At 57.0% G+C, this 113812-nt stretch carries 108 protein-coding genes, 3 tRNA genes and 5 pseudogenes (2 of these 116 running past the window's edge); 48 read left to right on the top strand and 68 right to left on the bottom strand.

Annotated features, from left to right (window positions below; translation table 11 throughout):
* The 3 genes from ACR3ES_RS07745 to ACR3ES_RS07755 form a co-directional block, all read left to right on the top strand.
* Positions 1–488, top strand: partial view of a homocysteine S-methyltransferase family protein gene (locus ACR3ES_RS07745; RefSeq protein WP_170428878.1) — the 3' portion only. 457 nt of this gene lie to the left of the window's left edge; the window shows 488 of its 945 coding nt (coding positions 458–945); its start codon lies beyond the left edge, outside the window; it ends in the stop codon at positions 486–488.
* A 41-nt stretch (positions 489–529) separates the two neighbouring features.
* Complete coding sequence (locus ACR3ES_RS07750) at positions 530–904, top strand: hypothetical protein (protein WP_170428881.1); 375 nt, start codon at positions 530–532, stop codon at positions 902–904.
* 74 nt (positions 905–978) lie between these two features.
* Positions 979–1578 carry a GNAT family N-acetyltransferase gene (locus tag ACR3ES_RS07755; protein ID WP_170428884.1) on the top strand — a complete coding sequence of 200 codons (600 nt, stop codon included), beginning with the start codon at positions 979–981 and terminating at the stop codon, positions 1576–1578.
* Between the two features lie 244 nt (positions 1579–1822).
* Here ACR3ES_RS07755 and ACR3ES_RS07760 read toward each other — a convergent pair whose 3' ends face one another.
* Complete coding sequence (locus ACR3ES_RS07760) at positions 1823–3226, bottom strand: S41 family peptidase (RefSeq protein ID WP_170428887.1); 1404 nt, start codon at positions 3224–3226, stop codon at positions 1823–1825.
* A 151-nt stretch (positions 3227–3377) separates the two neighbouring features.
* Complete coding sequence (locus tag ACR3ES_RS07765) at positions 3378–4115, bottom strand: alpha/beta fold hydrolase (RefSeq protein WP_480425147.1); 738 nt, start codon at positions 4113–4115, stop codon at positions 3378–3380.
* Positions 4116–4356: 241 nt separating this feature from the next.
* Between ACR3ES_RS07765 and ACR3ES_RS07770 the strand changes: the two genes are divergently transcribed.
* The 3 genes from ACR3ES_RS07770 (at position 4357) to ACR3ES_RS07780 (ending at position 8134) form a co-directional block, all read left to right on the top strand.
* Entirely contained in the window at positions 4357–5550 is a 1194-nt protein-coding gene (locus ACR3ES_RS07770; RefSeq protein WP_170428892.1) for a helix-turn-helix domain-containing protein, read from the top strand.
* Between the two features lie 326 nt (positions 5551–5876).
* On the top strand, positions 5877–6671 hold the full coding sequence (locus ACR3ES_RS07775) for a class D beta-lactamase (RefSeq protein WP_170428895.1): 795 nt from the start codon (positions 5877–5879) through the stop codon (positions 6669–6671).
* Positions 6671–8134, top strand: coding sequence for a S41 family peptidase (locus ACR3ES_RS07780; RefSeq protein WP_170635428.1), 1464 nt, complete (start codon positions 6671–6673; stop codon positions 8132–8134). The genes ACR3ES_RS07775 and ACR3ES_RS07780 overlap by 1 nt, the downstream gene beginning before the upstream one ends.
* Before the next feature lie 40 nt (positions 8135–8174).
* Here ACR3ES_RS07780 and ACR3ES_RS07785 read toward each other — a convergent pair whose 3' ends face one another.
* A complete protein-coding gene (locus ACR3ES_RS07785; protein WP_480634492.1) occupies positions 8175–8717 on the bottom strand; it encodes an aminotransferase class I/II-fold pyridoxal phosphate-dependent enzyme in 543 nt (180 codons plus the stop codon).
* A 676-nt stretch (positions 8718–9393) separates the two neighbouring features.
* Positions 9394–9570: pseudogene (locus ACR3ES_RS07790) on the bottom strand (GntR family transcriptional regulator); the annotation flags it as partial.
* 76 nt (positions 9571–9646) lie between these two features.
* On the opposite strand from ACR3ES_RS07790, the gene ACR3ES_RS07795 reads away from it, so the two are divergent.
* Positions 9647–10603: a DMT family transporter gene (locus ACR3ES_RS07795; RefSeq protein WP_170428904.1), complete on the top strand. Its 957-nt coding sequence runs from the start codon at positions 9647–9649 to the stop codon at positions 10601–10603.
* A gap of 28 nt (positions 10604–10631) precedes the next feature.
* On the opposite strand, the gene ACR3ES_RS07800 is transcribed toward ACR3ES_RS07795, so the two are convergent.
* From ACR3ES_RS07800 to ACR3ES_RS07810, 3 genes are read right to left on the bottom strand one after another with little or no spacing between them, the layout of a single operon-like run.
* Complete coding sequence (locus tag ACR3ES_RS07800; RefSeq protein ID WP_170428906.1) at positions 10632–11942, bottom strand: TRAP transporter large permease; 1311 nt, start codon at positions 11940–11942, stop codon at positions 10632–10634.
* Positions 11939–12442: a TRAP transporter small permease gene (locus tag ACR3ES_RS07805; RefSeq protein WP_170428909.1), complete on the bottom strand. Its 504-nt coding sequence runs from the start codon at positions 12440–12442 to the stop codon at positions 11939–11941. The genes ACR3ES_RS07800 and ACR3ES_RS07805 overlap by 4 nt, the downstream gene beginning before the upstream one ends.
* An 8-nt stretch (positions 12443–12450) precedes the next feature.
* Positions 12451–13464 (bottom strand): TRAP transporter substrate-binding protein, encoded by a 1014-nt coding sequence (locus ACR3ES_RS07810; RefSeq protein WP_170428912.1) that lies wholly within the window; start codon positions 13462–13464, stop codon positions 12451–12453.
* A gap of 155 nt (positions 13465–13619) precedes the next feature.
* On the opposite strand from ACR3ES_RS07810, the gene ACR3ES_RS07815 reads away from it, so the two are divergent.
* Positions 13620–14117: a MarR family transcriptional regulator gene (locus tag ACR3ES_RS07815; protein WP_170428915.1), complete on the top strand. Its 498-nt coding sequence runs from the start codon at positions 13620–13622 to the stop codon at positions 14115–14117.
* Positions 14118–14198: 81 nt separating this feature from the next.
* Here the strand turns inward: ACR3ES_RS07815 and ACR3ES_RS07820 are convergent, their stop codons facing one another.
* The gene (locus ACR3ES_RS07820) at positions 14199–15209 is read right to left on the bottom strand and encodes an IS30 family transposase (protein ID WP_480425152.1); all 1011 of its coding nucleotides are present in this window, start codon (positions 15207–15209) and stop codon (positions 14199–14201) included.
* A gap of 95 nt (positions 15210–15304) precedes the next feature.
* Entirely contained in the window at positions 15305–16180 is an 876-nt protein-coding gene (locus ACR3ES_RS07825; protein ID WP_170428918.1) for a LysR substrate-binding domain-containing protein, read from the bottom strand.
* Positions 16181–16301: 121 nt separating this feature from the next.
* Here ACR3ES_RS07825 and ACR3ES_RS07830 point away from each other — a divergent pair, with 121 nt between their 5' ends.
* The 4 genes and pseudogenes from ACR3ES_RS07830 to ACR3ES_RS07845 all read left to right on the top strand — a co-directional run bounded on the left by ACR3ES_RS07830 (position 16302) and on the right by ACR3ES_RS07845 (position 20345).
* Complete coding sequence (locus ACR3ES_RS07830) at positions 16302–17489, top strand: 2-aminoethylphosphonate--pyruvate transaminase (RefSeq protein ID WP_480425153.1); 1188 nt, start codon at positions 16302–16304, stop codon at positions 17487–17489.
* 18 nt (positions 17490–17507) lie between these two features.
* Complete coding sequence (gene phnA, locus ACR3ES_RS07835) at positions 17508–18770, top strand: phosphonoacetate hydrolase (protein ID WP_170428921.1); 1263 nt, start codon at positions 17508–17510, stop codon at positions 18768–18770.
* Positions 18771–18805: 35 nt separating this feature from the next.
* Positions 18806–20223, top strand: a pseudogene (gene phnY / locus ACR3ES_RS07840) (phosphonoacetaldehyde dehydrogenase).
* Positions 20211–20345, top strand: coding sequence for a hypothetical protein (locus ACR3ES_RS07845; protein ID WP_480458714.1), 135 nt, complete (start codon positions 20211–20213; stop codon positions 20343–20345). The pseudogene phnY and the gene ACR3ES_RS07845 overlap by 13 nt, the downstream one beginning before the upstream one ends.
* Here the strand turns inward: ACR3ES_RS07845 and ACR3ES_RS07850 are convergent.
* Positions 20346–21041: pseudogene (locus ACR3ES_RS07850) on the bottom strand (AbrB family transcriptional regulator); the annotation flags it as partial. It lies immediately after the preceding gene.
* Between ACR3ES_RS07850 and ACR3ES_RS07855 the strand changes: the two are divergent.
* Entirely contained in the window at positions 21034–22134 is a 1101-nt protein-coding gene (locus ACR3ES_RS07855; RefSeq protein WP_480425156.1) for a bifunctional DNA primase/polymerase, read from the top strand. The pseudogene ACR3ES_RS07850 and the gene ACR3ES_RS07855 overlap by 8 nt on opposite strands.
* A 122-nt stretch (positions 22135–22256) precedes the next feature.
* Here ACR3ES_RS07855 and ACR3ES_RS07860 read toward each other — a convergent pair whose 3' ends face one another.
* The 8 genes from ACR3ES_RS07860 to ACR3ES_RS07895 all read right to left on the bottom strand — a co-directional run bounded on the left by ACR3ES_RS07860 (position 22257) and on the right by ACR3ES_RS07895 (position 27245).
* Positions 22257–23585 (bottom strand): hypothetical protein, encoded by a 1329-nt coding sequence (locus ACR3ES_RS07860; protein WP_480493411.1) that lies wholly within the window; start codon positions 23583–23585, stop codon positions 22257–22259.
* Positions 23586–23639: 54 nt separating this feature from the next.
* Positions 23640–23714, bottom strand: a tRNA-Phe gene (locus ACR3ES_RS07865).
* Positions 23715–23792: 78 nt separating this feature from the next.
* Positions 23793–23975 (bottom strand): DNA gyrase inhibitor YacG, encoded by a 183-nt coding sequence (locus ACR3ES_RS07870; protein WP_170429063.1) that lies wholly within the window; start codon positions 23973–23975, stop codon positions 23793–23795.
* Positions 23972–24994, bottom strand: coding sequence for a ribonuclease E/G (locus ACR3ES_RS07875; protein WP_170429066.1), 1023 nt, complete (start codon positions 24992–24994; stop codon positions 23972–23974). Before ACR3ES_RS07875 ends, ACR3ES_RS07870 begins: the two co-directional genes overlap by 4 nt.
* On the bottom strand, positions 24991–25569 hold the full coding sequence (locus tag ACR3ES_RS07880; protein WP_170429069.1) for a Maf family protein: 579 nt from the start codon (positions 25567–25569) through the stop codon (positions 24991–24993). The genes ACR3ES_RS07875 and ACR3ES_RS07880 overlap by 4 nt, the downstream gene beginning before the upstream one ends.
* An 11-nt stretch (positions 25570–25580) precedes the next feature.
* Positions 25581–25799, bottom strand: coding sequence for a translation initiation factor IF-1 (gene infA, locus ACR3ES_RS07885; protein ID WP_005978431.1), 219 nt, complete (start codon positions 25797–25799; stop codon positions 25581–25583).
* Between the two features lie 89 nt (positions 25800–25888).
* Entirely contained in the window at positions 25889–26764 is an 876-nt protein-coding gene (locus tag ACR3ES_RS07890; RefSeq protein ID WP_170429072.1) for a carbon-nitrogen hydrolase family protein, read from the bottom strand.
* Positions 26765–26843: 79 nt separating this feature from the next.
* A complete protein-coding gene (locus tag ACR3ES_RS07895; protein ID WP_170429075.1) occupies positions 26844–27245 on the bottom strand; it encodes a MerR family DNA-binding protein in 402 nt (133 codons plus the stop codon).
* Between the two features lie 79 nt (positions 27246–27324).
* Between ACR3ES_RS07895 and ACR3ES_RS07900 the strand changes: the two genes are divergently transcribed.
* Positions 27325–27813, top strand: a complete 489-nt coding sequence (locus ACR3ES_RS07900; protein ID WP_170429078.1) for a DUF2938 domain-containing protein — start codon at positions 27325–27327, stop codon at positions 27811–27813.
* Between the two features lie 29 nt (positions 27814–27842).
* On the opposite strand, the gene ACR3ES_RS07905 is transcribed toward ACR3ES_RS07900, so the two are convergent.
* The 9 genes from ACR3ES_RS07905 to ACR3ES_RS07945 form a co-directional block, all read right to left on the bottom strand.
* Positions 27843–28436: a GNAT family N-acetyltransferase gene (locus ACR3ES_RS07905; protein WP_480425160.1), complete on the bottom strand. Its 594-nt coding sequence runs from the start codon at positions 28434–28436 to the stop codon at positions 27843–27845.
* A complete protein-coding gene (locus ACR3ES_RS07910) occupies positions 28429–28827 on the bottom strand; it encodes a ketosteroid isomerase-related protein (RefSeq protein WP_170429085.1) in 399 nt (132 codons plus the stop codon). Before ACR3ES_RS07910 ends, ACR3ES_RS07905 begins: the two co-directional genes overlap by 8 nt.
* A complete protein-coding gene (locus ACR3ES_RS07915; RefSeq protein WP_170429087.1) occupies positions 28824–29282 on the bottom strand; it encodes an arsenate-mycothiol transferase ArsC in 459 nt (152 codons plus the stop codon). The genes ACR3ES_RS07910 and ACR3ES_RS07915 overlap by 4 nt, the downstream gene beginning before the upstream one ends.
* A 3-nt stretch (positions 29283–29285) precedes the next feature.
* On the bottom strand, positions 29286–29765 hold the full coding sequence (locus ACR3ES_RS07920; protein ID WP_170429090.1) for a UPF0262 family protein: 480 nt from the start codon (positions 29763–29765) through the stop codon (positions 29286–29288).
* 95 nt (positions 29766–29860) lie between these two features.
* A complete protein-coding gene (gene hisD, locus ACR3ES_RS07925) occupies positions 29861–31162 on the bottom strand; it encodes a histidinol dehydrogenase (RefSeq protein WP_170429093.1) in 1302 nt (433 codons plus the stop codon).
* A 57-nt stretch (positions 31163–31219) separates the two neighbouring features.
* Positions 31220–31684, bottom strand: coding sequence for a GNAT family N-acetyltransferase (locus tag ACR3ES_RS07930; protein ID WP_480425162.1), 465 nt, complete (start codon positions 31682–31684; stop codon positions 31220–31222).
* 54 nt (positions 31685–31738) lie between these two features.
* A complete protein-coding gene (locus tag ACR3ES_RS07935) occupies positions 31739–32215 on the bottom strand; it encodes a DUF2948 family protein (RefSeq protein ID WP_170429099.1) in 477 nt (158 codons plus the stop codon).
* Positions 32212–33480 carry a UDP-N-acetylglucosamine 1-carboxyvinyltransferase gene (gene murA / locus ACR3ES_RS07940; RefSeq protein WP_170429102.1) on the bottom strand — a complete coding sequence of 423 codons (1269 nt, stop codon included), beginning with the start codon at positions 33478–33480 and terminating at the stop codon, positions 32212–32214. Before murA ends, ACR3ES_RS07935 begins: the two co-directional genes overlap by 4 nt.
* 6 nt (positions 33481–33486) lie before the next feature.
* Positions 33487–33642: a hypothetical protein gene (locus ACR3ES_RS07945; RefSeq protein ID WP_170429105.1), complete on the bottom strand. Its 156-nt coding sequence runs from the start codon at positions 33640–33642 to the stop codon at positions 33487–33489.
* 83 nt (positions 33643–33725) lie between these two features.
* Here ACR3ES_RS07945 and ACR3ES_RS07950 point away from each other — a divergent pair.
* Positions 33726–33800 (top strand) — tRNA-Thr (locus ACR3ES_RS07950).
* Between the two features lie 362 nt (positions 33801–34162).
* On the opposite strand, the gene ACR3ES_RS07955 is transcribed toward ACR3ES_RS07950, so the two are convergent.
* Entirely contained in the window at positions 34163–35113 is a 951-nt protein-coding gene (locus ACR3ES_RS07955) for a GlxA family transcriptional regulator (RefSeq protein ID WP_170429108.1), read from the bottom strand.
* A 181-nt stretch (positions 35114–35294) separates the two neighbouring features.
* Here ACR3ES_RS07955 and ACR3ES_RS07960 point away from each other — a divergent pair, with 181 nt between their 5' ends.
* Genes ACR3ES_RS07960 through ACR3ES_RS07975 form a run of 4 tightly spaced genes read left to right on the top strand, consistent with a single transcriptional unit; the run spans position 35295 to position 39767 of the window.
* The gene (locus ACR3ES_RS07960) at positions 35295–36005 is read left to right on the top strand and encodes a GntR family transcriptional regulator (RefSeq protein WP_480425164.1); all 711 of its coding nucleotides are present in this window, start codon (positions 35295–35297) and stop codon (positions 36003–36005) included.
* A gap of 7 nt (positions 36006–36012) precedes the next feature.
* A complete protein-coding gene (locus ACR3ES_RS07965; RefSeq protein WP_170429114.1) occupies positions 36013–36930 on the top strand; it encodes a dihydrodipicolinate synthase family protein in 918 nt (305 codons plus the stop codon).
* A gap of 3 nt (positions 36931–36933) precedes the next feature.
* Complete coding sequence (locus ACR3ES_RS07970; RefSeq protein ID WP_170429116.1) at positions 36934–38430, top strand: aldehyde dehydrogenase; 1497 nt, start codon at positions 36934–36936, stop codon at positions 38428–38430.
* Positions 38427–39767, top strand: a complete 1341-nt coding sequence (locus ACR3ES_RS07975) for an NAD(P)/FAD-dependent oxidoreductase (RefSeq protein ID WP_170429120.1) — start codon at positions 38427–38429, stop codon at positions 39765–39767. Before ACR3ES_RS07970 ends, ACR3ES_RS07975 begins: the two co-directional genes overlap by 4 nt.
* A 14-nt stretch (positions 39768–39781) precedes the next feature.
* On the opposite strand, the gene ACR3ES_RS07980 is transcribed toward ACR3ES_RS07975, so the two are convergent.
* A complete protein-coding gene (locus tag ACR3ES_RS07980; protein WP_170429123.1) occupies positions 39782–41329 on the bottom strand; it encodes a trimethylamine methyltransferase family protein in 1548 nt (515 codons plus the stop codon).
* Positions 41330–41738: 409 nt separating this feature from the next.
* On the opposite strand from ACR3ES_RS07980, the gene ACR3ES_RS07985 reads away from it, so the two are divergent.
* From ACR3ES_RS07985 to ACR3ES_RS07995, 3 genes are all read left to right on the top strand, one after another.
* A complete protein-coding gene (locus ACR3ES_RS07985) occupies positions 41739–43211 on the top strand; it encodes a flavin-containing monooxygenase (protein WP_480425167.1) in 1473 nt (490 codons plus the stop codon).
* Between the two features lies 1 nt (position 43212).
* Positions 43213–44199 carry an alpha/beta fold hydrolase gene (locus ACR3ES_RS07990; RefSeq protein ID WP_170429128.1) on the top strand — a complete coding sequence of 329 codons (987 nt, stop codon included), beginning with the start codon at positions 43213–43215 and terminating at the stop codon, positions 44197–44199.
* Between the two features lie 73 nt (positions 44200–44272).
* Positions 44273–44349, top strand: a tRNA-Met gene (locus ACR3ES_RS07995).
* A gap of 273 nt (positions 44350–44622) precedes the next feature.
* Here ACR3ES_RS07995 and ACR3ES_RS08000 read toward each other — a convergent pair.
* Together ACR3ES_RS08000 and ACR3ES_RS08005 are read right to left on the bottom strand one after the other, a co-directional pair.
* The gene (locus tag ACR3ES_RS08000; RefSeq protein ID WP_480634708.1) at positions 44623–45057 is read right to left on the bottom strand and encodes a hypothetical protein; all 435 of its coding nucleotides are present in this window, start codon (positions 45055–45057) and stop codon (positions 44623–44625) included.
* Positions 45058–45161: 104 nt separating this feature from the next.
* A pseudogene (locus ACR3ES_RS08005) lies at positions 45162–45917 on the bottom strand (trypsin-like peptidase domain-containing protein); the annotation flags it as partial.
* 42 nt (positions 45918–45959) lie between these two features.
* On the opposite strand from ACR3ES_RS08005, the pseudogene ACR3ES_RS08010 reads away from it, so the two are divergent.
* The 4 genes and pseudogenes from ACR3ES_RS08010 (at position 45960) to ACR3ES_RS08025 (ending at position 48653) form a co-directional block, all read left to right on the top strand.
* Positions 45960–47077, top strand: a pseudogene (locus ACR3ES_RS08010) (IS3 family transposase).
* A 108-nt stretch (positions 47078–47185) separates the two neighbouring features.
* Complete coding sequence (locus tag ACR3ES_RS08015; RefSeq protein ID WP_170429157.1) at positions 47186–47773, top strand: hypothetical protein; 588 nt, start codon at positions 47186–47188, stop codon at positions 47771–47773.
* Between the two features lie 4 nt (positions 47774–47777).
* A complete protein-coding gene (locus ACR3ES_RS08020) occupies positions 47778–48464 on the top strand; it encodes a hypothetical protein (protein ID WP_170429160.1) in 687 nt (228 codons plus the stop codon).
* Between the two features lie 9 nt (positions 48465–48473).
* On the top strand, positions 48474–48653 hold the full coding sequence (locus tag ACR3ES_RS08025) for a hypothetical protein (protein WP_480425168.1): 180 nt from the start codon (positions 48474–48476) through the stop codon (positions 48651–48653).
* A 257-nt stretch (positions 48654–48910) separates the two neighbouring features.
* On the opposite strand, the gene ACR3ES_RS08030 is transcribed toward ACR3ES_RS08025, so the two are convergent.
* Positions 48911–49162, bottom strand: coding sequence for a hypothetical protein (locus tag ACR3ES_RS08030; RefSeq protein ID WP_480634709.1), 252 nt, complete (start codon positions 49160–49162; stop codon positions 48911–48913).
* 445 nt (positions 49163–49607) lie between these two features.
* Here ACR3ES_RS08030 and ACR3ES_RS08035 point away from each other — a divergent pair, with 445 nt between their 5' ends.
* On the top strand, positions 49608–51401 hold the full coding sequence (locus ACR3ES_RS08035) for an alpha/beta fold hydrolase (RefSeq protein WP_170429167.1): 1794 nt from the start codon (positions 49608–49610) through the stop codon (positions 51399–51401).
* Between the two features lie 245 nt (positions 51402–51646).
* Here ACR3ES_RS08035 and ACR3ES_RS08040 read toward each other — a convergent pair whose 3' ends face one another.
* The 11 genes from ACR3ES_RS08040 to ACR3ES_RS08090 form a co-directional block, all read right to left on the bottom strand.
* On the bottom strand, positions 51647–52096 hold the full coding sequence (locus ACR3ES_RS08040) for a hypothetical protein (RefSeq protein ID WP_170429170.1): 450 nt from the start codon (positions 52094–52096) through the stop codon (positions 51647–51649).
* A 164-nt stretch (positions 52097–52260) separates the two neighbouring features.
* Positions 52261–53385: an ABC transporter permease gene (locus tag ACR3ES_RS08045; RefSeq protein WP_170429172.1), complete on the bottom strand. Its 1125-nt coding sequence runs from the start codon at positions 53383–53385 to the stop codon at positions 52261–52263.
* The gene (rbbA, locus tag ACR3ES_RS08050; protein WP_480425170.1) at positions 53386–56082 is read right to left on the bottom strand and encodes a ribosome-associated ATPase/putative transporter RbbA; all 2697 of its coding nucleotides are present in this window, start codon (positions 56080–56082) and stop codon (positions 53386–53388) included.
* Positions 56079–56411: a hypothetical protein gene (locus ACR3ES_RS08055; RefSeq protein ID WP_480634710.1), complete on the bottom strand. Its 333-nt coding sequence runs from the start codon at positions 56409–56411 to the stop codon at positions 56079–56081. Before ACR3ES_RS08055 ends, rbbA begins: the two co-directional genes overlap by 4 nt.
* A 26-nt stretch (positions 56412–56437) precedes the next feature.
* Positions 56438–57073: an HlyD family secretion protein gene (locus ACR3ES_RS08060; RefSeq protein ID WP_480634711.1), complete on the bottom strand. Its 636-nt coding sequence runs from the start codon at positions 57071–57073 to the stop codon at positions 56438–56440.
* Between the two features lie 176 nt (positions 57074–57249).
* Positions 57250–58020, bottom strand: a complete 771-nt coding sequence (locus ACR3ES_RS08065) for a VOC family protein (protein ID WP_170687739.1) — start codon at positions 58018–58020, stop codon at positions 57250–57252.
* A gap of 130 nt (positions 58021–58150) precedes the next feature.
* On the bottom strand, positions 58151–59176 hold the full coding sequence (locus ACR3ES_RS08070) for an Ldh family oxidoreductase (RefSeq protein ID WP_170429179.1): 1026 nt from the start codon (positions 59174–59176) through the stop codon (positions 58151–58153).
* 12 nt (positions 59177–59188) lie between these two features.
* Positions 59189–59818, bottom strand: a complete 630-nt coding sequence (locus ACR3ES_RS08075; RefSeq protein ID WP_170429182.1) for a DUF3726 domain-containing protein — start codon at positions 59816–59818, stop codon at positions 59189–59191.
* Complete coding sequence (locus ACR3ES_RS08080; protein ID WP_480425172.1) at positions 59815–61500, bottom strand: hypothetical protein; 1686 nt, start codon at positions 61498–61500, stop codon at positions 59815–59817. Before ACR3ES_RS08080 ends, ACR3ES_RS08075 begins: the two co-directional genes overlap by 4 nt.
* Positions 61497–62474, bottom strand: coding sequence for a membrane dipeptidase (locus tag ACR3ES_RS08085; RefSeq protein WP_170429187.1), 978 nt, complete (start codon positions 62472–62474; stop codon positions 61497–61499). The genes ACR3ES_RS08080 and ACR3ES_RS08085 overlap by 4 nt, the downstream gene beginning before the upstream one ends.
* On the bottom strand, positions 62474–63976 hold the full coding sequence (locus tag ACR3ES_RS08090; protein WP_480425174.1) for an aldehyde dehydrogenase family protein: 1503 nt from the start codon (positions 63974–63976) through the stop codon (positions 62474–62476). The genes ACR3ES_RS08085 and ACR3ES_RS08090 overlap by 1 nt, the downstream gene beginning before the upstream one ends.
* A 45-nt stretch (positions 63977–64021) precedes the next feature.
* Between ACR3ES_RS08090 and ACR3ES_RS08095 the strand changes: the two genes are divergently transcribed.
* From ACR3ES_RS08095 to ACR3ES_RS08110, 4 genes are all read left to right on the top strand, one after another.
* Positions 64022–64894, top strand: coding sequence for a LysR family transcriptional regulator (locus ACR3ES_RS08095; RefSeq protein ID WP_480425176.1), 873 nt, complete (start codon positions 64022–64024; stop codon positions 64892–64894).
* A gap of 162 nt (positions 64895–65056) precedes the next feature.
* The gene (gene xylB / locus ACR3ES_RS08100) at positions 65057–66514 is read left to right on the top strand and encodes a xylulokinase (protein WP_170435837.1); all 1458 of its coding nucleotides are present in this window, start codon (positions 65057–65059) and stop codon (positions 66512–66514) included.
* 2 nt (positions 66515–66516) lie between these two features.
* A complete protein-coding gene (locus tag ACR3ES_RS08105; RefSeq protein ID WP_480425178.1) occupies positions 66517–67464 on the top strand; it encodes an aldose epimerase family protein in 948 nt (315 codons plus the stop codon).
* Entirely contained in the window at positions 67461–68744 is a 1284-nt protein-coding gene (locus ACR3ES_RS08110; protein ID WP_170435833.1) for a cytochrome c peroxidase, read from the top strand. The genes ACR3ES_RS08105 and ACR3ES_RS08110 overlap by 4 nt, the downstream gene beginning before the upstream one ends.
* Here the strand turns inward: ACR3ES_RS08110 and ACR3ES_RS08115 are convergent, their stop codons facing one another.
* Both ACR3ES_RS08115 and ACR3ES_RS08120 read right to left on the bottom strand, forming a co-directional pair.
* Positions 68745–70256, bottom strand: a complete 1512-nt coding sequence (locus tag ACR3ES_RS08115) for a CRTAC1 family protein (protein ID WP_480425179.1) — start codon at positions 70254–70256, stop codon at positions 68745–68747.
* Positions 70246–71463, bottom strand: a complete 1218-nt coding sequence (locus ACR3ES_RS08120; RefSeq protein ID WP_170435829.1) for an ROK family transcriptional regulator — start codon at positions 71461–71463, stop codon at positions 70246–70248. Before ACR3ES_RS08120 ends, ACR3ES_RS08115 begins: the two co-directional genes overlap by 11 nt.
* Before the next feature lie 151 nt (positions 71464–71614).
* On the opposite strand from ACR3ES_RS08120, the gene xylF reads away from it, so the two are divergent.
* The 4 genes from xylF (at position 71615) to xylA (ending at position 76117) form a co-directional block, all read left to right on the top strand.
* Positions 71615–72634, top strand: coding sequence for a D-xylose ABC transporter substrate-binding protein (gene xylF / locus ACR3ES_RS08125; protein WP_170435827.1), 1020 nt, complete (start codon positions 71615–71617; stop codon positions 72632–72634).
* Between the two features lie 63 nt (positions 72635–72697).
* Positions 72698–73996 (top strand): sugar ABC transporter permease, encoded by a 1299-nt coding sequence (locus ACR3ES_RS08130; RefSeq protein WP_480425181.1) that lies wholly within the window; start codon positions 72698–72700, stop codon positions 73994–73996.
* A complete protein-coding gene (locus ACR3ES_RS08135) occupies positions 73996–74799 on the top strand; it encodes an ATP-binding cassette domain-containing protein (protein ID WP_170435824.1) in 804 nt (267 codons plus the stop codon). The genes ACR3ES_RS08130 and ACR3ES_RS08135 overlap by 1 nt, the downstream gene beginning before the upstream one ends.
* A gap of 10 nt (positions 74800–74809) precedes the next feature.
* Complete coding sequence (xylA, locus tag ACR3ES_RS08140; RefSeq protein WP_170435822.1) at positions 74810–76117, top strand: xylose isomerase; 1308 nt, start codon at positions 74810–74812, stop codon at positions 76115–76117.
* A gap of 48 nt (positions 76118–76165) precedes the next feature.
* Here xylA and ACR3ES_RS08145 read toward each other — a convergent pair whose 3' ends face one another.
* The 3 genes from ACR3ES_RS08145 to ACR3ES_RS08155 form a co-directional block, all read right to left on the bottom strand.
* Entirely contained in the window at positions 76166–77155 is a 990-nt protein-coding gene (locus tag ACR3ES_RS08145) for a sterol desaturase family protein (protein WP_170435820.1), read from the bottom strand.
* Between the two features lie 104 nt (positions 77156–77259).
* Positions 77260–78231: a LysR family transcriptional regulator gene (locus tag ACR3ES_RS08150; RefSeq protein ID WP_170435818.1), complete on the bottom strand. Its 972-nt coding sequence runs from the start codon at positions 78229–78231 to the stop codon at positions 77260–77262.
* Between the two features lie 160 nt (positions 78232–78391).
* Positions 78392–80827, bottom strand: a complete 2436-nt coding sequence (locus tag ACR3ES_RS08155; protein ID WP_170435816.1) for a GcvT family protein — start codon at positions 80825–80827, stop codon at positions 78392–78394.
* Positions 80828–81013: 186 nt separating this feature from the next.
* On the opposite strand from ACR3ES_RS08155, the gene ACR3ES_RS08160 reads away from it, so the two are divergent.
* A complete protein-coding gene (locus ACR3ES_RS08160) occupies positions 81014–82534 on the top strand; it encodes a trimethylamine methyltransferase family protein (RefSeq protein ID WP_170435814.1) in 1521 nt (506 codons plus the stop codon).
* 91 nt (positions 82535–82625) lie between these two features.
* Positions 82626–83606 (top strand): agmatinase, encoded by a 981-nt coding sequence (locus ACR3ES_RS08165; protein ID WP_170435812.1) that lies wholly within the window; start codon positions 82626–82628, stop codon positions 83604–83606.
* Here ACR3ES_RS08165 and ACR3ES_RS08170 read toward each other — a convergent pair.
* The 15 genes from ACR3ES_RS08170 to ACR3ES_RS08240 all read right to left on the bottom strand — a co-directional run bounded on the left by ACR3ES_RS08170 (position 83593) and on the right by ACR3ES_RS08240 (position 99265).
* On the bottom strand, positions 83593–84573 hold the full coding sequence (locus ACR3ES_RS08170; RefSeq protein ID WP_170435810.1) for an arginase family protein: 981 nt from the start codon (positions 84571–84573) through the stop codon (positions 83593–83595). The genes ACR3ES_RS08165 and ACR3ES_RS08170 overlap by 14 nt on opposite strands.
* 58 nt (positions 84574–84631) lie before the next feature.
* A complete protein-coding gene (locus ACR3ES_RS08175) occupies positions 84632–86221 on the bottom strand; it encodes an ABC transporter permease subunit (RefSeq protein ID WP_170435808.1) in 1590 nt (529 codons plus the stop codon).
* Entirely contained in the window at positions 86218–87255 is a 1038-nt protein-coding gene (locus ACR3ES_RS08180; protein WP_480425185.1) for a quaternary amine ABC transporter ATP-binding protein, read from the bottom strand. The genes ACR3ES_RS08175 and ACR3ES_RS08180 overlap by 4 nt, the downstream gene beginning before the upstream one ends.
* A gap of 83 nt (positions 87256–87338) precedes the next feature.
* Positions 87339–88289 carry an ABC transporter substrate-binding protein gene (locus ACR3ES_RS08185; protein ID WP_480425186.1) on the bottom strand — a complete coding sequence of 317 codons (951 nt, stop codon included), beginning with the start codon at positions 88287–88289 and terminating at the stop codon, positions 87339–87341.
* A 385-nt stretch (positions 88290–88674) separates the two neighbouring features.
* Positions 88675–89085, bottom strand: coding sequence for an alpha/beta fold hydrolase (locus ACR3ES_RS08190; protein WP_480493406.1), 411 nt, complete (start codon positions 89083–89085; stop codon positions 88675–88677).
* A gap of 27 nt (positions 89086–89112) precedes the next feature.
* Entirely contained in the window at positions 89113–90243 is a 1131-nt protein-coding gene (locus tag ACR3ES_RS08195; protein ID WP_170435800.1) for a cobalamin-independent methionine synthase II family protein, read from the bottom strand.
* Positions 90244–90321: 78 nt separating this feature from the next.
* Positions 90322–91290 carry a cupin domain-containing protein gene (locus tag ACR3ES_RS08200; RefSeq protein ID WP_170435798.1) on the bottom strand — a complete coding sequence of 323 codons (969 nt, stop codon included), beginning with the start codon at positions 91288–91290 and terminating at the stop codon, positions 90322–90324.
* A 187-nt stretch (positions 91291–91477) separates the two neighbouring features.
* Positions 91478–92449, bottom strand: coding sequence for an ester cyclase (locus tag ACR3ES_RS08205; protein ID WP_170435796.1), 972 nt, complete (start codon positions 92447–92449; stop codon positions 91478–91480).
* On the bottom strand, positions 92446–93474 hold the full coding sequence (locus ACR3ES_RS08210) for a LacI family DNA-binding transcriptional regulator (RefSeq protein ID WP_480634712.1): 1029 nt from the start codon (positions 93472–93474) through the stop codon (positions 92446–92448). The genes ACR3ES_RS08205 and ACR3ES_RS08210 overlap by 4 nt, the downstream gene beginning before the upstream one ends.
* Positions 93459–94223, bottom strand: coding sequence for an SDR family oxidoreductase (locus ACR3ES_RS08215; RefSeq protein ID WP_170435794.1), 765 nt, complete (start codon positions 94221–94223; stop codon positions 93459–93461). Before ACR3ES_RS08215 ends, ACR3ES_RS08210 begins: the two co-directional genes overlap by 16 nt.
* Positions 94223–95275: an ester cyclase gene (locus tag ACR3ES_RS08220; protein ID WP_170435792.1), complete on the bottom strand. Its 1053-nt coding sequence runs from the start codon at positions 95273–95275 to the stop codon at positions 94223–94225. The genes ACR3ES_RS08215 and ACR3ES_RS08220 overlap by 1 nt, the downstream gene beginning before the upstream one ends.
* A 14-nt stretch (positions 95276–95289) precedes the next feature.
* Positions 95290–96618 (bottom strand): histidinol dehydrogenase, encoded by a 1329-nt coding sequence (gene hisD / locus ACR3ES_RS08225; RefSeq protein WP_170435790.1) that lies wholly within the window; start codon positions 96616–96618, stop codon positions 95290–95292.
* A gap of 9 nt (positions 96619–96627) precedes the next feature.
* A complete protein-coding gene (locus tag ACR3ES_RS08230; RefSeq protein WP_480425190.1) occupies positions 96628–97575 on the bottom strand; it encodes an ester cyclase in 948 nt (315 codons plus the stop codon).
* Positions 97575–98111: an ester cyclase gene (locus tag ACR3ES_RS08235; protein WP_170435788.1), complete on the bottom strand. Its 537-nt coding sequence runs from the start codon at positions 98109–98111 to the stop codon at positions 97575–97577. Before ACR3ES_RS08235 ends, ACR3ES_RS08230 begins: the two co-directional genes overlap by 1 nt.
* Before the next feature lie 107 nt (positions 98112–98218).
* The gene (locus ACR3ES_RS08240; protein ID WP_480425192.1) at positions 98219–99265 is read right to left on the bottom strand and encodes an ABC transporter ATP-binding protein; all 1047 of its coding nucleotides are present in this window, start codon (positions 99263–99265) and stop codon (positions 98219–98221) included.
* A 285-nt stretch (positions 99266–99550) separates the two neighbouring features.
* On the opposite strand from ACR3ES_RS08240, the gene ACR3ES_RS08245 reads away from it, so the two are divergent.
* The 5 genes from ACR3ES_RS08245 to ACR3ES_RS08265 all read left to right on the top strand — a co-directional run bounded on the left by ACR3ES_RS08245 (position 99551) and on the right by ACR3ES_RS08265 (position 105007).
* Positions 99551–100780: an extracellular solute-binding protein gene (locus ACR3ES_RS08245; RefSeq protein ID WP_170435784.1), complete on the top strand. Its 1230-nt coding sequence runs from the start codon at positions 99551–99553 to the stop codon at positions 100778–100780.
* Between the two features lie 74 nt (positions 100781–100854).
* The gene (locus tag ACR3ES_RS08250; RefSeq protein WP_170435782.1) at positions 100855–101886 is read left to right on the top strand and encodes a carbohydrate ABC transporter permease; all 1032 of its coding nucleotides are present in this window, start codon (positions 100855–100857) and stop codon (positions 101884–101886) included.
* A gap of 2 nt (positions 101887–101888) precedes the next feature.
* Positions 101889–102773: a carbohydrate ABC transporter permease gene (locus ACR3ES_RS08255; protein WP_170435780.1), complete on the top strand. Its 885-nt coding sequence runs from the start codon at positions 101889–101891 to the stop codon at positions 102771–102773.
* Between the two features lie 44 nt (positions 102774–102817).
* Complete coding sequence (locus tag ACR3ES_RS08260) at positions 102818–103954, top strand: ester cyclase (protein ID WP_170435778.1); 1137 nt, start codon at positions 102818–102820, stop codon at positions 103952–103954.
* 60 nt (positions 103955–104014) lie between these two features.
* The gene (locus ACR3ES_RS08265) at positions 104015–105007 is read left to right on the top strand and encodes a nuclear transport factor 2 family protein (protein WP_170435776.1); all 993 of its coding nucleotides are present in this window, start codon (positions 104015–104017) and stop codon (positions 105005–105007) included.
* Between the two features lie 87 nt (positions 105008–105094).
* Here ACR3ES_RS08265 and ACR3ES_RS08270 read toward each other — a convergent pair whose 3' ends face one another.
* The gene (locus tag ACR3ES_RS08270; protein WP_170435774.1) at positions 105095–105547 is read right to left on the bottom strand and encodes an Lrp/AsnC family transcriptional regulator; all 453 of its coding nucleotides are present in this window, start codon (positions 105545–105547) and stop codon (positions 105095–105097) included.
* Positions 105548–105684: 137 nt separating this feature from the next.
* Between ACR3ES_RS08270 and ACR3ES_RS08275 the strand changes: the two genes are divergently transcribed.
* Positions 105685–108072, top strand: a complete 2388-nt coding sequence (locus tag ACR3ES_RS08275; RefSeq protein WP_170435772.1) for a transketolase — start codon at positions 105685–105687, stop codon at positions 108070–108072.
* 22 nt (positions 108073–108094) lie between these two features.
* Here ACR3ES_RS08275 and ACR3ES_RS08280 read toward each other — a convergent pair whose 3' ends face one another.
* Positions 108095–108718: a J domain-containing protein gene (locus ACR3ES_RS08280; RefSeq protein ID WP_170435770.1), complete on the bottom strand. Its 624-nt coding sequence runs from the start codon at positions 108716–108718 to the stop codon at positions 108095–108097.
* A 107-nt stretch (positions 108719–108825) separates the two neighbouring features.
* Between ACR3ES_RS08280 and ACR3ES_RS08285 the strand changes: the two genes are divergently transcribed.
* Positions 108826–109080, top strand: a complete 255-nt coding sequence (locus ACR3ES_RS08285; protein WP_170435768.1) for a BolA family protein — start codon at positions 108826–108828, stop codon at positions 109078–109080.
* 22 nt (positions 109081–109102) lie between these two features.
* On the opposite strand, the gene ACR3ES_RS08290 is transcribed toward ACR3ES_RS08285, so the two are convergent.
* From ACR3ES_RS08290 to ACR3ES_RS08300, 3 genes are read right to left on the bottom strand one after another with little or no spacing between them, the layout of a single operon-like run.
* On the bottom strand, positions 109103–109900 hold the full coding sequence (locus ACR3ES_RS08290) for a metal ABC transporter permease (protein WP_170435766.1): 798 nt from the start codon (positions 109898–109900) through the stop codon (positions 109103–109105).
* Positions 109900–110640: a metal ABC transporter ATP-binding protein gene (locus ACR3ES_RS08295; protein ID WP_170435764.1), complete on the bottom strand. Its 741-nt coding sequence runs from the start codon at positions 110638–110640 to the stop codon at positions 109900–109902. The genes ACR3ES_RS08290 and ACR3ES_RS08295 overlap by 1 nt, the downstream gene beginning before the upstream one ends.
* Before the next feature lie 2 nt (positions 110641–110642).
* Positions 110643–111155 (bottom strand): transcriptional repressor, encoded by a 513-nt coding sequence (locus ACR3ES_RS08300; protein ID WP_170435763.1) that lies wholly within the window; start codon positions 111153–111155, stop codon positions 110643–110645.
* A 56-nt stretch (positions 111156–111211) separates the two neighbouring features.
* On the opposite strand from ACR3ES_RS08300, the gene ACR3ES_RS08305 reads away from it, so the two are divergent.
* From ACR3ES_RS08305 to ACR3ES_RS08320, 4 genes are all read left to right on the top strand, one after another.
* Positions 111212–112372, top strand: coding sequence for a metal ABC transporter solute-binding protein, Zn/Mn family (locus tag ACR3ES_RS08305; RefSeq protein ID WP_170435761.1), 1161 nt, complete (start codon positions 111212–111214; stop codon positions 112370–112372).
* Positions 112373–112597: 225 nt separating this feature from the next.
* Positions 112598–113170, top strand: a complete 573-nt coding sequence (locus ACR3ES_RS08310) for a CobW C-terminal domain-containing protein (protein WP_480425195.1) — start codon at positions 112598–112600, stop codon at positions 113168–113170.
* Entirely contained in the window at positions 113167–113802 is a 636-nt protein-coding gene (locus ACR3ES_RS08315) for a DUF1826 domain-containing protein (protein ID WP_170435759.1), read from the top strand. The genes ACR3ES_RS08310 and ACR3ES_RS08315 overlap by 4 nt, the downstream gene beginning before the upstream one ends.
* Positions 113802–113812 carry the beginning of a DUF6525 family protein gene (locus ACR3ES_RS08320; RefSeq protein WP_170435757.1) on the top strand. The gene runs 247 nt beyond the window's last position, so only the first 11 of its 258 coding nucleotides appear in the window; it begins with the start codon at positions 113802–113804; the stop codon falls past the right edge of the window. The genes ACR3ES_RS08315 and ACR3ES_RS08320 overlap by 1 nt, the downstream gene beginning before the upstream one ends.

The following is a 113812-nucleotide window of genomic DNA, read 5'->3' on the forward strand; positions in this document are numbered from 1 at the left end:
AGGCCGGTGTGGATATGATCAGTGCAATGACACTGACTCATGCGGGCGAAGCGATCGGCATCGTGCGGGCCGCGCAGGACATTGATGTTCCCGTGGTGATCGCCTTCACATTGGAAACCGATGGGTGCCTGCCATCCGGCCAGCCGCTTGGCGATGCAATTGCCGAGGTTGACGCCGCCACAAACGGCGGCCCGATCTACTACATGATCAATTGCGCCCATCCGGACCATTTCCGCGATGTGCTGGACACGGATGCGGACTGGGTTCTGCGGATTGGTGGTATCCGGTCAAACGCCTCGCGGATGAGCCACGCAGAACTGGACAAGGCCGAGACGCTGGATGACGGCGATCCGGTTGAGCTGGGCCAATTGAACGCAGAGCTTCTGACGCTCCTCCCGAACATCCGGGTGATCGGCGGTTGCTGTGGCACCGATCATCGGCATGTGCACTGCATTGCCGGGCACGATCACGCTCGGCCTGCGGCCTGATGTTTTTGTGAACCAAGCTCTCAGTTCAAAGGAAACCACAAATGTTAAAATCTTTGTTTATATCGTCTGCACTGGTACTGTCTCTGACCGATTTTGCTCCGGTCTACGCGTCACTGGCCTTTGACTGGCCGAGAACCACACGCGCGACCGGAGCCTATTCTGAAGACACCAGTGGTAGGGTTCAGACTATGCTTGGGTTCCGCGAAGAGATGACGGTCAATGTCTCATTCCGCATTCAGGAGGAGGTACGTGACGAGGTCGCGTTTGAACCCAATGAGACGGGTTCGTCTGGTGAACCCGTGCTGGGCACACCGGTGGTCGGCGATCCCAAGACAGATGAGTTCGATGATTTGGAATGGGACTCCGGCGTTCCGGTCGGGCCGATTTTCGACATCGATCCCAGGTCGTCACAGTAGCTGATGACGTTGACGGTCAGACGGCATCCCGCCTGACCTTACCAAATCTTTCAAACTGTATAAGGATATCCTAGATGAATATTCGTTCGTTGCCGAGCATACGTCAGGCCACTGCGCAAGACGCCCGATCTTTGGCCAAACTGATCGACATTGCGGGGGAGGGCATCCCGAATTGGCTTTGGAGCCAACAGTGCAGCGCGGGGCAAACAGCTTTGGATGTTGGCGTCGAAAGGGCGCAGAGGCCTGAAGGCGGATTTTCCTACACCAATGCGATGATAGCCGAACAAGACGGTACGCCTTTGGGCATGGTGTTGAGTTATCCGATTGATGCAGCACCTGAGGATGATCCTGACGATCTGCCCGCGCCTATTGCGCCCTTTGTCGCGTTAGAAAAGCTGTCCGTCGATACGTGGTACATCAACGCCCTTGCAGTCTTCGCGGGACAGCGTGGAACCGGAACCGGTACGCGCCTTTTACAGGCGGCGGAGGATCTCGCCGTATCCAACGGTTCGGCGGCGATGAGCATTCAGGTTTATGGTCAAAACACCGGAGCGGTCCGGCTTTATCATCGGCTGGGTTATGAACAGGTGGCCATGGCACCGGTCCGCGAACATCCCTGTCAGCCCTATTACACGGGCGACGTATTGTTGCTGATCAAAGCTCTGAACCGCTGAAGCGGCGGTGCAGTCATGAGTATGTGGAGGGTTTATCTGGCGGTTTCCAGTACCGGCTTTTCCATGAGAAGCGTGCTTTTGAAGCGCTGTGCTAATTCGAGGAAATGAACTCTGATTGCTGGCTATCCGTCGAGTTTTCGGTCACGATCCGGACGTGATCGCAATTAGCAAGCTGGATCTCAAAGGCCCTTGCAGTCGTGGTACATCACACAACGGCAAGGGCCTGTTTGAGGTTCCTGAACGGCTACTGTTCCACGACCGATCGGTCAGCGATCAGATCAACCACCGTGGCCACTGCAGTAGGGTGGCCTGCAGTCAGTTTTTCGACAGGAAAGATATCCATTGTGACATCTGGTTCGATCCCAATTCCGTCCCAGGTGTTTCCGTTGTGATCGAAATACATCTCGTTGGACAGCCCGAGAACCCAGCCGTTCGGCAGCACCTTTTCCAACACACCCGCGACCGCCCCGTTTGTTGAGGTGCCAACATGTGTGACATTCGGGAGGGCGCGCATCGCCATGGTCAGAACTTCTGCCGAGCCCCGCGTCAGTTCTGACGTCAGCACATAAACCGGACCTTCAAAGCGGCTTCGGGCGGAGGCGGGCACTGTAACATCCGTTCTGGCGTTGCCGGAGAAATCGAGGGTCTGCTTAGAATATGCTGAAAAATCCTCTTCTGCGAACCGGCTGGCGATAATGGATGCGGCTTCATCCGTTCCACCCGTGTTTGTGCTGAGATCCAGAATCACAGCCTTGGCTCCGGCATCCTTTAGGTCGGCGATGACTTGATCGAGCGCGGCGTTCAGCGGTTCCGCATCACGAAACGCGCCGTTGATTCCGCTACCGGCAAATCCGAACAAGTACCGGATGGCCACGTATCCGGTTGTATCCGACACCATGCCGTACTGGATCAGGTCATTGCCGACCGCCGCACCTTGGTTGTTCAGCACGGATGCGATGACGTTGTCCTGCCAATGCACATTTGCAAAATCAAAGTCGGGCGGGATTTGACCCTCTGACTTGGCGCGCTCAACGGCGTCGCCCAAGGCATAGTCACGCGAGATGAAAACCCGAAAGCTTCCGTCGACGTTGCCCCTTAAGGTCAATCGTGCGTCTTCGATGTCTGCGATCATTCCAGTGAACAGCTCGAATAGGTCAGACTGTTTCATATCTGGCGTAACCGTTGCGCGCGCCTCTTCCACCGTCTTGCTCCAGTCGACGCCGTAGAGATCAAAGAGTTTGTAGTGCTCGGACAAAAACCCGTTGAATGCTTCGAACACGGCTTGTGGGTCCTGGATCTGTTTTGTGTCGCAGATGCCAGGCAGGGTTTCGATCCGTCTGGCGGTGATCTGATGTACATTATCCGACAGGGTGAATTTTAGCTGGTCCCCGCTGGGGTTCAGCGACGCATTATGGCGTTGTGCCAAGGTCGACGGGCTGTCCGGGAACGTCGAGTTAAAGACGCAGACGCCGGGTGCAGTGTCAAACACGCGGACCTCGGTCTCTGACACATCGAGGATCCAGCCATACCCATCGGTTTCCCAGACTCCAACCAGTTGGTCGCCCGCAGGCACACTGCTCCGTTGCGCCAGCACTGACGGCGCTGCCATTGCGCCCAGTGCGGTGACTAAAGTGTAAATCGCTTTCATGAAGTCATCCTTCGTTTCAACAACGTCAAGGAGGCTGCGGGATCAGCGTCACCATGTCGTCCGTTCGTATCGGGGAGGACGTGTATGGGCCTGAATTCGGACACTGGCCATTGCAGCGTACAGAATGAGGCCCAAAAGGACGTTCAGAGGCTCACAACACGCGTTTCAGGAAAATGTCGATCGTTCTGCGGAGTTGTACAGGATTGTCGTGGTGCAGCATATGACCGCCCGGCAGTGTCACCAGCTCGGCAGTGTCGATCACCCGTGTTGCCAGTCTTGCGCCCTTGTGGGTCGAGCTATTATCGCGCCCAACGACCACAAGCGTAGGCGCACGGATTCGCCCCAGCGTTGCCTGGCCATCGTAGCTGGCAGCCGCCTGCATCGCCGCCACCAATGACTGCGTGCTCTGAGATGACAGTTGGCGCAACAGCTCTGCTCGGGTTGCAGGCGTTTGCCCGATACCTGCGAGACGTCCAAGCGTTTTGGGAGAGACGCGCCGCACCGTCTGAAGCGCCAGAAAAGAAATGAAGCGGCCTATCGGAGTGTGTCCGACGCTGGGAACGGATTCGATCAGAACAAGCGCTGAGACGCGATCCGGCGCGCGCGCCGCCAGCTCCATTGCCACCATACCGCCCAATGAGTGGCCGATAACGATGCAGTTTTTTGACAGCTTCGGCAGCATGCATGCTGCGAAGTTTTCGACAGTTGGGGGCGTTACCGGTATTTCCGACCCATGCCACGGCAGGTCCGGTGTACTGGCCTGAGACAAAGAGGCTGTCATGTTTCGCCAGGTTGTTCCCGACAATCCTGCGCCATGTAGCCACAAACTGTTTGTGTTACTCAACGTCAAGGCGGATTGGACCAGCCTGGGCCTGACTTTTTCCAACATTGTGGTCTTGCCTTTCGTTCTTTAATGCGCACAAAAGATGTATCAATTTGCGACTAAAGTGAAAGCTTAATGCAAGCGCTTGTTTTGATCGTCCTGATAGACGTGCCCCGTGTCCTAACCTGCCCGCAAAGACATCGGGACTAGGTCGAACGCGTTGAGTTGGCATTCGTCCTTGGATATTGGCCGGCCCAGGATCGGACGCAGGGTTTTTGCATCGCGTGATCCGGCATAGGAGATGAGTGTGTTCGTCGATCTCGAACGACTTTTTATCGCCACACAAGTGGCAAGTATATCAGTGGGCCTGATCGCGGCCGTTCTCAGCCTCAGTCTGACCCGGCCGGTCAAATTCGGCCGGGTTTTACCGCTGCTTTTTTTGGCTCTTGCCGGCAGCGAGTTTTCGTCCACCGCCGAACTGCTGTTTCCGAATATGCCTGCTGCTGTCTCCCTTGGCGTTTTCCTGTTCAGCTATTCGGTTACATTCTGGATTGCGCCACTGTTTTTGTTTCACGTGCGTTCGATTGCGCGCAACAGTACGAACGAACAAGGAAATGAAAAGCTGTTATGGCACTTTGTGTTGCCAAGTGTAGCGGTTCTCACGGTCTTGGTGTTGCTGATGATCCCGGACGCCACGCGCACCGAGATGTTTTCCGGGGTAAAGTTTCAGGATTTGCCAACATACGGACAGGCATTGGCCTTGATGTTTGTGGCCCTAGAGGCTGCGATTTATTTCCAGTGGTTGTTCTACGTGGGTTGGCTGTGTCGCATCCAAGTCAACCACCTGTCTGCGGTCAAAGACCATTTCGCCAGCACCGCAGGTCTAGAATTGCGTTGGGTGACGACGATCGCGGTTGTCACCGGGTTTTACGTGATCGTTTGCATTGTGGGTTTCCTGCGAAAACTCTTCGGCAACGCAGAGATAGTGAGCAACGAACTGGACAGCCTTTTTGTGCTCGTCATCGTTCTGGTCCTGACACTATGGGGATTGCGCCCGCCGGTCAGGATGCAGGACGTTGTCGTGACACTGGAAAAGGACCCGGCAGAGGCGGTTCCGAAATACGAGAAAAGCGCGCTCTCCTCGCAACAGGCCGACCGTATCATCAAGAAACTGCGCCGTGCGATGGAACAAGATCATCTGTATCGGGATCCCAATCTGACGCTTGCAAGTCTGGCTGGCCATGTTGGCGTTTCCACCAATTATACGTCGCAAACGCTAAACGAGCATATGGGACAGTCATTTTTCGACTATGTGAATGGGTGGCGCATCGAAGAAGCAATTCCCATGATAGAACGCGACGAGCAGACAGTGTTGGCCATTGCCTATGAGGTTGGGTTCAATTCCAGATCGTCGTTTTACACGGCTTTTAGAAAGAAGACCGGTATGACTCCATCGGCCTATAAGGGGCGTACGGATGCGTTAAAATCGGTTTCGCAATAGAGCGGCCCCAACTGCCTCAGCCGCATCAGCAACCCCTCTGATTTTTTCACAATAACTGTCTGCGCCGATAGGGCCGGGCGATCCGTTCCTTAGGGCGCTGCAAACCAAAACACGAAGAGGCACCACCCACCCCCAATTCTCTTAAACCGCAAACCGACCAACCACACAGAAACACGACCCGCCTGAATGCGCGTCAGCTGGGAATCCAAACAAGGTCGCCTGGAGCAGTAGTAATGTCGAACCCGCAAACCCCGAAACCATCTGCAGTCTGGCCACTCCGGCGAGTCTTCGTCACCAGAAATGAACTCCAACGGTCCAACGCTTTCTTGGTTCTGACGACCGTGCTGATGGTTATTGGCTGGTGGACACAAGGGGCTGCGGAAACCGTCGATGTGTCCGACGCGGTGCGAAGCGCTGGTGTCAATGCAGACGCCTCGACCATTGTTGTAAAGCGTCTGTCCGACGGACAGACCTGGCTCAGCAACCCCGAGCGCGCGCAGCAACGGTTTTCTCCGGCATCCACGTCCAAGATCCCGCACACGCTGATTGCATTGGAAACGGGTGTTGCCCAGCCTGATACAGTGTTTGTCTGGAAGAAGGTTGTCACGTGGAACCAGGATTGGAACCGGGATCACACGCTGACTACGGCGTTTCGGCAGTCTGTGGTCTGGGTGTTTCAGGAGATTGTCCAGATCGCCGGGCACCAAACCATGGCCGATTGGATGAACAGGTTTGACTATGGCAACGCGACCATCGGCGCGACAGATCATCTGACGACCTACTGGTTGGATGGCACGTTGCGGATCTCGGCTGAAGAACAGGTCGCGTTTGTTTCAAGATTTGTGAGGGAACAACTGCCGATTTCGGAACGCACGCATGCGGTCGCGCGGGTCATCATGTTCAACGAGCGCGGCGACAACTGGTCCTTGTATGCCAAGTCCGGTTGGCGGCACGGCGAGGATATCATGGACATCGGCTGGTATGTTGGATGGGTGCACTGTGCCAAAGACACGTATGTATTTGCCCTCAACCTGGATATGCCGGATGGGTCCTATCGGACTTTTCGGCAAAGCGCTGCTACCTCGGTTCTGAACGATATCGGCGCGTTTGACTGCCGCTGATGCGAAGCTGGGTGTTCATTTTTGGCATGTGCCTATGGTCTTCCACCTCAAGCGCAGAGGCCCCCGGCACGTTTGACGGTATCTGGCAGACGGATGGGTATGGCTGGATCATCGACATTCAGGGCGATGCCGCGCAGGTCTATAACGCAGCCGCCGATGTCTGCGTGTCGGAAACTTCGGGTCCGGAACCCATAGGACAAGCGCTTGACGGCGCGAAGCTTGTCCGGGGATCCAGACCCGAACATATTGAGATTTTTGCCGAACAGGAAAAGCACCCGATCCGGGCCAAGCGCCTGCCCGGCTTGCCGCTTACCTGCCAGAATGGCGCTACAAAGGACCCGCAGGACAATCTGAACGCCCTGCTGGCTTTTTTCGATCAGAATTACCCTTTCTTTGAGTTGTATGGCGTGAACTGGCACCGGCAGAGTGCTTGGGCGCGGCAGGTTCTGTCTGCCGATGCCACCGGTCCGGAACTGTTTGCGGTTGTGGCGCATCTCATGACACCGATCCGGGACGGCCACCTGAGCCTGACGGCCGAGTTCGAACAGTGGCCCCAGCGCTTTGTCGCACATAAGGGGCGGACGCTGGAGCGTGTGAAGGACCGCGCCTCGATGCAAGGAGATGATCCGAGGCTTGCCATGATGCAGTTCAAGACCCGTGTGTGGACGGAAAGCATCGCTGACACGGTGCTGAAGGGGCAGGGGCGGCGCGTAGGAAATGATCGGATACAGTATGGCGTTCTGGGTCAAGATGTGGGCTATCTGGCTTTGGGCGCGGTCGGAGGGTTCGGGCCGCCAGATGCCAGCGCGGCTGAGGAATTGCGGATCACACGCGCTTTGTTCGATGAGGTTCTGGCCTATTTTGAGCGTGCTGGTGTCAAATCCTTGATTCTGGACCTGAGTCTCAATTTCGGTGGAGACGACTATATCGCCCGCGAAATCGCCAGCCGGTTTGTCGACAGGAAAACGCGGGCTTATTCGAAATACGCGGCGGATGCGTCCGACCCGGTCACGACGCATTATGACATCAGTCCCAGCGGGGGTCAGCGTTTTGGGGGCGAGGTTCTGTTGCTGACAAGCAGCGTCACCGTCAGTGCCGCTGAGGTGCTGACGCTTGCCTTGCGTGCGAATACAGGTGTTCGCCATATCGGAGAGCCGACACGCGGCGCCCTGTCCGACATCCTGCCACGCCGATTGCCCAACGGATGGCGCCTGACCCTGTCCAACGAAGTCTATCTGGATGCCGAGGGACAGCACTGGGAGGGCAGGGGCATCGAGCCGCATGTTCAGATGGAGGTGTTTGACGATGACCATCCGGTCGCACGTCACTCCCAGACCGTTCTGGCGTTAGCCGAACTCGCTGAAGCCCAACGGAATATCGGTAACGGGGGCAATCTGTTGGAAAATGCCGTCACCGGGTCCTGCAGCGTGCTCAAAACACCTTCCATCACGCCGGGCCCGTGAACGAGATTTTTGGGTACGGCTTACCGGTTCCTTTGTACGTTCAAATGGTCAGGTCATAGGTGCTCAGGGGCGTGCGCAGCAACGCTGCAATCCTGTTGAGCCCGTCTATCAACCGGTCTTCGCTTGGCTCGTGGCTGAGGCATATTCGGATGGCCTCCGGGGCGTCTCCAGGCCGGACCGAAAAACTGCGGGCCTCGGTCACCAGCACACCGTGTTGGGCACATTGCGCGCGGACCACGTCGGCTCTTATGCCTTCCGGCAGCGGCAGCCACGCATGCAGCCCATTCGGGTCGGCGATGTAATCGACACCGTCCAGAATCTCTCGGGCGAGGGTCTGGCGCTGTGCCGCAAGGGCCCGTTGGCTGACAACCAGTGTGCGGGTTGCGCCATCACGGATCAGGCGTGCGGCAACCTCGAGCGTCAGTGGGGGTGCCATCCAGACGCTGAGATTGACCGCCCGACGCAGCCCGGGTGCCAGCCTCTCGGGGACGCCTAGAAATCCGACGCGCAGCCCCGGTGCAACAGCCTTGGACAGGCTTGAGACATAGATCGTTTGCTCCGGCGCGCGCGGCCAGTGCGGCAGGGCGGTCTGGTTTCAAAGGGCCGAACACGTCGTCTTCAATGACAATGACGTCATGTCGCGTGGCAATCTCGGCAATGGCCTGTCGGCGGTTGTCTGACAGCGTCACGGTGGTCGGAGCTTGCAGAGTGGGCGTCAGATAAATCGCTTTGGGTCTGGATGCGCGGCAATGCGCCTCGAAACTGTCGGGGATGATCCCGGCCAGGTCTGTTTCAACCTGCATTGTATGGATACCCAAACGTTTGGCCATGCTGTGAACTGGCATGTAAGTCAGCGGTTCCGTGAGCAGGAGGTCCCCGGACCCCAGAACCGACGTCAGGATACAGAGCAACCCGTGTTGCGCCCCAATGGTCGCGATTGTTTCGCCGGGTACTGTGGGAACACCACAGCTTTCCAGCCATGTCTTGCCTGCGTCGCTGTGCGGCATCAGGTCTGCATCGGCGTGGTAATCGAGCAGGGACTGCACTTGCGGACCATTGGAAATCTCTCCAAGCACGCGGCGAATGTGGGGTTCGGCAAAGCCCGGAAAGGGAAGATTGCGGGACAGATCGATAGGCCCGCTTTGGGCGCGATGCAGAGTGTTGACTGTCTCGCCCGAGTCGGGTTCTTCCACGGACCTTACGAAGGTGCCGCGCCCAACTTCACCACGCAGCAAAGCCCGCCGGATAGCTTCGGTATAAGCGCGGCTGGTGGTGTTTGCAGACACCCCCAACTGATAGGCAAGTTCTCGATGCGGCGGCAATTGCGTTCCGGGCGCGAGTTGTCCTGTTGCGATTGCGTCCGCCATCGCCTCGACGATCTGAAGATATTTGGGGCCCTCTCGCCCAGTGAGATCCGGAAGCCAAATTGCCATCATATCAATGTTTCTATTGCATCTATGCAATAGTGGCGCAATTTCTGATTGGGTCAATGCAATTTATCAGGTGAGCCCCATGACCCAGTTTTCACCATCCGTCGGCAAAGGCATCGTGCTTGCGCTGCTGAGCCTGTTTTTGTTGGGTACCATGCCGATCATCTCGAACCTGCGCCCGGCAGCCATCGACGCGTTGTCATTTGCGCTGGCCCTCTCAGTCTGGCAGGTCGTCTTTGCTGCGCCTGTCTTTGGCATTGAGCTCAAACGCGGGACAAAAGGAATTCTGGGGGTCGATCTGCCATCGCGCACGCGCAGGCGGATGGCATGGGTCGCGGTGTTTACCGGGGCTTTGTTTGGGCTGTCGACCTATCTTTATGTCCTGGGGGTTCAAAAGGCCGGAGCGACCAATGCCGCAGTTGCCATTCAGGCATACCCGGTGTTTTCCATCCTGTGGGAGAGCCTGTTTCTCAAGCGCCGCAAAACCGCTGTCGAACTGGGATTGACCGCTATACTGATCGGCTCGCTCTACTACCTCGGAACAGGTGGCACGTTTCTTATGTCCGGCCTGTCGCCCTGGTTCTTGGTGTCATTGGGTGTGCCGTTTCTGTGGAGCGTGGCTCATGTCATTATCAAGGAAGAACTGAGCGCAACCCCGATCACGCCGGTACAGGTTACGTTTTTCCGGGTGGCGATCTCAACGGTGTTTCTGGTGATCGTAGTGACGCTGGCTTTGCCGGCCGGGTTGATGGCAGCCGGTGCAGCCATCGTGCAGCCGATGTCGGCATTGATGGGGTTGGTCTACTATCTGGAACTGATCGTCTGGTTCTATGCGGTGCGGCACATCGACGTTTCGCTTGCCAGTTCGATCACCACACCGTGGCCTGCCCTGACGATGATACTGGCGGTGCCCTTGCTGGGGGATACAGTCGAGACGTACCAAATCGTGGCGTTGGTTGTCGTGGTTGCCTGTATCTATGGTTTGACACTTGCGGGGCTGCGGAAAGCCCGCAAGCTTCAACCGGTCAGCGGTTCATAGCGTCGTCGCGTGTGTGGTCCGCTTTCTCCTAAAACACCAAAATCAGCGGAATCGCAGGAATCGCGATCAACAGGACCAGACGAAGGATGTCGGCGATCCAGAACGGTAGAATGCCAGAGAAAATCGTCTGTATCGGGACATCGGGCAGAACCGTGCGCAGGACAAAGACGTTCAGGCCGATGGGCGGTGAGATCAGGCTGATCTCGGTCACGACAACGACGATAATGCCGAACCAGATGGCGACGGCCTCTGGGCTGGCCAGCATGCCGTCGCCGAAATCCAGTGCCATGATCATCGGGAAAAAGATCGGAACGGTCAGCAGGATCATCGACAGGCTTTCCAGCACCGCGCCGAGGATGATGTAGATCAGGACCAGCACAAAGATTACCACAAAGGGACTTACATCAAGCGACTCAACAAAGGACAGAATGGCGTCGGGCAGGCCTGCGAAGCTAACAAAATTGGAAAACACCTCGGCACCGATGATGATGGCAAAGATCATGGCGGTCGGGCGTATCGTGTCCAGGCCCACTTTGATCAGGCCCTTTACTGTCAATCCACCCATTGCGAATGCGATGACCAGTGAGACGAGAGCCCCAACGGCGGCCGCTTCGGATGGGGTAAAGAATCCACCATAGATGCCAATCATGATCACCGCAAACAACCCGACAACGGCAAGAACGCCAATCACGTCTCTTTCGGTGAGCGGCTGTTTTGAATCCTCGTTGGGTGCAAGGTCCGGGCGTGCTTTGACGGTCGCATACACCGCTGCCACATAAAGCAGTACACCCAGCAGCCCCGGCAGCAACCCGGCCAGGAAAAGCTTGCCAATATCGGCCTCGGTAATGATGCCGTAGATGATCAGGATCACGGACGGCGGGATGAGAATGCCCAGCGTGCCGCCAGCGGCAATCGATCCGGTCGCAAGGCTGTCTGCGTAGCCAACCTTTCGCATGGATGGCATCGCGACTTTGGACATTGTCGCGGCGGTTGCAAGGGACGAACCGCACACCGCGCTGAACCCGCCGCAGGCCACAACCGTTGCCATGGCAAGGCCCCCGGGCAGGCGGTGCAGCAGCCGATGCGCGGTGGCGAATAGCGAATGGCTGACACCTGAAACCGTCAGCAGGTTCCCCATCAGGATAAACAGCGGGATCACAGACAGGGTGAACGACAGAACGGTGTCAAATGTGGTGTTGCCCAGAAGCGTGAAGCTGGCCTTCCAGCTGCGCAGCAGGGCAAAGCCAACCGTTCCGACCGCGATCATCGCAAATGCGATGGGAACCCGGGCGAATACAAGGGCAAATAGGACGGCCATGCCCAGCAGCGACTCGATCATGAACGGGTGTTTCCGGCGTTGTACACGACCGCCGCAACGGCAGAGATCGCGCAGGAGACCGAGACCAGCCGGGCAACAAAGAACAACGGTATAGAGAGCGAATTGGTAACCGTGCCGCGCTTGTATAGTTTTTGGGCGTGTTCCCAGACCTCCCAGGCCATCGCGGAAAAGATGCCTGCAACGATGATCATGGCCAGAAACCCGAGCGCTACCGACAGTGCAGAGCCTGTCCTGATCGGCAAAAGATCGGCGCGGATGTGACCGTCGGTTGCGGTTGTCAGCGGCATGGCCAGAAACACAAGCGTGGCCAGAAAGATCTCGGTCAGTTCAAACGCCCCGCTGATCGGGCGGTTGAACAGGTACCGCGCAATGACGTCCGCCGATGTCAGCAGCATCATGGCCAGAAGGACCAGAACCGCAGCGACCGACAGGCCGTTCAAGAAGGCGCGCCAGATTCTCTGCGCCTGACGCGCCTTTGTTTGCGTGGTTTGCTGGGCCATGGTCCGGGCTACTGACCGGTCTGGCTGCGCAGATCGGCCAGCGCGGCCGCGCCGTCAAACCCGCCCTCTGAAACGGCTTCGGCCCACGCGGCCTCATGGTTGGCGGCAAATCCCCGGATGGCCTCGAGAACGGCGTCGGGTGCGTCATAGACCACAACCGATGTTCCGGCCGTGTAGTCTGCGCCCTCGGCGTCAGCGGCGTCCCAGGTTTTACCGGCCATCGCGGCAAGTGCAGCGCCGGACACAGCCTCGATCGCGGCCTGATCCGCCTCGGAAATATCGTCCCAGCGATCCTCGTTCATCACCAGAAACCATGACGTGTTGTACATGCCGCCCGGGATGTTCATCGAATGGGTGATATGGTCGGTCAGTTTGAAGGCCTGCAGCGCCTCGACGGGGAAGGTCACGCCGTCGATCACGCCTGTCGAGAGCTTCTCGAACACCTGACCCGGCCCCATGAACTGCGTGGTGATGCCGAGGTCTGTGGACAGGTCGGCGATATATCCACCCGGTGTCCGGATTTTCAAACCGGCAAAGTCCTCGGGAGTTTCAATTTGACGCTGGTTGTTGTGGAACATGCCGGGGCCGTGCACGAACAGACCCAGCAGTTTCACGCCTTCATGTTCGGATTGGGCGTCCAGTGTGTCGTTGTAGACGTTCCAGTAGGCAACGGATGTGGTTTCGGCCGAGTCGCCGAGAAACGAGAACTGACCGATGCGAGACCGCAAGAACCGGTCATCCTTGGTGAACGAGTGCAAACCGTAGGTGATGTCCGCCACGCCATCGACGGCGAGGTCAAAATGAGCCGGGGGCGGCCCGAGCGGTTTTGGCAGGAACCGGACGGTGACCCGATCCTCGGTCGCTTCGGCCACGGCGTCGGCCCAGGGCTGCATGATGCCGGCCACTACTGGGTGCTGAGGTGGAAGCCAGGACGACATCACCAGCTCTTCGGCCCAGACCGCCTGTGCAGACAGGCCGGTTCCGACAAGTGTCGCGGCAATCAACGCGCGAAAGTTGCTCATTTCATTTCCTCCCCGATTTCACACAGACAGAAACCCCTTGTCACAATTGGTTTCATCTGTAACGATATGGCCACTTTAGTTTCCCATGAAACAAAGTCAACACTCGAGTCGGCGCGATACAGTCGACCGAAACGTGCAGTAAAAAGGAGCGGGGCGTGGCCAATTCGGTTACAGAAGAAGAAATCGCACACAAGGTGGATGACCTGCGTCTCGACCTGAATTCTTTTATGCCATATCAGCTGCGGCGGACATACGCGGTCGTATCGGATTTGCTGCTTCAGATCTATGAGGGGGAATTTGGTCTGTCCGCGTCGGAATGGCGTGTTCTGGCCATACTCGTTCGGGACGAGGAAGCGACGAACCGCGAGATCGTCGTCAACGCGACTATCGACAAGGTGGCCGTCAGCCGCGCCATCAGCCGGTTGAGCGACAAAGGTTTGGTTGATCGCAAGCCAAATCCAGAAGATGGGCGGAGCGAGTTGCTCTTGCCGTCCGAAGCCGGCACGCGATTGTATAAAGATGTGTCGCCGCATCTGATCGGGCTGGAAAAAGAACTTTTGGGTACGCTCAGTCAGACGGAAAGAAGGCAGTTGAATGCCATTCTGAAAAAGATTGAGGCATCCGGACAGAGATTGGCCGCGAACGAAACGTGATCCGGTAACGACGGCAGAGGCCGTTCTGGTCGGGGCTGAGGATGTGAACTCATGTTGAAGTGCAGTTCTTGATATGTCCTTTTATTCCAAACGGTTCTGGATCTCCATCAGCTTGGCTTCGAAGACTTCTGCAGGCGTTTGGTAGCCGAGGCACTTGCGGGGGGTCGAATTGAGGCGCTGACAAATCGACCTCAAATATCGATTTGTCAGCGCCGTCGGTTCGGTTGAGCGAGGCAGATACTTCCGCAGCCTGTTGTTCGTGTTCTCGACCGTTCCTTTCTGATACGGCGCTTGTGGATCGCAGAACCAGGCATCCGCGCCGATCCCGGCCCTGAGGTGCCTCCAGGCCGAGAACTCGGTGCCACGGTCGAAGGTGATCGACTGACGTGCATCGGCGGGCAGGGGAGCCAGCCCCTGGATCAGCGCTTCCATGATCGGCTTGGACTGGCGATCCTCATTGCGCATCACGACAGCATAGCGACTGACGCGTTCGACCAGAGACGTCACATTGACTTTCCCATACTCCTTGCGAAACATCATCAGATCACATTCCCAGTGGCCGAACTCAGTGCGGTCCGCGATGCGCTCGGGCCTGTGAGACAGGCTCTGCGTGTCAAAGATGTGGGTCCGGTTGTACCTGCGATAGCCACGTGGCCGGCGGCGTTTGCGATGCTCAGGGAGATGGCGGTAAAACTGTTCCTCGCGGCCATCCTTGGAATAGGCGAACCGATAGATCGTCTCGTGACTCACACGGATCGGATGGCGTTCAAGCCGCATCCGGCCTGCGATCTGTTCGGGCGACCATCCAGCCTTGAGTCGATCTTCGATGGCTTCCTTGAGGTCTGGATGCACGATCATCTTGCGATGGATCGCGCGGCGCGCCTCGTATTTGTCCTGAGCGACAACCGCGTGATATCCGTTGAGTTCTGGGATCTCAGTATCTGTGTATCGGTTCCGTTTGATGTCTCGGTAGATCGTAGAGGGGTTACGACCCAACCGATCGGCTATCTCAGCGACCGGCATTTTTGCTTCCAGCCACTTTGCGAGCTTACGTCGTTCGCCCAGTTTCAGGTGACAGTAGCGGCTTCCCATTCTTCATACTCCATGCAACTCTCTGTTTTAGTACAGAATTTGCACTTCGTTTGTGAATCCACCGGAGGCTCAGACTACGCCGCATAATTCGACGCCTAAGGTTTTTCTGACTTTGCCTGTTTCACCAGATCCATGAAGGCCCGTATGATTTTTACGTCGCGCCGCTGTGAAAGGGAGATCAGGCTTTCGCCCATCTGCAGGTTGATACCTTTCAGCCTGATCTGTCGGAGGCGGTCATCGCGCACGTATTCTGCCTGAGAGACAAAGCCGACCCCGGCACCCGAGGCGACCAGTTCCCGGACGGCCTCTCGGCCTTCTGCCACAATCGCAGGCTTGAGCGTAACGCCCTGTTTTCTGGCCTCAACTTCCAGCTTCTGGCGTGTTTTTGACCCTTTTTCCCTGAAAACAAGTGGCAGTTTCGTCAGCTGTTTCAGGGAAAGTCCGGGATTGGAGGCCAAAGGCATGTCTTTGGCCGCAAAAGCCACGATCTCGGTGGATCCGAGGCTTATGACATCCATATCCCGGCCCGGAGTCGGGCTGCCGACGACGCCAATTTCTGCAGTGTAGGACCGGAGCTCTTCCAGAATGTCCTCGGTGTTACCGGATCGCACTGTAATGGTGATCTTGGGGTTCTTCTTTTGAAAGGCCGCGAGAAAGGCCGTCATGTGATGTGCTGAATCCGCGATAATGCGCAGCTCGCCATCGATCGCGGCTTTGGTCTCGGACAGGTAGTCTTCGATCTGATCTTCGATCTCGAAGTATTGATTGGTGTATCTGTAAAGCTGTTCGCCTTCGGAGGTCAGGGTTACGCGTTTTCGCTCCCGTTGAAACAACAACAGATCGTGATCCTGTTCCAGTTTCCGCACCTGCTCGGATATTGCGGGCTGGGTTAAAAACAAAGCCTCTGCGGCGCGGGAAAATCCGCCATGTTTCGCCACATAGTGAAAAGCTTTGAGCTGGCTGTGACGCATTGCGGATCTCCAATCATAGGTTCATAGGCTGAGCTTATAGATAGATTGATAATTGCAATTTCACATATGGAACCTGATGCTGCAATTGTGTTCTCGAAAAACGCGTGTCTGGAGCCTGGTAGTGACGTCTTCGACCTCTGCAATCGAACAGCCTGGGCTGGGTGAACCCTATCTGCTGACGCCCGGTCCTTTGACGACGTCCTATGCGGTAAAGGCCGCCATGCTAAGGGACTGGGGAAGCTGGGATGACGACTTTCGCGCCATGACCGGCGATCTGCGGTCGGGCGTGCTGCGGATGCTTGGTCAGGGGGCTGATGGTTTTGACTGTGTCCCGATACAGGGCAGCGGGTCGTTTGCGGTCGAAGCGATGCTTGCATCGTTGATACCCGCCGATGGCAAGGCGCTGGTACTTGCCAACGGTGCCTATGGTCAGCGATCGGCCAAGACGTTGGAGTATCTTGGTCGCGATCATGTGGTTCTGGACAAAGGGGATTATCTGCCGCCCAGAGGTGAGGAAGTCGCCCGGATTCTGGCCGACGATCCCGATATCACTCATGTGGTTGCCGTTCACTGCGAGACCAGCTCTGGCATTTTGAACCCTGTCAAGGAGATTTCGGAAGCGACTTACGGGGCCGGGTGCAAACTTTTGATCGACTCGATGTCCGCATTTGGTGCGATCGAGCTTAAACCGGCCGAAATTCGGTATGAAGCCTTGGTCTCTTCGGCAAATAAATGCATCGAGGGTGTTCCGGGCTTTGGCTTCGTTGTCGCGCGCAAAAGCGAGTTGGAAGCTGCAGAGGGCAACAGCCACTCCTTGTCTTTGGATGTGCACGCGCAATGGGTGCATATGAACAAAACCGGTCAGTGGCGTTTCACACCTCCGACGCATGTGGTCGCCGCGTTTGTCGAGGCGCTCAGGGCGCATGCCGCCGAAGGGGGCGTACCCGGCCGGGGTGCACGTTACACTCGGAACCGGGATGTCATGGTCCAAGGCATGCGGGACCTGGGCTTTGAAACCCTATTGGACAATCGTTGGCTGAGCCCGATCATCGTCACCTTCTTCTGCCCGGCAGATGAGAGGTTTGTGTTCGAGGACTTCTACAACCTGATGAAAGCCAAGGGCTTTATCATTTATCCGGGCAAGCTGACGGTTGTGGACAGTTTTCGCATCGGTTGCATCGGTCAGATGGACGAGCATGTGATGCGGCGGGTCGTGAGGGCCGCCAAGGACTCGCTGGACGAAATGGGTGTGGCAAGCGCCGCACCTCCTCTCCGGGCATTGGAAGAACGCGCCAAACTGGCAGCCTGATTATCAAGGACAATACAGATGACCATCCAAACCCCTGTTGTTGCAAATGACCGCAATTATGCTGTGCCCAAGACCTGTGCAGTTGCCATCTGTCTTGACGGGTGCGAGCCGGAATATCTGGAGGTTGCGATTGCCAAGGGGCTGATGCCCAACCTCAAGCGGATTCGGGAAACTGGCACTGACCGGCTGGCCCATTCCGTGATCCCATCGTTCACCAATCCCAACAACCTGTCGATTGCAACCGGTCGCCCGCCCTCGGTGCACGGGATCTGCGGCAATTTCCTCTACGACCCGGACACAGGCGAAGAGGTGATGATGAACGATGTGCGGTTCCTGCGCGCGCCGACGATCTTTTCGCAGTTCTACGAAGCAGGTTATCGCGTTGCCATGGTCACCGCCAAGGACAAGCTGCGCGCGCTGCTGGGGGCCGGGCTGAGGTTTGACGAAGGCCGCGCCGTCGCGTTCTCCTCCGAACGGTCCGGCGACACGACACTGGCCGAGCATGGGATCGACAATGCCAACAAATGGCTGGGCCGGGACGTGCCCGAGGTCTACTCGGCCGAGCTGTCCGAGTTTGTGTTTGCGGCCGGCGTCAAGCTGCTGAAAGAGTTCGAGCCCGACATGATGTATCTGTCGACCACCGACTATATTCAGCACAAGTTCGCACCAGACCAGAAGGGCGCGCTGGATTTCTATGCCATGTTCGATCGCTACCTGGGCCAACTGGATGCGTTGGGCGCCGCAATTGTGGTGACCGCCGATCACGGCATGAAACCCAAGCATGAGGCTGCCACGAAAGTTCCTTCAGTGATCTATATGCAGGACGTGTTCGATGACTGGCTGGGCGCGGACCAAGCGCGGGTGATCCTGCCGATCACTGATCCCTATGTGGTCCATCACGGCGCGCTTGGTTCGTTTGCAACCGTCTATCTGCCCGAGGGTGCGGACGCCGCCGGGATTGTGGCCCGGGTCGCTGCCCTGCCGGAAATGCTGGAGGTTCTGACCAAAGAAGAGGCGGTTGCCAAATACGAACTGCCCGCTGACCGGATCGGGGACCTGACCATGGTCTGCACGGGTGACATGACCATCGGAACCAGTGAAGACCGGCACGATCTGGCGGCTCTGGACGAACCCCTGCGCAGCCATGGCGGTTTGACCGAACAGGAGGTGCCGTTCATCGTCAATCGGGTGATGGACTTGCCGGGCGCGCCGGTTTTACGCAACTTTGATGCCTTCTACTACGCGGCCCAGGCCGCGGCATTGGAAGAGGTGGATGCATGAACAAGATGGATAAGACCGACATTCGCAACGAGGGGATGCGGATCGGCGGCGAAATCATCTATGCCGACAAAACGCTGCCGGTCCATTACCCCTACACCAACGAGGTTATAGGTCACGTGCCCGCGGGCACCGCCGAACATGCGCGCAAGGCGTTTGAGATCGCGGCAAACTACACGCCAAAACTGACCCGGTATGAGCGCAGCCAGATCCTGCAGCGAGCGGGTGAACTCATTGGTGAGCGTCGCGACTATCTTGCGAAATGGTTGACGCTGGAGCTTGGCATTTGCCACCAGCACGCGATTTATGAGACCAAGCGCGCGCAGGACGTCTATCAGTTTGCAGCCGCAGAGGCGCTGAAGGACGATGGCGAGATATTTTCCTGCGATCTGACCCATAACGGCAAGGCCCGCAAGATTTTTACAATGCGAGAGCCGGTGAAAGCCATTAGTGCAATCACGCCCTTCAACCACCCTCTGAATATGGTCAGCCACAAGATTGCACCGTCGATTGCGACCAACAACTGCATGGTGTGCAAACCCACCGAGCTGACCCCGCTGACCTGCCTGACACTGGCCGACATTCTCTACGAAGCCGGCTTGCCACCCGAAATGTTCCAGGTTGTGACCGGCTGGCCCGGTGACATTGGCGATGAAATGATCACCAATGAACATATCGATGTGATTACCTTCACCGGCGGTGTGCCTGTGGGCAAGATGATTGCGGAAAAAGGCGTCTACAAGCGGCAGGCGCTGGAATTGGGCGGGAATGATCCACTGATCGTTCTGAACGACTTGTCCGACGCCGATCTGGACAAAGCGGCCACGATTGCTGTGGCCGGGGCCACCGGAAATTCGGGCCAGCGCTGCACCGCGATCAAACGTATCCTCGTGCAGGAAAGTGTGGCAGATAGGTTTGTGCCGCTGGTGCTGGAAAAGGCAAAAACATCAGGTTCGGCGATCCGCAGGACCCCGCGACCGAGCTGGGCTGTGTGATCCATGACAAGGCAGCGGAACTGTTCGAAAACCGCGTGTTCCAAGCCGAGAAAGAGGGCGCTGAAATCCTCTATCATCCGGGCCGTCAGGGCGCGCTGCTGCCACCCATCGTGGTGGATAAGGTGCCCCATGACAGCGAGCTGGTCATGGAGGAAACCTTTGGTCCCATCGTGCCAATCGTGCGTGTGCCGGATGACGACGAAGAGGTAATGGCGATATCGAATTCGACCGAGTTTGGCCTGTCCTCAGGTGTCTGCACCAACGACCTGAATCGCGCGATTGCCTATATCAACGGACTGAACGTCGGCACCTGCAATATCTGGGAACAACCCGGCTACCGCATCGAAATGTCCCCTTTTGGCGGCATCAAAGACAGCGGCAATGGAGTGAAAGAGGGTGTGATTGAGGCGATGAAGTTCTTCACCAACGTCAAGACATACTCCTTACCATGGCCTCAGTGACGCTGGCGATCCCATATCTGCCCAGGTACCGCTCGGGGCTGGGCTGTGTGATGGTCGGCACGATCAACGGCCCAAAGCACTTGCCATCGCCAACCCTGCTCAAGGTGGGTCGATCCACATGATCAGCCCCGAGGTCCGGGCCACCGCAGGATCAGATTGGCCACAATCGGAGCGCCGATGATGACAAGAACGATGCGCGTCAGGTGGTGGGTGACTACAAATCGGAGATCGGCGCCCGACACGATGGCCAGCACTGTCATTTCCGCTTGACCACCGGGCGCAAAGGCCAAAAACGCTTCGACAGGATGGCCCAGTCCCAATGTGGTGATTGCTGCGGTAAAGGCGGCGGCGAGTATGGCGAGCAAGACCACATATGTGCCGCCGGCCAAGACCACCCGGCGCAGTTCGGACCACGTGACGCCCACCAATTGAACCCCGATTGCACAGCCGATGAAGAACTGTGCCGCCAGGATCGCTTCGCGCGGCGGGCGGGCATGGATGAGATCGCCCAGTGACAATCCCGCGGTCAGGATCATCGGTCCGAGGATCGACGCCCCGAACAGCCCGATCCGTTCACCGCCCTTCCAGCCGATGGTGGCGGCAGCGATCATTAATAGCAGTTCGTGAAATGATAACTGGCCGATTGGTTGACCCATCGGGTTGGTCAAGTCGGCGTCGTAGAACAGGGTCAGGAACAGTGGTGCCAGCGTGACTATGATCAGAACACGGGTGCCGTGGATCAAGGATAACATACGGGGGTTTGCACCCGCCTCAGTCCCGAAGATGATCATTTCCTGTAAACCACCGGGCATGGCCGAACTCTTCCCGAAAGGTCAGCACAGTGCTACGAGCAATCTGCGCAAAATTCGGGAAGCGTTCAAGAAATACCCGTCCGCCAATTTGGGAGTGATCCTGCCGCCGGGATTGGTCGTGCTAGATGTGGACGGCCCCGAGGGCGAAGAAACTTTTGACGGCTTGGCCTTGAAGCCGACTTTGGCAGTTCAAACCGGCAGGGGTACACATCACTACTATCGGGCCTTGGAGGCGTTTCCCAAGAAAAAAGCACCTCTCGTTGGAATCGACATCAAAAATGCCGACAGCGGCTACATCGTCGTGCCTCCAAGTACGCACCACAGCGGGAAGCCATATCGGTGGCGCAGAAACAGAAAGACTGTCGCCCGTTTGCCTTCGTCCTTCGTTCGGTCATTAGAGCGCAAGACCACCCGCACTGCACGGTTCGACAACGAGGGGACATTCAAAGCCGGTGGTCGAAACAATGGGTTGACCAAAATTGCGGGTTCTCTCAGGTTCCGCGGCCTTGGCGAGACAGCGATTACCGCAGCGCTTCGGGCCATCAATGGCGCGGCGTGCAGTCCCCCTCTTGGCTCAGACGAAGTGGATCGAATTGCCGATAGTGTCAGCCATTATGATGCTGGTTACGAGGAAGGGTTTGGCTGGCTTGGTGATATCGATGAATCCGAACCGCAATTTCTTGCCTATCCTTACATCGTCAAGGGCGCGATCACTGTTCTTGATGGTAATATGGGCCAAGGGAAATCCACCTTCACCTGCGCTATCGCCGCCGCTGTCACGATCGGCAAGCCGCGTCCGTTCGTGGATAGAATCGAAAGAGGCTCCATCCTCTTCATGTCTGCGGAGGACGACCCATCGCGCGTGCTGAAACCCCGCCTGATGAAAGCCGGGGCCGATGTGTCGAAGGTCCGATACCAAGAGGAACCGTTCACCTTGGGTGAACGCGGCCTCACCCTCTTGCGGCTGGAACTCGCAGCGAACACGCCCGCGCTCGTGGTGATCGACCCGATCATTGCCTTCATGAAGGAAGGTTCGGACGGGAAAAGTGGTGCCCGGGGGCCGTTTCAAACTGCCGGTCAGGGTCAGCCTAAATCATAATGATTTCAATAAGATAAGAGATTCCAAATAATTGAGTGTTGCGGGATTTGTTGCGGGATTACGCAACATCGCAAGTTGACCTTTAGCACTGTTGCGCGAAATGAGGCCCCATCGCTATTTTCTCACGGGGAAGAAATTGACTGGAGCCAATCAAGTAGCTTGGCCGCAGTACCGCTCGGATCGAAGGCAGTCAGGAACGCCACAGCAGCAGCCCCGACAACAGCACTAAGTCCGCCAGTGACAAGGCCGGGAGCCAAACCTTCCCACCGCTTTTGTTTTTCCATTCCCAACTGAATAACCGTTATCGGTACCATTTTCTGGTGCGATTGCTGGAGTACAACCATCGCTGCAACTGCGATTGCTGTTGCGTAGGCACGATCCAGAAGCTCCGGGATGCCGGGTAACCAAACTAGAAGGCCCAAAAAAACGATACTGTTGAGCCAGTTTCCGTGGGTTCGGTATTTTGTCGCTATCCAGTTTTCCTTCGGCTTAAGTTGACCGAGGGTTGCTTCAAGAATGCCTGTAACCCAAATCTCATCACCACCAGTCACACGTACTTCATTTTTGTCAAATTGACCCAACTGTACTGAGACAGTGCGATCCAACCCATCCGGACCGCTAGCCCTAGCGTCAAGTCTTAATTGCCGCACTTCCCCAACGCTATCGGCATGGTCTAGGAACTCCGGCGCTGTTTGAACCCTCTCCTTTTTCGTAAGTGGTTCATAGCTGACAACCACGGCGGTATCGGGCAAAGCATCCTGCAAGAAAGTTATCAGATTTCTTACACCTCCTAGCGCCAACCTAAGTACACCCAGATCTGCCGTGTGAACGTGAAGCCGCTTTGCCCGGCTTGCAGTCCCATCCGAAGCGGACTCATTCAAATGGTCATGAGGAAATAATTGGGCCGTTCCGGCATTTCCCGCAGCAGTACTCCATCTACCATTGAAAGACCCACCGCTTGACAACAAAAGGTCGACGGCCATCACGACTGAGTTCGGGGGCTGACCGTCGGCTTCTGTATCGTCAGAATGGCTTTCCGGGAGACGGCTTTGACCGGCTAGACTAAGTTTCGTCCCGTCAAAGGTACCAGAAACGTCGAACACCAGTAACCCGGCATTTTCTTCGTTTAGTCGAAGTACGCCCGCAGTTTCACCATCTGTGCCAGTATGAACAAACTCAAGGAAAACCTTGCCGAAGTTTGTTCCGTAAATGTGGCCAGCCATGCGACGGATCTGACCGTCTTTGGGCGTCGCTACAACACTATTTCGATCACTATCCAAGGCAAGTTGTTCCTTCCCGAAATCTATTGATTCAACAGCTCTAAGTCTGTCAGCCTGTTGTGATTTCCGCAATTGCGTAAGGAAGGCGAAGCCGTCAATGACGTCAGAATGGTGCCAAGCAGGCTGACTTTCGGCTTCAAAAGTTGCGGGATTTGGTGCGTAATCCCGCAACAAATCGAACTTTTCATATTTTTCTTTTTAATTTCAGATAGTTACGATGAATTGTGGTGCCCGGGGGCGGAATCGAACCACCGACACGAGGATTTTCAGTCCACTGCTCTACCCCTGAGCTACCCGGGCACGGGAACAGCGTTTGCCGTTGGGTGGAGGCCTTCTAGGACTTGCGCAAAGCAGTGTCCAGAGGATTTTTGAGATTTTTTAGTGCGGGCGATGGGGCTTGTTGTCGCTCTCAAAATCATTCGATTCCACGTCATCTTCGCGTTGTGATGGGACGGCGTAAGACCCGTTTAGCCATCTTGCCAGATCGATGTTTGCGCAGCGCGCAGAACAGAACGGGCGAAACTTGGTTACAGTATCTTCACCGCAGATCGGGCAGCTCATTTCAGAACCTCACTCAAGGGAACGCGTCCGCGTTTTCGCTGCAGCTCGAAGTGACCAAGCGGGGTCCATCCGAGCAGTGTTGTTTCGACCGGATCATGCCGAAAGGTCGCGCGCAAGGCCTGCTCGAACCCACGGCGATCTTTCTTCGGCATGGGCGCCAGATCCAGAGTTATCTGGCCGCCAAGGCCGCGAACACGCAACGCGCGGGCAAGCTGTTTTGCGCAGGCAAAATTGGCTTTTGTGCCTGCGGCCATAGAGGTGTCAGCCCCGGTGTTGACGTCGACCGCCACGAGGGCGCGGGTGGTTTCAATGAACAGGTGACCGCCGCCGGGTAGAGGCTCTGCGATACTGCGCGCCTCCTCCAATGCATCCAGCACGCCGTGGGGCTCAAAACCACCGGGTTTGGTCACCACATCCGCCGGATCGGTCCAGTCGCGCCAAGCCAGAATGTGCGGACCGTCGCCCTCGCGTAGCGTATCGGAATGGGTATCGGAGTCATTCAAGACCTGATCCGCCTCTGACAACACTGCACTGATGTCATCCGCGACGTCATCCGTGTCAGCGCCGCGGCAGCAAGAGCGCAGAATGAGACCGTACGGGCTGTTACCCATCTGGTCATGCGCAATTTCCAAAAGCCGGTCCCTCTCTGCTTCGTCCCGAATGTTGCGCGATATGTTCAGTCCTGGCGCATCCGGTGTGACGATCGCATAGCGGCTTTTGAAAAGGACGCGATCGGTCACCGGAAACGCTTTGCCCGGTTCCGCATATCCGGTCACCTGAACCTGCAACAGCGCCCCGGGTGCCATACCTTTGACCTGACGCAGAAAGGCCGGGCCGTCAGGCGTTGTCAGGAACATTCCGCCCTGGCCTTTGACGGGCCGATCCGCACGCGCGCGATAGACGGTACCGGGCGGCGGCGCGTCTCCTGAAATCAGAAAATCATCGAGTCTGCCGTCGACCATCAGGGCGGCAGCTTCGCGACCGTCGATATGATCCAGAATGATGGTCCGGCCCTTCATGACGTTTCTTTGTATAGCTGATGGCCAACGGCCTGTAGCAAGGCAGCGGTTTCGGACAGTGGCAATCCTACGATGCCGGTAAACGAACCTGAGATCCAAGGGATGAACGCGCCAGCCGGTCCCTGTATCGCATAGGCTCCGGCCTTGCCGTGCCAGTCATTGGTTGCGAGATAGGTATTCACCTCGATATCCGACAAGCGTTTGACCTTGACCTGAGAAACCACGTCCCGCTGCAAAACCCTCTCCGCCTTGCGGACTGCAACCGAGGTTACAACGCGGTGCCGCCGCCCGGACAAAGCGTAAAGATACTCGGCGGCCTGACCGGCGTTTCCCGGTTTTCCCAGAATGCGGCGGCCCAGCGCGACTGTTGTGTCGGCGCAGAGAACGATATCTTCGTTATCTGCCTGCACCGCCCGCACTTTTTCGCGCGCAATGCGGTTGCAGTAAGCAACGGGCAGCTCCCCTTTCAGGGGTGTTTCGTCGATGTCAGGGGGGCGAACGGCGTCGGGCTGCACGCCAAGCTGCGCCAGCAGGTCCAGCCGCCTTGGGCTGCCCGATCCGAGAATAAACGCCATTGTGGTGGGCGTTACTTGAAGCGGTAGTTGATCCGACCCTTGGTCAGATCATAAGGGGTCATTTCGACCTGAACTTTGTCGCCAGCCAGAACACGGATGCGGTTCTTGCGCATCTTGCCTGCCGTATGTGCGATGATCTCATGGCCGTTTTCCAGCTCGACCCGAAACGTCGCATTCGGCAGGAGTTCCTTCACGACACCGGGAAATTCGAGCGTATCTTCCTTGGCCATGTTGTCTCCATCTTTAGGTTTCACCCGCTGCTTGCAGGGGTGTGCGCCTAAATGAGCCTATTCGGGCCTTATTTCAAGGGCGGAATCGTCTAGAGGGCACTTATTGTGACTGAATCTGCGCGCGGCGTCTGCTCAGCCCAATGGGTTCGGTTCAGGACGTTCCCGTTGGACCGCACGTTGGCAATTGCGAGCGGATCAACCTGCGCATAGGTCCATCCGGGCGCATTCAGCGCACCCTCGGACAAAATGCCAGTTGGCGGGAACCCGATATCCGGCGGACCAAATACACCGCCAGTTCCGGTGTTCCGGTCCACCGCCTCCGACCAATCGTTGTCACCAACCAACGACGACATCACCGTAACACACTGATTTTCAAGTGCTCGCGACATCGCGCCGATGCGGACACGCCAATAGCCAGACAGCGCCTCGGTGCACGACGGGACAAGGATCAGATCTGCGTCCTGAAGCGCACGTCCCAGCAAGGGGAATTCGCTGTCATAGCAGATCAGTACCCCGATCTTGCCCAGCGCAGTGTCAAACAGTTTGAGCGGGCCGCCGGACGCAATGTCCCAGGTTTCGCGTTCAAAGCGCGTCATGATCTGTTTGTCCTGATGGTCGAGCCCGCCATCAGGCGCGTAGAGCATCGCTCGGTTCACCGGGCGGCCGGGTCCGTCGATCTCTGGAGCAGATGCGCCCAAAATGTATGTGTTGTAGGCTTGGGCGAGGCGCCGGTGCACGGATTGCGCCTCTTCCATCCGATCGGACACTGCACGGATCGAGCGTTCGAGATCACCCGCAACCTCGGCCCCATCCAGCGTCGAAAGTTCCATCGCACCGTATTCTGGAAAGACCAACAACTCAGACCCTTGGTCGGCGGCCTCAGACACCCAGGACTCGAGTTTGTCTTCGTACTGCGCCCAGGTGTCGAGCCAGTCGAGATTATAGGCTGCAGTTGCGACTTTCATTGAGGCGGGTCCACTCAATCATTTCGACAGGACATTAGGCCCACGCGCCGGTGCGTGTACAGCCCCCAACAGAGGGCACCTACGATCGACGATCTCGTCTATTCAATGCCACATGCATGATGCGGCGAAACCGTGGGCATTCCAGATGGCTTTTAGCCGAGCACTTCATGATGTGCCGAATACCGTCTCGCAGGGCTGTCAGCTCTTTTATTCTATCCTCCAATTCACACGCTCTGGCGTCCAAAGCATCAAGATCCAATTCCGGTTTGTCATCGGCTCCAAGCAATTCGCCGATCTCGGTCAGGGAAAAGCCAGCAATCTGCCCAAGCGAAACAAGGGACAGTCGGGTTTTCACCTGTTCCTCGTAAACTCGTTTCAATCCCTTTCTTCCGGCCGATTGTATGAGACCGAGTTCTTCATAATATCGCAGCTTGGAGGCCGCAAATCCGCTTGCGCGGGAGAGTTCGGAAATATCAAGCATAGCATTGACCTCAAGTTGACTTGAAGTTGTATCGCCTGTTCGTCAGGGAAATTTCAACACCGAACCGAGGATAAATGTTATGATCATCAATCTCCTACTCGGCGCATTTGTTATTGGAATCGGCGCGACGGCGTTCATGGACGTATCCGCGCTGCTGCAGCGGCGTATTTTCAGTCTGCAATCCCTTGATTACGCTATGGTCGGTCGCTGGCTTGGACATGTCGCGCAGGGCAGGATCATGCATCGCCCCATAACCGCCAGCACGCCAATCCCTGGGGAACATATGGTCGGATGGACCGCACATTACGCGATTGGTGTTTTGTTCGGCGGCGTCTTTCTGATGATCGTCGGGTCGGACTGGCTTGTATCACCCAAACTGGTTCCGGCGCTGGCATTTGGTGCTCTGACGGTCCTCGCACCCTACCTGATTTTGCAGCCCGGAATGGGTGCCGGCCTGGCGGCCAGACGGACACCCCGCCCCAACGTGGCAAGGCTCAAAAGCTTGGCGACTCACTTGATATTCGGTTTCGGACTTTGGCTGACGGCCTTTGTCTTATCCGTTTCGTAATGCCGTCAAGCGGACCAGAAGCCGCGCTGTCATAGGTCGCGGCTCCAAAACTGCAGCGGCTTTGCGGTTTCTGCCACGTCATTCACGTCTTTCCACGAAAACTGCGCGACGATGCCCGGAAGCGGTTTATATCCGCGGGCACGCCAGAAGGCGTCGAGCGGGCGGCAGTCATCGGGCCGCATGGGATGATCGGCGGGGCGCTGGACGGCACAGAAGGCGCATTTGGTAAAACCAAGGGTGCGGGCGTGGGCTTCGCGCAAATCAAAGAATGCATGACCAACGCCCTGCCCACGATAGTCGGGCAACAGGACGGATTCGGCACAATAGAAAATATCTGCGAGATCTAAGCCCGAATTCTGAAAGGCCGTCGCAAAATCATCGGCGTGCTCGATCAGGGGCGCCCCGGTTGAAGCACCCACCAGTTGGCCGCCGTCAAAGGCGCCGACCAGAATGGCCCGATCACTGTCTTTATAGGCCTGCAGGTACTTGCGTTCGTAGGCTAGATGCCCGTCGTAAAGGTAAGGCCAGGCCCGGAACACGTCGATCCGCAGTTGCGCCACATCGTCCAGCGCACCTTCGAGCGCGGCGCCCGTCAGGGCGCGGACGTCCGTGACCTCAGCCATCCGTAACCTGCTTGGTCCAGTCAGCAAGGTTGTAGAACGTGGTCACGCGGGTGATTTTTCCGTCCTTTAGATCGAAAAAAGACCCCGCCGGCAGGCGGTAGGTCTGACCATGTGCGTTGGGCAGGCCAGCATCCGTTTCCAGATAGGTGCCGTTGACAATGAACTCCGCCGCGGCCCGGGTCCCTCCATCGGCCTCGAAAATGACGATGTCGGTGAGGTTCTCTTTGTAACAGCGATTCATATGGGAACAGAACGCCGCGAATTGGTCTTTGCCGACCCGAATTTGCCCCTCATTCACGTGATGGGCCACATCGTTGGACAGGCAGGCCAGCATGCCGTCGACATCACCGGCGTTAAAAGCGTCGAAATACGTTTTGACGGTCGGGTTCATGTGCTCTCCGTTGGTTCGCCCCAGCGGTCTTTCAGATGGCTGATGATCTGGTCGCGGGTTTGTCGATAGTGTTTTAGCTTTTCATCGCGCGTCTCGCCCAGCCCGGTTGGGTCCATAATTGGCCAATAATCGACATCGAGGTGAAAAAACCGGGTCAATTCCAGCGCTTTTCGTTGGCTGGCGGGGGACAAAGCGACAATCAGGTCAAAGGAACTGAGGTCATCGCCCCATTGCTCCATCTCGTCAAACGAGCGTGAGCGATGGCGCGAGAGCTCAACATTGATCTCCTGACAGGCCGCAATGCAAAAGCCGTCGATTTCCAGATCATTAAAAACGCCCGCAGATTGCACATAGGTGCCGGTGCCATAGAACTTTTTCATGATGCCTTCGGCCATAGGGGACCGGACCGAATTGTGGTCGCAACAGAACAGGATGGACTGCGGCAGAGGCTTCACCTGTCAGCCCCCGAAGTGCAGGACGCAGATCAGTGTGAACAACCGGCGGGCCGTATCGGTATCGACATCGGCTTTACCTTCCAACCGTTCCTGCAACACGCGACTGCCTTCGTTGTGAATGCCGCGCCGAGCCATGTCGATGGTTTCAATTTGGCTGGGCGGCAGGGATTTCACCGCGTCGAAATAGCTTTCGCAGATCTGAAAGTAGTCTTTGACCACCTGCCGAAACGGTCCAAGCGACAGATGAAACTCGGCCGCTTTCTCGCTTTCTTCGGTTGCGACATCGAATACCAGCCGCTTGTCGCGAATTGACAGCTGGACATGGTACGGACCGTCCGGCACAGCGCGGTCGTCCCGGCTGGGCAGTGCAAAAGTGTTTTCCTCAAGCAGATCAAAGATGGCAACCTTGCGCTCTTGCTCGATTTCGGGCGTTGGCGGCGGCAGATTCCTGTCATCCAGTTCGATATGCGAAATTCGGGTCATTTTCTTGCAGTCCGTTCAAGTCAGGTCAGACCTATAACACGCACCTTAAATGGGCAACGCTATCAAGCCGGACGCGAGCGTTACGCTGTGTTCTTTCAGTCGTTCAGGCGATCCAGGCGCGCCAAAACTGATAATCCATGCGCCTCGAGGCTTTCGGATTGGGCCAGTTGAGCCGCAGCCGGACCGATGGCGCGCAAAGCTTGCGGTGTCATCTGGCTGAGCGTTGTACGTTTCAGGAAATCCATGACGCTCAGGCCGGACGAAAAGCGGGCCGACCGCGCCGTCGGCAGCACGTGGTTGGGACCGCCGACATAGTCGCCAATGGCTTCGGGCGTGTACTGGCCCAGAAAGATGGCGCCCGCGTGGATGGTTTTGTGGCTCAACCCAACCGGGTCGGCGACGCAGAGTTCCAGATGTTCCGGCGCGATGCGGTTCGACAGCGTTGCGGCCTCATCCAGATCGCGCACGGTAATCACCGTGCCAAAATCCCGCCAGCTTGCACCGGCGATGCCACGACGCTTAAGCGTCTCCAGCCGCTCGTCGACAGCGCGCGCAACGGTCTGACCGAAATCGGCGTCGTCGGTGATCAGGATCGACTGGGCGCTTTCGTCGTGTTCAGCCTGGCTGAGCAGATCCAAGGCGATCCAGTCGGGGTCGTTGTCCTTGTCGGCGATCACCAGAATTTCCGAAGGCCCTGCAATCATATCGATGCCGACTTTGCCGAACACGCGCCGCTTCGCCGCCGCGACAAAAGCATTGCCTGGTCCGGTGATCTTGTCGACCGGCGCGATGGTTTCGGTTCCGTAGGCCAGTGCGGCAATCGCCTGCGCGCCGCCGATGCGGTAGATCGTGTCGACGCCAGACACCTGCGCGGCCAACAAAACCAACGGATTGATCTGCCCATCCGGGGTGGGCACGGTTATGGCCAGCCGCTCAACGCCGGCCACTTTGGCCGGTATTGCGTTCATCAGAACGGATGACGGGTAAGACGCCAGACCACCCGGCACATAGAGCCCGGCAGCAGACACAGCAGACCAACGCCAACCCAAAGTTGCGCCGGTGTCATCCGTCCATCCGTGATCGGATGGCATCTGTTTTTCGTGATAGGCCCGAATGCGCACGGCTGCCAGTTCCAACGCTGCCCGATCCTGTTCCGGTACCTGTGCGATGGCGCGGGCGATATCGTCAGGGCTGAAGGCCAATGTGTCCGGTGTCAGCTCCACCCGGTCGAATTTCTCCGTCAGTTCGATGACCGCCGCATCGCCTCTGTTTCGCACGTCGTCGATGATGCCAGCCACAACCGCGTCCACATCGGGGCTGTCTTCGCGCTTGGCTGAAAGCAGCGCCTGAAAGGCCGTGTAAAAGTCAGGCGATGTGGTGTCGAGGAAAACGGGCATTCTGGCTCTCCGGGCGTTTCAGCGGGACATACCGTCAGGCGGTGTTGGCCTCAAGCCTTACTCCAAACTGTGCAGCAATTTGTGCATTGCAAAACAGGAAAGATCATTTCGATCACAACGCCGCCCCGTGGCCTGCCAGCCATGGCGCTCATAAAACCGAAATGCTGTCCGCGTGGCTTCCAGACGACCCTCTTTGTGTCCGGTGGCGAGAATTTCTTGCTCGAGCCTGTGGAGCAAGGCGGCACCTATTCCCCGCCCGCAATGCTCCGGGTGAATACACAAAAGTGTAATCTCGAACTGGCGCAAGGCTCCGACTGCCGCGATTTGCTTTGCATCTTCGGCCACCCAAAGTTCAGCGCCCGATCGGATCCAGTTCTTGATTGTTGCAGGATCCTTGTTTGCCGTCCAATCCGCGAGTATTTGCGGATCGTTTTCATGATCTTCAGCACAGAGTTCGGTAATCGAACGTACTAGGACACGGCTGATATCGAATACGTCGAAAACCTCGGCCTGGCGCAGCACCAGCCCATGTGGCGTCTCCGAGAACGCCTGCGCTATACCGCGCTTGTTCTGCATCTATTCCGCATGGTGCGGGGCCTGACCCGAGGGTGCGCGGTAGGGCCGGGTCACATCCTTGAGCGTCGCCGCCAGTGCTTCGACCGTCAAACGGATTGCTCCATCGCCTGCCAGCGTCAGCAAGACCTGACCAGCGCCGTCTTCGCCGGGTTCGAAATCGACGGATAACAGAGACAGCACCATGTCCGGGTCACGGCGGTCGATGCCCTGACTTGAGACGGACAGCACAGAATCGAACACTAAAACAGACTGAACACGTTCAAAGGGGCGGTCGCGCCGCGCCGCGGCGTCCTTATCTTCCCAACGGAAGCGGTTGAGCAACAGCGCGAAGCGGCATTCAGATGGGCGCCACGTCATCTCGGTCGCCGGGAACACCGCATCCTGTGACAGGGTCGAGATAACCTGCAGGTCATCGGCATCCTCTGCGCCGAGATACAGCGGGGCTTCGCGCCCGTCTTCGAAACTTGCGTCCATCATTGACCTTTGATCCGTTCAATCTTTGCGCCTACGCCTTCCAGCTTGCGTACCACATGTTCATATCCGCGATCCAAATGATACACCCGGCTGACCGTCGTTTCACCTTCAGCGGCCAGCCCGGCCAAAATCAGGGAGACAGAAGCGCGCAGATCGGTGGCCATGACCGGCGCACCTTTTAGCTGATCCACGCCCGTGACCGTGGCGGTTCCGCCGTGCACCTCGATATTCGCGCCCATGCGGACCAGTTCAGGGGCGTGCATGAACCGGTTCTCGAAAATGCGCTCTTCGAGCACCGAAACACCTTCGGCCGTGCACATCAGCGCCATCATTTGCGCCTGCAAATCCGTGGGAAAGCCCGGGAAGGGCTCTGTCACCACATCGACCGAAGTGACCTGCCCATTCCTGCGCGAGACTTTCAGGCCGTTTTCAGTCTCTTCTACGCTGACCCCGGCTGCATCCAGCTTACCTGCAAAGGATTCAACAAGGCGCATGCGACCGCCCAGCAACTCAACTTCACCGCCGCAAATCGCAGGTGCCAGCATATAGGTGCCAAGTTCAATCCGGTCGGTCACAACCTGATGCGTCGCGCCGTGCAGACGGTCCACGCCCTGAATTTCAATCGTGGACGACCCTTCTCCATAAATCTGAGCGCCCATTTTGCGCAGGCAGTCGATCAGATCGACAATCTCGGGTTCGCGCGCTGCGTTTTTGAGAACGGTGGTGCCTTTGGCCAGAGACGCGGCCATGACAATGTTCTCGGTGGCTCCCACGGAAGCGAACCGCATCTCATGCACTGCTCCTTTCAGCCCACCTGGAGCTTTGGCGTGCAGATACCCGTCTCTGAGTTCGATCTCTGCGCCCAGCGCCTCAAGCCCTTCCACATGCAGATCCATAGGACGTGCACCAATTGCGCAGCCGCCGGGCAGCGACACAACCGCCTGACCTAAACGCGCCAGCATCGGACCCAGAACGAGGTTCGAGGCCCGCATCTTGCGCACGATATCATAGTCTGCCGTGTGGCTGGTTAAATCGTGGCTGGACATCGCAATGACCTGACCATCCTGCAGAGAAGATACCTCAGCCCCCAGAGACTGCAACAAAGCCGTCATGGTCTTGATATCGCTAAGCCGCGGAGCGTTGGTCAGTGTTAAAGGTTCCTCGCTGAGCAAGGTGGCGGGCATCAGCGTCAGACATGCGTTCTTGGCCCCCGCAATCGGTATCTGACCGTTGAGCGGCCCGTTACCTGTTACCAGAATTGAATCCATTTGCTCTTATCCCTCATCCTTGCCGGCATTGTCGTCCGAGTTCGCACGGGCCTTGGCCTGCGCCTTGCGCCGCGCAAGGTTGGCTTTTAGTGCGACTTTGAGCCTGTCTTTGCGGGCGCTATCGGATTTGCCGTGTTTTTTAGGTGAACTTTTGTCTGCCATTGTCATTCTCTACAGGAGGCGAAAAAAACCGTCCAGACACCCTTGCGTGCTGTTTCGTTTAAGTCTAATCACCCGGCCACAGCGCTGCTGTAGCTCAGAGGTAGAGCACTCCCTTGGTAAGGGAGAGGTCGAGAGTTCAATTCTCTCCAGCAGCACCATGATTTTCGTGCGCGCCCGTCTAAATAAAACGCTGCTTAAAACCAAAATCCTCTTGCAATCCGATTGCCGATTTCGCAAGAAGCGGCAGCTGACGTAGCGTAACTTCGCCAAAAATTAATGTTTTAGCCAATTTCGAACCAATAACTGACATGATTCCACAATAGTTGACTTAACTGTACGCATTTGTGTGCGTTTGGACCCGCCGAACTGTTGACCAGTCCAGTTTTAACGAGGGGGTATATCGGCGAGACCAGGGGCGAGCGCGTTGGTCGTTTACATATACGGCGCGGCCAAGTCGCTCGCCCCAACTTTTAGATACTCTGGCTCAAACACAGGACCGGTAGGACAAAAGGCCAGGAAATCAGTCAATCTTGTTCTTTTGCGCATGGGGTGTGACCCCAAAGCTCGACCGGTACACGCGCGAGAAATGCCCGGGGCTTTCAAATCCACAAGCCACGGCGACCTCGGTGACCGAGGATTCGGTTTGAAGCAGCAGTTTTTGCGCCCGCTCTAGGCGCATTTCCATAAAGTACTTCTTGGGAGACGTATTCAGGTACTTTCCAAACAACCGCTCGAGTTGCCGGGTTGAGATCCCCAGTTCCACGGCAATGTCCGATGGTGAAACCGGCGATTCGACGCTGTCCTGCATAAGGTCGATGGCTCTGGCCAAATGCGCGTTCCGCATCCCGTTGCGTGACTGCAAAGACACCCGCTGTTTGGCGGTGGCATTACGTACGGCGTTGTAAACCATCTGATCCGCCACCTCGATTGCCAGATCCTCGCTATGATCCTGCCCGATCAAATGCAGCATCAGATCGGCCGTCGCCGTGCCACCAGAAGCCGTGATGTGCTTTTCGTCAGCCACAAAGACACTGCGAACCAGATTCACCTGGGGAAACGCCTCGGAAAAGGCGTCGTGATACTCCCAGTGAATGGCGGCTTGCATACCATCCAAAAACCCCGCCTCGGCCAACAGCCACGCGCCGGAACACAGCGCGCCAATGGCAGTCCCTTTCGCGCGTTCGCGCCGCAGAGTGGCCAGCAACGAGCGCGTGACGTGGTCGCGCATGTGAATACCGGACAAGACAAACAATTGATCGCATTTTGGCAGCGCATCCAACCCACCATGCACCAGAGTTACTGACCCGTTCGAACACACCGCCTGCTCTCCATGCTCGGACACGAAGGACCAGCTATACAGTTCCTCTTCCATGACCCAGTTAGCGATACGCAGCGGTTCGACAGCGCAGGAAAACGCGAGATGGGAGAATTCTTCAACCAGAATAAAAGTGATGTGCCGGGTCCGGCGCATTGGATGTCCCGTTCTGCAGGGCAGCGCGCACTAGCCTTTACTGCCGTTTCGGATTGTGATGCGCCATGCTGCACGATTTTTCTATGTATACAAGTTGTATTTTTTTCGAATACAAAAGCACTCATTGTGAATCAGGCACGATTCGTCTGATCCGATATGCCGACGTGAAATGGACCCTTGTATGAGAGACGAGAGCAAAACGCGTAAAGCTGCACTGACAGAGCACCTAAGGGTGTCAATTCTGACAATGCGGTTGCGACCCGGCGTGGACCTGGATGAGGCGCACCTGTCCGACGCGTTCGGCCTATCACGGACGCCGTTGCGTGAAGTGTTTCGGCAATTGGCGGGTGAGGGTTATCTGGATTTGCGCACAAACCGCGGCGCACGTGTCTCGGAGATGTCGCACACCACGCTGCGCGACTTTTTTCTGGCCGCGCCTATGATCTACGGCGCGATCCTGCGACTGGCCGCATTGAATGCGACAGCCCCGCAAATAGAAGAGTTGAAAGAGGCCCAGCAGGCGTTCAAGGCGACGCTGCGGTCCGGCTCTGGTGCGGATCGTGCGCTTGCCAACACCCGGTTCCATGAAGTGACCGGGGAGATGTCTGGCAATGTCTATCTGTTACCGTCTTTCAATCGCCTGCTGATCGACCATGCGCGGATCGGCATGACGTTTTACCGCCCGCAGGTTCCCGAGATGTCGGATAATCTGTCCACCGCCAGCCAGCAGCACGACGCCATCATCGCCGCCATCGAAGCCCGGGATGACACGGCGGCGGCGCGTCTCGCCGAAGAACACTGGAGCCTGTCGCGCGACCAAATCGAGCTTTTTGTGACGCCAGAGCCGCTGGACGTCCCGATGGGCAGCGCGCCTCAGTCGAAACCTGCATGAGGACAGAATGAACCCGATATTCAGATTTGAAGGCATCTATACCCCCGTGGTCACACCGTACCACGCGGATGGCAGCGTGAATTGGGACGCGCTGGCGCAGGTGATCGAAATCCTGATCGAAAATGGCGTACATGGCCTGATCTCGGGCGGGTCGACCGGCGAGAATTATGCACAAACCGTTGAAGAGCGGTTAGAGCTTGCGACGTTCACGCATGAGCAACTGAATAGCCGGGTACCTCTGGTGGTCGGAACGGGTGCGATGCTGACCCCAGACTCGATTGCCCTGGCCTCCGGCGCGCGCCAGATCGGCGCGGATGCGATCCTGCTGGCCAGCCCGCCCTATTCGGTTCCGACTGACCGGGAAAACGCGCTGAACGCACTGGCTATCGACAAAGCGGCTGATCTGCCGATCATGCTGTACAACTACCCGCACCGAACCGGCACAATGATGAGCGAGGAGTTTTTGGACCGGGTGGGGCGCAGCCGGAATTTCTGCGGCATCAAGGAAAGTTCGGGCGACATCAACCGGGTGCATCTGCTGGCGCGGGACTATCCGCATATCCAGCTGGGCTGTGGCATGGATGATCAGGCGTTGGAGTTCTTTGCCTGGGGCGCGCCGTTCTGGGTGTGCGGCGGGTCGAATTTCCTGCCCGCTGAACATGTGGCGCTTTACAATGCCTGCGTGATTGAGGGCAGCTTTATCAAAGGCCGTCGGATCATGAGCGCGATGATGCCGCTGATGCGGGTGCTGGAACAGGGTGGCAAGTTCATCCAGACGATCAAGCATGGCGTCACCATGAATGGGATCGATGCGGGCCGGGTGCGGCCTCCGTTGAAAGGTTTAAACAAGGATGACAAACGCGCGCTGGAACAGGTGACGCGCGTACTGAAGAAGACAATCGCAGATATAGTGGCGGAGGGATAAAGCATGGGCTTGCTGACACAGGATGAGTACAAATCCATCGCCGCGGAACTGGCCCTGCCGACCGGGGCCTTCATTGATGGTGCGTTCCGTCCGGCGATCTCTGGCGAAACCTTTGAGACGGTGAACCCGGCAACCGGCGACAAGCTGGCCGATATCGCGTCCTGCGGCGCGGCAGATGTGGATTTCGCGGTCGAGAAGGCGCGCGAGGCGTTTGAAGATGGCCGTTGGACGAAACTGCATCCCTCGGATCGCAAGGATGTGCTGATCCGACTGTGCAAACTGATCACCCGCAATGCGCGGGAACTGGCCGTGATGGAGAGCATCGACAGCGGTAAGACCATCTATGACTGCGAGACCGTGGATCTTCCCGAGACGATCCATTGTCTGAAATGGCACGCCGAGGCGATCGACAAGATCTATGATCAGGTCTCACCCGCCAGCGACGACCACATCGCCATGGTTGTGCGCGAACCAATCGGGGTTGTCGGGCTGGTGCTGCCTTGGAACTTTCCGCTGCTGATGTTGGCGTGGAAAATTGGGCCTGCTCTGGCCGCTGGGTGCTCGGTCGTTATTAAACCAGCGGCCGAAACCACGCTGACGGCCCTGCGTCTGGCCGAACTGGCGATGGAGGCGGGTCTGCCGCGCGGCGTGCTGAACATCGTGCCTGGCGGCGGTGCCGAGGTGGGCGAGCCTATCGGGCGGCATATGGATATCGACATGGTGTCCTTCACCGGCTCGACCGTGACGGGCAAGCGGTTCCTGACCTATTCCGCTGAAAGCAATGCCAAGGAAGTGGTGCTTGAGATGGGCGGCAAGAACCCGGCCATCGTGATGGAGGATGCGGAAAACCTGGATCGCGTGGCCGCGCATGTCGTGAACGGTGCGTTCTGGAACATGGGCGAGAACTGCTCGGCCTCGTCCCGTTTGATAGTGCACAAGGGTGTGAAGTCGGAACTGCTGGAGCGCATTGCACATCACGCCAAGCAGTGGAACATCGGCGATCCCCTGGACCCGGAAACCCGCATGGGTGCGCTGGTCAGCCAAGGCCATTACGCCAAGGTCTGCGGCTATCTGGATCAAGCCGAGAGCGTGGTCACCGGTGGCAAGGCCGAGAAAGGCTTTGTCGAGGCCACGGTTGTTGAAGTTCCCGGCAACGAGACGAAACTTGCCCGCGAGGAAATCTTTGGCCCGATCCTGTCGGTGATCGAGGTCTCGGGGTTCGACGAGGCGATCAAGATTGCCAATGATACCGAGTATGGCCTCTGCGCCTCGATTTTCACCTCGAACGCCAAGCGCGCTATCCGAGGCGCTCGCGCCATTCGCGCGGGCACCGTGACAGTCAACAGTTTTGGCGAGGGTGACATCACAACGCCATTTGGTGGCTACAAACAATCCGGATTTGGCGGGCGCGACAACTCTGTTCACGCGCATGACCAGTACACACAGTTAAAGACCATATGGATCGATCTGGCTGATGACGCTGATGAGGCGGTGGATTGAGTCGCTACCGCGCCAGACGCCTGCCGCGGCAGACAGGGCCAGCAGGCTGGAACGCCATTCTGCCGCCGCAAACACCGTGTCCTGAACTGGACAGGGACCAAACCGCCGACATTACAATTGTCGGCGGCGGTTTTGCGGGCCTGAGTGCGGCGCGGCGGCTGCACCAACTTGATCCATCCCTAAGAATCGTCCTGCTCGAAGCCGGGCGGATGGCCGACGGGTCTGCGGGCCGCAATTCGGGCTTCATGATTGACCTGCCGCACGATCTGGCGTCGGACAATTATGCAGGCGACGGGATCGAGGCGGACCGGGCGACCATCGCCCTGAACCGCCGCGCCATCGATTTTGCAACAGACGTCGCGATCGAGAGTGATCTGACGCAGGAGGCGTTTGATCCCTGTGGCAAATTCAATGCTGCAGCAACTCGGGCCGGTGACGCGCACAATCGGGAATTCGCAGAGCATCTTGAAAGACTGGGCGAACCCCACACGCTGTATGACGCGCAGCAGATGCAAGAGATCACTGGCAGTCCACACTACACGTCCGGCCTTTATGCGCCGGGCACGGTCATGATCCAGCCCGCCGCATATGTTCGGGCACTGTCTGCGCGTCTGGCCGGGCAAATCCACATGCATGAAAACTCACCGGTCACAGGTTTTGAGCGACAAGGGTCGGGCTGGATCGTGGAAACGCCCAAAGCGCAGGTTACGACCGGCCGCATCATTCTGGCCAATAACGGTCACGTGGAAAGTTTTGGTTTTTTCCGGCGCCGCTTGATGCACATCTGCCTGTATGCCTCAATGACGGAACGGCTGACGCCCGATCAGATCGCGACTTTAGGCGGTCAAGCCCGCTGGGCGGTGACGCCCGCAGACCCGATGGGCACGTCGGTTCGGCGCGTTTCCGGCAGCTCTGGGGACCGCATCCTGATCCGGACCTGCTCAAGCTTTCACCCCACAATCGAAACCTCGCAGATGCGGTTGCACAAAGCCGGGTGGGTACATGACCGCAAGTTCCGCGAACGCTTTCCACATCTGCCGGGTGTGAAGATGGCGCATCGATGGGCTGGCATGCTGTGCCTCAGCCGAAATGGGTCGGCGGCCTTTGGCGAACTGGATACGGGTGTCTACTCCGCCTGCTGCCAGAATGGGTTAGGCATCGCACGCGGCACTTTGCAGGGTATGGGCGTCGCCGAGTTGATGTTGAACAATAACTCGGAGATCGCGGCGCATTTTCTGGCGCAACCACACCCCACGCGTCTGCCGCCGGAGCCATTTGCGTCACTCGGGGCGAACACCTACCTGATGTGGAAGGAATGGAGGTCGGGCAAGGAATAAAGCCAGCCTGTTCCTCAATACGTCTGATTCAACTCGTCCGCCGCCGGGATTTCGCGCTCGCGACGTGCGATGTAATCCAGCAATTCCTCGTTCTTGGCCGGGTCTAAGGTTGGTTCCTGATACTCGGCCAACAGCTTACCTGCGTGTTTCAGGGCGCGTTCGGTGATTTCAACTTCACCTTCTGTAACCCATTGTTCAATCGAGTTGTTGTCAAAGAGTTCAGGCATAAAGAACGCATCCTGGAAATTGTCCTGCGTGTGTGGATGTCCAAGGTAGTGACCGCCTGGGCCAACATCCGGAACTGCGGCCAAGGCCTGATCGAAGTCATCCCATTTCGGCCCTTCGGCCATGCGGTAGGCCATGGCGCATTGCTCGGCATCGACAATGAACTTGGCGACAGAACAGTGCATTCCGGCCTCGTTCCAACCCGCACTGTGCCAGATATAGTTTGCGCCGGCATGGATCACCGAACTGAGCGTCGTGGCGGACTCGTACCCGGCCTGTGCGTCAAAGGTCTTTGCCCCACCCAACGTATTCGAGGTACGCCACGGCACGCCGTAGTGTCGCGCCATCTGACCGATCATAAAGTTCATCAAGCTGATCTCAGGTGTGCCTGCCATCGGAGCGCCGGATTTCATCGACACCGTCGACAGGTAGTGCCCGTAGATCGCAGGCGCGCCTTTGCGGATCACTTGCGTGTAGGCCAGCGCGCTCAGCGCCTCCGCATTCAGCTGCGCCACGGTGGCTGGGACGCTGGCAGGCGTGTTGGCTCCGCCCAGAACGAAAGGTGAGCACAGCACGGGCTGATTGCGGCGGCAAAAGGCTCGCATCGCGCCTAGCATGGTTTCGTCCCAAACCAATGGCGAGTTGCCGTTGCAATTGCCGGTGGTGATAGGATGATCCTCAAGGAAGTCCTCGCCAAACAGGATCGCGCACATCTCCATCACGTCTTCGGCGTTCTTGGGTGAAGTTGTCATGCCCATGAAGGTTTTGTCGGAATGTTTCATCGACGAGTAGGTGATGCGCAAATGGCGCTGACTGATCGGGTGATCGTAAGGCTCGACGATGTGATGCGCGGAGGAATGCAGTGCGGGCAACATGTGGCTGAGCTTGTGAAACATCGCCAGATCGTCCAGCGTCGGGTTCCGGCGCACATCGTCCAGGTCGCGCAGAAACGGCGCACCGGTCATCGGCACAAAGATCGAATGATCGCCACCCAGGCGAACGTTCTTTTTCGGATTGCGGGCATGGTAGGTGAAATCCGACGGGATCGTGGCAATCAGCTCGCGCACCAGTCCTCGATCCAGATAGACCAACTCGCCATCAACCTGGGCCCCCGCCCGTTTCCAGTCTTCCAATGCAACGGGGTCGCGAAACTGGACACCAACGTTTTCAAGGATATCCATCGAGGCGTTGTCGATGCCTTCCACCTGAGCCCCGGTCATGACTTCGCATAAAGGGATGCCGCGGGTCAGGCCCGGCAGCATGTCGAAATTTGGCGCGGTGCGAGCGGCGCGGCGGGCAGAGCGTCCACCGGACCGGGTTGGCGTGCGGATGTTCACAGGGCGATCCTCCAGTCTTGTGCCCCAGATTGGCGGATTTGGCGATTTCGCACCTCACTGATTGCGAAACCTGCATGCAGGAAGCGACATGTCCCAAACCGCAAAGTATCGCTCCGATCCGGGGCAATGTTGGTTGTATCCTAAGCGATTGCATTTGTTCGTCCGACACACGGATCAGCCCACCGGTCACAGACGTCAGAACCCCGCCTGAGATGATGCGCTGAGTGCGCGATTGGTCGCACAAGGACGGGCGTACAGACTTGAATTCTGACATCAATTTGGCGGGTACGCTTCACGCCTCGCACGTGCAGACCTTTGCAACGCAAAAAACATCTGACCCAACGGGACTCTGTTCACCACCCACGCACCGTCTATAGTTTGTAGATACGCTTTTGGGAGGATCAGACGCGTGGCGCACGCAGCAGACATGCTGATTGTGGGAGCCGGATTTTCCGGACTGACGGTGGCATTGGAAGCCCGTAAGCGCGGGCTCGGTGACATCGCCATTCTGGAGAAGGCTGATGATATCGGCGGGACATGGCGAGAAAACACTTATCCGGGCGTGGCCTGTGATATCCCGTCACATCTGTACTCAATGGCAACCCATCTCAACCCGGATTGGAGCCGGGCGTATGCGGGCGGCGCCGAGATACAGGCCTATCTGCAAAAAATTTCGCGCGACGAAGGGCTGTATGACCTCTGCCATTTCCAGCAGGAAATGAAGTCCGCCAGGTGGGACGGGGCACGCTGGCAAGTGGAAACGCAAAGCGGGCAACACTGGTCCGCCCGGTTTCTGGTATCGGCCATAGTCGCGCTGCATATTCCCAGCATACCGGACATCCCCGGCGCGGACAGTTTCCCCGGCCCGAGCTTTCATTCGGCCCAGTGGGACCATGACGCGGTTCTGCACGATAAGAGGATCGCCGTGATTGGTACTGGTGCCTCAGCCGTGCAATTTGTGCCGGAGATTGCAAAACACGCCGAACACGTCACCATTTTCCAACGCAGCGCCCCTTACGTACTCCCCCGCCCGGATGGACCGATCGCGCCGTGGGTCCGGCGTCTTTATGCCCGCCTCCCGGTGCTCGCGCGGATCAGACGAAAATTCATCTTTGCGGTTTTCGAGTTTCGACACCGTGTTTTTCGAGGCGAGGAACGCATGGTGAATTTTGCCATAAGGATGTGGCACCAATCTCTTGACAGCGCGATTTCCGACCCTGCAATGCGTGAGAAATTGACGCCGCAATACAGGATCGGCTGCAAACGGGTTCTCAGCTCAAATGACTGGTATCCTGCGCTGGCCCGCGACACCGTTTCCGTCGTCCCACACGGCGTGGTCTCGATTGACAGGAACCGCATCCGAGCGGCGGACGGCAGCGAAATGCAGGCCGATGTTTTGATTTGGGGCACCGGGTTTCATGTCACCGACGTGATGGGCCGGCTGGATATTGTCGGGGCCGATGGCCTGACCTTGCGCACAGCCTGGGCAGATGGGATGCAAGCCAATCTTGGCACTACGATTGCCGGATTTCCCAACTTTTTCATTCTGCTCGGCCCACATACCGGGCTTGGGCATAACTCGGTTGTTCTGATGATCGAAGCGCAAGTTGCCCATATCGGACGCGTTTTGGACGCGATGCAGAGCCAGGGCCTGTCCACCATCACACCCGACCCCGCCAGACAGGCTGCGTTCACGCAGGAAGTGCAGGAACGCCATACCGACAGCATCTGGCAAACCGGTGGATGCTCGTCTTGGTATCAGGATGCCGAAGGCCGAAACACAACACTGTGGCCGGGAACAGTTGGCGAGTTCCAGAAGCGCATGGCACAGTGCGGGTTAGAGCAATACCTGCAGGACCCAATCAAAGGCGGAGACGGATGAAATGACGACCTTGCTGCTTGTTATCGGTCTCTTCTTGGCCTTTTTGCTTGGCATGAACCTCTGGACCCGGCGTCTGACCCGGCGGGGTCTTGAAATCGTACCACAGCTGGGCGAAGTGGTGTCCGTTCAGGGTGGCAGCATTCACTACGTTGAAAAGGGCAATCCAGATGCCCAGACCCTTGTTATGATCCACGGTCTGGCGGGACAACTGCAACACTTCACATATGCTTTGGTGGATATGCTGGCTGACGACTATCACGTTATTGCACTGGACCGTCCCGGGTGTGGCTATTCCACCAGAGATGACGCCAAACTCGCTCAGTTACCGGAACAGGCCCGGATGATTGAAGAGTTTCTCGACAAAAAAGGCTTATCCAACGTTGTTCTGGTCGGACACTCGCTGGGTGGCGCCGTCTCTCTGTCGATGGCACTGAACCATCCTGAGAGGGTGGCGGCGCTGGCGCTTCTGGCACCGCTGACTCATAAACTGCCGGACACGCCAGCCGTGTTCAAACCGATGGAAATCCGCACCGGATGGCTGCGCACTCTGATTGGTAACACGCTTGCCGTACCTTTGGCGTCAAGAACGGCACCACAGGTACTGAGCACTGTATTTGATCCCGAAACGCCTCCTACGGATTTTCTGGATCGTGCGGGCGGTGCGCTTGGACTGAGACCGTCGGCCTTTATCACCGCATCACAGGATGTGATCGGGGCGGATGAGAGCATCGAAGCGCTGGGCAGACGGTATCCCGACCTGAGTGTACCGGGCGGCATCTTTTACGGTGCGCAGGATGCGATCTTGTCACCGGCCGAACATGGTGCGCCAATGACCAAATTTGGCCTGTCTTTCGAAGAGATCGAAGAGCGCGGCCACATGATCCCGATAACAGTACCCGATGCCTGTGCGGAGTTCATTCGTCGCGCGGCTCACGCGACAACGGATGCATCACGGATTTCCGCCGCAAAGCCCGGCGAAATCGTCTGAAAGAAACCATGGGGGTCAGGTGTTTTCCCTCTTGACCCACCAATGCCCCTCCCTTACATCGCCTGTCACTTGTGGCGGAGTAGCTCAGTTGGTTAGAGCAGCGGAATCATAATCCGCGTGTCGGGGGTTCAAGTCCCTCCTCCGCTACCACCAAAATTCCTTAACTTTATGATTTTTAATGAAATTCCTATTGTCCGCCCTTCGATACCCAACATTTTGACCAACAAAGTTTTTCCGATGGCGCATTCTGGCACTCTGTGCCTGGCGCCCATTATCCACCATTAAGAAATGGCTCGGCAATGTCAGGTTTTGTCAGGTTCCTGACGTGCGCACGGCGAAACGTCGGATCGATCCGACAATCGCAGGCGGGCTGCTATTCTCGCTAATCTTTCTTTGCTGGCGGAATGGCAGGGCGGTTCACGGCTACAGCCAGAGCGCATAGGCTGTTGCGGCGGCGGGTAGCGCAAAGAACCAGCCCCATAGATAAAATTTAGCGTGGGTAGACAGTGAGCCTATGGAGCTTTGTAATCTATCTGCAGTTGCGACCAGTTCAGCAGCGTACTGTTCCGGCGCTATGTGCGGTTCCTGCTCGGGATCTTCGCGCGTTTTTTCTTGAAGTCGGTAGAAATCCTTCAACTGTAAAACATAAAATTCGAGCTCTGTGACCGGCTCATGCCTATTCGCCAAAGCACTCATGTTTGAAACAGTGGTTTTCGGATGATTCCATAACTGAAAACTCCTTAGGTCGCCGTACCAGGATAGAAGGTGATTGATGGCGAGAAACACCAAAAGGTAATTTGTGATTTGCCCGAGACTGGTTTCGCCGGGCGTAACGCCCAGCACGGTAAAACCATCCAAGTCTAGCCCTGTGCTTGCAGTCAGTATCTTTGCAAGTGCCAACGCCATCAGGCTTCTGTTTGACACATATGTTGCTCTGGAAATCAGTTCCTGTCCTTGGAAGTTCACGTCGCACCCTCGTCTGACCTATTGGCTTTGTTCTGCATCTGCTCAATCAATTCTCGAATTGAATCTGCCCTTAGAAAAAACGATAGACCGGCGTGCGTTCCATCAGCGCGGTCTTTGCCGGACCGATAGTGACCGCAGATGAGCCCAACAATACTCGGGCGTCGGTAGTGTTCTTTGGTATGCCAAGAACCGTCAGCCCAGCCTTTTTGTAACGAGATAACCGGCCCACCAGAAAATCCAGACTGAGCGAAACTGTCAATTAAACCATAATTTCGTCCTAGTTCTCCTTCCACATCAATCCCGTGAATAGGGGGGTACGCAAATACGCCTTGGCGCAAAATTGGATAAATGTACTGACCACCATCAGTTCGGTTGACGGGAGCGTTATCGGGGTAACCGACAAATACAACTGGCTCGCCTGCTATCCGAGAACCAAGCTCTTCATCTGTCGCCAAAAAACCGAACTTAAATGAAATTGGGCGTCTGGTCTCACCCTTTTTCCGAATTGGCAGAACATTCTTAGGAACCTTCAGAACTGCCAAGTCGCAATTGGATGGGTCGAATGAAAACTCGGGATCGGAAACACGGAACTTCTGATATCCCAATGCCACATGATCTGATCCAGGATTTATCGCAGAGCTAAATGACATCTCAAGTTCTGTGCAAACAGAAGCGCGAGAAAGACTAGGCGGTAGATACTTGGGATCTACCACATGGCGTGCAGTCGCTACATAGTACTTGTCTTGGCCCCCTAAAACTGTGCCACAGTTGGCTTAGTTTTGGAGACGGGATTGATGGCGCGGAAACGGTATTCGGACGAAGATATTCTGCGGCTTTTGCGCGAGATTGAGCTGGGCCTGGCATCTGGTTCGGATGTCGCGACGGCGTGCAGAACGGCTGGTGTCAGTGATGCGACCTATTACACATGGCGCAAGCGGTTTGGTGGGATGGGACGATCTGAGATGGCCAATCTGAAGGCGCTGCAGAAAGAGAATGATCGGCTCAAGAAAATCGTGGCTGAGCTTGAACTGGACAAACTCATTCTCAAGGAGAGCCTTGATTATCTAAAGCCAAAGGCCTGACGGCAGACCAGCTTCGTCAGGCCGTGGTCCACACCCGACAAAAGCTGGCAACCTCTGAACGGCGCACCTGTCGCGTGATTGGATTGGCGCGGAGCACGCTGCAATACCGCGCAGCGCCAAAGGATGATGAGGCGTTACGTCTGGCGATGATCCGATTGGCCAAACGGTATGGGCGCTACGGCTACCGCAAGGTCGCCGAGCTGCTGCGTGTCGAAGGCTGGGCAGTCAATCATAAAAAGATCGAACGACTATGGCGCGAAGAAGGCTTGCAGCTCCCACAACGGCACAAGAAACGCAAACGGCTGTACCACAAGGACAGCTCGATCATCCGGCTCCGACCGCAACATCCCAATCACATCTGGAGCATTGACTTTGTCCACGACAAGCTGAGCAACGGACAGAGCTACAAGATGCTGACGGTGCTGGATGAGTATACCCGTGAGGCGCTCTGCGTAGCGGTCAAGCCGAAGATGAACAGCGCAGACGTGCTGGATGCGCTCTACCCACTCTTATTGCGGCACGGGAAGCCCGAACACATCCGTTCCGACAACGGCGCGGAGTTCATCGCAACGGCCCTGCAGACCTGGTTAAGAAAGGTGGGCATTAAGCCGATCCAAATCTACCCGGGATCACCTTGGGAGAATGGATACAACGAGCGCTTCAATGGCACTCTGCGCCGGGAAGTCCTCAACGCAGAATGGTTCCACACCACCAAACAGGCTCAGATCGTCATCAATACCTGGCTTAGACAGTACAATCGTGTCAGACCCCATCAGGCTCTAAACATGCGACCGCCCGTTCCAGAAACCTTGCTCAAAACTGGCCCATAGAATTGGGGCTGGACATAGTCGCTCATATCTGGCCTCCCTCAAGAAAAGAGGCTCGGATATCATGCACCCATACTCAACGCAAAACGATACTAACAGGCAGGATATGCAATGATAGAACGCGTCTATGCGACAGAGGGAATGCAGCTCACATTCCAGCCGCTATCGGACGTAATGCTGATGGCGATTGGTAGGCTTGTTCGCATTTGCTCTGAATATGAAGACTGCATTAACTCGGTGCTCTGCATGATGGCGCAAATTGATGAGGCGCGAGTGGATATCCTAACGGGCCAGAGTTCCGTTAAGCGCAAGGTTGATATTGCGCGTCAGTTAGCGCGCGCCAGACCCGACGACGCCTTTGAAGTGTTTGATAAGACTTGGACACCGCGAGTCAAAAACCTCTTCCATGACCGAAACGTCCTCGCGCACGGAACATACCTTGGCGTTGCGCCAGATGGTCAGTACGTGTTTTTTACTTCGGGCCGTGAGATAGACGAAGAATTGGGTTACGGCACCATGGCGCAGAGCTATGCCCCAGAGAATGTGTTGGAGGAAACCAATTGGGCTCAAGACTATCTTGGAGTCGTTGAACGGAACCTAAAGATTGGCTCACTGCGAGCGAAGCGCACAGCTCCATATCTTCATCCTAGCAATAAGGCTGGTACTCGCGGTCCATCCCGAAAGAAACCAAACAAATGATGACATGCTGCACCAATTAGTGAATTTCTTTGAACAGTACCCGGAAAACTTACTGAGCGTTTTCGGCAAGCGCCCACAAGGTATCGACCCGGCATTGTTGCATCGCCTGAACGACTACCGAGACCGACAGCAAACAATCTTGGAGGATACCCATGCATTTCGCCTCGATGTAGAGGCCGAAGCAATGCTGAACCAGTTGATAAACGAAATAAAGCGCGGCGGTCTTGAGGATACCTATCAGAGGGTCTTGCTACCATTTCCTGCTATTACACTTGAAAAACAGACTGACGAAAGCGGTGCGTCTGTGATTGGCTTCCTTACGCAGGTCAATGGTGACATTTACACCCAAGTCTTCATGACGAATGATGGAGGCGCGGTACCAAGCATGTTCGTCTTGAAGTCGAACGGGCTCAATGCAGTAGTCATACCTACACCCTCTCAAGAGCTCCTGAGGCAGCAGCCAGGCAATCAAGTGTTAGAAGAAGCGCTCGAAAAGGAGCGAACATGGACTCAGTACTTTCTTGGACTGTCAGTCGCCTTATTCACCATGCTTAAGCATCAGAGCATGCTCGACGTAGAAGAAGTCACGGCGTATCCGAGAGCGGCGAGACGGAGGGCAAAGAAGAGCGGAAGGAACCTGCCGGACTTCAGGGTTTCGAAAATCAAACTCGGAACGGCTGGTCGTGGGTAATGGGAAGCGATGCAGGAAGGCGCAGACAAGGGCGATGGTGATCCGATACGCCGCCGAACCCATTGGGTGCGCGGGCACTACATGCGCAACCCACCGGGTGGGCTTAGTTGGCGCATGCCGCATCTGCGTGGTGCTGGGCCTATGATCCGTCAAGAACGCCACATAGTCGCAGGAAAGGGTGAGGCTTAGGCGGGTCAAATGCTGATTTCGACTGGCATTCCCACATTGAGGAAGGGGCTTGCCTCCCTGCCTTGTTTTAGTCGCCGCATGCGCCAATTTGCGCCACTAGTCGAATCGCGTTTTTGGGGCGTAGCGTTGTCGCTATTCAACCTGGAGATTTGATATGGCGGATAAGTGGGCCTTCATTAAGTGCATCTTGCCCGGTACAGGCTCTGCCATACAGACAGACCCATCCGGCAGCCTTGCCCCGCATATCTTGGTTTCGACTAATGACACTTGCGCCACCCCCAAGTTACGACCGGCCCATCCGACAGAGGAAGAACGCCGACTTGTCGGAATCCGGCAGACTGCATAAGCCAGATATTGGGCCAATTCGTCAGACCGTTTGCTGTGACGTATTCGGGTTTCTGGGCGTCCCAGAACGCGCTCAGGATGGCTTTCAGATCCTCGTCAGGCTGTTCGTTGCTGTCGTCGGCAAAGAACACCTGTAATTGCCAAACATCGGGTAGTCCCGTCACAGACTGAAAACGAATGTCCCGTGTCCAATGCTTGTCCCATTGGCGCGGGTTTCGTTTACGCAGCGACCGCCTTACGGCTTTCCAGAAAGCCACTATTGCCGGGTGGCTGTGGCCGATCAACCGTGATAGAGGAAATGAAAGGATAGAGGCAGGATTAAGGTTCCCTGAACGCCAAAAGGTTTTGCGGCGGAACCGACAACTGCCATGACCCGAGATGATCTGGCCGAGGCGTTGGGGTGCGCTATCGCGCGCTAAGCTTTTTGGCGTTTTGAATGGGATACGTTGGCATTGTTGGCACGCATCTTCACGCGTGCCGCACAGGGCAAGATTAACGACCATGACATCATGAATTTTCAACATCAAATGCTTAAATAGATCATAGAGCTGTCCCGGCGGCGTCAAAGTTCCAATCGCTGGACCGTCAGGCCTGTAACGGAGAAGCAAAATGACCCAGTTGAAACCGGAAAAGCTGAGTGCGGAACGGCAGCCTGCGGCTTCATCCGCCGAGACCGGGGAGGCAAATCACCCATATGACAAGCTGGACCGCGCAACGCGGGCCGCGATGGCTCGTGCCACGGCCGGAGTTTCCCCGCATTCCATAATGGCTACGTGGATGGATTGGGCGCTGCATCTGAGCCGGTCTCCGGGGCGCCAGATGGAACTAGCAGAGCGCGCCGGCCAGAACGCCGCCAAGCTTTGGGAGCATGCCGGAAAACTTGCCGCAGGGGCCGCAGCCGAACCGCCGTTCCGGCCCCGCAAGCACGATCACCGGTTCACTGCGGAGGATTGGCAAAAGGCCCCTTTCGCTCTTTGGCAGCAGGCCTTTCTGAGCGCGCAGGACTGGTGGCAGGCTGCGACCGATGAAATGCCGGGTATCGCGCCACGGGATGCCGAGCGCGCCCAATTCCAGATCCGGCAGGCGCTGGACGTCGTTTCGCCGTCGAACTTTCCTTGGTTGAACCCTGAAATCCTCAACCGCACGGCTCAGACAGGTGGTCGCAATCTGGTGGATGGTGCCGCACATTTTGTGGAAGATGTCCTGCACACCGTCACCCAACAGCGTGATCCCGCCCCCGAAGGTTACGAGATTGGCAAGGATTTGGCGGCAACACCGGGCAAAATCGTCTTTCGTAACGCGCTTTTCGAACTGATCCAGTATTCCCCCACAACCAAAACCGTGCAGGCTGAACCGATCCTCTTCGTCCCAGCCTGGATCATGAAGTATTACGTGCTGGATTTGTCGCCCGAGAACTCGATGGTTCGATACCTTGTCGATCAGGGGTTTACGGTGTTCATGATTTCCTGGCTGAACCCGACCGCCGAACACGCCGACCTAAGCCTTGAGGACTATCGCAAACAAGGCGTTATGACCGCGATTGACACGGTGGAAAAGATTGTTCCGGGCAAAAAGATTCATGCCAACGGGTATTGTCTGGGTGGTACGCTGCTTGCCATCGCGGCCGCAGTTATGGAACGCGACGGCGATGACCGTCTGGCCAGCGTCACTCTAATGGCGGCGCAGGTCGACTTTGCCGAAGCTGGTGAGCTTTTGCTGTTCATCGACGACAGTCAGGTTTCTTTTGTCGAGGACCTGATGTGGTTGCAGGGTTGTCTGGACCGACCGCAGATGGCACGCACGTTTACGACCATTCGCGCCGAAGACTTGATCTACGCGCGCGCTGTGCGCCGCTATTTCCTTGGGGAAGATGACCTTCCGACGGATTTGACCGTCTGGAACAACGACACAACACGCATGCCTGCGCGGATGCACTCGGAATATCTGCGCGGCCTGTTTCTCGAAAACCGTTTGAGTGCGGGGCGGTTTGCGGTCGACGGGCGCGTGATCGCTCTGAAGGACATTCGCGTCCCGATGTTCGTGGTCGGAACCGAAACCGATCATATTGCGCCCTGGCGGTCGGTTTATAAGGTCAGGTTGTTCACAGATGGCGATCTGACATTTGTTCTGACCAAGGGGGGGCACAACGGCGGTATCCTGAGTGAGCCCGGACATAAGAACCGTCATTACCGGACAGATCACCGGTTGGCCGATGCGCATTATGTTTCGCCGGACGATTGGCTCGAGATCAGCGAATTCAGGGAAGGCTCATGGTGGCCGGCGATGGCGGACTGGATACGGACGCATTCGACCGGGAAAACTGCACCTCCGCCCATGGGAGGCGCGCGCAGGGATGCAAGCAAGTTGCCCGACGCCCCCGGAACCTACATCCATCAGGTCTGATTGGCGCCGTATTCAAGGCGCCAGCGAATTCAGTTGCCCAACAGGTTTGCGTTCGGAAACTCGGTGAAGTGAAATGGGATCGTTTTGCCACTCATCGTGCTGGAGAAAAAAGCGGATTTGAGAGCGGGTGGAACCGGCAGGCGTACGTCATAGAACACACACGACCTTCGTGCGCCAACACCGATTGGCGCAAATGCACGCACTCGCGGATGCGGGCGTTTCAACAATCCAGGCGGGAAACCAAATCAGACCGGCGAGGATTTTGTGGGTTTGGCTGCTTTACGACCCGCCTTTGACGCCGCTTCCACATTCTCGCCTATGGCCTCGGCTTCCGCGTCGCTCACATATTGTGCGCACCGGGTTACCATTTCAAACCACTCCCGGGCGTCTTCGACCATGCGTTCAATCGAATGGCGCTGCCATTCGGTCATCGTGTTCATCGCTTTGGCCGGTTCAATCCGGTCGCCGGACGTCGTTTCTCGCGCCGCTTCCAGCGCTGTTCTGGCGGCCTCGTGACGGCGCCGGAACCAATGGCGAGAGTATTCCTCGGCCTCATCCAGCAGCTTGTCTTGCGCATTCCAGAACTGCTCGACCTGCGGCGCAATGAGTGGATTTGCGGACATCATGCCCTGCATGGACCTCAGGACATCGGTGAAAACTTCCGGTGATTCGGTCTTGGTGGATTTGGTAGGCATCTTCAATTCTCCCATTAAAGATCGCAGTGTTGCGACACTACCACATTCGCGTGTCACAACTTTAAGCGAAATCAAATTCGTGAAGCCGACCGTCGTCGGTCTCTGCGCCGATGCTGCTGGGTGATGGGGTGTCGCGTTGACCCATTTTGACTAGCGACCGGGTGTCACCGATCCTGCGCCACAGAGCGTCGAAAAAGCGCAAGACTGATTCCCAACAGCGCGAGGCCGAGCACTGCCATCCAAGCAAACTCTGGCCAAACCGTTTCGATTCCGGCGCCCTTGAATATGATGGACTGACTGGCCGACATGTAGTGCCGGGACGGCAGGATGAGTGTCCCCACCTGCAACCAGTCGGGCTGCCCCTCAATCGGTGTCTCACCGCCTGACAGCATCAGCATGGGCAGGATCACCAGCATCACCAGCAGCGCGAATTGCGCCATCGAACGGGCGATGGTCGCCAAAAAGACCCCCAATGCCGTAGCCGTGAACAAAAAGAGGGCGGTGCCAAGCAGAAACAGCAGTTTAGACCCCGCGATATCGATGCCGAGACTGCCCTGCATAACAAACGTCATCGACAAGCCCGCTGCGACCAGAACAACGGCGGCGTTGGCCCAGATTTTGGCGATGGCGATGTCGAAAGGGGTCAGCGGCATGGCCAGCAGATGCTCAATCGTTCCATGCTCGCGTTCGCGGATCATGGCCGCGCCAGTCAGGATCGTTGTCAGCCACATGATCTGACCGATCAGGGCGACGATCCCGGCAAAGCGCACCGTATCCCTGTTTGGGTTGAAGGCGCTGCGCAGAATGACATCAATCATCGGCGGGTCGATGAGGTCTGCACCGATGGCGAACCGGCGAATCTCGGCGCTCAGGATATTGATGATGTAGTTGGCGCCGATCCCGGCCTGCTCCATCGCGGTTGCGTCGATTAGAACCTGAATCTCGGGTGCGCGTCCGGCGCGTACATCCTTTTCGAACCCTGGCGGGACGGCGACGACGAACAAAAACCGACCGGCATCCATCTGGTCCGGTCCGGTGCCTGGAACGATCTGAACAACGGGCTGGAATTCCGGTGGAAAAAACGCGGTTGATAGGGCGCGGGAGAGCGGAGAATTGTCCTCATCCGCAAATGCAATCGAGGCATTGTTGACGGAACTGGCGACACCGGTGGCCTCCATGATCGGAGACAGCGTAAAGGACCAGGCCAGCAGCGCCATCATAACCCAGTCCCGACGCAGGCTCATCATCTCTTTCAAACCCAGCCAGAAGATGCGGTAAAGACGTTGCATTTACTTCTCCTGCGCCCGAAGCAAGAGGGCCGCAATCAGGGTAAAGGCAGGCCCGAAGCAGGCCAGCGCCAGAATGTCCGAGGTCATTGCCTCCCACCCCAGACCCTTGGTGAACGCCCCAACGTTGAGATGCAGGAAATAGGAGGACGGCCACAGCGCCCCGATGGTCTGCGCGCCGGGTTCCAATGTCGAAACCGGCTGCAGCAGGCCCGAAAACTGGATGGTGGGCACCACAGAAGCAATGGCGGTCGCAAAGGTCGCGGCCACCTGGCTTGATGTAATCGTCGCCATCAGCAAGCCGTATGATGTTGTTGCCCACACATAAAGCAGCGCGCCAACCGCAAGAGGTATGGGATCGCCCTTGAGTGGCACGTCGAACACAAAAACCGTCATCCAGGCCAAGAGCAGAAAATTGGCGTAGGCAACCGCGATATAGGGGATTTGCTTGCCGATCAGAAATTCGAGCCGTGTTGTCGGGGTCACATAGAAATTCACGACCGATCCCAGTTCTCGCTCGCGAGCGACACTGACCGCCGTCAGAATAGCGGGCAGCATGATCAGCAAGATCGCGGGCATCGCCGGGGCCATTGCCGCGATACTCTCAAAGCTCTGATTGTAGCGAAACCGTGGTTCGATGCGGGCCGCTTCGGTTTGTCCGGTCCCGGTTTCCCGCGCCAGAGTGTCGACAAAGGTTTGATGCAGACCCGCCACATAACCTTCGACGGTTTCGCCCTTGAATGGAATCGCACCGTCCACGGTGGCCAGAACCTGGGTCGGCTCGCCTGAGCGCAGCTTGCGCCCGAAATCAGGGGGCAACTCGACCACCAGCGAGACATCGCCTGCAACCAGACGCTGGCGGCCCTCGTCCGCGTCGGTCAGGGGGTCGGTAGCATCAAAATACCGCGATCCCGAGATTTCCGCCGCATAAGCGCGGCTTTCCGGGCCTTGAGAGAAATCCAGAACAGCAAAATCGAGCTCCTCGATATCCAGGGTTATGCCGTAACAGAAGACCAGCATCAGGATCGCCGATCCAAGGAAAGCAAAAGCCAGACGTACCCGGTCGCGCAGGACTTCGACAGTTTCGCGCCGGGCATAGGCCATCGCGCGCCCTATGCCGCCACCGCCGCCACGTTTCGCAACGGTCAAATCCACTTGCGGGGCGACAACCGGTTCCGGGGGGTTGGCGGCCTTCAGGATTGAGACAAATGCCTCTTCAAGGTTTTCAGCATCTTCAGAGGCGATCAGCTCGGTTGGCGTCCCTTCAGCCAGGACCTTGCCCGCATGCATGAACGAAACCCGGTCGCACCGTTCAGCTTCGCTCATGAAATGAGTCGAGACAAAGATCGTGACATCTTCATTCCGCGACAGGTCAAAAAGGAGTTCCCAGAACCCGTCGCGGGCCGCCGGGTCAACGCCCGAGGTTGGTTCGTCCAGGATCAGCACGCGCGGGCGATGGATCACGGCAACGGCCAGGGACAGCCGTTGCTTGATGCCAAGCGGCAGGTTTGCCGCCAGGGTGTCGCGATGCGCCACAAGGCCGAAACGGTCGACCAGCGCGTCGATGCGCTCTGCCCTGTTCGGGATGTCAAAGATGCGCGCGTGCAGTTGCAGGTTTTGCTGTATTGTCAATTCGCCATAGAGTGAAAACGCTTGGCTCATATACCCGATCTCACGGCGCATCTTCCGGTCGCTGGCGTCAACCGGCCTGCCGAACAACAGCGCCTCTCCGGAACTTGCCGGCAGCAGGCCTGTCAGCATTTTCATCGTCGTCGATTTGCCGCACCCGTTCGATCCCAAAAACCCAAAGATCTCGCCTTGGTTGATCGAGAAGTCGACACTGTCGACAGCAACAAAGTCGCCAAAGCGCCGCGTGAGCCCGCGCGCGGCGATCACTGGGTTGTGGGCCACGGAGCGACTGGGCAAATCAACGAATGAGGAACGTTGCTTGCCGCGCGATGGCAGTTGCCGATACGCTGTTTCAAGGTCTTTGTGTCGGCCCTGCAATTCCTCGGGTCGGCCCTGAAAGATAATGCGCCCAGCGTCCATCGCCACGATGTGGTCAAAGCTCTGCGCCTCTCGCATGTAGGCGGTGGACACCAGAACCGTAAGTTCCGGTGTTTCCCGGCGGATTGCGTCAATCAGCACCCAGAATTGGCGGCGCGAGAGGGGGTCGACACCGGTTGTCGGTTCGTCCAGCACCAGAAGCTTGGGATCATGGATCAATGCGCAGCACAGGCCGAGCTTTTGTTTCATCCCGCCGGAAAGCTTGCCCATCAGGCGGTCTTCGAACGGGGTCAGGCCGGTTGCCGCCAACAATGCCGTGATGCGTATGTCGCGTTCATCCGAACCTTGTCCAAACAGGCGCGAGAAGAATTCGAGGTTTTCCCGAACGGAGAGCTCGGCATAGAGGTTGCGGCCCAGACCCTGCGGCATGAACGCAATAGACGGGCAAATGCGGCGGCGGTGCGCAGTGTCGTCAATCGATCCACCCAACACGTCTATTGAACCGGATTGCAGCTTTTTTGCGCCTGTGATCAGACCCAGAAGCGTTGATTTTCCAACGCCGTCCGGTCCGATGAACCCGATAAGCTGATTGGCTGGCAAATCCAGTGACACATCGTTCAGTGCAACATGCTTGCGATAGCTGTGTGTGACGCCTGTGATCCGCAGGGTTTCCAGCGCCGCGCCGGGGTTCATTCGAACAACTCGGGCGGAATGCGCCGTTCCAGTGCCTCGGGCCAGACGCTCTCGGGATCAAGCCGAATGACTGCGATGCCCCGAAGGCCGGTTTTGACATGCTCGATCCGGCCTGAGATCAGGTCTTCGGGGAGGCGGACGCGGACGCGAAAGACCAGCTGCTCGCGTTCATCCAGAGTCTCTACCTGTTTGGGAGTAAACTGGGCCTCTGGCGAGACGAATGAGACGGCTGCCGGGATGGCATAGTCCGGTAGCGCGTCCAGCACGATTCGGGCCTCGGCACCAATCGCCAGCAGCCCGGCCTTTGGTGCAGGCAGGAAGACATCCATGTAGACGTTTTCGAGGCTGAGAAGCGTCAGGATCGGTTCCCCGCGCCAACGACCTCGCCGGGTTCGGCGAGGCGATAGAGCACACGGCCCAGCACGGGGGCGTAAAGCGAACTGTCCTCGATCTGCGCCTCGATCAGGCGCACCCCGGCCTCCGCCGCGGCAATCCGGCTGTCGGCCGTCGCGACGCGTGCCTTGGCCGCGCCTAGTACGGCCTCGGCAACCAGGTGGAGGGTCTCGCGTTCTTCAAAAACCGACTCGGGGATGTTCTGCCCCGCCAGCAGTGCTGTCGCGCGATCAAATTCCTGTTTTGCCCGGTGCTGCTCGCTTTGGCGTTGCACGACAATTGCCTCGGCTTCTGCCTTGCTCTGGCGGGCTAGCATAACCTCGGCTTTGGCCCGGTCGAGCGAGGCGGACAGTTCGTCGATGTCCATTTCCACCAGGACCTCACCCGGGGATACAAGTGTGCCTTCTGCCGCGGTCACGTTTTCAACGCGACCTGCGATGGTGGGCGCGATCCCAACCTGCTCAGCCTCAGTCCGGCCATTGCCCTGCGCGAAACCAGCCGGCAATTCGTCGGTATTCTCGGAAAAAAGCAGAAAGTAAGCCGCGCCGCCGATCAAAAGAGCTGCGGCGATAACGCCGGTTGTTATCCTGTTTTTCATGAAGCGACTCCGCGTCCGTGCCTGACGAGTCAAAACCTATTGGGTACCCTGAGGTCGCACCTTGCTCTGAATCAAATTGAAGGCTGACCCCAGCAAAGGAAACAGCGAAAAAGAAACTGGATTTTTCAAACGAGACTTGGGCAGATTTCTGATTGGCTTGCCAAATGCGGCTGCCCTCAAAATGGCCGAACCCCGTCGTCGATTAAGGCAAAAAACACTCCGTTTGGGTCTTTTAGCACAGTGTAAGCCTCCTCTGGCGCCTGAACGGGGCCGCGGCTAACCAAGCATGCTCCCAACGGTTCAGCGGCGGCGCGCGCGTTGTCCGGATTTCCGACCCGAAGCGCAGGTGCCCATATCGCATTGCAATTCCTCAAGGTTTCCGTCGGGATGTGCACCGCGACGGTCTGTTGCGTTGGCCTGTGTCTCATAAAGCCGGTGGGGTTTCCGTTTTGTTTTAAATAGGCCCAATCAAACAGTTCGCTGTAGAATTGATCCGGAAACTCATGGCTGCCCGACAAGTATGTTTCCTGCCCGAATTGGCGCGTGGGCACCGGGAAACCGTGAAGCGATTGAGAGATGCCGATGCGCGCCCCTTGAGGGTCGAGCAACAAGCTGTTGCGGCCAACCCCAGGAACACTAAAGGGTTGTTTCAAGACTTGCCCGCCCAGCTTCTCGGCCAATGCTGCCGACCGGTCCACATCGGGCACTTCCACGTAAGGAATCCAGCCTTCGGCGACCTCTTTTGATGCTTCAATAAATCCTGCGCCGGCTTCACCATCTGACATGGCAAGGACAAAGTCCTTCTCCCCGCCGCCCCAGGCGAAGTCCGTCGCGTGTTCGGTTACGAAAGTCCACGACGCAACCTGGCCATAAAACTCGATGGAACGGGCCCGGTTGGTCGAAAAGTGATCATGCCAAACGATTTGTCCCGCTTTCTCATTTGCCATTGGCCATACCCTTGAGTGTCACCTGCCAGATACCCGCGCGGGCAGGATCCATCTTTGAGGCAAATCAACAGAAGGCTGCGCTGTGCAAGAATCCAGTCGCAATCAGAACTTTCAGGGGCTGCTGATGGTTTCAGGTCTCGACGTTTGCGTGCAGTATAGCCTCGATTCTGGCCAATGTCGCCTTACTCACAGCAACGCCGTCTGTCGTGGCTGACAGACGCTTTGCGCGACGGCCGTCCCCCGGCAAATGCGCACCGTCCTGGAATCGAATGGCGTCCACCAGAGCAGCGATACCACTCGCGAAGCCGCCCCCGGACGTCGCAGACGGATCAATGGCGACAAAAAACTGGCCCGTTCTTGGCGGGCCTCCGGCTGTTCCCGAAAACGGTGACGCGTTCATTCCGAGTGTCGCGCCGGTCAGTGCGGCGGCCATGATCTCGGTCAGCAATGCGACGCCGATACCTTTGTACCCACCCGAGGGCGCCATGCTTCCCTTTAACCCGACATTTGGGTCTGCCGTCGGGTTGCCCTCAGCATCCAGCGCCCAGCCAATCGGGATTGGTTTCCCTTCGCGGGCGTGTTTCATGACCTCGCTTTTGGCAATGGTGCTGGCGCTCTGATCGATCAGCAGGGCAGGTTGGCCATCTGCACCGGGAACCGCAACCGAGAACGGGTTGGTGCCAACAACCGGTTTTGCGCCTCCGGACGGGGCGATGGAAGCGGGTGCATTGGTAAACCCGAGACCGACAAGCCCGGCCTGCGCCAGCCGGTAGGTATGATACCCCAGCACGCCACAATTGTAGCTGTTTTTGATCGCCAAGGCGGCAAGACCTTGTTCACGCGCGGCGGGCACAAGCGTTTCAAAGCCCAAATCAATTGCCGGATGTGCAAAGCCGGTTGCCGCATCGACCGTCACAACGCCGGGTCGTGGACGCGTTAGGACCGGTTTGGCCTGACCATCCACCTTTCCGCACGCGACATGCTCACAATAGATCGGGATGTAGGCCAAACCGTGACTTGCGACTCCGTCTGCCTCTGTGGCGGCGGTCGCTACGGCCAAAGGGCGCGCGTTTTCCTCGGATGTTCCCGCAGCCACGAGGGCGCGAAAAGATAGATCTTCGATCTCGGCGAGCGACAGGGTGCGGGTTTCAGTCATCAGGGTGTCTCTCTAGTCGTTGTCGGATAGCCCGGCACCAGCGCCCAGCAGGCGGGATTGCTCGGTGGCGGGCGCGTAAGTGCGATGGCTGTATCGCAAAAGAGTGTCCCAGTCGGCGGGTCTAGGAGCGGCGCGGGTTAGGCAAGGCTGTCTGTCCGATATCGCTCCACCAAGCGAGACCACAACATGTTCCGCTTCATCCGGACATTCCTTCTGCATTGAAACGCTGATGCCATCCGTAATGGCCAAAGAACCGTCTATTGTGAGGGTGAAGACCGTATCCTGGCTGCGCGCACCGTTTGCCGCAAAAGGCAGCAACAGCAAAGGCACACAGATCTGTTGAATGCAGATCGGACCGGTCTGCAGCAGGCCAGCACAGTCCGAAAGTGAGGCGCCCGTCATCAGCGGGCACAACTGCTGATCACCCGTCCAGACGTCACGAAGGCCCTTCGGCGTATGAATATCCACGGTCGCCGCATAGTCGCGTTCCAAAAGGCGCGCCAAGGCCCCGACACCATCCATCGAATGTGCGCACAGCCAGCGCGTGGCTTTGCCCGCCTCTTCGGCAATGCCCCAGCAGTACCCGGCCCCGCGGGTTGCCCGTTTGGCGGTGGCTTCAACCTCGTTCAGAGCAAAACTCATCGCGCGACCTCCGGATACACCCAAAGATCGGCGTTTTCTGTGGTCAGCTCATCCGGATAGGGCGCACCGGCATACATACAAATACGCACCCAGCGGTCTGAGCGGGGGTCGAAATGTGTTGCTCCGAAGAAGGACAGCTTGGCGCGAAGCATATCGATGGGCATAACGGTCGCGCCGATGGTGTTGTCTTGGATCTCGCCATAAGGTGCGACACGGCTCATCTGAGCGCGCCGAACGGTATGACGATGTTCGGGGTGGCGCAGCAAGAAAAGCGCAACGGGCTCTTGCTCGTCCCATTCAGCAAGCGCGTTGTACGCAGCCACCGCGTCGCGGGCGGGGGCCAAAGGTTGTTCATACTCGGCGATCGGTTCCTGGAACCGTTCACCCAGCCGCGGTTCCAGTTTTTCTTCGGAAACGTACCACGCCCGGGCGCAGTTTTCCGGCGCGTCCCAATCCAGATCCATTGCCCAGCCAAAGCTTTGTTGGATCAACAGACGGATCTCGGAAACAGGCATCGCACCGTCGATCACCTGCGCGCCCATATTGGAATCTGCCATGCAACTGCTCAGACCGTCCACAATGTCGCCGTAGGGTTCAAGGATCAGCGACGCGATCAGTTCCTGCCCCTCTTCGCTAAGCGCTTCTTCTGACCATCGGATCAGCCGGTCCCAGGGTTGATCCTGAAGCAGATCGTCATGCCTCAAATAATCCGAGATTGCTGCCATATCTCTCTTCAAATTCGCGAGTTTTCTGACTTGCACCGGATGATCCGACTGCCACCAAGACACTGAAAGTTTACAACGCTCGAAAAAGTCGCGAAACACACGCGCGTCCTCGGTGGATGCCGTTTCCAGCGAGCGGACGCGTGAAATCGCCTCTTCACGCACCATAATCCAATTGTTGAACAAGATCGGGTGGTTGACAATGAACGGTGCCATACCCAGCCCTGTCGAGTTGCCAATGCCGAGTTGGCGGGCAATTGCCGGATCAAGGTCTGCCGTCCGCTCGCCCCCTTTGGCGTGGGCCATGTGCTGCACCAGATCTCGCACAAAGGCGCGCGTCAAAAAGACGGACAGCATTTCGGTTTGAAACGGCGCATTGGTTTCGGAACGATCCGATGTTTTCTCGCGATCTGCCGCCCCAAATTTTCCGGACCCATAAACGGCAGTGGTCCGCATCAGATAACCAACCTTGTGGATGTGCTCTAACTCAGGCTGCTTGCCCGACGCCAGACGATCAACGACATGCGTCCACAAGCGGACAGACCGGTTCGCGCGGGACAGAGACAATTCGCTTTCGGAAATCCGACCGGCTTCTTGTAATGGCACGTTCTTGGCCAGTCGGTCGATATCAGCGGAGGTCGGAACACCATCAAAGAGGGCAAAGGTCGCATCCCATGCTTCAGCGATCACCCGGTCCGAGCGTTGGTCTGCCGGCAGATCATGAGCAAAAGCAACCAGAGAGTAAGCGCGCTCTGGCCCGTGCATCGTATAGACTGCGTGCCCGACGCCTGTTTCATCAATTTCGAAGACGGGCCGGGCAAAGCGCCAGTTTTCCCGCGCCATACGGCGGGTTAGCTGGCGCATAAAGCTGAGCCTGCATTGATGCAGCGAACCAAGCCGTGACAGGCGCATTACCTTGGCCGGATCGCGGCGTGGGATATGCGGGTGCAGGTGTCTCATGCAGTCGGTGGCTCGAAGCTATTGGCAAAGAAACGATACCAGTTCTCGCCCATAATTCCTGCGACGTCCTGCTCGTTCATTCCGACCGCCCGCAGGCCGTCTTCTATGTTTCCGAAGTCCCGATTGTCCCTGAACCACTGTGGCATGGGCGGAAAGCCCGGATTGCTGGCCGACCCCTCGCCATAGTCAATCTCTTTCGTCCAGCGACCGACGCGCATCCATTCAACCACGCTGTCGGGCTGATCCTGACATAGGTCGGTGCCGATCCCCAGATGTTGCGTGCCAAATCTGTCAGCGGTGCGGGCGATCATCTCGCAAAAACTCCCCACGGTGCAGTTGGACTTGTCCTTCAGGTGATGAGGGTAGACTGAAAAGCCCAGCATCCCACCGTTTTCTGTGACCGCCCGAATGACATCATTGCGTTTGTTGCGCAAAGCGGGCGCCCAGTCGTGCGGATTGGCGTGCGTGATCGCGATTGGCCGCTCGGAAAACTCGGCGGCTTCGATGGTTGAACGATCAGCGGAATGACTCATATCCACGACCAGACCCACACGGTTCATTTCCTTGATGACCTGTTTGCCCATGCGTGTGATGCCCGTGTCTTCGGCCTCGTAGCAGCCGGTCGCCAAAAGGGATTGGTTGTTGTAGGTCAGTTGCATGAAGCGCGCGCCCAAATCGTGCAGGACTTCGACCAACCCAATGTCGTCCTCGATGGGTGACGGGTTCTGAAACCCGAAAAACACCGCGGTACGGTCGGTTTGGCGGGCGATGTCGATATCGCTGGCCCAACGCCCCTTCATGATCAGGTCCGAAAATTGTTCGAACCAACGGTTCCATTTTTCGATGTTCAGAACCGTCTCACGAAAGTTCTCGTGGTACGCGATGGTGACGTGGATCGCGTCAACATTGCCCATGCGCAATTGCCGAAAGATCTTTTCCGACCAGTTGGCATATTGCAGCCCATCGATCCGCATCAGACCGGTGATCCTGCACTGATGTAGGCGGTCTTGACCGTTGTGTAGAACTCTGCAGCGGCCTTGCCCTGTTCGCGTGGGCCGTATGAACTGTCTCCGCGCCCGCCAAAGGGCACGTGGTAATCGGTGCCGGCGGTGGGCAGGTTGACGGTCACGACACCAGTACGTGCATTGCGCCGGAAATGCGTGGCGCGGGCCAGGTTCTGCGTCACGATGCCCGACGTCAGTCCGAAATGGGTGTCGTTGACCACACTTAGCGCCTCGTCATAACTGTCGACCTTGATGACGCTGGTCAGGGGCGCAAACATCTCCTCTCGGTTGATACGCATGTCATTGGATGTGTTTAGGAAAACGCCGGGCGACATGTAGTACCCGTCGTGCGGCATTTCGAGGCGCGCACCGCCGCAGGCCAGTTCGGCCCCTTCGGATTTGCCCAGTTCAACATAGGCCAGGTTCTCGTTCAATTGTTGCTCGCTGACCACCGGACCCATCTGCACACCCTCTTCCAGCGCGTGGCCCACCTTCATGGCCTGTGCACCTGCGACCAGCTTCTCGACAAAGGCGTCATGGATACCAGCATGCACGACCAAACGAGAAGACGCTGTGCATTTCTGCCCTGTGCCGCCAAATGCGCCCCCCAGCGCCAGTGTCACGGCCAGATCCAGATCAGCATCGTCCATCACCGCCAGCGCGTTTTTCGACCCCATTTCCATCTGCACCTTTGTCAGGTTCTGGATGGCTGCGGCGGCAATGCCTTTGCCAACCGGCACCGACCCGGTGAAGGAAATTGCGTTGATCTTTGGGCTTTCGACCAGCCGCTGACCGATTGATCGCCCCGAACCCATAACAAGGCTAAAAAGTCCCTTCGGAATGTCCTGCCGTTCGATGATTTCAGTCAGAGCCACGGCCGACGCGGGTGTCAGGTTTGCCGGCTTCCACACAACGGCGTTGCCGTAGCACAGAGCGGGTGCGATTTTCCAAGACGCCGTCGCGGTTGGGAAATTCCAAGGGCTGATTATGGCCACGACGCCAACCGCTTCACGGCGGACATCGATCTCGACGCCGGGGCGAACACTGTCTGCATTCTCACCGATCTGACGTAGGCATTCGGCGGCATAATAGGTAAAGAACTGGCCGGCGCGGTATACCTCTCCCTTGCCCTCGGCCAGCGGTTTGCCTTCCTCGCGCGACAACAGCATGCCCAGTTCGTCGGCACGGGCCATGAGCTCATTTCCGATGTTCATCAGAACGGTTTGCTTGCGCTCAGGCAGGTAGGCGGCCCATTCCACCTGTGCTGCGCGCGCCCGATCCAGCGTCGCCGCAAGCTGATCTACACTGGCCTGCGCATAGGTGCCGACTAGATCGCTTAGGTCTGACGGGTTGCGGTTTTCGATCTCGCTTTCGCCCGCCAGCCATTCGCCGGCGATCAGATTCAATTTGGTCACATAAAACCCCGGTGGCAGTTTCTCGATTTTCAGTAGGATGGATTTTGCAGTTGACATCAGTCAAACTAAAATAAATTAACCGAATTTCAGGAAAACTGAAACATGTCCATCAAGATCGAAATGTTGCGGTGCTTTTGCACGGTTGCCCAGACAGGCAACTTGGCAGAAGCCGCTGACCGTCTGGGTCGCACGCAATCTGCCGTGTCGATGACGTTGAAGCAGTTGGAAGATCATCTGGGTAAAAAGCTGTTTGAGGGCGAAAGAAAAACCCATCTTTCGCCTTTGGGCCGACAGGTGTTTGACCTTGCGCTTAAACAAGTACGTCAGTTCGATCAGAGTGTTCAGAACATTGAGGCCGCAGCGCATGCCGAACACGGGCTTATTCGAGTCGTGTCAGTTCCGTCTGTCGGTGCTTTGATATTCCCGGCTTTGCTGGAGCATATGACGTCTCAATTCCCAGGCCTGAAGATTGAGTTGCGCGATACGGATACGCAGCAGGTCTTGGATGCCGTTGCGGAAGACAAGGCAGACATCGGTATTGCGTCCGGCCATCATCCGCTAAAGGGTGTTCGAATTGTTCCGTTGTTCAAGGATCGTTTTGGCTTGGTCGCTGCATCTGATCACCCGCTCATGATCAGATTGGACCCGCCAAGGATCTCTGACTTGCAAGCCTTTCCCTTTGTCCGAAATACACTCTGTGAGATGATTCAGACGACACAGTTCAAACCTGTGTTGAACCGATCTGAAATCACCATTCACAATACACATTCCCTGATCACGCTGGTTCAGACTGGCCAGTGGGCGACTGTTCTGCCGCAAACCGTAACGCGGTTTATCCCCGACAGCACCGCGTTTCGCCCCATACTGGATTTACCTGACACAAGAGAGGTCTTCCTGTACGTGCGGGAGCGCGCGCTTTTTCAAGACCCAACGGATGTATGCAGTGCTTTCATTCTGTCGCGATGCTACGACTGAGGCTTTGGTGTCCCAAACAGGGCAAACGGGTCTGTTTGGGATTACACTCGGAACATCGGTTTCTCCGTCATTCCTTGAGACTGTGCCGCACGGAAACTTCAGTTGACAAAACGGCGTCGTCAAATAATTTTACCAACTAAAATAATAAACGGGAGTGTGGGAGTGTATCTCGGACTGGATTTGGGAACATCTGGGCTTAGGGGGATCCTGGTGGATGAGGATGGCCGCGTTATTTGCGAGGCGGAGGCGGCTATCTCTACTGCGACACCCAAACCCGGGTGGTCCGAGCAATCGCCCCAAGACTGGATCGTGGCCTGCCAGCAGGTCGCAGCGCAGTTGCGTTCACAAAATCAAAACGCGTTTTCTTCTCTGCAGGGCATTGGCCTGAGCGGGCATATGCACGGGGCCACGTTACTGGATGCTGATGGCGGTGTTTTGCGGCCTTGCATCATGTGGAACGATACGAGGTCCGCAAAAGAGGCGAGGGCACTCGACGCAATGCCAGAGATGCGGGACATTTCGGGCAATATCGTCTTTCCGGGGTTTACTGCGCCCAAGCTTGAATGGGTGCGCGCGCATGAACCGGATGTGTTTGCCGAAACGGCCAAGGTGTTGCTGCCCAAAGACTACCTGCGGTATTGGCTGACCGGCGAATTCATCAGCGACATGTCCGACAGCGCCGGAACCTCTTGGTTGGATGTTGGACGACGGGAATGGTCAAAAAAGGCGCTGGATCTGAGCCATATGACGCCCGATCAGATGCCGGAATTGGTCGAAGGTAGCGCGCCGGGCGGAGAGCTAAGGTCCGAATTGTCACGCGAGTGGGGTGTTACCGGGTCTGTCGTGGTCGCCGGTGGAGCTGGCGATAACGCGGCGGCAGCGTGTGGGATCGGTCGCATCCATGAGGGGTCGGGCTTTCTGTCGTTGGGAACGTCGGGTGTTCTTTTGGTTGGCAAGGACAGTTACGCGCCGGCACCGGAAACCGCCGTGCATTGTTTTTGCCATGCCGTGCCAAAGCGCTGGATACAAATGGGGGTCATCCTGTCAGCAACGAACAGCCTGAACTGGCTGTCTCGGAATCTGGGCCAATCCGCAGAGGCTTTGGCTGCGGGTATGCCGGATCGCGTCGAAGGCCCGTCCTCCATCACTTTCCTGCCGTACTTTTCGGGTGAACGGACGCCACATAATGACAGCGCGATCCGGGGCGCATTTCTAGGAATTGATATTTCGTCCGAACCGACCGACCTCACACAATCCGTTATGGAGGGCGTGGCCTTTGGCATGCGGGATTGCCTGGAAGCATTGAAGAGGACTGGAACAGAAGTCACCAACCTGGTGGCTGTTGGAGGGGGTGCGAGGTCGAGGTACTGGTTGCAAACGCTCGCGACAGTGTTGGACGTTCCGCTGTCCTTGCCTGCCGGCAGCGAGCTTGGTGCTGCGATTGGGGCTGCACGGCTTGCTCAATGTGCGGCCACTGGTGTCGACCCGAACGACGTTATGGTGCCGCCGGATATCGCCGAAGGCATTGAACCCCGATCAGATCTTCTGGCGGCGTATGACGCGGAGTATCAACGATACCGGGAATACTACCTGGCACTCGCGCCATTGGTACCCAGATGATTATGGCCGCGCCCCAAGCTTCGAGCATCGAAGAGGTTGCTCTGCAAGACGGCAGCATGCGCGTTTCCCTTTTGAGCTGTGGGGCGATCACACGCGGGTGGTGGTTCAATGAGACGCCCTTGATCCTGGGATATGACAACCCGCAAGACTATTTGAATGATAGGAACTATCTCGGGGCTATCGTTGGCCGTGTCGCCAACCGGATAGGTGGTGCGGCGTTCACGATTGGGGGCACGCGTTTCGAGCTCAGTGCAAATGAAGGTCGCAATACGCTGCATGGGGGTGTGTCGGGACTGTCCCGCGTCAACTGGCGCATTACGCAAGTGTCGGGGCGCGAAGCGGTCCTCTCAGTGATCTCGCCTGATGGAGACAACGGATTTCCGGGGCGCGTTCGATTTGAAGTGCGCGTCAGCCTGGAGGAACCGCGGCTCACCTACACAATTTCGGCGGTCCCGGACCGGCCGACACCGGTAAGCATAGCCCAGCACAATTACTATTCGTTGGGCGACGGAGCCTCGGTCCTGGACCACCATCTGAAACTGGCCGCGCGCCAACGACTTGAATTGGACGGGCAGGGGGTTCCCTCGGGTCGTTTGGTTGATGTAGGAAACGGCCGTTTGGATTTTCGTGAAGGACGCGCGGTTGGTGTGGTTTCCGGAGACATTGACCATTACTTTGTGTTTGATCCAGATCGGGACCCTCAGCAACCGGTTGCGCAACTTGCCGCCCCATCCGGCTGTGCGATTGCTGTTTATTCAGATCAACCAGGCGCGCAGGTCTATGCAGGTGGCCATTTGAGCGCACCCTTTGGAGCAGGCGCGGGTTTGTGTATCGAGCCTTCGGGCTATCCAAACGCAGTCAATATCCCAGTATTTCCATCTGTTCTGTGCACGCCCGAAAAACCGTATCATCAAACGCTGACACTTGAAGCAATCGAGGGCGCGGGATGAGGCGGTTACTGGCAACAGGTGTCTTGACCGTGATGGGATGCAGCGCATTCGCCTTGGATCTTGGCCCCAGACCCGAGTTCGTTGAACCGGATTTCGATAGCGCCGAATTGGGACAATTGCTGTTTTACGACCCTATTCTATCGGGCAACCGGAACATCAGTTGCGCCACGTGCCATCACCCCGATCTTGGAACCTCTGATGGCCTGTCTCTGGGGATCGGCGAAGGCGGAATTGGCTTGGGGCCCTCACGTATCCTGGACCCAGACAACCTTCCTGAACAACGTATTCCGCGCAATTCGCCTGGTCTCTGGAACCTTGGAGCGCATGAGTTCACGACTTTCTTTCATGACGGACGTCTGGAAACCGATCCGACACGTCCAAACGGTATCCGAACCCCGCTGGGCACCCATATGAGGCAAGGGTTCAAATCGGCATTGGCCGCACAGGCCATGTTTCCGGTGCTATCCCCGGATGAAATGGCCGGGCACTATTCTGAAAACGATGTAAGCCGAGCTGTCCGACTGGGTTTGCTGACGCAGGACGGCGGAGCCTGGGATCTTATTGCAGAGCGTGTGGCGGCCATCCCCGAGTACAGGCGCCGGTTCGCTGACATTGAGCCGGGGTCCGAAATCTCGTTCACCGCCATCGCAAATGCCATCGCGGACTTCATTGCCTTTGAATGGCGGGCGGATAACAGCCCGTTTGATCGGGCGATGCGGGGCGAAAGTGAGCTGCCCGAACAAGCACAGATGGGTTTGCAGCTCTTTTATGGCAAGGCCGGGTGCGGCACCTGCCATTCCGGGTGGTTCCAGACGGACCACGGGTTTCACGCAATTGCGATGCCGCAGATCGGCCCCGGAAAAGCGGCCCGTTTTGAAAGTCACGCGCGGGACGACGGGCGTTTGAGAGTAACCGGGCAAGCCGAGGACGCATTTGCGTTTCGCACCCCGTCGCTGCGCAACGTGACGCTCACGGCACCCTACGGCCACAATGGCGCTTACACCAGTTTAGAAGATGTCGTGCGGCATCACTTGTCCCCATTGGACGCGCTGCGGTCGTACACGGTCGAATTGGCAACGCTGCCAGAGTTTCCGGGTGCAGGTGATCTGGGTACTGAACCCGGCTCCCAAGACATCGCGGCTGCGAACAAATTGGAGCCCATTCGCCTCATCGACAGCGAGGTTAACGCAATCCTCGCCTTTCTAGACAGTCTGGAAGACCCCGCGGTGCGCCTTGGCGTTCCCGATACCGTGCCAAGCGGCCTGCCGGTTGACCAATAGCTAGCGGTTCAGGCGTACGATCTGATTAGCGCCGGCTGTCTGCCAATCGCTGGTTTCACCGTCGGGCCAAATCACCCTCAGTTTGACTGAGTCATCCATGCCCAATCCGAAATGATGAAATCCTGCAATGCCCCCGGCATGTCCACCGCCAATTGTGACTTCGCGGGTTTGTATACCCTGAGAAGTCTTGACCTCAATAAAACTGCCGATGGCAAACTTGTTTGGTTGGGTCTGTGTCAGATCGACCAACAGCCAATTCCCTGCAATGGCCTGATTTTGATAGATTTCGACGTTTGAACCGCGATTTACAACCACCAGATCTAACCAGCCGTCATTGTTCAAATCCGCCAACGCAGCCCCGCGTGATTTTGCCATCGAAGCGACTCCAGATTCGGCCGAAGCTTCCCAAAAAGGTCCATCATCTGTTTGTACAAGCAAGCTGTTGGGGTCATCCATAGCGGCATCCGGCATTTGTTCGACATTTCCCTTTGCGACGAAGATATCGTCTAGGCCGTCGTTGTTAACGTCACCGAATTGTGCATGCCAGCCAGTTGAAGGCCTGCCATCGCTGCCAATATGTGGGCGATGCGCAGTTGTGCCGCGCTCGTATGTCGCGTCTCGCCAGGTCGGACCGCTGGCGGCGGGATCAAACACCTGAAACTTCTGATCTCCCATCGACGTCAGGTAGACTTCAGGAAATCCATCGCCTGTTATGTCGCGCGATGCGATCCCCATGCCCCAGATTGAATAAGGCAGCCAGCCTTCATCCTGAGCATAAAGCCGAGGGAGGGGCTCCATGGCCCATAGCTGTTCCTGGCCGTCTCGCACATAGTAGTGCCGGTCATTGCTGACCCTTAGATCGGCGCGACCCGTACGTGACCAGTCCGAAAACAGGACGGACAAGGAGCAATGACCTGGTACCAGGTGTCTTGGGGTAGGGTAGGTCTTGCCTTCTGGCCGATACAAAAGCGTCGGCCCGCAGGTTTCAAAAGGACCCTTGGGGTCGAACCGATCTACATAGGTTCCAAACGCCAAAGTTGGCAAATCCTGATCATCCTCCCAGGTTGCCGTGAAACCAGTGGTCCAGTGATCCTCAGAGCTGAAGTCAAGGCCGGTGAAAGGATGGAACGCGCAGTTTGGCTGGCCTTGCATCAAAAGGTCTTGGCCCACGCGCAAAATGGCCAGATCCAGCATACCGTCGCCGTCGATATCGATTGGATAGGCGCCGGTCACACCAGTTATTGTTAACGGTTCGGGGGTGCGAGGTTCAAATGATACCGTGTCCTCGGAGGTGTTCCATAGCAGCTGCGAAGGGTTTTCGCCGCCGGCCAGAAACAACTCGGGCAGGTCATCTCCATTACAGTCGAATACCGCTACGCCGCCGCCGACGAAGTGTTCCCAACCGCCATCATACATATGGCCCGGGGAATCGATGCGTTGAAAAACCGGAACTTGAGGTTCCGCCCAGGTCGGCGCGGCAAGCAAGAAAAAAGCGATGGCTTCAAGACGCATTTGTGGCTAATTCCCTGACCTTCAGGATCGAGACCTGTTCGATCCCGTAGGCGGCCGCCCCCTTGGCCCACATGGAGTCCCCCCAATGGTGTACTTTGATTTCCGGCAACGGCGCGTCTACGCTGACGATCCCGTTGCGGATGCGGGCCATAACTTCGTCTGAACATAAGTGTTCAAAGCTGACTTGCGTGCCAGAAAGAATGATACATTCCGGGTCAAAAAGATTGATCAGGTTGGACAGGCCCATACCGAACATTTGTCCGGCCCGCGCAAGGACAGATATCGCGCGGGCATCACCCGCTCGGGCGCTGCTGTGGATATCAGAAACCGTTGTTGGTTCGGTGCTGTGGCCAGCCACAGTTGCCTCTCGGATCAGGGCGTACTCGCCGACATAAGCCTCCAGACAACCGCGCTGGCCGCATTGGCATAATGCCCCGTCGAGTTGAACCTTGAGATGACCAAATTCCGCGCCGCATCCGCGTTCGCCGCGATAAAGCTTCCCGTCAAGCACGATCCCGAGACCAATTCCGTGCTCAATGGTGACAACCAGAAAGTTCTTTAGCCCCCTGCCCAGACCAAAAAGCTGCTCGGCTTTGGCCACAAGATTGGCGTCATTTTCGATGAAAGCGTGGCAGGGGAGTGCCCTGGACAGGAGCGGGCTCAAATCTACGTTTCGCTCGGTAATCGAGGATGACCAGTGCACGAAGTTTCGTTTTGCATCGACAAGACCCGCGATACCAATTGAAACACCCGAAAGATCTTCGATGGCTGCACCGACCGTCTTGCAGGCGTGCTCCAACGCTTGGCGGATACACGATACAAAGGCGTCGGGCGCCATGCGCGCATCTTCCAGGGGGTATTTGCATGACGCAATTTCTTGGCCTTCAAAATCCACCAAGATGACGGACACGACGTGGCGCGCAACCTTGAGGCCCGCCACCAGATAGGAGCTTCCGTGCAATTGAAGTAGCACACGGGGTCTGCCTCTTTTTGCAGATTTGGATGAAGTGTGGCCTTCGATCTCCTTGATCAGCCCGGCCGACAAAAGGTCTGCAGTGGCCGCCGTGATGGTTGCCGGGCTGGTTTTTAGCGCACTGGCAATATCGATTCGCGAAATCGTCCCTGTACGCCGAATATGTTCCAACACGCGCAAGCGAGTGGCGTTTCTTTGGTCCATCGTATTTGGAGAAGTATTGCTTTTCAGCATCTTATCCTCGCGAATCTCGTCGTGTTGGTAACTTATTGGGTTTTTGACGCTTCTAATAGAGTAAATATTTTACCCACTGAAATAAATATGGTAGTCAAAAATATGAGGGCCGCGAATCAGAATATGACGGCTCACTACTTGGGAGGAAAACATGAAACGAATTCTCAGCTTGTCAGCTGTGGTTGCAATGATGGGTTCAGTTGCATTCGCAGAGCCGACAGTCGGTGTGAGCTGGTCCAACTTTCAGGAAGAACGTTGGAAAACAGACGAAGCGGCAATCAAGTCCGCGTTGGACGCAGGTGGCGCAGAATACGTGTCGGCGGATGCTCAGTCTTCGTCCGCAAAACAGCTGTCGGACATTGAAAGCCTGATCGCACAGGGTGTCGACGCCCTGATCATTCTTGCTCAGGACGCGCAGGCCATTGGGCCAGCCGTACAAGCAGCTGCCGACGAAGGTATCCCGGTCATCGCGTATGACCGTCTGATCGAAGATGACCGCGCGTTCTACCTGACATTCGACAATGTCGAAGTTGGACGGATGCAGGCCCGTGCGGTTTTTGGTGCGATGCCCAAAGGCAACTATGTGATGATCAAGGGGTCGCCAACTGACCCGAATGCGGACTTCCTGCGCGGTGGTCAACAGGAGATCATTCAGGCTGCGGTGGACAGTGGCGATGTCGTTATTGTTGGCGAGGCCTACACCGATGGTTGGCTGCCAGCCAATGCGCAGCGGAACATGGAACAGATCTTGACGGCGAACGAGAACAACGTGGATGCGGTGGTTGCATCCAATGACGGGACCGCGGGCGGCGTCGTTGCAGCGCTCACGGCGCAGGGCATGGAAGGCATTCCAGTGTCCGGTCAGGATGGCGATCATGCTGCACTGAACCGCGTTGCACAGGGTACGCAGACGGTTTCTGTCTGGAAAGACGCGCGCGAATTGGGCAAAGCCGCCGGTGAGATCGCGGTTGCGCTTAGCAACGGAACGAACCCCGCCGACGTTGAAGGTGCGGTAAGCTGGACCTCGCCTGGCGGCACCGAGATGACCTCGGTCTTCCTGGCGCCTGTGCCAATCACCAAGGACAACCTGTCCGTTGTTGTGGATGCCGGATGGATCCCGCTGGAAGACCTGTGCCAAGGTGTCGAAAACGGCCCCGCGCCCTGTAACTAAACCTCATATTCCCTGGCCTGTGCGAATGGGCCAGGGATCACAGCTGAAAATGGAAGATCGGAAATGACCGAAACTTCGTCTCAGCCGATACCTCAAAAAGCAAAACAGAACCTGTTCCAACAGCTTGAGTTGGACATGCGGCTATTGGGTATGATCGGCGCCTTTGTCATTCTGTGCATCGGGTTCAACATTTTCACGGATGGTCGGTTTCTCACGCCCCGGAACCTGTTCAATCTGTCGATCCAGACGGTGTCTGTTGCCATCATGGCGTGTGGTATGGTGTTCATCATCGTGATGCGCCACATCGACCTTTCGGTCGGGGCCCTTTTGGCAACAACATCCGCCATTATGGCCATGACTCAGACTGAGCTGCTGCCAAATGTACTGGGTATGGGTCTAAACAACCCGGCAACATGGGCGATCACATTGGTCGTGGGGCTTTTTGTCGGAACCCTAATAGGCGCATTTCAGGGATGGATGATTGGATATCTGACCATTCCCGCGTTCATCGTAACACTGGGCGGCTTTCTGGTTTGGCGCAACGTCGCTTGGTACCTGACAGACGGACAGACGATCGGACCGCTGGACAGCACATTCCTGATGTTCGGTGGGACCAACGGAACGCTCGGCACTACGACAAGCCTGTTGTTCGGGTTCGCCGCCACTGCTGCGGCGGTTTGGGCTTTGTGGAGCGGTCGCCGGTCCAAAGCTGCGCACGGGTTTCCGGTGAAACCAGTTTGGGCTGAAGCCACTTTGGCCGCAATCATCGGTATCGCGATCATGGGCTATGTCTTCATTGTCAACAGCTACGCGATCCCTACCCGACGGTTGGAGCGTATGTTCGAGGCGCGCGGTGAAACCATGCCGGAAGGTCTGATTGTGGGGTACGGCATCCCGATTTCGGTCCTGATCCTGATCCTTGTCGCTGTGACGTTGACCGTCGTGGCCCGGAAAACCCGGTTTGGACGCTACATCTTTGCGACGGGCGGCAACCCAGATGCGGCCGAGCTGTCGGGTATCAACACCCGCATGATGACCGTAAAGATTTTTGCCCTGATGGGATTCCTATGTGCCCTGTCGGCTGTTGTGGCCTCGGCCCGTCTGGCCAACCACTCGAATGATATCGGTACGCTGGACGAGCTGCGGGTGATCGCCGCAGCGGTCATCGGTGGCACGGCTCTGTCCGGCGGTCTGGGGACCATCTATGGCGCGATCCTTGGGGCGCTGATCATGCAGGCGCTGCAATCGGGCATGGCCATGGTGGGCGTGGATGCGCCGTTCCAAAACATCGTTGTCGGCAGCGTTCTGGTGCTGGCTGTCTATATCGACATCGTCTATCGCAAGCGATTGGGGGCGAAGTAATGCAAGTTCAGGAAACTCAAACCGCACCCCCGGCTACAGGCCGTGGTTCAGGCGCGCCTCCGCTGGTCGATATGCGAGACATCTCGATTTCTTTCGGCGGTATCAAGGCCGTGGATCACGTTTCAGTCGATCTCTACCCCGGTGAAGTTGTCGGATTGCTCGGACATAACGGGGCAGGGAAATCGACGCTGATCAAGGTCTTGTCGGGCGCGTATCAAATGGATCACGGCGAAATCTCGATTGACGGAAAACCGGTCGAGATCAGCAACCCTCGTGATGCCCGCGCCAACAACATCGAAACGATTTATCAGACGCTTGCGCTGGCGGACAATCTGGATGCGACGTCGAACCTTTTCCTGGGGCGCGAGATGACCACACCTTTTGGGCTGGTCAACGATGCGGCCATGGAGGCGGAGTGCCGCAAGATCATGGCGCAGTTGAATCCCAATTTCCAGAAGTTCAACGAACCCGTGTCAGCCCTGTCCGGTGGACAGCGGCAATCGGTGGCCATCGCACGGGCGGTGTATTTCAACGCGCGAATCCTGATCATGGACGAGCCGACAGCCGCACTGGGCCCACATGAGACGCAGATGGTGGCAGATTTGATCCACCAACTTAAGGCCCAGGGGATTGGGATTTTCCTGATCGATCATGATGTGCATGCGGTGATGGAGTTGTGTGATCGCGCATCGGTCATGAAGAACGGAAAACTCGTCGGCACGGTGGATATTGCCGACGTGACCGATGACGATCTGCTGTCGATGATCATCCTGGGCAAAACGCCAGAGCAAAAGTCAGACTAAAGGGGCGGGCATGAAAAGCGGATTTTTCGAAGGGATCGAACGGGTCCAATACGAAGGCGCGGACACTCAAAACCCGCTGGCATTCCGCCACTACAACCCGGACGAGATTGTCATGGGCAAACGGATGGAGGATCATCTGCGGTTCGCCGTGGCCTGGTGGCATTCGTTTGCGTGGGAAGGGGGCGATCCGTTTGGTGGTCCGACCTTTGAACGACCTTGGCATCCGCAGGATGACATGGGTCGCGCGCGGATAAAGGCAGACATCGCGTTCGAGATGTTCGAGATTTTGGGCCAGCCCTATTTCTGTTGGCATGATGCGGATGTCAGGCCCGAGCAGGGAAATTTTGCCGACAACCTGCGGACCTTGGAAGAAATCACCGATTACATCGGTGAAAAGATGCAAGTGGTAGGAACCAAACTGCTGTGGGGCACAGCCAACATGTTCAGCCACCGCCGTTGGATGTCCGGGGCCAGCACGAACCCTGACCCGGATGTCTTTGCCTTTGCCGCAGCGACGGTCAAATCCTGCATCGACGCAACGCATAAACTGGGCGGCGAGAACTATGTCCTGTGGGGCGGGCGCGAAGGGTATGAGACGCTGCTCAATACAGATCTGAATACCGAACTCGACCATATGGGTCGGTTTCTGAACATGGTGGTCGAGTACAAGCACAAGATCGGTTTCAAGGGCACCATCCTGGTCGAACCCAAACCTCAGGAGCCGTCCAAGCACCAATATGACTACGACGCAGTAACCTGTATCGGGTTCCTCAGAAAGTACGGGCTGGAGGACGAGATCAAGCTGAACCTCGAACAGGGGCATGCGATCCTGGCCGGTCACAGTTTTGAACACGAGATTGCGGTTGCTGCGGCTGAGGGCATGCTTGGGTCCATCGACATGAACCGAAACGACTATCAGTCGGGGTGGGACACAGATCAGTTTCCGAACAACACACCCGAAGTCGCGCTGGCATATTATTACATCCTGAAGTCCGGGGGGTTCACCACGGGGGGCACGAATTTTGACGCTAAAATTCGCAGACAATCCATTGATGCCCAAGACCTCGTTGCCGCGCATGTTGGAGGCATGGACATTTGTGCCAGAGGTCTGAAGGCCGCCGCCGCCATGATGGAAGATGGGAGTTTGGAATCCGAGTTGGCCAAGCGCTACGCCGATTGGACGACACCAGAGGCGCAGACGATGTTGGCGTCGGATCTTGAGGGTATTTCCGCACGCGTTTTGGCGGAATCCATCAATCCGGAACCGCGGTCCGGGCGGCAGGAAATACTGGAAAACTATGTAAACAGGTTTGTTTGATCGCGCGTGTGATGCGGTAGTGCGCGGGGCCGGCTACAAACAATCTCCCTATTGCCGGTCGCCCTTCTGCAGCGCCTTGCGACGTGCCTGAATACGCTCGTTGGCCTCAACAGTGCCATCGTGAAACGATCCGAACCACTTGTCCCACGGCACCTCGAGTGAGCCATAGTTGCACTCAAAGTACCGGTGATGCATCTGGTGGTGGAAGGTTCCCAGCGCCAGGCGGTTCTTGTCTTTGACCACGAGGCCCTGGAACCCGGTATGCGTGGTGACGGCCGTCAGCGCGTAATACTGCAAATGGAATATGATATGCAGCGGGTGCGCGCCGACCAGAAAATGTATCAAAACCGAGCCCAAGTAGATCGCATGCTCTGCCGGGTGCATCGACAACCCCGACCACGGGCCGACATTGATGTTGCGATGGTGAACCGAGTGAACGTGTCGATAGAGAAACGGGATATGGATCAGGCGGTGAATCCAGTAAAAATAGAGACTTTCCCAAAGCGGTATCAAAAGAAATATCGCGACGAACCAAATCGGATGCGCCGCCCATGTCACCAGTGGAACGTAGCCGTTCGCCAAAGCCCAGAACATCAACGCTTCGTAGGCAGACCAAAAGAATACCCCTGATCCGAGCGTCCAGAACATGTTGTCCCTGATCTGACCGCCCAGTGTGAATTGCTTGCCTTTGACCATCAGGGGGCGGGGATCATACTTGAGACGATTGCCCTGCAGGGAGTATTTGTAGAACCACAAATGCAGCAACCCTGCGATTGCGAAGATCAGCAGAAAATTCCGCACGTAAATCTGCGCAATCCAGCCGAGCTCCAGCGATCTGGTCTCTTCCAGTGATGGGCTGAACCAAATGTAACAGGCGCAGGAGATGCCCAAGACAATCAGCTTTTCCGATATCAACAGCCAAGAGTCCAAAACCCAGCGCAGCATCTCGACCGGTCTGAGTGGCCAAGAGAAAAACGGCGATACTTTGATCGGCACATCTGGGATGTGGTTCCAGCCTTTGAGTTGGGGCTTTGTCATGCTGCGTTCCCGGGGTCCGTCACTCGATGAGTGTGGCACGAAACCGCGTTTCACACAAAGCTGTTGGAAGTGTGGGTGAAACCAGCCCCGGATATTCGCGCGTGTCAGGTGAAACCGCTGGGCAGAGTTCTGAAGTCCTTGTCCAGCCAGGGGAACTTTGCGCTCATAGGATTGCAGAGCTTGTTCTGTATCAGCTTGCTGAGGACCTTATGAATAAGAAGAGATGTCGAGGTCGGGTAGACGTCGGTTGTGAACAGGGAAACGGTGCGCACAAAGTTTCTTCCCGGAAAGGGCATCGCTTTGACGCTGTTGTGAAACCGTTGCGCACGCTGCAGGCTGGCGACCGTGGTGACGGCCCAACCGCTCCCCTCTGCGACCAGGCCGACAATCGACTGATTGCATTCCAGCTCAAATCGGTTTGGCAGGCTGAACTTGCTGCGGGTCAGTTGAATTTCTATCTGTTTGCCGATTGTGTAGTCCCGTGAATACCTTAGAAACGGGAGATCAGCGTCTGGCTTCAGGACGTCTTCGACCTTTCCCTCAAAGCTTTTTGGAAGAATTACGATAAACGGGTCTCGCATCAGCGGAAACTCGACCAGGCCGTTCGTCGTACCGACAGGTCGCGTGGCGACGCCTGCATCCACTTTGTGTTCCTGGAGCTTGGCAATGATCTCGTGACTGGGCCGGGTGAAGTGGCGAAAGTTGCATCTCGGCAGGGCGTGCGAGAGGAACCGGAACAATTCCGGCGCGACCTGATTGTCAAAATCATCGATCAAGGCTAGCCGCAGTTCTGTCGCATGTTTCCAGTTGCCGGATCTGATCTCGGCCTCTCCACGCTTCAAAACCGTGAGCCCCTCGCGTACATATCGGGAAAAGACTTCGCCCGCAGGCGTCAACCCCATGGGGCGGCGCCCATGATCCACCAGTTCGACGCCAAGCGCGTTTTCCAGACTGCGCAAATGATTGGACACAGTGCTGATCGAGAGGCCGGTTTCGGACGCGACCCGTTGAATAGACCCGGACTTTGCAATCAGCTGGAACACTTCCAGCCAGCGGAGGCTCAGAGATTTTTGCAAGCGCGCAGTTCCTGTGGTTCTTGATAGCTTCGAGAAAATCGAAACAAAGAATCTGCCGTTCGGCAATGATTTTTTGAGAAATCCGAGCCAAGACCCACAGACGGCCCGGATTTTCTGGGCAGAAACCGTTGGGCGGTTGCGAAGAACCTGGGTGAGAGGATCAGCTACGAACCCTGCAGAGATCTGGATCGTATGGGGATTGGGGGATAACCCGTGCCGCGATGCGTTGCCCACACATGTCGACCTCCATTTCGGAGGTTTCAGCGTCCACAGATGCGTCCAAAAACGCGTAGGCAAGATTCAGGCCGGTCCTGTGGCCCCAATCGCCGGATGTGACGGTCCCAATCACAGCCTCACCCAGCATTAGGGACGCCCCTGGATGCGCCGGGGCATGCTGTGCGTCCACAGTCAGCGTCACCAACCGTCTTCGCGGCCCATCTGCCTGCCGAGCCAGTAGTGCTTGGCGCCCCACAAAATCCGCCTTGTCGGCTTTCACAAACCGATCCAACCCGGTTTCGTAGGGGTCATATTCCGTGATCAGATCGGATTTCCAATGCAGATATCCTTTTTCCAGCCTCATGGACTCAACAGCCCGTGCACCGAACAACTTCATGCCATATGGTTTGCCAGCGCTCTCCAAGGCCAGATAAGCCGCATAGAGGGAGGCGTTAGGTACGTGAATTTCGTAAGCAAGCTCGCCTGAAAAGCTCACGCTCATAACAGTGGCGGGCGCGATGCCGACGAAACACTCGCGCACGCTCAACCAGGGAAAGGCAGTGCCGGACCAATCATCGCGTGCACAGGATTCCAGCACCTTTCGGGCATTGGGGCCAGCCAGAACAAGAATCGTCTGATCATTCGTCAGGCTGCGAAGCTGTACGTCCTCGTCTGCCCGAATATGCTGTTTCAGCCAGTCCATATCGTGGAATTCACTTGCCGCCGCAGAGCCATACCAGACGCGCGCAGGGCCGCGATCACTGGCTGGCAGGTTAGCGACTGTTGCCTCCGCCTTGATCATACCGTGGTCGTTTAGCAGATAGCCAAGACCCACCCGACCGTCTTTCTTCGTGACTGCGCCGCAGAAGAGACGATCCAGAAAACCATGGCGATCTGAACCAGTGATCTCGATCCGATTGAACCCGTTGACCTCGGCCAATCCCACGTTTGTCTGGACGTTTTTCACTTCTGACGCGACGATGTCGAAAGCTTCGTCAAAACCGAAACTGTGAGTGGGTGAAAAGTCCGGATGGGGTTTGACATACTCAACGCGTTCCCATCCGTTTACGACCGCGAACGCGGCACCTTTTGCAGCAAGGACGGGTGTGAGGGGCGTCGTTTTCGCCGGGCGCCCGGCCGGGCGATGTTCATGCGGGAAATGAAATCGAAATTCGTTCTGGTAGTCTTCGATGGCCTTGAGCGCCGTGAGTTCGACATTGGCATGTCCTGTGAACCGACGGGGGTCCAGGCACCATGTATCGTAACATGCCTCGCCATGCACGATCTGCTGGGCCAGCAGCCAGCCATGGCCGCCGCCTTCGCCCAAACCCGCGCGCAACCCGATGATACAAAACGCATTTCGCTTTCCGGGTATGGGGCCAACCAACGGTGCCCCATCAATCGTATAGGTGATGGGTCCGTTGACAACGGTGTGAATGCCGACCTCCATCAGGGCTGGCATACGGGCGAACGCGCCCTCCAATACGTCGGTCACGCGGTCCAGATCGTCCGGGCACAAGGCGTTCACAAAGTTTGGATCAATACCATCCAATCCCCAGGTTTTGCAGTCCTGTTCATAAAACCCGACCAGAAGTCCGTTCTTTTCTTGGCGGCAATAGTAGTCGCTGATCGGGCACCTGAGCAGGGGCATGCGATGCCCCGCATCCCGAATGGCCGCGATCTCCTCGGTCAGAAAATACTGATGCTCCATTGACACGACGGGATGGTGAACCCCCATCATCGCGCCCACCTCGTTGACGCGATAGCCGCAGGCATTGACGACGATATCGCAGTCAATATCGCCATGTTCGGTCTGCACCGTCCATGTATAGTCGCGGTGCTGTCGCAACCCCGTCACCGGCGTGTTTCGGTAGACTTCTGCCCCGGCTTTGCGTGCGCGCCGCGCAAGAGCCTGGCACAATTGTGCAGGATCGATATCACCGTCCAGCGGGTCCCACAGCCCGCCGATGAGGTTTTCTGTGGAAATCAGCGGATGCCGCCGCGCGCATTCCTGGGCATCAATCACTTCAAAATGCACATCCATCCCGCGCGCCATGGATGCAAAATGATGGTAACCCTGCATCTGTGCGTCTGTGTTGGCCAGGCGAATTCCACCGTCACCATGATGGTAGTTGATCGGATAGTCCGGGTCGTCTGCGAGCTCTTTGTACAACCGGATTGAGTGGGATTTCAGCCCCACCATTGTCTGGTTCATGCCGAAATTGGTCACCTGGGCGGCCGAGTGCCATGTGGTTCCGGATGTCAGCTCATTCCGCTCGACCAGAACAACGTCCGACCACCCTTCGTGGGTCAGGTGGTACAGTGTCGAACACCCGGCAATTCCCCCACCGATGACAACAACCTTTGTGCGCGACTTCATCGAACATGCTCCCTGAGGCTTGGCTCAATTCTTGGGGAGAAATTGCATTCACCGGCAACGCGACAATTGCCAGTTTTGAAAAATCGAAACTGTGGTTTCAGATTTCGAAAACCGCATCTGAGCTTTTGTCGGTTCGGTCGTGTCACATCTAATGTGCGGTCATCAGTGGCGCAGGAGAGACCGGAAATGTCGTCGGAAGGCAACAGGAGGAGTGGCAGGCGCGCCCGTATGGCCCAGCGTGCTGCCAAGCCCGAGATAGACCCCTGCGCGCCGGGGCAAGCCGGTGGATCCTTCGCCCCGTTGGCGGAGACAGAAATCGAGCAGATCTATGACACAGCCCTAAAACTGCTTGAAAATCTTGGCATGGGCGAAGTGCCAGAACGGCTGCGCGCCGATCTGTTGGCTGCAGGTGTAAGTCAAGGTGATCAAGACAGGGTGTTGTTTCCGCGATCCCTTGTTGAAAACACAATCGGGCTTGCAGCCAAAAGCTTTGTTTTGCATGGACGGGACGAAAGCCGGTCAATCGAGATCGGCGGGGATCGTGTCTACTTTGGCACCGGTGGGGCTGCGGTTCAGACGCTGGATTTGGATTCGGGCCTGTATCGCCCCGCAACGCTGACCGACCTGCATGACTTCACGCGCCTTCAGGATGTGCTGACCAATGTCAGTTGGTTCACGCGGTGCTGCGTCGCCACGGATGTGCGGGATGTCATGGATCTGGATGTGAACACGGTCTACGCGCTGGTTCGGAATACTACAAAACCAATTGCCACGTCCTTTACGCTGGCCGAACACGTGGCTCCCATCGTTGACCTATTGGACATCGTTGCCGGAGGCCCGGGAGAGTTCTCAAAGCGCCCGTTTATGAAAGCGCATATCAGCCCGGTCATTTCTCCGCTTCGCTACGGCGAGGACGCCGTAGCAGTCGTCTATGAGTGCATCGAACACAACATCCCGATGTCATGCATCACTGCGGCGCAGGCTGGGGCTACCGCACCCGCAACACTTGCTGGGTTCTTGGCGCAGTCGTTGGCCGAGACCTTGGCAAGCCTCGTGATGGTCAACACGATCAAACCCGGCTTTCCGATGGTGTTTTCAAACTGGCCGTTCATCGTTGATTTAAGGACCGGGGCTTTTGCAGGCGGCAGTGGAGAAACCGCAATTCTAAATGCGGCCTCAGCGCAGATCATCAACTGGCTTGGATTGCCATCTGGGGTCGCGGCCTCGATGACAGACGCAAAGGCCATCGATGCCCAGTACGGGGCTGAAAAGGGGATCACTTCGCTCGCTGCCGCGCTGGCGGGTGGAAACCTGATTTATGAAAGTTCAGGGATGACAGCATCGTTGTTGGGGGCCAGTTTTGAGGCTTTTGTCCTCGACAACGAGATGCATTCGAACACCTATCGTGCCTTGCGTGGCATCGAGGTGACCGAGGAAAACCTAGGATATGAGGCCATTTGCCAATCGGTCCTGGGTGATGGTCACTTCCTGGGCAGCGCACATACCTACGCGGCGATGGAGCGGGACTACTTTTACCCTGTGCTGGCGGATCGGGACGAACCCCGGACATGGGAGATGAACGGGGCAAGAGATGCCTGGACCATCGCCCGCGAACGTGCCCGAGACATTCTCGAGACACACCATCCCCAATACCTGACACCTTCTCAGGACGCTGAAATCCGCACGCGGTTTCGGATTTTGACGTGATCAAAGCCGAAAATGGCGCGATGACGATTTCTTTTGTGTCATCAGGACTGTACGTTCTGTCAGGAAAACTCTGCGGTTCCAGGGGGCAGCTATGGAGACTTCGTTTTTTCATCCGGTTTCGGGGATAGAACTGCCCCGATTTGCAGGCGTCCCGACATTCATGCGGCTGCCGAGCGTGACGCTGGATCACGAGCGTATCGATGAGGTAGACCTCGCCCTGGTCGGCATCCCATGGGATGGCGGTACAACCAACCGTCCCGGGGCGCGGCACGGACCCCGACAATTGCGCGATTACTCAACCATGATTCGCGCCATGAACCCTGTGACGGGCATCAGCCCATTCACTTTAGTCAATTGCGCGGATTTGGGTGACGTGGCTCCGAACCCTGTTGATATCCAAGACACGCTGGATCGTGTGACGACCTACTACGAAGAGTTGACGAGGCGGGGAATTGTGCCGTTGACCGCTGGCGGCGATCACCTGACGACTTTACCAGTTTTGCGCGCTCTTGCCGTTTCGGGGCCTTTGGGGCTTATCCAGTTCGACAGTCACACAGATTTGTTTGATTCCTATTTTGGAGGCCATAAATTCACGCACGGCACCCCGTTCCGCCGCGCCATTGAGGAAGGGCTGATCGACCCAAAGCGCTTTGTGCAAGTTGGTATTCGTGGAACCGCCTACAACACCGAAGACATCGAATGGGGCGAGGCCCAAGGCGTTCGCATCATCAGGATCGAGGAACTGTTTGACCGGGGCATCGACGATGTGATGGTCGAGGTCAAAAAGATCGTTGGCACTGATCCCTGTTACTGCACCTACGATATCGATTTTGTGGATCCGACCTATGCACCCGGTACCGGAACGCCAGAGATCGGCGGGCCCAATAGTTATCAAGCCCAGCAGGTCATTCGACACATGGCAGGCCTGAACCTTATCGGTGCCGATCTGGTCGAAGTGTCACCGCCCTTCGATCCCGAAGGCGGTACGGCGTGGCTTGGGATCTCACTGATGTTCGAGTTGCTGTGCGTATTGGCGCAAGCCATTAACGCGCGCCGGTCTAACGCGCGCTAACGTTCTCTGCGATCATCGAAATCATCTCGAACATTACCGCTGCGGCGGTCAGCGCGGTGATGTTGTTAGGGCTGTCCTTGGTGGGCATCATGCACACGACGTCTCCACCAACGATGTTCAGGCCGCGTGCCGCGCGCAAGATTCCGACGGCTTCATCGATATCAAAACCCTTTTCACCGGGTTCCAGATTGGAGACTGCCGGCGCCACAGTGGGATCGAGGCAGTCCAGATCAAATGTGATGTAAACCGGTCGGTCACCCAGAACTTCGCGGGTTTGCGCCACGACATCTTCCAGCCCACGCTGACGAAACTCACGCATTGTAACAACATTATAGCCGTAGTCATACGACGGTTGCAGCCAGTCCAGACTGCGCGGGTGTCCGCGCAATCCGATCTGCATCGAGCGGGTTGGATCGACCTGACCCTGATCGGCCAGGTAGGCCCCCCAATGTGCCGCAGATTTATGCGCCCCTAGAAAGTGATCGACTTTGGTGAAGACGTCGGTATGGGCATCGAGATGCAAGAAGCTGACCGGCTCTCCACCAGACAGTTTTCCGCCTCCAAGGGCCTGCACGATTCCGCCAGTGATCGAATGGTCGCCGCCGACGGAAACCGGTCGCGCGCCGGCTGCGTCGATATCCTTGTAGAATTCGGTAATACGCTCGATGCAGTCTTCGTTGTCATTGGCCCGAGGGAATGGCACGTCACCAACGTCTGCGATGCGTGCGCTTTGCCACGGGTCAAGCTGAAAGGGCAGATGCACTCGGCGCTGAACGGCTGAAACGTGCCGTAAGGCGCGGGGTCCCAGATGCTGATCCCGCTCTGTCGTTCCGTTCCCCGTCGAATGCGGAACACCGACCAGTGCAATATCCTGATCTTGCGGTCCAGTGTGCGGACATCTGAACAAGGTGGGAACGCCCCACCAATAGAGATTGTCCATCATGGACTTTTCATAGGGATCGGTCATTACGTGTCTCTGAAAAGGAATGGCGTCCCCGGTTTGGTACCGGAGACGCAATACAAGCTCAAAGCTTTTCGTCTTCCCGACGGAATGCGCCTTGAACGATCCGGTCCATGACCATCGCCAGGAACAAGATCGCGAATCCACCCAGCAGACCGGGGCCCTTGGCTGCGTATTGCAACGCCTCAAGGATTTCCTTGCCAAGCCCTCCACCGCCGATCAGCGAGATGATCACGACCATGGACAGGCACATCAGGATCGTCTGATTGACGCCAGTCATGATCGAAGGAAGGGCCAAGGGGATTTCGACATCTTTCAGCAACTGCCACTTGGACGCGCCAAAAGCGACGGCAGCCTCCTTGATGCTCTCCGGCACACCGCGCATCCCCAATGCCGTCAGACGGATAACCGGCGGCATACCAAAGATGATCGTTGCCAGAATGCCCGGCGGGTTGCCCGTACCGAAAAAGGCAATGATCGGGATCAGATACACAAAGGCAGGCAGTGTCTGCATCAGATCCAGAACTGGTTCAGCCGCGCGATAGGCGCGTTTGGATTTGCCAAACCAGATGCCCAGTGGAATGCCAAAGACCACGCAGAGCAGCACAGCTGCACCAACCAATGCAACGGTCTCCATAGCCACATCCCAATAGCCCAGCAGTGCGATGTAAGCCAAAGAGGATGCGGTGAAGATTGCGACACGCGGCCCGGCCGCCCGCCACGCGGTGACGCAAATCACCAGCATCACAACCGGCCAGGGTGAACCAATTAGGGCGATGGTCAGGGCGTCCAGAACCGATCGTACCCCCGCGACGATACCGTCAAAGACGTCGCCGCCCGCCGCCGCCGCGGCGTCAATGCGCGCCTCCATCCAATTGGCGATGACTGAGAACAGGGTGCCCTCGTCCGGGCCCAGAATCAAAGCCGAAACTTGCTGCTCGGGGAAGGCGTCCAGCATAGTCAGCGATGCATTTACGGTGAACTTGTACACGATCAGCGGACCGATTGCCGCGATCAGAACAGCGCCCAGGATGATGTTACGGGTTGACTGGCCACTTTCCGTGCTGTCCGGATTGATCCGCCATTTGGAGTATTGCTTTTCGTAGATCCTGTCGGCGTAGAATCCCTGCACGACCTTGAACACCAGCAGCATCAGCAACCCGGTGATCAGGATGCCCGTGGCTTCGGACTGCGCTGCGATGGCACGCTCAGTGCTCGTCTCCGCTGCTCTCTGAATGTTTTCAGCAAGTCGTGTAAACCGGTCGATATCGGCCTGTTCGGTGGCCTCGGCCGCACGCCCCAGCAGTTCATCCGCCCGTTCCAGCTGTCCTGCAGCTCGCTCGGCAAATTCGGCCCCCGGATTACCCCAGGCACCCCGACCGATTTGGACCCAGGCGATGATCTCTAGGATCAGAAACGTCCAGAACATGCCCCAGATCGCCCGGGACGCCGACCAGAATGGACCAAGAACCGCTGCCCATCTGTTGAACGTGTTAGGAATTGCGCTGGTTGCGTCATGTATTTTGTGGAACGCGTTGACGTAGTAATCGCCGTTCGGGCCTGTGAACTCATGGATCGAACGATCCAGCGCATCGCGATCAACCTCGATATCCGAGGCTGCTGTGACTTGGATGTCTGCTGCTGTATCAGTCATTCTTGCTTGCCCCCTTGGATACCGCGCAACAGGCGTGGCTTGGTCACGACACCGACATCCGCGCCGGCATCGGTGATGACAACCGGCATCTCGGTGTTCACGGCCAGGTCGATGAGCTGGTCCAGATCAGACCCTTCATCCGCACGCGGTGCTCCTTCCAGCGCGCCTGAATAACTACCAATTGGCTCCATGATCGAATGGGCCTTGACCAGTTTCAGCTTCGAAATCCCTTGTACGAACTCGCGGACATAGTCGTCCGCCGGGTTCATCACGATGTCTTCCGGCGAGCCAATCTGGACGATGACACCGTCCTTCATGATCGCAATTCTGTGGCCGATGCGGATCGCTTCATCCAGATCGTGCGTGATGAACAATGTCGTCTTCTTAAGTTGCGCAACCAGAGCCTTGAACTGGTCCTGCAATTGTAACCGGATCAGAGGATCCAACGCAGAGAACGGCTCGTCCATCAGCAAGATTTCCGGGTCCGACGCCAATGCGCGGGCAATGCCCACACGCTGTTGCATACCCCCGGACAGCTCTTTGGGCAGACGATCCTCGTACCCCGTCAGATCGACAAGTCCCAGAGCGTGATCCGACACGGCCCATCTTTTCGACTTCGAGATTTTTCGAATTTCCAAGGGATATGCCACGTTGTCACGCACTGACCGGTGCGGCAGCAGCGCCATATGTTGAAAGACCATGCCAATCTGCTGGGCACGGATGCGACGCAATTCATTATCTGAAATTGCGGAAACGTCTTTGCCAAGAATTTCGATTTTACCGGCGGTGGGCTCGATCAGTCGGTTTACATGCCGCACAAGGGTGGATTTGCCGGATCCCGACAGGCCCATGATGCAGAAGATTTCACCGCGCGAGACTTCGAAACTGGCGTCTTGAACGCCGACCACACAACTGAATCTTTCCAGCACCTGCGGTTTGGTCAGACCTTCTTTGAGCACGGCTTCCATTGCTTCGGCTGCCCGGTTGCCGAAGATCTTCCATACATTTTCAAGTTTTACGACAGGTTCGTCCATTTGCCCCCCATAAGGCGGTGTTTCGCCCGGCAGATAGGAAAAGGGCCGCTGCGAGGTGTCGCAGCGGCCCTGGGATGATCGGCTTAGTTTGTCAGCCAGCCAATGACGGTGTCTTCGTTCTCATTCACCCATTTTTGGGCGTAGTCCGAGGCTTCTACATTGTCTACTGCGAGGGCCTTGCCCATAGCGCTCAGGTCATCGCCCTGCATTTGGAAATTGCGGAACAGAGCCGCCACTTCGGGGTAGCTGTCTTCCAATTCCTTGGCGTAGTGCAGGTGAAGCGTGGCACCATTCCAGGCCGATGAAGCCTCTGACTTGGACAGCCATTCGGGGTCGTCCGTTGGCTGCACAATTGTCCAGGTGGCTGGATCATGTGCGGGCTCTTCGAGCACAGTCAGATCCTGTGTCACAAAGATGTAGTGCGGGCTGTAGCAGAACCCAATCCACGGATCGCCGGCCTTGGTGGCATTGGCAAGGTTGGCATAGGCGATGGTTTCTTCGTACTCGGTCAGATCGAAAATCTGATCATAGCCATAAGACTTGGCGCGGATTTTCTCCACAACGGTCGAGGCCCAGCCGGGCGCCCCGATCCAGACTTCGGGTGTGCCGTTACCGTCCGTGTCGAAGATCGCCATCTTGTCGGGATCGCTCAGGTCATCGATGGACGTGATGTCGTGCTGCTCGGCGATATAGGTCGGAATGCACATCCCCTGCGCCGCTTGCACCGGGTTCTCGTTCATCACGACAGTGCCGTTGTCTTTGACATAGGTGTCATGCAGGTTCTGTTGGTTGGGCATCCAGACTTCGGGATGGACATACATCGAACCGCTGTCCATCGCTTCAAAGACGATTGGGTTGGTCCCGTTCTGCAATTCCACATCGAGACCGAGATTTTCCTCGATCACAACCTCTAAGATATGCGCGGTGGCATTCACAGAGGCCCAGTTCGGCACTCCGATGACGATATCTGCTGCGTAAGCCGGTGCGGCGACTGCTATGGAAGCGCCTCCCAATAGCATCGATAGTTTATTCATTGTGTCTTCTCCATGTTGGGCGTCTTCAGCGCTGAATTCCGATCCCTTGAGATGAATTAACGCTGTTGTTATCAGTGACCTGGTTGAGCTTCTGATTTTGGTTTCCAGGATTTGGCCGGTCGGGCCAGCCAACTCAAAAACTGAAACATGGGTGGGTGTGAACCATCAAGTGTTACGAGTGGGAAGGGCTGAGTATTCGATATTCCCGGAAAGACCTTTCGATAAAGCAGAATTCACAAGGCGCATGTCTAACTTTTACTCAGTCCTCTGACGGCCTCGTGCGGTCGAAATTGTTCCCAGCCTTCTCAAGGGTCTCGAAATCAAAACCGGGTTGTTTTGCCGGTTTGGTCGGGGGACGGCGGCGGCCGTCGATATCCTGGCGATCCTAGCATATTCGAGGATGGCCTTGATTGACAGATGGCTGCACAACATCCCACCGCTGGCGACCCGCGACCAGTTTGATCACATTGCAGACGGTCGGCGTGTCGACCGAGCGCAGAAGCTGAAGTAGGTCTTTGTACCTGTTCAACCTCCGTAGTCCACTGGCTGAGGGCAGCGGATTTGTGTCCAACAGACCCAGTCCCAACACGCGATCAGGGCTTTGTCGAACCACTTCCATGGCCACGATGCCACTCATCGACAGTCCGGCCAACGCGAATCTGTCAGGCGCTTGTTCCAGGACTTGTGCGGCAAGATCGGCCATTGCCTCAGCCCCCCACACATCCGGTACGATGACCTTGCGATCTTGGGAAAAGGCGGCGATCTGTGGCGCAAAAAGTCGCACATCGCACGTCATACCTGGCGGAAGGACAAGTGGAACCGTTCAGTTTTTACTGGCGATTTCCGCACCTTCGGCCAAGGCCGCAAGCTTTTCGTAGGCAATCGCCGGATGAACGGCCCCAAACCCAGCGAACGTTCCAAATCCGCAATCGCTGCCCGCGATCACCCGCTCGGAGCCGACAATGTCGACGAATCTTTGGATTCTCTGCGCCACCAATTCGGGATGTTCGACAAAGTTGGTTGTTGTATCGACCACACCGGGAACCAGGATCTTGTCGTCTGGAATATCGGATTTGCGGTCGCGGAACACGACCCATTCGTGTCCATGCCTGGGGTTGGATGTTTCAAACAGAACATAGCGCGACTTGGTGGACATCAGAGTGTCGAACATCTTGGACATCGGAATGTCGCATACATGCGGCCCCTCATAGTTGCCCCAGCAGATATGGATTCTCACCTTGTCCTGCGGCACATCCGACAGAGCGTGATTGAGCGCTTCGACATGCATTTGCGCCACTTTTACAAACTCTTCGTCCGACAAATCGGTGAACAGCATGTGCCGCGACAGGGCCAGATCGGGGCAATCCAATTGCAGGTCCAGACCTGCCGCAATGATTGTTTCGTACTCCTCTTTCATCGCATCGGCGAGAGCGGCCAGGTAAGCCTCTCGTGTCTTGTAAAAGTCGTTTTGCAAAAACAATGAAATCACACCGGGGCTGGCGGCGTTCATAAAGCCGCGTGCGACGCCGTGCTCTGTCATCGCGGCCTTGAAGTTTGCGATGTCCTTTTTCAAATCCTGCTGCCCTTTCGAGCGAACCTCGCCGGTGCACATGGGGCGCGCATACTCAGGCGTTCCGCCATCATTGGCGAGACGCTGGAGAAAGCCCGGAAACATTTTGAGATCAGCCGGTGCATTCCGGGGGCTGTCACCCGAAAACCCGGTATAGCGATCCTTGACATAGGTTGCATAGCTGATCTTCGACGTCTCTCCGTCGGATACGATGTCGATCCCGGCTTCTTTCTGCTGTTTCACGGTTTCGGAAACCGCAGAGGTCATGCATGTGTCGAATTCCTCTGTGTCAAAAGGCTTGTTCTTCTCGCGGGCAAAAAGAAGATCGGTCACGTGCTGCGTACGGGGCAGGCTGCCCACATGCGTTGTCAGAATTCGGGTCATCGGCGTTCCTTTTTTGCGGGTATCCGCGGCTGAGGCTGGGGTGGTCAGTCAGCCCAGAGGCTGACTGACCGACATGTATCACTCCCCGGACCAGCTTGGACCGGCAGAATCTTCGGTTCCGACAACATGGTACATCGCGGCCTCTCCTGTCATCGACGGGTGCGTCCTGTACGCCAGATTTTCGGGAACCGACATCGTGTCCCCGGGGGCAAGTGTCGTCTCGCCACCGTCCCACTCGACCCGCCAGTGTCCTTTGGCCGGCATCAGAACCGAAGGGTGGTCATGGCTGACCTTGGCCTCGGGGGACGATTGGCGGGTGATGAAGTTCACCTCGAAACCCGGCTTATCGCGCAAAAGGCCGGTCTCTCCGATCACTTTGCAAGGGGCTCGATCGGACAAGGCAACCATGTCCCAGTACCGGGCGACGTGATTGGGCAATACATCGGCCGTAGTCGGTTCGGCGCGCTTGGTCAGTTCTTCGGCGGACATCAACGGCATTGGATTGACACCCTCGGGCACGGCCTCACCCTTCTTGGTGTCGTAAAGCTTGCCGGTTTCGGCCAGAACCAACCCGTGATCCGCCGCATCTTCGATGACCTGCGGGGCCCACATGACACCCCCGCCTGCATCGTCGCCGCCGAGGATGGCCATGATCATCCCATAGTCGTTTCCGATGTTTTCAAACCCCCGGAACACTCCGGTCGGAATGTTAAAGATGTCGCCGGGTTCCAGGGTCACCTCTCCGGCATCTCCCCAACGCCCCCAAAAGAAACGCCAGCGGCCCGAGAGCACAAAAAACGCCTCGGCCGTGTGGTGATCATGCAGGCTGTTGCGGCACTTGGGTGGCTGGCCCGCAGCGCCGATGTTGAACCCGTGCGGTATCGTGATGTGCACGTGCTGGTCGACGCTCTCGGAAACGCCGCCGCCAACTATCGTGAAGTTTTCCTTTTGATCGCTGCCTGGCGTGTGGGCGTCGATAAAGGCCGTGCGGCAGGGTTTCAGGTCGCCGTAGCGGACGATCCGTGTTTCCATATCTTGCGGAGTCATGTCTGTATGTCCTGTGTAAATTTACCTGTGCTGTGAACCGGTCCTAGTCCCACGGCCCAGGCGGGCGCGGATTTAGGCGCTCGGCTCTCAGGCTTGCACGATAGGTGTGAAACCGCCGCGCCTCGGTCGAGTCGCGCAGGTCAGCTTTCAGGTATCGGCATTTACATCTGGTAAACTTGGGTGTCATTCACGCATCCCCGGTGTGCAGGTGAATCTGTTTCCAGATGGCAACCTCGTCGTACAGTGTGAATTCGCGGCGCAGACCCCAGGGGCCGAACTCGGCCTGTGACATGCCCATCACATATACGCGGGCACCGGTCGGCTGGCCAAAGGCGCCCCAGCCATCATGTGTGCCGTCCAGGGACCAGCGGATTGATGCGCGCGGGGACAGCATCCCGCCGTGCATGCCGATTTGATGGTGAATTTCAAAACGGGCATTGGGAAAGGACGATCTCAGGCCAACCCAGAACTGGCAGACGGCCTCACGTCCCAGCGCCTGCCGCGCTCCGGCATACTCCCCGATCACCGCCCGGTCATAGTCGGCGAGGATGTGGTTAAAGTCGGCATTCATGATGCGGGTCAGCGTGTTGGCATAGGCCGCACCCCATTCATTGTCATTCCCGGTTCCGTGATAGCCGCCGTCAACGTCGGCCTCGGGCAAAAACGGTTTATTTGCTGTTCCAGGGCCGCCTTCCGACGCGATGAGCTGACGAGCGAACGACTCAGGGTCCATGCCCAGCTGGCGTACGATGCCGCCATAATCCCGCACCATCCATTCATCATAGATGACCTCGTTCTTGGCCGCGCAATCGGCGATGACCCGGGCCGTCCAGCGCTTGCCAGTTGCAGGACCGAACAGACCGTCCTGAGAATGGGTTGCCGTCGAAATGATCCGATGGGAGGACAGATGTCCGTGCTCCTCCGACTGTGACCAGATTACATCCTCTCCCAAAAGCTGGCGGTCGGGAAACTCGTTACAGGTTGCCATGGTTGCGGCGATGACCGGCTGATTGCCGACCGTAATGCCCATCGGTGTTCGGACCGGTATATCGGGGGCATAGTAGCGGTGCAGGGTTTCGGTGCCGCGCTCTTCCCAGATTTCTTTGGTGATGCTCAGGATATAATCCGGAAAATCCTTCCATTTTTCGGCATATGTCATGGGGTGAAGCCTTTCGGTTTTCTGGCTGAGCCGCGAATCTTGAGCGGTCCTGGTATCTCTATACGCTCGGCCTCCGCGCGCTTTTCAATTCTGGAGATGAGGAGGTCCACCGTTGCCCCAACCATTTTGTTGATCGGCTGACGAATGGTCGTGAGGTTGTAAGCAGGCCAGGCTGAGATGGGCACATCATCATAGCCGACGACACTGACATCGTCGGGAACCGACAGCCCAAGTTCGAACCTGAGCGTGTCCATGACTGCAAAGGCCATGTGGTCATTGCCCACAAAGATCGCATCCGGTCGGTTGGACGACGTGCACAATTGTCTGGCGATGGCCGACGCCGTTTCCTGACTGTACTTACCGTCCTCAACAGCGATGGGTTCCAAACCGTGTTTTTTCAGACCTTCTGTAAAGCCGCGCGTACGGTCCAGTCCGGTCGAGGACGCGATCCAACCCGAGATGTGCGCAAGTTTGCGGTGGCCGCCAGCGACGAGGAAATGCGCAACGGTTTGTCCGCCCAGGATGTTGTCGGACGTAACCTGAGCCAGACCGCCCGTATCCTGTCCCCTGTTGAACATGACCACAGGTATGCCTGCGCTGTCACATCTGGTGGCAATTTCGCTGGACATGTCGACCGATGCCGTAATGATCCCTTCAACCTGATACGACAACAGCTCTTCAACGATTTGGCCAACGCTATCGTCGTTATTCGCCATGAACAGCAGGATGTGATAGCCGCGGTCTTTCAGGGCGCGATCCAGATACTCAAGCGCCATGGGGTAAAACTGGTTTTCAAGATAGGCGACGACGACGCCGATCACGCGGCTTTTGCCGGTAATCATGGCGCGCGCCAGTGTATTTGGGCGATAGCCGAGCTCTTCGGCGGCTTTCATGACTTTACTGCGGGTGGTGGCCGAGGCCGATGCGCCGGGCGTGAACACTCGGCTGACGGCGGATTGGCTGACACCAGCTGCGCGTGCCACGTCGGATGATGTAATCTTGTCCGCCATCAGTCCGCCGTCCATCCGCCATCGACCAGCAACGATGTTCCGGTGACGAGGCTGGCAGCCTCTGATGCCAGATAGACGACGGCACCGGTGATGTCGCCCAACTCTCCAATACGGCCGAGTTTTATTCTGTCTTCGATCCAGGCGCGGCGTTCGGGATTGGAAAACGTCTGCTCGCTTAGCGGTGTCCGAATGAATGTCGGCGCCACGGTGTTGACCCGGATCGCATGCGGCCCCCATTCAATGGCCATGGCTTTTGTGAACCCCTCGACTGCATGTTTGGTGCCGCAATAGACCGCCCGGTCGATGCCCCCGACCTGTCCCATCTGACTTGTGATGTTGATCAAGCTGCCCGACCGCCCGCTTGCGATCAGCCCATGAGCAACGGCGCGGGTCAAGAAATAAGCGCCTTTGAAGTTCAGTTGGCTGACGGCGTCAAAGTCATCCTCGGTGGTCTCCAGGCTCGGAGAATGTCGGGCAAGCCCTGCCGAATTGACAAGGATGTCGTAGGGCCCGCTCTCCGCAACCGCCTCTTCGGTCGCGGCCACGTCGGCTACGTCCAGGGTCAGCGCCTTGGCGGTCCAGCCTTGCCCCGAGAACTCGGTGACCAGCGAGGCCAGCTTGTCAGTGGAGCGAGCTGCTAAAGTGACCTCTGCCCCATACCCCGCCAACGCAGATGCACAGGCCAAGCCGATCCCGGATGTCGCACCGGACACCAGGGCGCGCTTACCGGTCAGGCTAAAGTTCGGGGGCGGGGGAAAGGACATCAGATATCTCCAACTGGATAGGGTACGCGTCCCGGGACCCGGGCTTTGTTGAATTCGCGCAATCTTCGAAAAACGTCCACGCCTAATTGACTGTAGACATCCAAAAGATCGACCAAGACCCAGTTTTCACGGATGCGCCCGTCTTCCAACCGCCAGAAATCCAGGCTGCGCATCGTTACCCGTTTGCCGGAGGGGACGATACCTATCCATCCGTCATCCGTGATGGTCTGGATCATGTCTGGCCAACCGGTGACGGCCACATAGGGCCCGTCTCCAAAGAAATGGTAGGTAATTTCGTCAAGATAGCGACCGCGGTCGGGCATGGCCGACAGGAACGGAATCTGATGCCAGTTGCGGAACCCGCGTATGCCCCGGCATGTGCCGATGCCAGCGGGCCCGTACCAGTTTACAGTGTCATGCCAGAAACGCGGCATCTGCATAACGTCGGGACCGCCCTGCGCGGGGTGCCGTTTCATATGGTTGAGCATATCGACAACAAGCGCCCGGCTTGCGTCACTATGGGTGTCATCGCGTGGAGGGCGATGGAGCCCGTCACCAGAGGCGGGTCCCAGCACGCAAATTTCAGCACCCAGCGACGGTGCCATTGGCCACGCCCGGGCCTGCATCATGACCTCGGGCAGGTCCCAGATCATCTGAAACTCGGCGATCTTGCCCTCGACAATCCGGTAATACTCGTGGAACCGCATATGCGTGATGTGTCCCGTTGGCGGGATATCCAGCAGCGGTCCGGCAAAGGTGCCGACATAGTGGCCGCCGCATCCGACCCAGTTCGCGCCATGTTCATCCTCGCCCGCCATCACGATCCAATCGCGCCGCTCGACGTCCGGCCACGCCTCTTTGAGCGGTGCGAGTACGTTCTGATAAAAGGTCTGCGGACCGGTCAGTTCGCCAAAAGGATGACAGCAGTGAAAGACCGCGTCAGGTTCGCACAGACGGTCAAGTTCGTGCTGAATCGCGGAGCCGTTCCAATCGTAAAGGGCCTTGCGGAGAGAGGAGAGCCGCGCGCGGTTTGCGTCGTGGATGCTGGTCATATCCTCAACCGGTTCTACTCTGCGGCCTCTTGGGGCAGAACGGCCTGGCCATAGGGCACGTTGCGACCGCCAAAGCGGCGCACACGGATGTTGCATTGTTCGGCATGACCCACGAAACCCTCAAGCATGCACAGGCGAGACCCGTATTCTCCGATCAGCGCTGCTGCCTCATCAGTTTCGACCCGCTGATAGCTGTGCGTTTTCAGGAACTTGCCGACCCATAGCCCGCCGGTGTAGCGACCGGCTTTTTTTGTTGGCAAAGTATGGTTTGTGCCAATGACCTTGTCGCCGTTCGCGACATTGGTGCGCGGCCCCAGGAACAGCGCCCCATACGAGTGCATGTTGTCCAGATACCAGTCGTCTCGGTCCGTCATGACCTGCACGTGTTCGTAGGCCATATCATTGGCCACCCGGAGCATTTCATCATGCGTATCGCACAGAACCACGTCTCCGTAATCCCGCCACGATGCGGATGCGGTTTCCCGGGTTGGCAGGATCTCTAGCAGGCGCTCAATTTCAGCCAGGGTTTCATTCGCAAGGCTGCTGGAGTTGGTGATCAGACAGGCGGGGGAATTGTAACCGTGTTCAGCCTGCCCCAATAGATCGGTTGCGCAAAGCTCGGCATCCACCGTATCGTCGGCGATCACCATGGTTTCCGTGGGCCCCGCAAAGAGGTCTATTCCGACCCGTCCAAAAAGCTGCCTTTTGGCTTCTGCGACAAAGGCGTTTCCGGGTCCGACGATCATATGAACCGGTTCGATTGTTTCGGTTCCGATTGCCATTGCGCCAACGGCCTGGATGCCGCCCAGAACATATATCTCGTGTGCACCACCCAAGTGCATGGCAGCCACGATTGCCGGGTGCGGCGCACCGTCCACCGGCGGGGCCGAGGCGGCAATCCGCGGCACACCCGCCACCTGTGCCGTCAGGACCGACATATGCGCGGATGCGACCATGGGAAACTTGCCGCCGGGCACATAACAGCCGACGGACTGGACCGGGATGTTCCTGTGCCCCAGCACAACGCCGGGCAGGGTTTCGACCTCGATATCCGTCATCGAGGCACGTTGCGCTTCGGCAAAGCGCCGAATCTGCGTCTGGGCAAACTTGATGTCGTCCATGTCCCGGGCCGACACCTTTTGCATGGCCGCCTCGATCTCAGACGGGCTCAGGCGAAAGGCGGCGGGATCGTAGCCGTCGAATTTCCGGCTGAGCGCGCGCACAGCGGCATCGCCGTTTGCCTCGATATCGGCGAGCGTGGCCTCGACAACCTTACGCACCTTGGCGTCATCTTCGGCGCGGGCGTCAGCGGGTTTGCCGGATTTTAGAAATTGAACCGTCATATCAGCCTCCTAGGCTGCGGGTTTTTCGCCAAAGTCAAATGGTTCCTCGCGCCCCCAGCCCTTGCCGGCGAAGACGTCTCCGCCCAACTGCTGGACAATGCTGGCGAAATCGACGCGGACGATGTTTTCGGCGATCCTGGTTTCCTCGATCCGCCAGAAGTCGATATAGGGAACACGGATGCGTTGGCCCGTGGCCTTGATCCCCATGAAATCACGTTCCAGCGTTGCGTAACAGGCGCCGAAACAGGCGGCCCAGTCACCATCCTGCATGAAATGCGGGCTTATGAAGTCGCGGTTGCCAAAGTAGTCACGGAAGGGCAGATACCAGCCGCTTTCAAACTCATCCAAGCCGTGTTTGAGGCCGCATCCGTAATTGGCATCCCAAACGAAATCCTCGTGGAAGAACGCTGAGACATCCACATCCGAGCGTTGCAGCGCCGCTTCCATCGACTGCACCACCTTAAGCGGTTCGGCGGTCGCCCCCTGACCCTGCTTGCCGCGCCACAGACGAGTGACAGGCGGGTCCAGGCGATCCCAACCCTTGCCGTCGAACACATCCCAACCCAATTGGGCTGCGACGCTGGGAAGATCAACATGAACCTTGTTGTACGCGATGCGACCGTCGCGGATTTGCCAGAAATCGACATACGGGATTTGCAGCGGTCGCCCGGTGGCCGCAATGCCCATGAAATCACCGGCATGCGTGGCGTGGCAGGTCCCGATACAAGCAGCCCAATCCCCATCTTCGAGCCAGACAGGGGTGTCATAGCGACGATCCTTGAACGCTCTGCGAAAGGGCTCCTGCCAGTCTCGTTGGAAGTCATCAAGCCCGGCCTTGCGCCCGCATCCGGCATTGCCATCCCAGACAAAGTCCTCATGAAACCACGGCGTCAAATCGGTTTCCGAGCGTCCGAGCGCCTGTTCCATGTCCTGCACCAAATCGAGAACGGTGCCCATTACACTCTTCCTTGCGGTTGGGCTGGTGTTGCGTCACCGCGGTCAAAGGCTTCCCAGCCCTTACCGGCAAAAACATCGTGGCCAAGTTGCGACAGCACATGCGGGAAATCGACCATGACCCAATTGTCGACGATTTTGCCGTCCACCACTTTCCAAAAATCCATGTACCGGATTTCGATGCGTTTTCCGGTTGCTGACAGGCCCATAAACTCTCCGGAATGCGTGGCCTCTTGGCGACCAAAAGCGGCAGCCCATTCACCCATATAAAGCCGCGCCTCGTCGATACACACCTTGTCGGAAAACGCGGCCTGAAAGGGGCGTTGCCAGTTGTCCTGAAACTCTTTCAGCCCGGTCTTGGTGCCGCAGCCAAAATTCCCCATCCACCGAAAGCCATCGGCAAAGAAATCGCCGATATCATCAATGCGATGGTCATTCAGACCGTCCACCATCGTTTCGATCACTGTCCGGGTTTCCGCCGTTTTGCTCTGGTCGGTGTCACGGCTGAGTATGGCTTGCTCTGGTCGGGAGCCTTTCATGCCGCCCCCTCCTTTCTTTCGTCATATGGTGCCTGATTGATCGGGCGACCTGTTGGACATCCGGTCCTGGGCCCGAGCGCGTTTCAAAAACCTGCTCTCAAGGCGGATCAATCCAGCCTTTCACCGCTTGCGGCATCGAAAATGTGGCATGCGGACGGCGGGATGTTCACGCCGATCTTATCGCCGATCTCGGCCCGGTAATCCTTGGCTGCGCGGATCGAGGCAACCATGCCACCCAGACGCATCGTTACGATCGTTGCATCCCCCAAAAGCTCGAGCGCGTATAGCGGTGCAACGGATGAACCATCGGGATCAATGGTGGCGTCCTCAGCGCGGAACCCAAGCGTGACATTCCCCTCATATGTGCTGGACAGCCCACTGATGCTGGTGTTCTCGCCAGTGAATGTGCCGTCGGACAAGTGTCCTTCCAGCAGGTTCATCGCGGGGCTGCCGATAAACCCTGCAACAAAGGTATTTGCGGGTCTGTCGTAGATTTCTGTGGGGGTCCCAACCTGTTGCACAATGCCCTTGTTCATTACGACCACCCGGTCCGCGAGGGTCATTGCCTCGATCTGGTCATGTGTCACGTAGATCGTGGTGACCTGAAGTTCGTGACTCAGGTTCTTGATCTGGTGTCGCGTCGATACCCGCAGCTTGGCATCAAGGTTCGACAGCGGCTCATCCATCAAAAAGACGTTGGGCTCGCGGACGATTGCGCGGGCGAGGGCAACACGCTGACGCTGGCCTCCGGATAACTCGGCTGGTCGGCGGTGCATGAATTCGGTCAGTTCGACCATCTCGGCGGCGCGTTTTACCCGTTCGTCATGGGTCGCGGGATCCGACTTGCGGACTTTCAAGGGGAATCTGATGTTTTCATAAACATTCAGGTTCGGGTAGAGCGCGTAGCTCTGAAACACCATCGCCACGTCGCGATCTTTTGGATCCAACTCATTGACGACTTGGCCGTCGATTACGATCTCGCCGTCCGTGATGTCCTCCAGCCCTGCAATCATACGCATCGTCGTAGTCTTGCCGCAGCCGGACGGGCCAAGCAGGACAAGGAACTCCTTGTCCGCGATGGTCAGATCAAAATTGTGAACCCCTACGAAAGAGCCCCAGCGCTTTGAAATATTCTTTAGCTGTATCTCGGCCATCGTTGATCCATACCTTGCATGCGTTCCCAAAAATATGTGCCAGCGAATCTATCATTATGCAAGAAAAACTTGGGATGGTGCCTGTGAAGAGTCCATAGTTTACGATATAAAGCATTGTAAAATATAAGAAATAAAAATATCTATGCTAAATGTAAGAAATTCTTGTCACACTCATTTTATTCAGCATAATAGTGAATGCGAATGCATAATAAGAGCCGCAAGCGGCAATCTTTAGTAAAGGCAGGTTAAAGCCTGCAAACCAGGGTCCAACCGGAGGGTTCTAAAATGTCCTTAATGAAAAGCTTTGCGATCAGTGCTGCCGCGATGCTAATGGCAACCGCAGCTGTCGCAGACTGCGAAATTGGCAGTGGCAACGTAAATGTGCTTGCGAACGACTTCCCTGCACTAAAAGCCATTACGTCAACAGCTGGTGAATGTGCCGGTGGCGTTACAGTTGCAGCCAACCATAACAAAGACTTCCGAAACTTTTCAGTTCAGGCGCTAACCGCCAATCCCGCCGAATACACGTCGGTCATTGTTGCCAACTCGTCGATCGTACCGCTGCTGAATGAGGGGCTGGTGCGCCCGTTGGATGATCTTGTCGCCAAGCACGGGCAGCATCTCAAGAAAAACCAGTTGATCACCATTGACGGCAAGATCATGGCGATCGCCTTTATGGCAAATGCGCAGCATTTGTTTTTGCGTCAGGACATCCTGGATCAGGTCGGCAAGCCCGCCCCCACGACGTGGGAAGAGGTCATCGAAACCGGGCAGGCGATCAAAGACGCCGGCATTATGGATCATCCCTTTGCGTTCCTCAGCATGTCTGACTGGAACCTGGGTGAAGAATTCGTGAACATGTATCTTGGCCATGGGGGCGAATTTTTTAAACCAGGGACGGCCGAGCCTGCGGTTAACAACGAAATCGGTGTCGCGACGCTCAACAAGCTCAAAGAACTGGTCGCTCTGTCGAACCCCGACTTTCTCACCTATAACACTGCGACCGTCGTTCCGATCTGGAAGTCCGGCAATCTGGCAATGGCACAGCTGTGGGGGTCCAGTGGCGGTGAACTTCTGAGCGGTGAAGGTGCCGAGGAGGGCGTCGCGGAAAACACTGTTCTGGTCGGCGCCCCGACTGTTGCAGGCGGTTCAATGCCCGCGTCTTCCCTCTGGTGGGACGGGTTTACGATTGCAAAGAACATCTCTGACGAAGATGCCGAGGCAACCTTCCTTGCGATGATGCATGGCATCTCAGACAAAATGGTCGAAGAGAATAACGACGCGGCAGTCTGGCTGATGGACTCGTACACACCTGGGCCAGCGGCTGCTGGTATTGCCGCAACAGCGGCAGCGGGCGCGGATCCCTATCCGATGTTGCCTTACATGGGTCTTTTGCATCAGGCGTTCTTTGAGGAACTGCCCGACTTCCTTCAGGGCAATGAGAGCGCTGAGCAAACCCTCTCCGACATTGAGGCCGCATACACCGCTGCGGCACAAGAAGCCGGATATCTTTGATCGCCACGACCGGGGCCGCTTGCGCGGTCCCGGCACGTTTTTTAGCGTTGTGGAACTGACCCAGGTACCTCGCCATGAAACATCGCACTTTCTTCTGGTTCATCCTGCCGTCCTTGGCTGCGATGATTCTGTTTATTGCGCTGCCCATTGTCTCGGTTGCGATACAGTCGCTGTTCGTCGAGCACGAGCAGATCATGATCGAGGTTGAAAACTGCGGCCCCTTCAATTGCGAGACGGTTCTGCAAGTGGATAACGAGGCCACTGCTGCGTTGCTGGAAGAGGCTCCGTCAGGGCGATTTAATGGGCTTGGAACCTATACGAACCGCAAGCATCTTGCATTCGAGCAGGTCGGTGAGGCATGGAATACGACCCAGACCTGGGGTGCGTTCATTTCCGAATTGCTGAACTTGCCGTTTTACAAGGCCCTGATCTTTACGCTGACCTATACCGCCGTGGTGACACCGTTTGTCATCGTATTGGGGTTGGGTGTCGCATTGGCAGTCAATACGTTGCCGCGTGTAATCAAAGGTCCGACGATTTTTGTGTCGCTGCTGCCCATGATCGTAACGCCGTTGATCGGTGCATTGATCCTGTTCTGGATGGTCGATGCCGATGGCATCATCGGTGCGACGTTACAGAAAATATTCAACGATCCTAACCTGTCGCTCAAAGCGTCGATGCCACTGACATGGATCATGCTGATCGTGTATGGAATCTGGAGTTCAACGCCCTTCAGCTTTGTCGTCTTTTATGCAGGTCTTCAAACCGTTCCGTCAGAGACACTCGAAGCCGCCAAAATCGATGGCGCGTCGCGTTGGCAAGCCATTCGATACGTGGTCGTTCCATACATGATGCCGCTGGTGGTGTTTATCACGCTGATGCAGTTGATGGACAACTTCCGGGTGCTGGAACCCATCGTGAGCTTCCAGGCATCGGCCAAGGCGACATCGCTGTCCTTCATTATCTACAATGACCTGCGCGGTGGTGACACTCCGCAATTTGGATCAGCTGGTGCCACGTCGATCCTGACAATTCTGGGTGTGGCAGTCCTGCTGACACCTGTTCTGATCCGCACATGGCGCGATTTTAACCGAAAGAGGGCCTGATCATGTCAACATCCGTGGCTGACAGACGTTCCAGTGGACTAATCTGGTTCACAACCAGCTTTGTCGTACTGTGGGTGCTAATTGCTGCCGGGCCGTTCCTTTGGACCTTGTGGGGATCTTTTAAGGTGCAGCCGGATTTCTTTTCGAAGTCCGATTGGACCAATGCCCTCTACGGGGTGGTGACCAAGGCCGAAACGGGCAACGCATTTACCAGCGCGGGGTACTATGGCGCTTGGGTCGAACAAGAGTTTTGGCGCAGTGCAATCAACACGGCAATTGTTGTATTCTTTACGGTCATCATCTCGCTGACCCTTGGCACACTGGGCGGTTACGCTTTAGCGCGCTCCGGGTTTCGCTATGCGTTCTGGCTGTTGATACTGGCGTTGATCTTTCGGGCCATGCCGCACATCACGCTTGTGTCCGGCTATCTGCTGCCATTTTTTGAATGGAACATCTGGGGCAAGCTTGGGACAACGATTGTCGTTCTTGTCGCGATCAACCAGCCTTTCACACTCTGGATGCTGCATTCGTTCTTTCTGAATATTCCCAAAGACATGGATGAAAGCGCCATGGTCGATGGCTGCACGCGGTTCCAGGCCTTCCGCTATGTGATCATTCCGGTGATGTGGCCCGGCGTGATTACGACCGGGCTGTTTAGCTTCCTTTTGGCCTACAACGATTTTCCGGTCACCTCTGTCTTGCTGAGTTCCAACAACCAGACAATGGTTCCAAAGATCGCCAGCTTCCTGGGAACTGTGCGCGAAACCGGGGACGTCATGTTTGCAGTGGGTGCGGCGGTCAGCGCGATGATCCCGCTGTTCTTCCTTGTGCTGTTCTTCCAGCGCCAGATTGTCAGCGGTCTGACGGCAGGAGCGGTCAAAGGATAGTTACAAAACAATTCCCAACCACGTTGTTCTGAACAGGAGAGGACATGTCACGGAACTATGGGGCGGCGCAGCCACTTGCGCGGCGACACATGCCTACGGGCTATGATGTCTCATTTCGAGAGTATTCGAACAATCGGGCGGTGCGGATCCCCGAGGATTTTGGTCCGAAACAGGATCTCCGCGGGTTCGATCCTGACTACGCCAACATCGTGGACTACATCGTCCGGATCACCCACCGGATCTGGGAATCCGATCCGCCGCAGGTTGATTACATCGCCGAGTGCTATGGGCCGACGTCACTGATTTATGACGATTATGGATTGCAGACGGGCAATAAGAAAATCATTGCCGACACGCATCACACGACCGGAGCCTTCCCGGACATCGTTTTGGACGCCGAAGAGATCATCTGGGCCGGGGACGATGAGGTCGGGTTTCACACGTCGCATCTAACACGGATCATTGGCACCAATACCGGCCCCAGCCGATATGGACCTGCGACGGGCAAACAGGTCAGCGTCATGGTCATCGCCAATTGCGTGGCACTTGAGAACGATATCTTTTTGGAGCACGTGCTCTACAACACGTCGGCGATGCTGCAACAACTGGGTATCGATCTGTGGGACGAGGCCGATCGACTGGCCGCCGACCCCCCGCCGGGCTGGCCGCGCAGCCAGCAGACTTGGGACGATCTGCGTAAATCAGCGGCCCCGGTGAAACCTCTGTCACAGGCAGAACCGGTTGATGGGTTTGACCCGGACGGGTTTGCGCGGCGCGTGCATGACAGCATCTGGAATGGCGACATGAGCGCGGTTGACACCGACTACGTGCCCGACCTGCCATTCGAAGGCACGACCGAACGCCAGTTCACCGGTACAGCGGCCTACAAGGAATACGTCCAAAGCCTTCGCAACGCCTTTCCTGATCTCGCGATGCAAGTGGACGAGGTCTACTGGATGGGCAACGACACAGATGGCTGGCTGATTTCGACCCGATGGAGCGCCGAGGCGACCCACGCGGGAGAGACCGATTTGTATCGAACCGCAACGGGCGCGCACTGCCAGATTTGGGGCATTACCCAATGGCGCGTAAGAAACGGCCGTGTGGAACAGGAATGGCAGTTGTTCAACGAGCTGGACCTGATGATGCAGATCGCCAAGGCCCGCCAAGACGCATCCTGAGCCACCCAAAACACCTCAGGGGGCAACCTGAGGGACAACCCCTAACCAAGAGTAAAAGACATGTCGGACTTTCAATCTGCAAAAACGCTGGTGCGCAATTACTTTGATGCACTCAATGATAACCCGGTGGCGGCTGCCAAAACCTACTTTGCCCCGGATGCGATCTGGCGTGGCTATCATCCGTTCCACGAAATCCAAGATCCGGTGGAAGTGGCCGAGCGGTTCTGGATGCCCCTGCAAAACAGTCTGCGGCGGATGCAGCGGCGGCTTGACATATTTATGGCCGGGGAAAACCATCTGGAAGAGGGCGGCACCTGGGTCGCGTCGATGGGGCATCTGATGGGCTTGTTCGATGAACCGTGGCTGGACATTCCACACACCAACAAGATTGCCATGCTGCGGTATGCCGAGTTCCACCGCGTGGAAGGCAACAAAATTACCGACACGGCGATGTTCTTTGACATTCCGCATCTGGCGGCGCAGGCGGGCTTGCGGCTGTTCGCATCCCAAACCGGTGCGCAGTTGGTTCAGCCCGGACCGATGACTCACACCGGTGTCATGTTCGACCCGCAGGACCCTGAAGAGGGGCGTCGAACTCTGGCCGCCATCGAGTTCATGATCAACGATATCCGCGACTGGAAAGGTCGCGAGGAACTGGGGCTTGAGGAAGAACTGCCGCGCAGTTGGAACGACGACATGATCTGGTGGGGTCCCACTGGAATCGGCGCCGCCTATACGATTGAGCGTTACATCAAACAGCATTCCGGCCCGTTCCGGGACGGGCTGGCGGACCGTCATTTCAACGGACACATCGCACGTATCGCAGAAGGCGAGTTCGGCGGTTTCTTCGGCTGGCCAAATCTGACGCTCAGACCCTCAGGTGGTTTCATGGGTATGCCCGCGACCGACAAGCTGAGCGACATGCGCGTTATCGACATGTATCGCCGATCCGGAGACAAGCTGACCGAAAATTGGATCTTTATTGATCTGCTTCACTTCTGGAACCAGCAGGGCGTCGATATTCTGTCGCGCATCCCCTTTATGCGCGGTTAGGCCGACTGTTTGTTCGGCCAATGCAGGCGCCGTTTTCTCCCCTCGGCGCCTGCATGCTTTGGTTAAGTGTTGGAGTCTGAAACGGCCCTATCTGAGACGGCTGCCCTGGTCTTTGACCCGCCGAATCGGAATGGACGACTCGATGGACGCCACACCGGGGATTTTTGTCAGGCGCCCGGTCAGGAAGACTTCAAATTCGTTGAGATCGGAAACGGCGACGCGAAGAAGATAATCGAAACTTCCAGTCATCAGCCAGCAATCCACGACTTCGGACAGTGTGCGCACGCTGCGTTCGAACTGTTCCAACTGGCTATCTATCTGTTTATCCAAGCGCACCGAGATGAAGACACTGAAGCCAAATCCCATTTTGGCCTCGTCTATCCGGGCGCTATACCCGCTGATGATCCCGTCGACCTCCAGTTTTCTTATGCGCCGCGCGCAGGGGGACGCAGACAACCCCACGCGGTCGCCCAGTTCTTGATGAGACAGGCGGGCATTGCTCAAAAGTTCGCGTAAGATGCGGTGGTCAATATCGTCCATGTCCCCGACATTTACGCTGGTTTCGGTCGTACGCAACCAAATTTGCGCTCGATACTGTCAAGTTTTCTAGCTGACCAGCAGAAATTGGCAACATCATGCGCCAAGTTTCCTTTATTCCTGCGCGAAAGGAGTGATTTATGACCGCTGATCCCCGCCACCTGAAATCGATCGAACGACACCTGTTGTGGATGTCCCATTGGATGATTCACCACGCCAATCATGTCCGGTCGAAGACGGATGGGATCAAGGTCGGAGGCCACCAGGCGTCTTCCGCTTCTATGGTGTCGATCATGACGGCGCTTTATTTCTCGGCATTGAGACCCGAGGACCGGGTCGCCGTCAAACCGCATGCATCACCAGTGTTTCACGCGATTCAGCATTTGATGGGCAACTTGCCGGTCGAAAAAATGAAGAACTTCCGCGGCTTTGGAGGGGTGCAATCCTACCCCAGTCGTACCAAGGATGTGGACGATGTCGATTTTTCGACCGGTTCGGTGGGACTGGGCGTTGCCATAACGTCGTTCGCCTCAATTGTGCAGGATTACATTTCGGCCAAGCCTTGGGGTGGTGACCGACCGCTTGGACGGATGGTGGCGCTGGTTGGCGATGCCGAGCTGGACGAGGGCAATATTTACGAAGCGCTTCAGGAAGGCTGGAAAAACAACCTGCGCAACACCTGGTGGATCATCGACTACAACCGCCAGTCACTGGACGGGATTGTGCGCGAAGGTTTGTTTGAAAGGATCGAAAAGATCTTTGATGCGTTCGGTTGGGATGTCATACGCGTGAAACACGGTGTCCTGCAACGCGCAGCCTTTGACGAACCGGGCGGTGACCGGCTGCGTGAATGGATCGACGGGTGTCCAAATCAGGAATACGCGGCGCTGAATTTTATGGGCGGGGCTGTCTGGCGGAAGCGTCTTTTGGACGATCTGGGGGACCAGGGAGACGTGTCCGCATTGATTGAAAGACGCAGCGATTTGGAGCTCGCGGCGCTCATGGAGAATCTTGGCGGCAACTGTGTGGAAACCATGGCTCAGACATTTGCCGCGCACAATCACGACAGGCCCACCTGCTTCCTCGCTTATACGGTTAAAGGCTGGGGGACACCTATTGCGGGGCACAAGGATAATCATGGCGGTCTGATGAATACCAGCCAGTTCAGCCAGTGGCAGGCGGGTCTGGGCGTAGAACCGGGTCAAGAATGGGACCCTTTTGCCACCGTTCAGGATACCGAGGCGCTAAAGTCGTTCCTGTCGGACGTGCCGTTTTTTACAGAAGGACCGCGTCGATTTACGGATGATGCCATCGATGTCCCCGCCATTGAAGTTGACACCAGCCGCGAGATTTCAACACAGATGGCATTCGGTAAAATCCTGGATGACCTCTCAAAGGGCCAGAGCGATCTGGCTGGTCGAATTCTGACCACCTCGCCGGATGTGACTGGAACGACCAACCTCGGGCCGTGGGTCAATCGGCGAAAACTGTTTGCGCGGTCCGAACAGGCGGATGCATTCATCGAACATCGAATTCCCTCGACAGCCAAATGGGAGTTCACCCCGAAAGGGCAGCATATCGAGCTCGGTATCGCTGAAATGAACTTAATGCTGCTGCTAGGTGCCGCCGGCTTGTCGAATTCTCTGTTTGGCAAGCGCCTGATCCCAATTGGGACGGTTTACGATCCATTCGTATGTCGCGGTCTCGATGCGTTGAACTACGCCTGTTATCAGGATGCACGGTTTATTCTGGTCGGGACACCTTCGGGCGTAACCCTTGCTCCCGAGGGCGGAGCGCATCAGTCCATTGGAACGCCGCTGATAGGGATGAGCCAGGACGGCTTGGCAGCTTTCGAGCCCGCGTTTGCGGATGAGCTTGCCGTTATCATGGAGTGGGCCTTCGACTACCTTCAGCGTAACGGCGAAGGGCAACCGGATGAGCGTACCTGGCTGCGAGACGAAACCGGGGGATCGGTCTATTTGCGTCTGACGACCAATCCGATTGAGCAGCCGGGCAAACGCGCCGATGACGATTTTCGACGCGGGGCGATTGACGGTGCCTACTGGTTGAGAAAGCCGGGGCCCAACTGCGAAATCGTGATCGCATATCAGGGTGCGGTTGCTGCAGAAGCCATCGCAGCAGCGGGTTTGATCGCCGAAAGCCGACGCGACATTGGAGTTCTGGCCGTTACATCCGCCGATCGGTTGAACGCAGGCTGGACAGCAGCGCAGCGCGAACGCTCGCGCGGGGCGGTCCATGCAAACAGTCATATTGAACGGTTGCTCAGCGTTCTGGGTCCGTGTTGCAAAATGCTAACGGTTCTGGATGGTCACCCGGCCACACTCAGTTGGTTGGGTGCGGTGGCGGGCCACCAAACCATTCCTTTGGGGGTCGAGCATTTTGGTCAGACGGGAACGATTCAGGAGTTGTACCGTTCTTTTCGCATCGACAAGGTTTCTATCGTGAAGGCAGTAAGTGCTTTGTGTGAATTTCGAAAAACCCGACCTATTCACCGATGGCAATGGTAGGGCCATTGGTTGGGTGCGAAGATCACTTGAAGTTCCGGCTATCCTTGATCTGGTCCCAGGCCCAGACCACCTCCTGCAGCTGTTCTTCCTGACTCCGGTCACCGCCGTTCATATCGGGGTGAAGCACTTTGATCAGCTTCTTGTAGGCCTTGCGCACCTCGGCCTTGGACCAGCTGTCCTGAGCTTCCAGGATTTCGACGGCGCGGCGCTCGGTTGGGGGCAGGCGACGCCCGCCAGAATTTGCGCGCCCCGGGTTTTTGGTGGCGTTTTCACCCAAAACCTGATGCGGGTCTTCGATGCCCAAGCGTGCCCAAGCGCGCGCCTCGGGGTCTCCCATTGGTTTTGTTTCGCGTTCCCAAACCTTGTCCTTGGACCGTTGTGCGTTCAGCTCTGCTTCGGTTGTCCCGTCGAAGAAATTCCATTTTTGATTATATTCACGCACATGCTTCTGGCAGAACCAGTAGAAGTCATCCAAAACATCGGGCGCCTTGGGCGCGCGGAACTTGCCGGGTTCCTGGCACCCGGGGTGATCACAGATTCGCACGGATGTTTCAGACGCGCCCGACATGCCCCGTCGTCCGCGCGGGTTTTTCTTTTTGGCGCTGGAAACGGACATATCAAATCCGAACGGGTCTGATTTAGCCATGCTCTGAACCTCACGAACGTATCTTTTCGACTCGGAGGCAGCAGTTTAATCTAAGTAGCTGAAAGTAGAAGAGGGGTGCGGCAATTAATTTGCCGCTGAGCAAAAAAATGAGCGTAACCGACGAAATTCGAACCCGCCTGCAAACCGCTTTTGACCCGCGCGAGCTGGACGTGGTTGATGATAGCGAAAGCCACCGTGGTCATGCCGGATTTCAGGAGGGCGGTGAAAGTCACTTCAATGTCCGGATCCGCTCTAGCGCTTTTGCAGATCTGTCTCGTGTTGCGCGCCATCGCGCCGTGCACGCCGCGCTAGGGGACGTTGTGCAGCGTATTCATGCGCTGGCATTGGATATCGATGCTTGAAAGACCCCGCCGTGTGATTTGTCTATGTCTTTAGCCGCGCGCTCCAGCCAAGGATGCTGAAACATGCAAACAGGATGGCAGCGACACACACAATGGACGGGCCTGCGGGCGTGTCAAAAATATATGCAGCCCTCAGCCCGACTACGGATGAGACCGTTCCGATTGTCGCCGCGATCAGAGCCATCGCCTCGGGCGAGCGCGCAAGGTTGCGCGCTGCCGCCGCCGGAATGATGAGCATCGCAGCAATCAACAATACGCCGACCACTTTTATCGCAACCGCAACGGTGATCGCCAATGACAAGGTCAGTACCAATTGCTCTCGCTTGGGGTTGTACCCACTGGCGTAAGCCAGTTCTTCATTGAGTGTCGCCGTCAAGAGTTGGGACCAGCGCCAACCAATTAGCCCCACGACCAATGCGGCCCCGCCCCATATGACGGCAAGATCACCGCGAGAGACTGCGAGTATGTCGCCAAAGAGATAGGCCATCAGATCGATGCGGACACCGGACAGGAACGACACCGCAACAAGGCCGAATGCCAGTGCGGAATGTGCCAAAACACCCAGCAATGTATCCATTGCGTAGCCGCGACCGGCCAAAAGTGTCACCGTCAACGCCATCAACAGGGCCACGGCCAGCGCGCCGGTGAAAACAGACATTTGAAATGTCAGTGACAGCGCCACGCCCAGAATTGCGGCATGGGCCGTTGCATCTCCAAAATAGGCCATCCGGCGCCACACCACGAAACATCCCAATGGAGCTGCCGCAAGGGCCACGCCGATACCGGCGAGCGTCGCGCGGGTCATAAAGTCATCGAGCATTATTCAGCCGCTTCCTGGGGATGTTCATCGTGATCATGGTGATGATCGTGGTCATGTCGATACAGGGCAAGTGCGCCACCTGTTCCTGTTCCGAACAAAGCCCTGTACTCGGGCGCCGTGGCAACAACAGCAGGCGAACCTTCGCAGCAGATGTGGCCGTTCAGGCATATCACGCGATCTGAAGCGCTCATGACAACGTGCAATTCGTGGCTGATCATGAGAATGGCGCACCCGGTCTCGCGACGCACTTCTTCGATCTGCTTGTAGAAGGCGGCCGATCCGGGCTGATCGAGACCTTGTGTCGCTTCGTCCAACAGCAAGACGTGCGGCCGATTGATCAAAGCTCGGGCCAGCAGAACGCGTTGAAACTGCCCGCCCGAGAGTTGCGACATTTGTCGTCTCAGGAGGTCTGGTACGCCGGCGTCCTCCAGCGCTGTCCTGCAATCACGATGTGACACACGATCCGTCAGGCGCATGAAGCGTTCGACCGTGATCGGCAACGTCGGATCGATGTGCAGTTTTTGCGGCACGTAACCAATTTTCAGCCCCGGTTTTAACGTAACCCGCCCCGCTGATGGCTTGGCCGCGCCAATGATGGCGCGTAACAGACTGGTCTTGCCCGATCCATTTGGCCCAACGATGGTTACGATCTCACCTGGCTCGATTGCCATATCTACATGGCGCAGCACGGTATTTGCGCCATAGCGCACGCTGATATTCTCAACTGTGACGAGGGCCATGCTTATGCCTTTTCGGTGCAGTCCGGACAGATGCCCTCGGCCTCAACAACCGTTCGTTCTATCTCGAATCCAACTGCACGGGCGGCCGCGCCCAGCGTACCTTTTGCAGGTGTTGAATGCGTCTCGGCCACAGCATCGCATTTGCGACAGATCATAAAGGCGGGTGAATGCGTGGCGCCGGGATGCGCGCAGGCGACAAAGGCGTTCAACCGTTCGATCTTGTGAGCGAATCCGTTCTCAACTAGAAAATCCAGCGCGCGATAGGCAACCGGAGGCTGAGATCCAAACCCTTGTTCGCGAAGGCGATCAAGAATTGCATAAGCCCCAAGGGCCCGATGATCTTCAAGCAACATCTCCAAAACCTTGCGGCGGACGGGTGTCAGCCGCAACCCTTGCTCAACGCATCGCGCCTCGGCATTTGATAGGCCCGTTTCAACGCAATTGTCGTGGTCATGTTTGTGAAACCCGAGGGGAGCCGTTTCGTCGGCCGGATCGGGCCGCGTATCGCTTGTCATGTTATTCCATATCATGTATGCCGCCGATAACGTTATAAAATCACATAGAGGGTTTGATGTCCAGAAAGCTTGTTCCCGTTTCGATTACCGCAGCATTGCTGGGTGGTACCGCCTTGGCAGATGTCCCGAATGTGGCAGTCGATATCGCGCCGGTTCACTCTTTGGTAGCTCGTGTTATGGAGGGCGTGGGGACCCCGGATCTGATCGTGCCGGCGGGCGCTTCACCCCATGAATACAACTTACGCCCGTCCGAAGCGGCGGCCTTGCAAGAGGCGGATTTGGTGTTCTGGATTGGCGAAGACCTGTCGCCCTGGATGGAAGGCGCGGTAGAAACCCTGGCCGATGGCGCGACGGTCACGACCCTTTTGGAAGCGGACGGCACAGTTCTTTTCGATTTCCGCGAAGATGCGTTGTTCGAAGCGCATGATCACGGTGATGAGGACGCGCATGGGCACGATGATCATGCTGACGACCATGATCATGACGACCACGATTACGGCGACGAGCATGCTAAGGATGATGAGCATGCGCATGATGCAGACCATGACCATGACCATGATCCTGATGGGCACGGTAAAGACGAAGAGCACGCGCACGATGATGATCACGGTCATGAGGACCATGCGGAAGGTGATGACCATGGTGACAAGGACCACGCGGATCACGATGATCATGACGATCACGACCATGCTGGACATGACCACGGCGAACACGACCCTCACGCCTGGCTCTCGCTGGCAAATGCTGACACCTGGCTGAACGTTATCGCCGCGCAGCTGTCATCTGCTGACCCGGACAATGCAGGTGCGTATTTCGCGAACGCTGCGGCGGCACGTGAAGAAATGGATGCCCTGTCCGCCGAAGTGGCCGAGATTCTTGCGCCGGTTCGCGGGCGTAGCTTTGTGGTTTTCCACGATGCCTATCAATACTTTGAAGAGTCCTTCGATTTCCCGGCGTCAGGTGCGATTTCACTCGGCGATGCATCCGATCCCAGCCCCGCCCGTATTGCAGAAATCCAGGGGCGTATTCGCGAAGAGGGGATCAATTGCGTCCTTTCGGAACCCCAATTCAATCCCGGAATTGTGGAAACTGTCATGGGCGGTACGGAAGCAAACACCGGAGTTATTGATCCGCTCGGGTCCGATCTCGAACCTGGTGCAGCCCTCTATCCGCAAGTGATCCGCAACATCGCTAAGACCCTGGCCGACTGTCTTTGAGCGGTGAAACAGCTCGTTTGAATGAAATCCATCAAACGAGCTGAACATCGTCAGGGACAGTGTGTGTGAACGGTGGTCTGAGTGAAGTGATGGCGTTGTCCCTGACGCAGTGGAGATGAAAGAAACCGAACGGCAGATCACGGCGTGTACCTCTTGGATTTACGACATCGCCTTGCGGATTTTTCTCTGCTATTTATGCAATAGTATTACATATTGGAGAATACAGTGACACTTGACGTCACACCTGCCATCGAAGGGACAGCGGAGCAAAGACTTCCGGTCACCGTGTTGTCGGGCTATCTGGGGGCCGAAAAAACCGCGTTACCGAACCGGGTATTGAACAATCGCGAAGGCAAACGGGTTGCCTTGAGCATTAACTTCATGCCCGAGGTGAATGTCAACGCCGACCCCGTACGCGCCGAAACTGAACTCAGCCGTACCGATGAAACGCTGGCTCAAATGTCGAACGGCTGTATATGCTGCAGCTTGCGCGGCGACCTTTTGGCAGAATCATTGTCCAGCGTTCAGCCGATAGGTGCCTGGTGGGTGTCGGCTCCGGAAAAGCGGTGGCCGGAGCATCTTTCGGTTCTGAGTTACATCAAACAACATTGGCCCGAGCCGTCGGGGGACCGGCGGCAGGAAATCGTCTTTGTCGGCTCCGGTATCGACCGGTCGACGCTCAATTCTAGGCTTGATGCATGTCTGCTGCCAAACGCGCAGGCTCGCGGCCCGGGTATCCTTTCCCAGGATTTGTCGGATCCGTTCCCAGCGTGGCGCCGAGTGGAGGAGGCCGCATGAACCTTATCCGAACGCAGCTTGGAAACGCGGCGGCGGGTGTTGGCGTTGTCGACACCCCGGATGAACTCGCGCAAATTCAAACGCAGACCTGCGCCGCAGCGATCTGGAGGCGGCAACCCTGTCCCGAGTTTCAGGCCTGGATCGACGCGCTTGACCCGTCGCAATTACCGAGTGCGCGGCTGATCCTGCGTCCGGAGGCGGTTCGCGAGGCCGTTCAGCATGTTTGTGACATTGCCGGCATGGAAGAAACGTCGGAGCGAATTTGGCTGGTGGATGACATCACTGATCTCGCTGCGCGGTTTGCCAACATAATGCACGCGCCCTACCTGCGCCTGCGCCTGGATGTAATCAACACAAACGCCTGCCGGAAATTCCATGTCGATGCGATCATCGCCCGGCTAATCTGCACCTACAGGGGCACGGGTACGCAATACGGGGTGTCTAAAGACGGCGCTGATCCGTCGCAGGTGTTCACCGTGGCAACCACAGCTCCGATGGTTATGCATGGCACACGGTGGCCGGAGGCTCCGCGCTCCGGTTTTGTGCATCGCTCGCCGCCCATTGCGGGGACCGGTGAAACGCGTTTGGTTCTTGTGCTTGATCCGATTTTTGATGTCGATGAGGCGGATTGATGGGCCGTAA

The sequence above is a fragment of the Ruegeria sp. B1 genome (assembly GCF_056535885.1).

Coding starts and splice junctions, on each gene's coding strand:
- ACR3ES_RS08210 (WP_480634712.1), bottom strand. CDS start 93,474: ATGGACGGCGGACTGATGGCGGACAAGATTACATCATCCGACGTGGCA.
- ACR3ES_RS08145 (WP_170435820.1), bottom strand. CDS start 77,155: ATGACAAAGCCCCAACTCAAAGGCTGGAACCACATCCCAGATGTGCCG.
- ACR3ES_RS07760 (WP_170428887.1), bottom strand. CDS start 3,226: ATGAAAGCGATTTACACTTTAGTCACCGCACTGGGCGCAATGGCAGCG.
- ACR3ES_RS08300 (WP_170435763.1), bottom strand. CDS start 111,155: ATGACAAGCGATACGCGGCCCGATCCGGCCGACGAAACGGCTCCCCTC.
- ACR3ES_RS08080 (WP_480425172.1), bottom strand. CDS start 61,500: ATGAGACACCTGCACCCGCATATCCCACGCCGCGATCCGGCCAAGGTA.
- ACR3ES_RS07990 (WP_170429128.1), top strand. CDS start 43,213: ATGACGACCTTGCTGCTTGTTATCGGTCTCTTCTTGGCCTTTTTGCTT.
- ACR3ES_RS07800 (WP_170428906.1), bottom strand. CDS start 11,942: ATGATCGAGTCGCTGCTGGGCATGGCCGTCCTATTTGCCCTTGTATTC.
- ACR3ES_RS08295 (WP_170435764.1), bottom strand. CDS start 110,640: ATGGCCCTCGTCACAGTTGAGAATATCAGCGTGCGCTATGGCGCAAAT.
- ACR3ES_RS07810 (WP_170428912.1), bottom strand. CDS start 13,464: ATGAGCAACTTTCGCGCGTTGATTGCCGCGACACTTGTCGGAACCGGC.
- ACR3ES_RS08220 (WP_170435792.1), bottom strand. CDS start 95,275: ATGACCAGCATCCACGACGCAAACCGCGCGCGGCTCTCCTCTCTCCGC.
- ACR3ES_RS08045 (WP_170429172.1), bottom strand. CDS start 53,385: ATGCAACGTCTTTACCGCATCTTCTGGCTGGGTTTGAAAGAGATGATG.
- ACR3ES_RS07880 (WP_170429069.1), bottom strand. CDS start 25,569: ATGGCGTTTATTCTCGGATCGGGCAGCCCAAGGCGGCTGGACCTGCTG.
- ACR3ES_RS08085 (WP_170429187.1), bottom strand. CDS start 62,474: ATGCGGATCGATGGGCTGCAATATGCCAACTGGTCGGAAAAGATCTTT.
- ACR3ES_RS08055 (WP_480634710.1), bottom strand. CDS start 56,411: ATGGATGTCTTCCTGCCTGCACCAAAGGCCGGGCTGCTGGCGATTGGT.
- ACR3ES_RS08265 (WP_170435776.1), top strand. CDS start 104,015: ATGTCGGACTTTCAATCTGCAAAAACGCTGGTGCGCAATTACTTTGAT.
- ACR3ES_RS08135 (WP_170435824.1), top strand. CDS start 73,996: ATGCAAGTTCAGGAAACTCAAACCGCACCCCCGGCTACAGGCCGTGGT.
- ACR3ES_RS08235 (WP_170435788.1), bottom strand. CDS start 98,111: ATGAAAGGCTCCCGACCAGAGCAAGCCATACTCAGCCGTGACACCGAC.
- phnA (WP_170428921.1), top strand. CDS start 17,508: ATGACCATCCAAACCCCTGTTGTTGCAAATGACCGCAATTATGCTGTG.
- ACR3ES_RS08040 (WP_170429170.1), bottom strand. CDS start 52,096: ATGCCTACCAAATCCACCAAGACCGAATCACCGGAAGTTTTCACCGAT.
- ACR3ES_RS08180 (WP_480425185.1), bottom strand. CDS start 87,255: ATGGACGAACCTGTCGTAAAACTTGAAAATGTATGGAAGATCTTCGGC.
- ACR3ES_RS08065 (WP_170687739.1), bottom strand. CDS start 58,020: ATGGCAAATGAGAAAGCGGGACAAATCGTTTGGCATGATCACTTTTCG.
- ACR3ES_RS07820 (WP_480425152.1), bottom strand. CDS start 15,209: ATGGGAAGCCGCTACTGTCACCTGAAACTGGGCGAACGACGTAAGCTC.
- ACR3ES_RS07895 (WP_170429075.1), bottom strand. CDS start 27,245: ATGCTTGATATTTCCGAACTCTCCCGCGCAAGCGGATTTGCGGCCTCC.
- ACR3ES_RS08155 (WP_170435816.1), bottom strand. CDS start 80,827: ATGAAGTCGCGCACAAAGGTTGTTGTCATCGGTGGGGGAATTGCCGGG.
- ACR3ES_RS07935 (WP_170429099.1), bottom strand. CDS start 32,215: ATGATGGACGCAAGTTTCGAAGACGGGCGCGAAGCCCCGCTGTATCTC.
- ACR3ES_RS08190 (WP_480493406.1), bottom strand. CDS start 89,085: ATGACGTGCGATGTGCGACTTTTTGCGCCACAGATCGCCGCCTTTTCC.
- ACR3ES_RS08130 (WP_480425181.1), top strand. CDS start 72,698: ATGACCGAAACTTCGTCTCAGCCGATACCTCAAAAAGCAAAACAGAAC.
- xylA (WP_170435822.1), top strand. CDS start 74,810: ATGAAAAGCGGATTTTTCGAAGGGATCGAACGGGTCCAATACGAAGGC.
- ACR3ES_RS08285 (WP_170435768.1), top strand. CDS start 108,826: ATGAGCGTAACCGACGAAATTCGAACCCGCCTGCAAACCGCTTTTGAC.
- ACR3ES_RS08165 (WP_170435812.1), top strand. CDS start 82,626: ATGGAGACTTCGTTTTTTCATCCGGTTTCGGGGATAGAACTGCCCCGA.
- ACR3ES_RS08025 (WP_480425168.1), top strand. CDS start 48,474: ATGCAGGAAGGCGCAGACAAGGGCGATGGTGATCCGATACGCCGCCGA.
- ACR3ES_RS07890 (WP_170429072.1), bottom strand. CDS start 26,764: ATGAAAGTCGCAACTGCAGCCTATAATCTCGACTGGCTCGACACCTGG.
- ACR3ES_RS07955 (WP_170429108.1), bottom strand. CDS start 35,113: ATGCGCCGGACCCGGCACATCACTTTTATTCTGGTTGAAGAATTCTCC.
- ACR3ES_RS08170 (WP_170435810.1), bottom strand. CDS start 84,573: ATGACCGATCCCTATGAAAAGTCCATGATGGACAATCTCTATTGGTGG.
- ACR3ES_RS07750 (WP_170428881.1), top strand. CDS start 530: ATGTTAAAATCTTTGTTTATATCGTCTGCACTGGTACTGTCTCTGACC.
- hisD (WP_170429093.1), bottom strand. CDS start 31,162: ATGCCCGTTTTCCTCGACACCACATCGCCTGACTTTTACACGGCCTTT.
- ACR3ES_RS08105 (WP_480425178.1), top strand. CDS start 66,517: ATGGCCGCGCCCCAAGCTTCGAGCATCGAAGAGGTTGCTCTGCAAGAC.
- ACR3ES_RS08110 (WP_170435833.1), top strand. CDS start 67,461: ATGAGGCGGTTACTGGCAACAGGTGTCTTGACCGTGATGGGATGCAGC.
- infA (WP_005978431.1), bottom strand. CDS start 25,799: ATGGCCAAGGAAGATACGCTCGAATTTCCCGGTGTCGTGAAGGAACTC.
- ACR3ES_RS08075 (WP_170429182.1), bottom strand. CDS start 59,818: ATGAGTTTTGCTCTGAACGAGGTTGAAGCCACCGCCAAACGGGCAACC.
- ACR3ES_RS07920 (WP_170429090.1), bottom strand. CDS start 29,765: ATGACCCGAATTTCGCATATCGAACTGGATGACAGGAATCTGCCGCCG.
- ACR3ES_RS07845 (WP_480458714.1), top strand. CDS start 20,211: ATGGCCTCAGTGACGCTGGCGATCCCATATCTGCCCAGGTACCGCTCG.
- ACR3ES_RS08270 (WP_170435774.1), bottom strand. CDS start 105,547: ATGGACGATATTGACCACCGCATCTTACGCGAACTTTTGAGCAATGCC.
- ACR3ES_RS07900 (WP_170429078.1), top strand. CDS start 27,325: ATGATCATCAATCTCCTACTCGGCGCATTTGTTATTGGAATCGGCGCG.
- ACR3ES_RS07855 (WP_480425156.1), top strand. CDS start 21,034: ATGGCCGAACTCTTCCCGAAAGGTCAGCACAGTGCTACGAGCAATCTG.
- ACR3ES_RS08070 (WP_170429179.1), bottom strand. CDS start 59,176: ATGACTGAAACCCGCACCCTGTCGCTCGCCGAGATCGAAGATCTATCT.
- ACR3ES_RS08175 (WP_170435808.1), bottom strand. CDS start 86,221: ATGACTGATACAGCAGCAGACATCCAAGTCACAGCAGCCTCGGATATC.
- ACR3ES_RS08230 (WP_480425190.1), bottom strand. CDS start 97,575: ATGGGCACCGTTCTCGATTTGGTGCAGGACATGGAACAGGCGCTCGGA.
- ACR3ES_RS07805 (WP_170428909.1), bottom strand. CDS start 12,442: ATGGCCCAGCAAACCACGCAAACAAAGGCGCGTCAGGCGCAGAGAATC.
- ACR3ES_RS08215 (WP_170435794.1), bottom strand. CDS start 94,223: ATGTCCTTTCCCCCGCCCCCGAACTTTAGCCTGACCGGTAAGCGCGCC.
- ACR3ES_RS08160 (WP_170435814.1), top strand. CDS start 81,014: ATGTCGTCGGAAGGCAACAGGAGGAGTGGCAGGCGCGCCCGTATGGCC.
- rbbA (WP_480425170.1), bottom strand. CDS start 56,082: ATGAACCCCGGCGCGGCGCTGGAAACCCTGCGGATCACAGGCGTCACA.
- ACR3ES_RS08240 (WP_480425192.1), bottom strand. CDS start 99,265: ATGGCCGAGATACAGCTAAAGAATATTTCAAAGCGCTGGGGCTCTTTC.
- ACR3ES_RS07875 (WP_170429066.1), bottom strand. CDS start 24,994: ATGAAGGGCCGGACCATCATTCTGGATCATATCGACGGTCGCGAAGCT.
- ACR3ES_RS08200 (WP_170435798.1), bottom strand. CDS start 91,290: ATGACTCCGCAAGATATGGAAACACGGATCGTCCGCTACGGCGACCTG.
- ACR3ES_RS08060 (WP_480634711.1), bottom strand. CDS start 57,073: ATGAAAAACAGGATAACAACCGGCGTTATCGCCGCAGCTCTTTTGATC.
- ACR3ES_RS08120 (WP_170435829.1), bottom strand. CDS start 71,463: ATGCTGAAAAGCAATACTTCTCCAAATACGATGGACCAAAGAAACGCC.
- ACR3ES_RS08015 (WP_170429157.1), top strand. CDS start 47,186: ATGATAGAACGCGTCTATGCGACAGAGGGAATGCAGCTCACATTCCAG.
- ACR3ES_RS07870 (WP_170429063.1), bottom strand. CDS start 23,975: ATGAGCTGCCCGATCTGCGGTGAAGATACTGTAACCAAGTTTCGCCCG.
- ACR3ES_RS07825 (WP_170428918.1), bottom strand. CDS start 16,180: ATGCGTCACAGCCAGCTCAAAGCTTTTCACTATGTGGCGAAACATGGC.
- ACR3ES_RS08275 (WP_170435772.1), top strand. CDS start 105,685: ATGACCGCTGATCCCCGCCACCTGAAATCGATCGAACGACACCTGTTG.
- ACR3ES_RS08315 (WP_170435759.1), top strand. CDS start 113,167: ATGAACCTTATCCGAACGCAGCTTGGAAACGCGGCGGCGGGTGTTGGC.
- ACR3ES_RS07905 (WP_480425160.1), bottom strand. CDS start 28,436: ATGGCTGAGGTCACGGACGTCCGCGCCCTGACGGGCGCCGCGCTCGAA.
- ACR3ES_RS08095 (WP_480425176.1), top strand. CDS start 64,022: ATGTCCATCAAGATCGAAATGTTGCGGTGCTTTTGCACGGTTGCCCAG.
- ACR3ES_RS08250 (WP_170435782.1), top strand. CDS start 100,855: ATGAAACATCGCACTTTCTTCTGGTTCATCCTGCCGTCCTTGGCTGCG.
- ACR3ES_RS08205 (WP_170435796.1), bottom strand. CDS start 92,449: ATGACATATGCCGAAAAATGGAAGGATTTTCCGGATTATATCCTGAGC.
- ACR3ES_RS07960 (WP_480425164.1), top strand. CDS start 35,295: ATGAGAGACGAGAGCAAAACGCGTAAAGCTGCACTGACAGAGCACCTA.
- ACR3ES_RS07795 (WP_170428904.1), top strand. CDS start 9,647: ATGACCCAGTTTTCACCATCCGTCGGCAAAGGCATCGTGCTTGCGCTG.
- hisD (WP_170435790.1), bottom strand. CDS start 96,618: ATGACGGTTCAATTTCTAAAATCCGGCAAACCCGCTGACGCCCGCGCC.
- murA (WP_170429102.1), bottom strand. CDS start 33,480: ATGGATTCAATTCTGGTAACAGGTAACGGGCCGCTCAACGGTCAGATA.
- ACR3ES_RS08195 (WP_170435800.1), bottom strand. CDS start 90,243: ATGACCCGAATTCTGACAACGCATGTGGGCAGCCTGCCCCGTACGCAG.
- ACR3ES_RS08280 (WP_170435770.1), bottom strand. CDS start 108,718: ATGGCTAAATCAGACCCGTTCGGATTTGATATGTCCGTTTCCAGCGCC.
- ACR3ES_RS07755 (WP_170428884.1), top strand. CDS start 979: ATGAATATTCGTTCGTTGCCGAGCATACGTCAGGCCACTGCGCAAGAC.
- ACR3ES_RS07965 (WP_170429114.1), top strand. CDS start 36,013: ATGAACCCGATATTCAGATTTGAAGGCATCTATACCCCCGTGGTCACA.
- ACR3ES_RS08020 (WP_170429160.1), top strand. CDS start 47,778: ATGCTGCACCAATTAGTGAATTTCTTTGAACAGTACCCGGAAAACTTA.
- ACR3ES_RS07970 (WP_170429116.1), top strand. CDS start 36,934: ATGGGCTTGCTGACACAGGATGAGTACAAATCCATCGCCGCGGAACTG.
- ACR3ES_RS08245 (WP_170435784.1), top strand. CDS start 99,551: ATGTCCTTAATGAAAAGCTTTGCGATCAGTGCTGCCGCGATGCTAATG.
- ACR3ES_RS08290 (WP_170435766.1), bottom strand. CDS start 109,900: ATGCTCGATGACTTTATGACCCGCGCGACGCTCGCCGGTATCGGCGTG.
- ACR3ES_RS07765 (WP_480425147.1), bottom strand. CDS start 4,115: ATGTTGGAAAAAGTCAGGCCCAGGCTGGTCCAATCCGCCTTGACGTTG.
- ACR3ES_RS07780 (WP_170635428.1), top strand. CDS start 6,671: ATGCGAAGCTGGGTGTTCATTTTTGGCATGTGCCTATGGTCTTCCACC.
- ACR3ES_RS08115 (WP_480425179.1), bottom strand. CDS start 70,256: ATGCGTCTTGAAGCCATCGCTTTTTTCTTGCTTGCCGCGCCGACCTGG.
- ACR3ES_RS08035 (WP_170429167.1), top strand. CDS start 49,608: ATGACCCAGTTGAAACCGGAAAAGCTGAGTGCGGAACGGCAGCCTGCG.
- ACR3ES_RS07945 (WP_170429105.1), bottom strand. CDS start 33,642: ATGGCAGACAAAAGTTCACCTAAAAAACACGGCAAATCCGATAGCGCC.
- ACR3ES_RS08185 (WP_480425186.1), bottom strand. CDS start 88,289: ATGAATAAACTATCGATGCTATTGGGAGGCGCTTCCATAGCAGTCGCC.
- ACR3ES_RS08255 (WP_170435780.1), top strand. CDS start 101,889: ATGTCAACATCCGTGGCTGACAGACGTTCCAGTGGACTAATCTGGTTC.
- ACR3ES_RS08305 (WP_170435761.1), top strand. CDS start 111,212: ATGTCCAGAAAGCTTGTTCCCGTTTCGATTACCGCAGCATTGCTGGGT.
- ACR3ES_RS08260 (WP_170435778.1), top strand. CDS start 102,818: ATGTCACGGAACTATGGGGCGGCGCAGCCACTTGCGCGGCGACACATG.
- ACR3ES_RS08090 (WP_480425174.1), bottom strand. CDS start 63,976: ATGTCAACTGCAAAATCCATCCTACTGAAAATCGAGAAACTGCCACCG.
- xylF (WP_170435827.1), top strand. CDS start 71,615: ATGAAACGAATTCTCAGCTTGTCAGCTGTGGTTGCAATGATGGGTTCA.
- ACR3ES_RS07910 (WP_170429085.1), bottom strand. CDS start 28,827: ATGAACCCGACCGTCAAAACGTATTTCGACGCTTTTAACGCCGGTGAT.